Genomic DNA, 108,401 nt, shown 5'->3' with positions numbered 1-108,401 from the left:
CTGTGGGGAGGGGGCGCGAAGGACGCGAGCGGGGCGGGGCAGGGGGGGGATGCCGTGAGCAAACCGTTCCCCCCCCCCTTTCCACCCACCCCGCCGCCGTCGTACCTCTCAGGCGCCTCAGGCGCCGCGCCTCACGCCCCCGGCGCCGGCAGGACGCCGTGCCGCACGAAGTACGAGATGTACCGGCCGAACACCTTCTCGTCGATGTCCGGGCAGGTGATCCCCGAGCCCTTGAGCAGATCGCGCGTTCCCTCGTCGGAGAACCGGGCGACCTCCACCTTCTCCGACTCCACCAGGATGCTCAGCAGCGGAGCCATGGAGTTGGTGAGGTCCGCCGCGACGGCCTTCATCCACTTCAGGATGCTGACCTCCTTAAGGTCGTAGCCGGCGCCGCGCAGCAGCCGCAGGATCTCCTCGGAGTTCAGCGTGCGGGGGCTCACCTGGTGATAGGCCCCGCCGATCCCCTCCGGGTGCCGGGACGCGGCGACGATCACGGCGCTGACGTAGTCCACCGGCACCATGTTCATCTCCAGCCGGAACTTCCGCGGGTACAGGCCCACTTGGAGGGAGCCCTTCATGAACCGCCACACGAAGTCGTTCGGCTGGCAGGCACCCGTGCGCGAGTCGCCCCACACCTGACCGGGGCGGTGGACCGTCACGGGCACGCCCCGGCGCGAGGCCTCGAGCACCAGCTGCTCGGCGACCCACTTGCTCTTGGTGTAGCCCAGCGACAGCGCCTCGGGCGGCCCGGTCGGGTCGAGCTCGCCGCGCGGCCCGCGGTCCGTCCCGGGCTCGAACACGCCGGTGGTCGAGACATGGTGCAGCGTGGCCCCCGCCGCGCAGGCGAACCGCAGGATCTCGTGGGTCGCCTGCACGGTCGACTTGCGCAGCCACTTGTAGATGGTGAGGAAGTTGACCTTGGCCGCGGAGTGGTAGACCGCGCCGGTCCGCCGGGCCAGGTCGGCGTACTCCTCCGGCGGCATGCCGAGCCGCGGCCGGGTGACGTCGCCGGTGTGGACGCGGACGCGGTCGAGGTCGATGCCGTCGAGCAGCTCGTAGGTTCGCAGGTTGTCCTTGAGCCGCTCCAGGGCGGCGTCGGTGTCCGCGCCCCGGACCAGGCAGTGCACGACGAGGCCGTGCTGCAGCAGGTCCCTGAGCAGGAACGCCCCGAGAAACCCGGTCGCACCGGTGAGGAACACCTCGGACACCGTCTCCGGGTCCGGGGCCGGGAAGCCGGTGATGTCGTCGGCCAGCACGACATCGGCGGCGAACTCCTCGGCGGCGTCCGTGGGTATCGTCGAAGTCATCAGTTATCTACGGTCCTTCCGGTGACATTCCGTTTCCGGAGTCGTTCCGTGGGGGCGTGCCGACGCGCTACGCGCCGGTGGCGGCCCCGGCTGTCGCGTCGGTGAGCAGGGTCATCGCCTCTTTGACGTCGGCTTCGGTGGCGACGATCGGCGGAAGCAGGCGAATCGTGGTGGGGCGGCTCAGGCACGGCGAGACCACCATGCCGCGCTGCGCGAGCCCGGTCAGTACGTCGCCGGCCAGCACCGGCGAGCGGAAGTCGATGCCCCACAGCAGCCCGCGGCCGCGTGTCTCGACGACGGCGTCGGGGTGCTGTTCACGGAGGTCGGCGAGCCCCTGCTCCATCGCGGCGGCGATCCGCTCGCCGTCCTCGGCGTGCCGCTCGATCAGGTCGAGCGCCACGGGGATCACCGCGGTGCTCAGGGGGTGGCCGCTGAAGGTGGCGGTGTGCACCATCGGGTCGGCCAGCAGGGGGGCGAAGAGCCGGTCGTTGCCGACCGCGGCGGAGACCGGCAGGACACCGCCGCCCAGCGGCTTGCCGAGCAGGACGCAGTCCACGTCGAGCCCGTCCGCCAGGGCCACGGAGCGGGCGCCGCACCGCCGCAGACCGACCTGGATCTCGTCGGCGATGACGAACGCTCCGTGTTCGTGGGCGTCGCGGCACCACTGTTCGAGCACGGCCCTGTCCAGGATGCGCACACCGTTCTCGGCCTGGACCGGCTCGAACACGACGGCCGCGACGTCGTGTTCGCGCACGGCCTTCGCGACGGCCTCCGGGTCGTCCGGGGAAACCCGCACGACGCCCTGGAGCAGCGGCTCCAGGCCCGCCCTGAAGCGCGGGTTGTCCGTCAGGGCGAGGGCACCGAGCGTCTTGCCGTGGAAGGCGCCGTCGACCGCGAGGACGGTGGTGCGGCCGGTGGCCATGCGGGCGAGCTTGACGGACACCTCCACGGCGTCGGCGCCACCGCACCCGAAGTAGACACGGCCGAGGCCGCCGCCGACGTACTCGGTCAGACGCTCCGCCGCCAGCGGGGCGACGGGGGTCTGCACCGATCGCGTCGAGGCGGGCATCACATCCAGCTGGGCCCTGACGGCGTCGGCGACCACCGGGTTGCGGTGCCCGAGCAGGGCCACCGCGTAGGAGCCGAAGTCCAGCAGGCTCCGGCCGTCCGACAGGGTCACCCGGCAGCCCTCGGCCGAGGCCTCGACGGCCCCTTGGCCGGTGAACTTGCCGGCCACGGCGAGCGCGGGGGAGAAATGGCGCTTCACCCGCCGGAAGGTTTCCTTGGCATCGACTGTGCGCGGCTCTGTCATGGCTGTCTTCTCCTACACGCTCTGGTTGACGATGCCCCGCTGGTAGCCCTCCAGCGCCTTGGCCACAGCCGGGTGGATCATGTCGGCCACCATGGGCAGGCCGACGTCGAACTCCACCTTGAGTTCGAGGGCGACGCCCTCGGCGTCCTCGGCCACCTGCCAGTAGCCCTCGTAATGGGCGAGGTCGCCGTCGGACTGGCGGAACTCCCAGCGCCGCCCGGTGTGGTCGAGGACGTCCTCCTGGTCCCACTCCATCTCCGAGCCCTTGAGCTCGACGATCCAGCTGCTGCTGCGGCGATCACCGTCCTGACCGGTGATCGTCACCTCGTTGACGCCCTCCATGAAGTCCGGGAACGCCTCGCAGTCGACGAGCACCTTCCACACCTGCTCGGGGGTGCCCACGCCTGTGCAGGTCGTGTGCAGTACGTGCATGACTGTGTCCTCTCGGGATGTGCGGTCGAATCGGGGTGCGCTCACGCCTGCGGGCGGTCACGCTCGGGGTGCGGTCACGCTCGGGGTGCGCTCACGCGGAATCCCTCCGGCGGGCCGGGGTCATCTCCTCCACCAGAGCCATCAGGCGTTCCAGCTCCGACTGGAGGGCGTGCTGCTGCGACATCAGTTCCTCCACCCGGACGCGCAGCCGCACCAGTTCGTGGCCGTGCGGGCCGGAACGGTCGACGAGATCCACGTCGCCCGGCCAGGCGGCCGTACGCCCCGCCATCGCCTGCTCGACGATCGCCGGCCGGACGGTGCCCGGCTCGCGCAGCACCCGTACGTTGCCCGTCCGGCCGGGCGTGCCCGGCTCCCCCGCGGAGGTCCGCTTCACCGTGTCGCGCACGGCACGCGCCTCGTTCTGCCGTCCACAGCGCTGCAGTGACACGACCAGCTGGTCGCGGAAGCGCTGGCGCAGCGGATGGGCGACGACCAGTTCCTCGAGCTGGTGCACGACCTGGCTGTGCCGGCCGAGCCGCAGCGAGGCGTCGCAGAGCTCCTCCAGAGCCAGCAGCCGCTCCTCCTCGAGACGCGCGGCGGCGGCGGAGCAGAGCGGTCCGTGGCCGCCGCCGTCCAGCGCCGGGCCGCGCCACAGGCCGAGGGCCTTGCGCAGCAGCAGCGCCGCGGACTGCGGGTCGGACTCCAACAGCCGTTTCGCCCGGGTGACCTGGAGCCGGAACTGCACGCTGTCGAGCTCCTCGGGCCGGGCCTGCAGCACATACCCGGGGCCGCGGGCGACCAGGCGCGGGCTGTTCGCGCGGGAGGGTTCCACCTCGATCAGCTGCTGGCGCAGCCGCGAGACATGGGCCTGCAGCGCGTTGCCGGCCTTGTCCGGTGCGTTGCTCCCCCACAGCTCGTAGATCAGTTCCTCGGTCGGCACCGGGGTCCCCAGGCGGACCAGCAGCGCCCCGAGCAGCACCCGCTGCTTCGGACTGGTCAGCTGCACCGTCCGCTGTTTGACGTCGTCGTAGATCCCAGCGGGCCCCAGTACCCGGAACTGCATCGAAACCTCCACCAGTCGTCGCCGCCTGCACCACGCGGCATACCGAGGTGATCACGGGCGGTGGGCCGGGCGCATGAGTACTCAGGTACTCCAAACCGGCGCCGCGCCCGGTGCCGACGGCGCCACGACCGGCACCGGCACCGGCGTCCGGGGAGGCGGACGGCCGCGACGGGTGAGTGACGGTTACTCATGCGTGCGCACGCCCGCACGTGGTCGGCTGGGCCCGGACAGGGCGACGAGAGGCAGGGAGTGATGGCATGACTCGTTGGGATGCCGAGACCGCGGTGGTGGGACTGGGCGCGTGGGGAGCGGCGGCTCTGTGGCGGCTGGCGTCCCGGGGCGTCGACGTCATCGGATTCGAACGGTTCACGCCCGGTCATGCGCTCGGGTCGTCGCACGGCGGCTCCCGCATGTTCCGCCTCGCCTGTCCCCAACACCCCGCGCTGGTGCCGCTGGCCCGCACGTCGAGGGAGCTGTGGTCCGAGCTGCAGGACGCCCGGCAGGAGAGCCTGTTCGTGGCCTGCGGCGGCCTGGTGATCGGGCCGGAGAACGGGGGAGTCGCGGGCGGCACGCTGCACGCGGCCCGCGCACACGGGGTCCCGGTCCGCACGTTCACGGCCACCGCACTGCGCTTCCAGTACCCGCGGCACACCGGCGTGCCCGGCGATCACATCGGGGTGTGGGAGCCGTCCGCGGGGATCCTGCGACCGGAGCGCGCCGTGCGGGCCGCCGTCGCCCTGGCCGAGGACGCGGGCGCACGGGTGTACGCCGACTCCCGGATCACCCAAGTCGAGCCGGTGCCCGGAGGGGTCCATCTGCACAGCGCCCAGCGGACGGTGAAGGTCCGTCAGGTGGTGCTGACGGCGGGGGCATGGCTGCCGGCCCTGCTGCCCGGGCTGCCGCTGCAGACGATCCGCACGCCCGTGAGCTGGTTCCGTCCGCTCGAACCGAACAGCGGCTTCGAACTGGAGAGCTTCCCGGTGTTCCTGCGGGAGGTGGACGACGGCCGCCTTCTGTGGGGCCACGGTGCGCAGGGCGGGTACGACGTCCATCTGGGCCTGCACGACGGCGGGTTGGCGGCCAAGCCGGTCGACCCGGAGGACACCGACCGCTCGGTGGCCCCCGACGACTGGTCGGACCTTGCGCGGCTGCTGCCGGCCAAGGTGCCCGGGCTCGACCCGCTGCCGGCCCGTGTGGCGATCAGTACGCAGACCCGCACTCCGGACGGGCAGTTCGTGCTCGGCCGTCCCGGCGGCGACCCCCGGGTGATCGTCGCGGCCGGCGACAACGGGCACGGTTTCGGCCACGCTCCCGGCATCGGCGAGGCCGTCGCGGACCTCGTCCAGGGCAGGGCCCCGAAGACGCCGCTGGACTTCCTCTCACCGGACCGTTTCGGCTGAAGCACGGACCGTGTGCCGCCGGGGGCCGACCGGATGACGGCCGGCCCCCGGCGGCACACGCGCGACGGTCAGCTCGCGGCGCTCTCGGCGGTGAAGGCGTTGCCGCCCTGCTCGGGCCGCAGGGCCTTGCGGCAGATGCGCTCCCCCACCCAGGCCACCAGGGTGCGCGGCCGTCGGGGAGTCAGGTGCGCCATGAGCGCGTTGCCGAGGCCCGGCGTCACATAGGCGCGGTCCCGGTCGAGGGCATGCAGCGCCGTCCGGACGACCGGTTCGGGCGTGGTGAAGCTGCCGGCGACGGCGGCGTTGCGGGTGCCGATCACCTCGAAGAACTTCGTCTCGACGGGGCCGGGGCACAGGGCGGTGACGCGGATGCCCCGGCCCCGGTACTCCTGGCGCAGCGCGAGCGAGAAGTTGAGGACGAACGTCTTCGAGGCGCTGTAGACCGAGAGGTAGGGGCTCGGCTGGTAGCCGGCCGTCGACCCCACGTTGAGGACCGCGCCGGTGCCGCGCTCCAGCATGCCGGGCAGCAGCGCGTGCGTGAGATCGACGAGTGCGACGACGTTCACCATCAGCAGGTCGTGGTCACGTTCCGCGGCGATCTCCTCGAAGCGGCCGGCGGTGCCGAACCCGGCGTTGTTCACCAGCAGGTCGACGTGGAGCGACCGGTCGGCGAGTTCCTGCGCCACCTGCCGGCCCGCGTGGGGCTGGGCGAGGTCCTTCACCACCACGTGGGTCTTGACGCCGTGGGCCGAGCTCAGTTCCCCGGCGATCTCTTCGAGCCGGTCGCGGGAGCGCGCGACCAGGATCAGGTCGTGGCCCCGGGCGGCGAGTTGGGAGGCGAACTCCGTGCCGAGCCCGGAGGACGCACCGGTGACGAGGGCGGTGGTCGGGACGGTCGGGGCAGTGCTCATGGCTGTTCCCTTTCGGCAGGACGGCTGACTCCTCGCGCCCTGTGGCAGGGCGTGGCCGACGCGTCGCCGAACTCGTGTGGGTCGGTCCGCCGCGTCTCCCGCCCCCTCATCCAAGGGCTCAGCGCCACGACACGCCCTGCGGCGAACAGAACTCCGATACGTCGGCCACGCCCGCGCTCGTCACCCTACTGACGCGCCCGGTCCCCCATCCCCTGCCCTGACAAGGCCTGACACGTCAGCGGGCCTCATGCCTCCGGCCGGCCGGTGAGCGGCGCCGGCGGGCGCAGCCGGTCCCAGACGCGGTGTTCGGCGGGGAGTCCGATGGCCACCAGGCAGTTGATGAGCATGCCTTGCGCCAGGAAGGACGTCGTCTCGCCGACCTCGGCCCCCAGCGGCAGATGGATGGTGTCCCACAACCGCATCCAGCCGGCCCGCACGGCCTCGCCGAACTCGTGGTCGCCCTCCTGCTCGGCGGCCGCCACGGCCAGGTACATCTGCATCTGCATCATCAGCCGCTCGGGCTGCTCCGAGACGACCTTCCGGTACGCCCCGCCCATGGCATGCCTGGCCTCCTCGCCCTCCAGCCCCTCGGCGGCCTCCGCGAACATCCGGATGATGTCCTCCACGCACCGCTCCACGGCCGCGAGGAAGATCGCCTTCTTGCCCGGGAAGAGCCGGAAGAGATACGGCTGCGAGACACCGACCCGTTTGGCGATCACCTCGGTCGACGTGCCGTAGTAGCCACCGCGGGCGAACTCGGCCGTCGCCGCCCGGATGACGCTCTCGCGCCTCTCCGCTGCGCTCATCCTGACCATGAGCAGCAAGTTAGTACTCAATCACTAACCGGGTCAAGTGGGCCGAAACGCAAGGGCTTTGCGTCACAAATCGGTCCCGCCACTGACATCGAGATACTGCCCGGTGATCCAGCGGGAGTCGTCGGAGGCGAGGAACGCGACCACGTCCGCCACATCGGACGGCTTGCCGATCCGGCCGAAGACGGAGCGGGCGGCCAGGGCGGCACGGCCCTCGGGGGTCGCCCTGCGCCGGGCGTTCATGTCCGTCTCGACGAAGCCCGGACCGACCGTGTTGACGGTGATGCCGCGACCGCCGAGCTCCTTCGCCAGACACAGGGTCATCGTGTCGAGCGCGCCCTTGGACATGGCGTACGCGACGGACTCGGGGAAGGCGACGCGTCGTGAGGCGAGCGAGGAGATGTTGATGATGCGCCCGCCGTCCCGCATCCGTGGCAGCGCGCGCTGGGTGAGGAAGAACGGCGCCTTGGCGTTGACGGCGATCATACGGTCGAAGCCCTCGGGCACCGCCTCCCCGATCGGCCCCGATCCGCTCGTCCCCGCGTTGTTCACCAGGATGTCGAGCGAGCCGGCGCCATCGCCTGCCGCCTCCGTGCCCGCCTGCTCCCGCAACCCGGCGTCGAAGGCCGCGAAGACGGCGTCGGCGTCGCCGGGCACCCCGAGCTCCGCCCGGACCGGGAAGGCCCGCCCGCCGTTCCTGCGTATCTCCGCGACGACTTCGAGCGCGGCGACCGCACTGTGGCCGTAGTGGACGCCGACCAGCGCCCCGTCACGGGCGAGCCGCTCGGCGATGCTCCTGCCGATCCCCCGGCCGGCCCCGGTGACCAGTGCGATCTTGTCCGTCAGCGCGCGTTTGGTGTCCACGAGGACCAGGTGTAGCGGAAGGAGACGGCGAAGCAGGAATGCGCGCGCCCGTCACCGGTCCAGGAACGTCCGGTACCAGGCGGCCTGTTGGGCGAGACCCTGCGCAAATCCCATGCCGGGGTCGGCGCCCACGCGGGCCCAGAAACCGCCGTCCGAGAACCAGTGGTCCACGGCGAGCATGCCGAGGTGGTGCAGTGCGCGCGGCTTTCCGGCGAGCCGCGCCCGGGCCTCGTCGATGTCGAGAGGTGCGCCGGGCAGGCACAGGCCGAGCCGGTCGGCCACCGTGTCCAGCAGCTCCGAACCCTCCACCGGCTCCGGATGGTTGACGTGATGCGCGCCCGCCAGTGCCCGCTCCGACAGCCCGGCGGCGACGGCCGCGCGCCCCAACGCCCGTACGTCGACGACGGAATGCCGTGCGGCGCAGTCCTTCAGTCCCGCCGAGAGCACCCCCATCAGGGCGGCCAGCCCGGGCACCACCCATCGGTCGCCGGCCCCGAACACCAGGTGCGGGCGCAGCACGACACCTCCCGCGTCCAGCACATGCCGCTCGGCCGCGGCCCGGGAACGGCTGGTCGGCGAGACCGGCGCGTGCGCCAACTCGCCCACCGGCGCGTCGGTGAAGGGTCCTCGGCCGTACACGGCGGCCGTACTCACGTAGACGACACGGGCGACTCCGGCGCGCGTCGCCTCCTCGACGAGGGCGCGGGTGCCGTGATCGTTGACGGTCTCGGTGCGCCGTTCGTCGTCGCCGACGTAGGAGGCGCAGTGCAGGACCACGTCGATGCCGTCGAAAGCACCGCGCAGGGAGGCCGGTTCGGCGAGGTCCGCCCGCACGACGTCCACTGCCGGGGCACCGTCCGCGAGCCCTGCACCCGCCGGCGCGCTCGCCGGGTCGCGCAGCAGGAGCCGGACCCGGGACGGTGTGACGCCCGCCGACTCCCGCAGGGCAGCGACGACATGCCCTCCGACGAAACCGCTGCTTCCGGTGACAAGGATGCGTGGTGACAAGGTCGATCCTCCCTCTCGGCCGACGGTACAGCGGCCGCCTTCCCACCCGCTTCCGTAAAGTCGGCTCCCTGACCATGGAAAGGAACTACCGTGCGGCTGCGCTGTGCTGTGCTCGACGACTTCCAGAACGTGGCGACCGAGGTCGCCGACTGGTCGCCGCTCGCGGACGACGTGGAGGTCGTCCCCTTCACCACCCACTTCCCCGACGAGGACACCCTCGCCGCGGCCCTCGCGGACTTCGACATCGTCGTCACGCTGCGGGAACGCGTCCCCTTCCCCGCCTCCCTGATCGCCCGTCTCCCCCGGCTGAGGCTGCTGATCGCCTCCGGCATGCGCAACTCGGTCATCGACTACGCCGCCGCCGAGGCGCACGGCGTCACGGTCTGCGGCACGGCCAGCTCCTCTACCCCGCCCGTCGAGCTCACCTGGGCCCTGCTGCTCGGCCTCGCCCGCGGCATCGTCCAGGAGAGCAACGCCCTGCGCGACGGCGGCCCTTGGCAGAGCACGGTCGGCGCCGACCTGCACGGCCGCCGCCTCGGACTGCTCGGGCTCGGCAAGATCGGCAGCCGGGTGGCGCAGGTCGGTCTCGCCTTCGGCATGCGGGTCGGCGCGTGGAGCCAGAACCTCACCAAGGAGCGCGCCGAGGAGGTGGGGGTCGAACTCGCCGCGAGCAAGGAGGACCTCCTGCGCGACAGCGACTTCGTCTCGATCCACCTCGCCCTGAGCGACCGCACCCGCGGCCTGCTCGGCGCGGCCGAACTCGCCCTGCTCAAGCCGACCGCCTACCTGGTCAACACCTCGCGCGCGGCGATCGTCGACCAGGACGCCCTGCTCGCCGCCCTGCACGAGGGCCGCATGGCCGGCGCCGGCGTCGACGTCTTCGACATCGAGCCGCTCCCCGCCGACCACCCGATGCGCACGGCCCCGCGCCTGCTCGCCACCCCCCACCTGGGCTATGTCTCGCAGGCCAACTACGCGACGTACTACGGCCATGCGGTCGAGGACATCCGGGCGTACCTGGCGGGTTCACCGGTACGACAGCTGCCCTGAGACGGCGCTCAGGCGTACCGGTAGATCGCGGAGACGTCCTCCAGCTCGTCCGGGGTGACGTCCCACGGCGGCAGCTTCTCGTGCCGGGCGACGATCCGGCCGTACTGCGCGCTGCCCCGGCCTGGCGGCCGCGCCGGCAGGTAGCGGTGCTTGCGGTGGCGCCGCTGCCAGCGCTGCCACTGCAGGTCCATGAAGGCGTGGACGAGCCAGAACACGGGATCGTTGACGGACGCGGCGCCGAGCATGGCACCCCCGATCCAGCGATGCACCCGGTTGTGGTTGTGCCAGGGGATGCCGCCGGTGCCCCAGCCCTCCATCTTGTTGCGGAAGCCCTTGGTGACCGTCGAGTCCCACGGGGAGACGTCGTAGACGGGGTCCTTCAGCGCCCAGTTCAGATCGTCCCGGGTCGGCAGGTCGATCGGCCTGCGGGCGCGGCCCAGGTCACGGGTGAGGAACTCGATGTCGGTGACGGTCTCCCTGAGGGTCCACCGGCCCGCCGCGTAGGCGAACGGCCCGGTCATCACCTGCCGGTCACCGCGCCGCCCGTTGCCGCCGAGCAGATCGTCGCTCCACGGCACCGAGGTGGCCGACCGGTCCCGCGTCCAGTCCCAGTACGGCACCGTCACGGAGGGGTCGATGCGGCGCAGGGCGGTCTCCAGGTCCAGCACGAACTGACGGTGCCAGGGCAGGAAGGAAGGCGTCATATGGGCGGCGCGCAGGCCACGGTCGCCGTCCCCGCGGAAGTGCGCGATGTGCAGCCGTACGAACTCGTCGTACTCCCCGCGCCGTTTGAGCTCCAGCAGCGCCCCCACGAAGCGCCGCCGCTCGCTCGGCGTCAGCTTGCTCACGTTCTTACGCACGTACACCATGCTGTGCCTCCCTGTGCGGGTGCCCGCCGCCGAACGGCCCGGGGGCCACGTCGCGCAGCCGCCTGTTGGGCCCGAGTTCGTCGACGGCCGCGCGGGTCGCCTCCAGCGGGGTCCGGTACCAGCTGTAGTGGTCGAGCATGCTCAGCCAGCTGCCGTCGGCACGGCGCATCAGGTGCAGCGGGCGGCCGTCCACGGTGACGTGCCAGGCGACGCCGAGCGCGCTGAGGCCGGCGGCGGGATGCGGGGCGCCCTGGATGCGGCGGCCGCGGTAGGTCTCGTCGAAGGGGCTGTCGGTGGGCCGCTGCCGGTCCGCGGACCGCGAGGGCCGGGAGGCGGCCAGCACCGGGGTCAGCGCCACGGCGGCGGAGCCGAGCAGCAGCCGCGCCACCTCCCGCCGCGTCCGCCCCTCCGGCTCGCTGCGCACCGGGGTGCCCGCCCCCTGCACCGCACCCATCGACACCCGGCCTGCACTGACGGCCATCGCTCACTCCTCGTACGGTTCGGCTGTTCGTACGAGTAACCGTCCGGGACGCCCCACGGTCACCGCAGAAGCGCCCATACGGTGCAATGGTCAGCTCGTCCAGAAGTCCCACCAGCGGGTCAGGACCAGCATCCCGACGACCCCGGTGTGCAGCACCGGCAGCACCCAGGTGAACTCCGCGAACAGGGTCTTCACCGGGCCCGGCGCGGGCAGGAAGCCGCTGCGTACGGTGAAGGACGTCAGGTACCAGAACAGCACGATCGTGGCGAGCCAGGCCAGGCAGCACCACAGGCACAGGGCGTTGATCCGGTACAGCGACTCGAACTGCAGCCAGGAGACGAACCCGATCCCGAAGACGCATCCGGCCTCGAAGGTCAGCCAGTACCAGCGCGGGAAGACGGCCCCGGCCAGCAGGCTCACGCCGACGCAGATCACGATGCCGTAGGCCACAAGCCCCAGCATCGGGTTGGGGAACCCGAAGGCCTCGGCCTGGTCGCTCTCCATCACGCTGCCGCAGGACAGCACCGGGTTCAGACTGCAGCCCGGGGTGAAGTCCGGGTCCTCGAGCAGCTTGAACTTGTCGAGGGTGACGACCCAGGAGGCCAGCAGCCCGGCCGCCCCCGTGACCACCAGGAGCAGGGCGAACGCACGGCCGCCGCCCGCGGCCCGCCGCGCGTCCGGGGCCGCGGTCACCACCGCCCGGTCTCGCGGTAGACGCGGAGATGGTCGACGGCGAAGGTGAGCGGTGCCGGGTCGCAGGGGGCCGGGTGGTACTGCCCCGCGCACACAGACAGGTTCAGGATCAGATACGCCGACCAGTCGGCGCCGACGCCGGTGCCGTCGGAGCAGACGCACACGCCATTGACGTACCACTCGACGGAACGCTCGCCGTAGCGGGTGCCGATGGTCACCCACCGGTCCGGGGCGATCGCCTCGGCGTCGGTGTGGTACGCCGAGGAGAAGGTGACGTGGTTGGACAGCTCCAGCAGGTTCGGGTTGTCCGGGTGGTACTCGAAGGAGTCGACCTCGTTGCCGCCGTCCTTCCAGGTCCACAGCGCCGGCCAGGCTCCGGCGCCCGAGGGCAGTTTCACGCGGGTCTCGACGTAGTCGCCGGTCCGCACCCGGAAGTCCTCGGCGGAGTACTCGGTGGTGAGCAGCCCGGTGCGCCAGGCCTCCCGGCCGTTCTCCAGGGTGCGGCCGGCCGGTGTGGCGGTGAAGGTGGCGACGCCGCCCGCGACGGTCACACAACCGGGGTCGAGCCAGTCGAGTTTGTTGTCGTCCGGGTTGTGGTCGCAGTAGCGGTAGGCGCTGGTCCGGTCGCCGACCCAGGTGGAACCCCAGGCGATCGGGGCGTCGAACTCCTCGGACCAGATCGGCGTGAACGTGGCGATGTCGATGGTCATGGCGGCGAGGTTAGACCGCCTGCCGCATTTCCCCATTCAGCTCGTGCAGGCGATCGAATCGAGCCGGGCGCACCATACGATCAGTCGATGCGCGGACCAGATGCCCACCCCTCCGAATGCCTCTGTGCATTCCATTCTTCACCCCTGCGACTTTCACGCGTATGGAGCAACGCGTCGCTTTTGCAGGGGCCTTGGACTGCTATGTTCTCCAACCGTCGGATCAGAGGTACTTTCAAGCGAGGTGAATCATGAAGAAGGCAGTTTTCACCACTGCGGCGTTGGCCATCGGTGCGGGTCTTGTGGGTGGCTCCGCCGCGGCGGCTGCGGCCGCCACGGGCGGATCGGGAATCTCCACCAGTCCGCTGGGTCTCATGTCCCCGACCAAGGTGAGCCCGGCGATCCTGCCCGCGGCCGATGCCGTGACGCGACTGGCCCGCGACGGCGGGATCACGAAGGGCAGCGCGTTCGACAAGAGCAACAAGAGCGCGGTGGGAATGTCCGGCGTCTACTTGGACGGAATGGACCCGGACGCCGCCAAGCGGCCCACTATTCCGGTGCGGAACCCGGCCGGCAGCGGCTCCGTCCAGGTGCACCCGCTGAAGGCGCCGACCTCCGCCGGGCTCGGCACTTTCCTTCCCAAGTCCAAGTGACGACCCGGCAACCGTACGAGTCCTTGGCCCCGGAATTCTGAGACTCTGATCCGGTTCTCGGCACCCCCGCACCACAACTCCGGCCCACCGGCCCGCACCCTGCCGGTGGGCCGGACGCATTCTGTTCTCCAGGGCACGCCGGGTTGCGCCATCCGAAGGAATCTGTCCACGTTTGATTGTTCCCGCCGTGACTTAGGGGTGCATATACGGGTTTCCTTTTCGTAAGCGTGCGCAACCGTGAATTCAGGAAGGAACCGAGTTGCCCAAGAAGTTCGCGGTCATCACGGCCCTCGCCCTCAGCACCGTCGTCAGCACCGCCGGAATCGCCTCCGCCGGTGGCTACAACGACAAAGGCAACACCACCACCGTCAAGGGCGGGAGCGGCTTCTCGTCGGCCCCGGTCGTCGTGAACGAGCCCCAGCAGGGCGTTCTCGTCATCAACGGCAGCCTCGTCGACGGTCGTTGCATCGCCCCGTGGTCCAACGGAGCCGTCCTCGGCGGCGTCCCCGCGCCGAACTCGCACTACGCCGCCTGCAACACGGCCACGATCAACCAGCAGCAGAACGCCCCGTACATCGGCGGCCTGCTGTTCTGACCTCTGCTCAGAGCCATTAGCAGCAGGTGATTCCCCCAACGCAGCCCGGAAAGGCGCAACTCATGCGTAAGAAGGTTACGGCCATTTCCGCCCTCGCGGCCGGCATCGCTCTCGCGACCGGCGGTACCGCCGCCGCCGACAGCAACACCACCACCGTCAAGGGCGGCAGCGGCTTCTCGCAGTCCCCGGTCGTCGTGAACGCCCCGCAGCAGGGGATCATCGTCGCCAACGGCACCGTGATCGACCTGCGCTGTGCCGCGCCGTGGTCCAACGGAGCCGTCCTCGGCGGCGTCGTCGCGACGAACTCGCACTACGCGGCCTGCAACACGGCCACGATCAACCAGCAGCAGAACGCCGGGTACAAGGGCGGCTTGCTGTTCTGACTCCTGCTCCGAGCGATTCGGAGCAGGTAAACCCCATACGCAGCCCGGAAAGGCTCAGCTCATGCGTAATAAGGTTACGGCCATTTCCGCTCTCGCCGCGGGCATCGTGCTCGCGGCCGGCGGTACCGCCGCCGCCGACGGCGACACCACCACCGTCAAGGGCGGTAGCGGCTTCTCGTCGGCCCCGGTCGTCGTGAACGAACCGCAGCAGGGGATCGCCGTCGTCAACGGCGCCTTCCTCGACGCCCGCTGCCTCGCCCCGTGGTCCAACGGTGCCGTCCTGGGCGGCGTTGCCGCGCCGAACTCGCACTACGCCGCCTGCGACACGGCCACGGTCAACCAGCAGCAGAACGCCCCGTACGTCGGCGGCCTGCTGTTCTGAGCAGCGCCTCACCCGAGGGCGGTCCGCCGGATGTCCGGCGGACCGCCCTCGTCTTTGTGTGTTTCACGGCAAACCCATGGGCCCTGTCCGCATCGATGCGCGGACAGGGCCCACAGTCAGGGAGCGCCGGCAAGGAGGAAAGAGCGCCCATTCACATGGACTAACGGGGTCGGCCCGTCCGCGGTCACCCTGCATCATTCATTTGGCCCAACGCGGCAAAGCACCAGGGCAATTGCCCTCCTACTGCCTCTCTGACACCCCGTCCCCGAATATGCCGAAAGGCCGGCTCCGCGGAGTGCGGAGCCGGCCTGGAACAACGAGCCGATGGGCGACGAAGTCGAGGAACGAGTCGCCTGCCTGATCGCCTACCTGTTGATCGGAAGTCCACCGAGCAGCTGGCCGTCGATCGGGTTCGGCAGGGTGCCGCCGAAAACGGGGGTCTTCACCACGCCCGAACGCTTCACGCCCTGCTTCACGTTGTCGGCCGTGCGCTTGACGTTGTTGCCCACGTAGCCCGTCGGCAGCTTGGCGGCCGAGGGCAGGCTGCGGGCGACCGTCTTGCCGTTGTCGACGAGGCCGGACGCCGGCATGTCCACCGCGGCGGCGGGCCCGGCGACACCGGCAACGGCGAGGGAGCCGGCGACGACTGCGGCAGCCTTCAGGTTCTTCATCATGTTCCTTTCCTGGTGACTCGTTCTCGGTTCTCCTGGGCTAACGAGAGGGGGCCGCTCGGGAAACTCTGCTGCCGACAACTTCCAGGAACTCATACGAAAAGACCCGTTGCGCCGAACACGTTCGGAGCACGGTGGCTCCGAACGGGTGACATCGCAGGCGAAACAACCTGGGGGACGCCGCCATTCCAACATGTTTGGCTGTTTGGCAGATAAACATGGATAAGTGGTCGGGAACGCGAGCCACACATCGTGTTGCTGGTTCGGACTCTTTTCCTCGGAAGGGCAGCCTCGATCATGCGCATTTCCGCGCCGCACATCCTGCATGTCGCGCAGCCCGTCGAGGGCGGTGTCGCGCGGGTCGTGACGGACCTGGTGGCGGCGCAGCTCGCCGCGGGGATGCGGGTGACGGTGGCCTGTCCCGAGGGCGGCTCGCTGACGAACTCCCTGCGCGCGCGGGGCTGCACGGTGCTGCGCTGGGACGCCGCCCGCGCCCCGGGGCCCCGACTCCCGGGTGAGGTACGGCGGTTGGCGCGGCTGGTGCGCGAGGCGCAGCCGGACCTGGTGCACGCGCACAGCGCGAAGGCAGGGCTCGCGGCCCGGCTCGCGGTGCACGGCCGTCTGCCGACCGTCTTTCAGCCGCACGCCTGGTCGTTCGAGGCCGCGGACGGGATCCTCGCCCAACTCGCCCTGGGCTGGGAGCGGTTCGGGGCGCGGTGGGCGACGCGTGTGCTGTGTGTGAGCGAGGCCGAGCGGCGGACCGGGGAGCGGCGCGGCATCGCCGCGTCGTGGCGGGTGGTCCCCAACGGTGTGGACACCGGCAGGTTCCGGCCGGAGGGGGACAGCGCGCGGTCCGGGGCGGGTCCGCTCGTGGTGTGCGTGGGCCGGTTGTGCCACCAGAAGGGGCAGGACGTGCTCCTGGCGGCGTGGCCCGAGGTGGTGCGGCGGGTGGCCGGTGCGCGGCTGGTGCTGGTCGGCGACGGACCGGCCGCGCGGCGGCTGCGCTCCGGTGCGCCCGCGTCGGTGGAGTTCGCCGGTGCCGCCTCCGAGGCCGCGCCGTGGTACCGGGCCGCCGACGTCGTGGTCCTGCCGTCCCGCTGGGAGGGCATGGCGCTCGCCCCGCTGGAGGCCATGGCGTGCGCCCGGCCGGTCGTCGTCGCGGACGTGGACGGGGCGCGCGAGAGCCTTCCGTCCGGTCACCTGCCGTTCTGCCTGGTGCCGCCGGAGGATCCCGGTGTGCTGGCCCGGGCGCTCACCTCGCTGCTGCGGGACGAGCCGCTGCGCGCGGCGCTGGGCGCACAGGGCCGCGCACATGTGCTCGGCGCCCACGGCCTGCGGCAGGCCACGGACGCAGTCACCGACGTGTATCGCGAGTTGCTCGGCGGCGTTGCCGCGCCGGCCGTACCCGACGAGGGCAGGAAGTGCATCACCACATGACCGCGGAAAGTACCGTTGCCTCGGCCGCGGGGCAGCAGCGGGCGCCCGAGGGCGCCCTCTCCGTTCCCGCCCCCAGCGGCCTCGCCCCTCGACGCCGGCCGTCCGCCGGGCGGGCGGCCCGTCGTCCGCGGCGGACCTCCCCGGCGCTGCTGTGGCTCGTCGACGGCGGCGCCGTCCTGCCGGCCGCCCTGGTGGTGCCCGCGCCGCACAGGTACCCGCTGGTCTTCGCCCTGCTGGTGCTTGGCGTGCTCGCTCTGAACCGACGGGCCTGGCTGTACGACACCTCCGTCGTCCCCGGCGTCCTCGACGAACTCCCGGCCGTCTGCGGCCGGATCGCCGTCGGCTGGGCGGTCCTCGTGGCGTTCTCACCGCTGCGGTCGCTTTCCGTGACCGTGCTGGTCGTCGCGGTCGCCGCGCACTGCGGTGCGGCCTGCGCGGGCCGCGCGGCGGTGCACGGTCACCGGCGCCGGGCGGTGCGACGCCGGCCCTCTCCGGCCCTGGTGGTCGGTCCGGCCGCCACGGCCCGGCTCGTCGCGGCCGCACTGCTGCGCCGCCCGGACTGCGGGGTCCGTCCGGTGGGTCTCGTCGCCGACGGCCCGGAGACCCTCGGCGACGCCGACGGTCGGCCCGGGCTGCCGGTGCTCAGCACCGCGCCGGCCGTGCGCCGGGCACTCATCCAGAACGGTGTGGAGACGGTGCTCGTGGTGGGGCCCGCCACGCGGGTGGAGAAGGCCGCCCTGCTGCAGGAGCTCGCCGGTCACGGCTGCGCGCTGTGGGAGCTGGAGGCGGACCCGGCGTCGTACGGCCTCTGCGGGCACCGCGAGCGGGCGGGGCATCTGGCCGGCTTCTCGCGCAGGGTGCTGGGTCCGGGCGGCGGACGGTGGCGCGGCAGCGTGGGCAAGCGGGTGCTCGACGTGGTGCTGTCGGGCGCGCTGCTGGTGCCGGCCGCCCCGGTGCTGCTGCTGTGCGCGCTCGCGCTGCGGGTCATGGACGGGCCGGGCGTGGTGTTCCGGCAGGAGCGGATCGGCAAGGACGGACGCCCGTTCACCATGCTGAAGTTCCGCACGCACCGGCCCGCCAGCGCGCACGAGGCTGCGACCCGCTGGAGCGTGGCGAACGACCAGGACATGAGCCGCTTCTGCCAATTCCTGCGCCGGACCTCGCTGGACGAGTTGCTGCAGCTGTGGAACGTCTTCCGCGGAGACATGAGCCTGGTCGGCCCCCGGCCTGAACGGCCCTACTTCGTCGCCAAGTTCAGCCAGGCGCACCCGGGCTACCCGGCGCGGCACCGGATGCGGACCGGGATCACCGGGCTCGCCCAGATCCACGGGCTGCGCGGCGACACCTCGATCGAGGACCGGTGCCGTTACGACAACGCCTACATCGACAACTGGTCGCTGTGGCAGGACATCTGCATCCTGCTGCGCACGGCGGCACAGTTCGTACGGCCGACGGGGAGTTGAGCGCCGTGAGCACTCCCCCGGCGGCCTCGGCCCCGCTCGTGCCGCCGCTGCCGGCGACGCTGCTGCGTCGGGCCGACGTCGTCCCGTCCGTGCTGTCCGTACTGCCCGTGCTGCCGGTCGTGGCGGTCGTCGCCCTGCTCGGGCTGCCGGTGGCACCGGACGGCGGCGCCACACCTGCCGACGTGGCGTCGGGGCTGGTCGTGCTGTGTGCCGTCGTCGACACCGTCCGGCGGGCCCGGCGACCGCTGACGCGGACGGCGGCGGTCGTGCTCGGGCTGCCCGTGGTGGGCATCGCGGTCGCCGCGGCCGGGGCGGTGACGGCCGGGGACGCGGTCGCCGGACTGGCCCGGTATCTGCAGGTGTTCGTGCTCGTCCCGGCCGCGGTGCTGCTGCTGGTGCGCGACCGCAGGGGCGCACGGCTGGTGCTGTGGTCCCTGGTCGGCCTCGCGCTGTGGCAGGGGGCCGTCGGGGTGCACCAGTACCTCACCGGGACCGGGGCGGCGTACCAGGGGGCCGACATCCGGGCGGTGGGCACGTTCGGGCCGTCCGACGTGATGGGCATGGCGACCGTGGTCGCGCTCGGGGTCGTCGCTGCGACCGGGCTGGCCCTCGGGCCGGGCGTCGCCGGGCAGGCGGGACTTCCGCAACGGGCCCGGGGGGCGCGAGCGCCGCGGCAGCGGGTCGTGGCGGCGGGATGCGCGCTGCTGCTGCTCGTGCCGCTCGCGCTGTCCTTCAGCCGGGGTGCCTGGATCGCCACGGTGGTGGCCTGCGGGGCGCAGTTGCTGATGGGCGGGGTGCGGCGCGCGGTGACGGTGCTCGCGGCGGCGGTCGCGGCGGCCGTGGTGCTGGTGGGCGGGTTCGGGGTGGGCGCCGCGGTGCTCCAGGAGCGGCTGACCAGCATCACCCGGGTCGCCGACGCGCCGGACCAGTCGGTCGTCGACCGGTACAGCATGTGGGCCGCGGCGGCCGGCATGTGGAGTGAGCATCCGGTGACCGGCGTGGGGCTGAAGGCCTTCCCCGCGCACCGGGACGGGCATGCCTCGCTCGCGCTGTCGTCGGGCAGCGACACGGAGGGGGCAGGCCAGGCCTACCGCCGCCAACCACTGCTCTCCCCGCACAACATGTACCTGCTGCTCCTCAGCGAACAGGGCCTGCTGGGCCTGCTCACGGTCGCGGGCAGCTGGGCGGCCCTGCTGGTCTGCGCCCTGCGCCGGCTCCGGCGGAGCGGACGCGCCCGGGACTGCGCGCTGCCGATGTGCGGGCTCCTGGTGTGGCAGCTCGTCAACTTCCTGTACGCCGACATCGGCGGCCCCTCCACCGTGCTGACGGCCGTCTGCTTCGGCCTCGCCGCGTGGTGGGCGCTGGCCCCGGAGGAGACGGCGGCTCCGGCCGCGGAATCGGGCCCACGATGAGACCCCGACCGACGAGGACCGGGGACGCGCCCGACACGGAGGGCCTGCCGCCCACAACCACCCCCCAACCCCCGCCCCCGGTCGGCGCTCCCCCCACCGCCGCAGCAGCCCGAAGCACGGACGTGACCTCGGGGCGTCTGCTCGCCCGGGCGGCGCTGCTCTCCGCCGTGCTGTCGATCGGCGGGGCGGTGCTCGGGCTCGGGCGGGATCAGGCGCTTGCGCATTTCTTCGGGGCCGGGGCGGACACCGACGCGTTTCTGGTGGCCTGGACGGTGCCGGAGATGGCGTCGACGTTGCTGATCGAGGACGGTATGGCGTTCGTGCTGGTGCCCGCGTTCAGCGTGGCGCTGGCGCGGCGGGCGGCGCGCGGGGCCGGGTCGTCCGATCCCGTGCGGGCGCTGGTCGCCGCCTCGCTGCCGCGGCTGTGCCTCGTCCTCGCCGGTGCGGCCGCCCTGCTCGCGGCCGGGGCGCCGCTGGTGGTGTCGGCTCTCGCACCCGGCCTGCCCGACCCGTCCCTGGCCGTGTCCTGCACCCGGCTGACCGCGACCTGCGTGCTGAGTTTCGGGCTGGCCGGGTACTGCAGCGCGGCGCTGCGGGCCCACCGCAGCTATGTCGCCCCCGGCGCCATCTACATCGCGTACAACCTCGCGATCATCGCCACGATGGTCGTCCTCGCCGGGCACTGGGGCGTGCGGTCCGCCGCGCTCGGGGTCGCGCTCGGCGGGTGCCTCATGGCCGTCGTACAGGCGCCGTCCCTGTGGCGGCGGATCGGAGGGCGCCCCGGGCCGCCCGCAGAGCGGACGGCGCCGCCTGCGCCGCCGCAGGCCCTCGCGCTCGGCCTGGTCTGCGCGGTCCTGCTGTTCACCCTGTGCCGGCAGTCGCAGGTCCTCATCGAGCGGTACTTCGCCTCCGGGCTGCCCGCCGGTGCCATCTCGCACCTCAACTACGCCCAGAAGGTGGCCCAGGTGCCGATGTCGCTGGCGATGATGGTGTGTGTCGTCACCTTCCCGGTGGTGGCGCGGGCGATCGCCGAGGGCGACACGCTGCGGGCCAGGGACCGGGTCGAGCGGGACCTGGTGCTGATGGCCTGCCTCGTGCTGCTCGGTGCCGCCGTGGTCGTGGCCTGCGCGCCGCAGATCGTCCAACTGCTGTTCCAGCGCGGTGCGTTCACCGCCCAGGACACCGTCGCGACCGCCGCCGTCATGCGGGTGTACGCGGCCGGACTGCTCGGGCACATGCTCGTGGGGGCGCTCGTGCGGTCGTACTTCTCGGCGGGCCGGACCACCTGGTACCCGCTGGGCGCGATGGGCGTGGGCGCGCTCGTCACCGTCGTCGTCGGCGCCTGGGCCGTGGGCCCCTGGGGGGCGCCCGGCATCGCCGCCGCCAACGCCGCCGGCATCACCCTGACGGCGCTGCTCCTGCTGCACGGTCTGGGCCCGCGCAGCGTGCCCGTGCGGGTCCGCCGGGTCGTCGCCGGACTGGCCCGGCCGGTGTGCGCGGCCGTCGGCGCCACCGGGGCCGGGCTGTTCTGCGCGGGGCTGTTCGCCTCGGCCGCGGCGTCCGTGGCCGCCTGCTGCATCTGTGTGAGCGCCGTCTTCCTGCTGCTGGCCTGGCTCCTGGACGCGGCGGACGCCCGCTCCCTCCTGCTTCCCGTCCCGCATTCCGTCCGCAGCTCCCTCCCACGAACGCTCCCCCACAGGAAAGCCCCGTCACACGAAAGCTGAGCCATGGTCGTTGACATCTCCGCCCCTGCGCGCGCGCCCGAACCCGCACCCGAACCGGCCACGAAAAGGCGCCTGAGACGGCGTCCCGCCGCCTGGGTGGCCATGTACCACTCCGTCTCGAACTGCCCTGACGACCCGTACAACATCAGCGTCACCCCCGCGCGTCTCGAACGGCAGCTCGCCTGGATGGCCCGCCGCGGCCTGCGCGGGGTGAGCGTCCGGGAGCTGCTCGCGGCGCGCGCCCGGGGCGCGGAGCGCGGCCTGGTGGGGCTCACCTTCGACGACGGGTACGCCGACTTCGTCACCGCCGCCCTGCCCGTGCTGCGCCACCGCGGCTTCACGGCCACGGTGTTCGTGCTGCCCGGGAGGCTCGGCGGCGAGAACACCTGGGAGCCGAGCGGCCCGCGCAAGCCGCTGCTCGACGAGGACGGCATCCGCCGTGCCGCGGCCGCGGGCATCGAGATCGCCTCGCACGGTCTCACCCACGTCGATCTGACCAAGGCCCCGGAGCACGTCCTGCACAGCGAGGTCGGCGACAGCCGGAACCGGCTCGCCGCCCTCACCGGCGACGAGGTCGAGGGCTTCTGCTACCCGTACGGCCGTATCGACGAGCGTGCCGCGGCCGCCGTACGCCGGGCCGGTTACCGCTACGCCTGCGCGATCGCCCCCGGTCCGGCCGGCTCCGGGGACTTCGCGCTGCCCCGCATCCACGTCGGGCAGGCGGACACCTCGATGCGGCTGGAGCTCAAGCGGCGCCTGGCCCGGGTCTACGGCCGTGCTCTGGAGGCGTCGTGAAGGCGCTGCACATCATCACCGGACTCGGCGTCGGCGGGGCGGAACAGCAACTGCGCCTGCTGCTGCGCCATCTGCCCGCGCAGTGCGACGTGGTGGCGCTGACGAACCCCGGCCCGGTCGCCGAGGGCCTGACCGCCGACGGTGTCCGCGTCACCCACCTCGGGATGGGCGGCAACCGCGACCTCGGCGTGCTGCCCCGCCTGATCGACGTGATCCGCTCCGGCCGCTACGACCTCGTCCACACCCATCTGTACCGGGCCTGTCTCTACGGCCGGATCGCAGCGCGGCTCGCGGGAGTGGAGGCCGTCGTGGCCACCGAGCACTCGATCGGCGAGACCCGGCTGGAGGGCCGGCCGCTCAACGCGGGCGTCCGCGCGCTGTACCTGGCCGGTGAGCGGCTCGGCCGTGCCACGGTGGCCGTCTCGCCGACGGTGGCCGAACGGCTGCGGCACTGGGGTGTGCCGGAGCAGCGCATCCGGGTCATCCCGAACGGCATCGACGCGCCCCGGTTCCGTTTCGACGAGGTGCGCCGCAAGGAGGCGCGGGCGTTCCACGGGCTGCCGGAGAACGCGTTCGTCGTCGGGGGCGTGGGGCGCCTCGCCCCGGGCAAGCGTTTCCATCTGCTCGTGCAGGCGCTGGGCCTGCTGCCCCTCGACGTACGGCTCCTCCTGGTCGGCGGTGGGCCCGAGGAGGAGGCGCTGCGGCGCACCGCCCGGGATCTGGGCCTCGCGGAGCGGGTGGTGCTGACGGGCGAGCGGCCGTATGAGCCCGACCCCGGCGACAAGGCACCCGGTCTGGTCTCCCTGCTGTCCGCGATGGACGTGCTCGCCTCGCCGTCGCCGGAGGAGTCCTTCGGCCTGGCGGTGGTGGAGGCGCTGGCGGCAGGGCTGCCCGTGCTGTACGCGAGCTGCCCGGCCGTCGAGGACCTGCCGCCGGACGCGGCGCCCGGGGCTCGGCGCGTCACGGGTGGCGCCGGGGCGTACGCGCGGGAAGTGCTGCGGCTGCGGGCGGCGGGACCGGGCGAGCGGACCGTCCCGGAGGTCGTCCGCCGCTACGACATCGCGTGCACTGCCCGGCAGCTGATGGATCTGTACACGTCCGCGGTGTCCGGCCCGACCCCGGACGTGTCCGGCTCGGCTTCGGATGTGTCCGGCCCGACCTCGGATGCGTCCGGAACGACTTCGGATGGGTCCGGATCGGCTTCAGATGTGTCCGGCTCGACTTCGGAAGTGAGTTCCTCATGACGGACAACCCCGCTCGGCGTGCCCCGCGGTGCGGCCGTGCGCGCCTGAAGCGGCTGCCCTCGTGGTGGTGGCTGCCGGCCGGCGCGCTGATCGGTGCCGTGGCCGGGGGCGCCTACGGCCAGTTCAGGCCGCCGGAGTACACGGCGACGAGTTCCGTCGTCGCCGTGCCCACCGGCCGGACCGAGTCCGACTGCACCGACGCGCTCGGCTTCGCGCAGGCGTACGGCCGTATGGCCCCGCAGCTCGCGGTGCTCGGGGACGCGCAGGTGTGGGCGGGTGTGCCGGTGTCGACGCTGCGCGACAGCGTGGAGGTCGCGACCTCGCCGGACGCGCCGATGGTCGCGGTCTCGGCGACGTCGTCGAGCCCCGGTCGGGCGGTCGACATGGCCGACGCCGTGTCCCAGGCGCTGATCACGCAGGCGGGCCACACCAAGGACCGGACCGGCATCCGGCTGGAGCGCCTCGCCCGTGCCCTGAAACCCGCCGAGCCGTCGTCCGCGTCCCCGGCGCTGACCTCGCTGGTGGGCGCGAGCGCCGGAGGTCTGCTGGGCGGCCTCGCGCTGCTGGCCCGGCCGCGGCGGGACACGGAGGAGGAGGGCGGCGACATGGGCCGGGCGCCGGTGCCCGGCCCGGCAGGCGCCGCCGACGCCCAGGGAACCCGCGGGTGACCGCATCGGCCCGCGCCCTGTCGGTGGAGGTGTGCACCGAGGAGCGCGCCTTCGCGGAGCTGGCCGGGGAGTGGGAACGGCTGTACCGGGCGTGCCCGTCGGCGACGCCGTTCCAGAGCCATGCCTGGCTGCACTCGTGGTGGCTGTCGTACGGCAGGCCCGGCAGGCTGCGGCTGGTCCTGGTGCGCAGGAGCGGTGAACTCGTGGCGGCGGCCCCGATGATGCGCGTGCACCACCCGCTGCCGGCGCTGGTGCCGATCGGCGGCGCCATCACCGACCTGTGCGATGTGCTCATCGACGACGAGGTGGCCGCGCCGGGCGCGGGGGCGCTGGCGGACGCACTGGCCGACCTGGCCCGCACGGCGCTGATCGACTTCCGCGAGGTGCGGCCGGGCGGTGCGATGGAGCGGGTCTACCTGTGCTGGCGGGGCCCGCGTCACCGGCTGCGCGACTCGATGTGCCTGGAGCTGCCCGCCGTACCCATGGACGAGCTGGTCGAGCGGCTCTCGTCACGGCACGCCCAGCGGGTCCGCAACAAGGTCGGCCGGCTCACTCGGCTCGGCATCGAGTGGCGTGTCGTGCCCCACGACGAGACCGGGGCCGCGCTGCGCCGGCTCCTCGAACTGCACCGGCTGCAGTGGCAGGGCCGGAAGATGTCGGCGGAGCACGTGCGGCCGCGCTTCCTGGAGCACCTGGTCCGGTCGGTGGCGCCCATGGCCCGCTCCGGCCGGGCGGCGGTGACGGAGTTCCTGCTCGAGGGGGCGGTGGTGGCGGTCAATCTGAATCTGCTGTCGGAGGGGATGACGGGCACGTATCTGTACGGCTTCCACCCGCGGTTGCGGGAGCGGAAGGTGGACGTGGCGGCGATGCTGCTGCACGCCTCGACCGAGCACCTCGTGTCCGACGGCCGGCACCGGGTGCTGAGCCTGCTGCGCGGCGACGAACCGTACAAGTACCGCTGGCACCCCGAGCCGGCCCCCAACCAGCGTTTCCTGCTGGCCCGGCGGCGCACCCTCCCGCTGCTGGCCGTCGCGGCAGGCGAGGGGGCCGCGCGGCACAGGGCCAGGAAGGTTCTGCGCGGCACCCCCGGCCCCGCGGATCACCGGTAGCGCTCCTCCCCGTTGAGGCAGACGGTGAGCTTGCCGCCCGTCTGGTGCTCGAGCCAGTCGGGGAGGTGCATCGGTGTGCAGCGGGGCAGCTCGGAGGGCACGGCGGCCGCCGGGTTCATCGCCGTTGGTTTCGGGTCCGGGTCCGTCTTCTCCGGGTCGTTCGTCTTCTCCGGATCGTTCGTCTCGTCCGGGTCGGCGGGAGCCGTGGGCACGGCCGGGACGGGCGCCGACGGCCCCGGTTCCGGACGCGGCAGGAGCGGGGTGGACAGCAGCGCGCGGTACAGGGCGGAGGCCCGGGGGTTGTCGGAGCACAGCCAGACGCCGTGCGGGCAGTAGTCGGTGATGGTGTTGTACAGCGGCTGGTGCTCGTCCATCCACGCCAGCATGCGCAGCATGTACCGGATGTTGTCGCCGTTGCGGAACAGACCCCACTCCGGGTACGAGATCGGCTTGCCGTGCGCCCGCGCGAAGTCCACGTGGTGCTGCAGGCCGTAGGGCTCGGATACCTGCTCGTCGAAGCTGAGGCCGCGCGGCTGGTCGTACGCGTCCATGCCGATGATGTCGACGACGTCGTCCCCGGGATAGCACTCCGGCCAGGGGATGGCGTCCATGCCCCGGCTCGGTGCGAAGTCGAACCGGAACTTCTGTCCCGGGACCGAGCGCATGACGGTGACGATGCGTTTCCAGTACTGCTTCCAGCTGTCCGGGTCGGGGCCGCAGCGGTGGGTGTAGGTGATGCCGTTCATCTCCCAGCCCAGCACGATGACCGTGTCCTCGACGCCCAGGTCGACCAGCCGCTCGGCCAGCGCCTCGAAGTGGTCGTCGTACGCGCCGGACGCGGCGCGCCGGAGCAGATGTCTGACGGCCCGGTCGGGGAGCTGGTCCTCGTTGCGTTCCATCATCGGGACGTTGAGCACGAGCAGCCGGTCGGGCTTGGCCCGCCGCCACTCGGCCCAGCTGTCGAGGAAGCCGTGCCCGCCCTCGATGTTCTCCCACACGTCCCCCGGCAGATAGGTGTGCCCCACGCGCAGTTCGTGCCCGCCCAGCCAGCGGCTGAGCTGCTCCATGCGCTGCACTCCCAGGGGCCCGTAGTGGAGGAACGCACCGAAGGCGGGGTTGTACGCGGCCACTCCCGCCGGGGCGGGCGCGGGACGGCTCGGGTCGGGGCGGGATGCGCTGTCGGCCCCGACGGCCGTACCGGGCACGAGGGACGCCACGGCGACCACTCCGGCGGCGATGAACGCCAGTCCTCCGAGGGCGGACCGACGAGGGTGAGGGGCCATGCGTCCTCCTAGGTGCGGCTCCGTGCAGCTCCGTGCAGCTCCTTCCGTGAGTGATACGTAGTCATATACGGACGTACTGCGCCATGTGAGTGCGGCCGAACGGCCCCTCGGCCGTCGAACGGCCCCTCTGCTACCGAACGGACCCTCAGCTGCGGTACAGCGCCTCGATCTCCTCCGCGTACGCCGCCGTCACCGCGTGCCGCTTGACCTTCAGGGACGGGGTGAGCATGCCGTTGTCCTCGTTGAACTCCCCCTCGACCAAGGTGAACGCACGGATCGACTCGGCCCGGGAGACGGCCTCGTTGGCGTGGTCGACGGCCTTCTGGACGTCGGCGCGCATCCGGGGGTCCCGGATCACGTCGGCCATCGGGGTGTCGGCGGGCAGCTTGCGTACAGCGAGCCAGTGGGCCACCGCTTCGGGGTCGAGGGTGATCAGGGCGGCGACGAAGGGACGGTTGTCGCCGACGACGAGGCACTGGCCGACCGGCGGGCGGCTGCGCAGGCGGTCCTCCAGGACGGCCGGGGAGACGTTCTTGCCGCCGGAGGTGACGAGGATGTCCTTCTTGCGGCCGGTGATGGTGAGGTAGCCGTCCTCGTCGAGGGAGCCGAGGTCGCCGGTGGCGAACCAGTCGTCCTGGAGCACGGCGTCGGTGGCGGCCGGGTTGTTCCAGTACGAGCCGAAGACGATGCCGCCCTTGATGAGCACCTCGCCGTCGTCCGCGATCCGCACGGCGGTGCCGGGAACGGGCCGGCCGACCGTGCCCGGGCGGGGACTCAGGGGCGGGACGATGGTGGCGGCGGCCGTCGTCTCCGTCAGGCCGTAGCCCTCGTAGACGATGATTCCGGCGGCGTAGAAGAACAGGTTGAGGCCCCGGTCGAGCGGGGAGCCGCCGCTGATGGCGTAGCGCATGCGGCCGCCGAGTTCCTTGCGGATACGGCGGTAGACCAGCAGGTCGTACAGGGCCCAGGCGGCGTAGAGGCCGGGGCCGGGGCCCTTGCCCGTGCCGAGGAACTTGTTCAGGTACGCCTCGCCGAAGCGGACGCCGATGCGGTCGGCGCGGTCGAAGGAGGCGCCGCGGCCGATCTTCTCGGCCGTCGCGCGGCCGGTGTCGTGGATCTTCTCGAAGAGGTACGGGACGCCGACGAGGAAGGTCGGGCGGAACTCCCTGAGCGCCGGGCGGAGTTCGTCGGGCTTGATGCTCGGGCAGTGGCCGATCTCGATACGGGCCATCAGGCAGGCGATCTGGAGGGTGCGGCCGAGGATGTGGGCGAGCGGGAGGAAGAGGAGGGTGGACGCTGTCTGGCGGGTGACCTCCTTGAAGATGGGGTGCAGCAGTTCGACCGTGTTGGCGGCCTCGGCGTGGAGGTTGCCGTGGGTGAGGACGCAGCCCTTCGGCCGGCCGGTGGTGCCGGAGGTGTAGCAGACGGTGGCGATGGTGTCGGGGGTGAGGGCTGCGCGGCGCTTGGTGACCTCGTCGTCGGAGAGGTTCTGGCCGAGGGTGGTGAGGGCGTTGACGGCTCCCGCTTCCAACTGCCAGACCCGTGGCCGCTGTTGGTGACCGGACGTGCCCGTCTTCACCGTTTCCGTGTTCTCGTCCGTCTCGGTGACGACATGGCGGGCGCCCGAGTCGCGGACGATCCACTCCACCTGGTCGGCGGAGGAGGTGGCGTAGATGGGGACGGTCTGGCCGCCCGCCGCCCAGATGGCGAAGTCCAGGACCGTCCACTCGTAGCGGGTGCGCGACATGACGGCCACGCGGCCGCCCGGCTCCAGGCCCGCCGCGATCAACCCCTTGGCCACGGCGGTGACTTCGCGGGCGAAGGCGGTGGCGGTGACGGGGTGCCAGGTGGTGCCCCGCTTGCGGCGGAGCACCACGGCGTCGGGCGCCTCGGCCGCGTTGGCGTAGGGGAGGTCGGCGGTGCTGCCGGTGGTGGCCGGCGGCGTGAGGGGTGGGGTGCGCGCCTCGCGGACCACTCCCTCGGCGTCCTTGACGATCTCGACCGTGGTGCGGTCCATCAGGTCGGTGCGCTGCTTGGCCCGCTTCAGATCCTTGCGTACGCCCATGTCGGCTCCCGGTGCCAGTTGGACTTACTCGGGAGTCAACTTACTCACGCGTAAAAGAAGGTCAATGGGTCGGGACGTGGCGAACGTGTGTGCCTCTGTACGTTGCTGTACGACCATCCCCCACGGAAGGAAACCCGTGTCTTCCCGACGTCTCCGGTCCGCCCTGGTCGCCGCCTGCGCCGCCGCGGCCGTGTCCTTCGCCGGCATCGCGCCGGCCGCCGCCGCACCCACCGCGGCTCCTGCTCGGGTGGCCTCCGTCGCCCCCGGACTCAACGGACTCACCTCGCTCACCGACCTGTTCGCCGAGCGGCTCCTGCTCGCCGACAAGGTCGCCGCCGCCAAGTACGGCACCGACAAGCCGATCGACGACCCCGTGCGCGAGCAGCAGATCCTGGACGACGTCGCCGCGCGGGCAGCCGGGCTCGGCCTCGATCCGGATGCGACGAAGGCCGTCTTCCGGGACCAGATAGAGGCCAACAAGCTGGTGCAACGCGGGCTGTACGCACGCTGGGACGCACACCCCGAGGAGCGTCCCACCGAGCGGCCCGACCTGGTCAAGGAGGTACGCCCGGCACTCGACCGCATCACCACCCGGCTGCTGGACACCCTGAAGGACACCCAGCGGCTGCGGACATCACCGTCCTGCGAGCCGCGGCTGGGCATCGCCGCCCTCCGGTCCGCGTACGGCCATGAGCTGGACGCGCTCCATGTGGAGGGGCTCGTACGGGCGCTGCCCTCCGTCTGCGCGGACTGAGCCGCCGGCCGGCACCTCAGTCGATCATCCTGTCCGCCTTGCCGATGGCCTCGGCGAGCTGCCACACCTCCCGGTCCTCCGTTTCCTTCGCCAGGTCCTCGGCGTGTTCCCCGAGGTCACCGAGGGACGGCGCGCCGGGCAGGGAGTTCCAGCGGCCGTCGCCGTCGCGCAGGGCGTCGGCGAAGTAGGCGGCGGTCGCGGTGACCTGGAAGCGCGGGGAGGCGTCGCCCAGGGAGTCGTGCAGGGAGTCCGTCTCCACCCGGCCCGATTCCTCGTGCGGCGCGCGCGTCGCAGGGTCCAGCCAGCGGACGCTCGCCGTGGCGAGGTGGCCTTCGGTGCCGGGCCTGGTGCGGACGGCGTAGAGGGCGGTGACCGTGTGGCCGGGGCCGATCTCGCCGCCGTCGACGCTGTCGTCCCGGAAGTCCTCGTCGGCGACCTGACGGTTGTCGTAGCCGATGAGGCGGAAGTCGGAGACCGTCGCGGGGTCGAAGGCGACCTGGGCCTTGGCATCGCGGGCGGTGAGGTCGATGTTGCGCGGGAGGTCGTCGCAGAAGACCTCCCGGGCGTCCTCGTCGCTGGACACGTACGCCGTGTGCCCGTCGCCCTTGTCGGCCAGGCGTTCCATCAGGGCGTCCCCGTAGTCGCTGCCGACGCCGACGCCGAAGAGGGTGATGCCGTGTTCGCGGCGTTCGGAGGAGATCCGCTCGAGGATGGTGTCCGCGTCGGTGTCCCCCGTGTTGGCCAGGGCGTCGGAGACCAGGACGACGCGGTTCGTGGCGCCCTCGCGCAGACCTTCCACGGCCGTTTCGTAGCCGGTCTCCACGCCCGCGCCGAGGTTGGTGGAGTCGGTGGGCTCCAGGCTGTCGATCGCGTCGTGGATGTCGTCCCGGTTACCGTCGAGGCGGGTCATCGGCAGGACGGTCTCGGCCTCGTCGCTGAAGGTGACGATGGCGACCGAGTCGTCGTCGCGCAGACGGTCGGTCATCACGCCGAGGGAGTCCTTGGCCAGGTCCAGGCGGCCCGGTTCGGCCATGGAGCCGGAGATGTCGATGACGAAGGTGAGGGCGGCGGGCGGGCGTTCACCGGCGTCTTCGGCCGGGCGGGTGGCCAGGCCCACGCGGACCAGGGACCAGTTCTCGGACTCGGTGCGGGCGCCGTCGACCGTGACCGTGAAGCCGTTGCCGTCGGGGCGGTCGTAGTCCTGCCGGAAGCTGTTGACGAACTCCTCCGGGCGGACCGTCGACGGGTCGGGCAGGCGGCCCTCGGCGAGGGTGCGGCGGGCGTAGCCGTAGGAGGCGGTGTCGACGTCCAGGGCGAAGGTGGAGAGGTGGTCGGGGGCGGGGGCGAACTCGCGGGAGTCCGAGTCGTCGGTGCCGTTCTGCTCGCCGGTTCCGCCGATGCCGCCCGTCCCGCCGGTTCCGTTGTGGTCGGGAGCCGGGAAGCCGTTGCCGTTCTTGCTGCCCTCCGCCGTGCTGCCCGCGCTGTCCCCGGCGCTGCAGCCGGTCAGCAGCAGGCCGCCCGCCGCGGTGAGTGCGAGCAGGGCGGCCCGCAGCCGTCGTATGCGGTACCTCTCCATCGTCCGTGCCCCCTTGGTCCGTTGACGTCGACTTCTGTGACTGTGACGGGCCAGGGGGCCGGAACGTGCGTTACGGAGCGTTGCGGATGCGTCTCGAAGAGGGCACGACAGACGCCTGTCGAGACCGGTGGGTGATCTTCCGGTGACCTACGACACCACGTCCTTGCGGGCGAAACCGCGGAAGGCCAGCGCGAACAACACCAGGGCGTACGTTACGGAAATAGCCGTGCCCTGGATCATGCCGGACCACTCGGGGCGGGGCTGGACGGCGTCCGCCCAGGCGAACTGCCAGTGTGCGGGCAGGAAGTGGCGCCAGTCGCCGAGGGCGGTGACCGCGTCGAGGACGTTGCCGACGATGGTCAGGCCCACCGCGCCGCCGACCGCGCCGAGCGGGGCGTCCGTCCTGGTCGAGAGCCAGAACGCGAGGCCCGCGGTGACCAGTTGGGACACGAAGACGTACGCCACCACCACGAGCAGGCGCTGCGCCGCCGTGCCCGTGTCGAGCGAGCCGCCGGTGGGGATCTGGAGGGGACCCCAGCCGTAGGCGGCCGTTCCGACCGCCAGCGCGACCACCGGCAGCAGCACCATCGCGGCCAGGCTGAGACCCAGGCCGACCACGAGCTTGGACCACAGGAGGCGGGCCCGGGGCACGGGAGCCGCGAGGAGGTAGCGCAGGGACGACCAGCTCGCCTCCGATGCCACCGTGTCCCCGCAGAAGAGGGCCACCGGGATGACCAGCAGGAAGCCCGCCGAGACGAACAGGTTCACCGCGGCGAAGTTCGCGCCGGACGCTGTGGCCGTGTCCATCAGGGTGATGCGGTCGCCGCCGCCGTCCGGCTCGCCGCCGATCGCGAAGGCGGCGACCAGCACGAACGGCAGCACGGCGAGGATGCCGAACATGACCTGCGTCCGACGCCGCTTCAGCTGGCGGATCAGCTCCACCCGCAGCGGCAGCGTACGGCCCGCCCGGTAGCCGGAGGCGACCTCGGTGCGCTCGGTGAGCGTGCTCATGCGGAGCCTCCGATCAGGGTGAGGAAGGCGTCTTCCAGGCGGCGGTGCGGGCCGACGGACTGGACGGGCACCTCCAGCCGTACGAGTTCGGCGACCAGGCGCTGGGCGCTGCCGTCGCCGTTCAGGCGGACGAGCAGGCCCTCGTCGGTGGTGATCGCCGAGGCGATGCCGGGCAGCGCCGCCACCTTCTCCACGACCGGCTCCTCGACGGGCGCCGCCGTGCCCACGAGCAGCGTGTCGCCGGAGCCGACGATCTCGGCGACCGGACCGGCCTGCACGAGGCGGCCGCGGTCCATCACCACGAGGTGGGTGCAGGACTGCTCGACCTCCGCCAGCAGGTGGCTGGAGACGATCACCGTGCGGCCGGCGGCCGCGTAGCGGATCATCACCTCGCGCATCTCGCGGATCTGGGGCGGGTCGAGGCCGTTGGTCGGTTCGTCGAGGATGAGGAGGTCCGGCAGGCCGAGCATGGCCTGGGCGATGGCCAGGCGCTGGCGCATGCCCTGGGAGTACGTGCGGACCGCGCGGGCCAGTGCGTCCCCGAGGCCGGCGATCTCCAGGGCCTCGTCGAGGTGGGCGTCCTCGGGCGGGCGGCCGGTGGCCTGCCAGTACAGCTCCAGGTTCTCGCGGCCGGACAGGTGGGGAAGGAAGCCCGCGCCCTCCACGAAGGCGCCGACCCGCGAGAGGACGGGCGCGCCCGGGCGGATGGCGTGGCCGAAGACGCGGATCTCACCGGCGTCCGGCTTGATCAGGCCCATCAGCATGCGGAGTGTCGTCGTCTTGCCCGCACCGTTCGGGCCGAGGAGGCCGAGGACTTGGCCCCTCTCGACGCGGAAGGACAGATCCCGTACCGCGTACCGGTCCTGCGAGCCCGCGTACCGCTTGCTCAAGTCCGTGATCTCCAGCGGAACTTCGGCCAGTCCCGGGTCGGGCGCGGGGGTGGCGGTGCGGCGGCGGGCCGTCAGCAGCAGGGCCAGGGCGATGAGCGCGCCGGTGACCGGCAGCCACCACACCCAGGACGGCAGCGGGGCCGCGGCGGTGCTCACGCCGGGGGCCGTCGGGACCGACAGGTCGCCCTTCAGGGAGACCGTGTACGTCGCCGGGGCGGCCGGGGAGGCGTAGCCGAGGTCCGTGGAGGACAGGACCAGGCGCAGGCGGTGACCCTTCTCGATGCCGTAGTCGATGGCGGGGAGCGTGAGCGTCACGTCCTTGCCGGCCTTGGCGCCCTCGACGCGCAGGGGCGTGACCAGCTGCGACGGCAACACCTGCTGGGTGCCGTCGGGGCCGACGTCGTAGACCTTGGCGAAGAGCACCGCGTCCTCGCCGGTCGACTTCACGTGGACGGTCGCCGTCGGGGAGCCGGTGATGCGCAGGTTGTCGGTGACCGGCGCCGACTGGAAGGCGGCGAACTGGCCGGGGAAGTCCAGCGAGATCCCCACGCCCAGCGAGGAGAGCTGGGCGAGGCCGCCGGAGCCGCCGAGGCCGGGCAGCGCGGAGACGGCGGGCGGGTTGGCTCCGGCCGGGTTGGCGAAGCTCTGCTCGCCGCCGCTGAGTGGGATCGGCTTGCGGCCGCTCTCCAGGCCGGGGTACGCGTCCGCGCTCGCGCCCCGCAGCTGGGCCTGGCCGTCGGTGGAGTCGACGCCTCCGGTGCGGGTGACCCGGAAGGCCGGGCCCGTGTCGGCGCTCTTGTCGTCCTTGAGGTAGCGGTCGAACCAGGACACGACGCGGTCCTGGATCCGGCTCGTCTCCATGTCGCCGCCGTCATGTCCGCCGGCGATCCAGTCGACGTCGACGGGGGCGCCGCCCGCCCGGATGGCCTCGGCCGCCTGGTCGGCCTGGCCGAGCGGGAAGAGGGAGTCCGACTGGCCCTGCACGAGCAGGGTGGGCACCTTGATGCGGTCGCCGACGGCGGACGGCGAGCGCTCCTCCAGCATGGAGCGGGCCTGTGCGTCCGGGGTGCCGGACTCGGCAACCCGGTCGTACATCTCGCAGATCTGCTTCTCGAACCTGTCGCAGCCGCCGCCCGTGTTGACGAAGATGCCGGCCCAGAGCTTCTTGAAGACGCCGTTCGGGAACAGGGCGTCCGCGAGGTTCCAGTACGTGATCGCCGGGGCGATGGCGTCCACCCGGTCGTCGTGGCCGGCGGCCAGCAGCGCGATGGCTCCGCCGTAGGAGCCGCCTGCCATGCCGACCCGTGGGTCGCCGGTCTTGTCGAGTTCGACCTGGGGCTGCTTCGCCAGCCAGTCGAGCAGTCCGGAGACGTCGGCGACCTCGCCCTTCGGGTCGTTCAGCCCGATCTTGCCGGTGGACTTCCCGAAGCCGCGGGCCGACCAGGTCAGCACCGCGTAGCCGTCGCGGGCGAGGTCCTCGGCCTGCTGCCGTACGTCGTTCTTGCTGCCGCCGAAGCCGTGTCCCAGCAGGACGGCCGGGCGGCGTCCCGAGGTGCCGGACGTGAAGAACGAGGTGTCTATGCGTACGCCGTCTCCCATGTCCATGACCCGGTCGGCGCGGCGCACCTGTGGCGTGTCGTCGGCGGCGACGGCCGTCCATGTGCCGGCACCGGCGAGGACGACGACGGAGGCCGCGGCGGCGATCCACCGGCGCGGCCTCCGTACGCGTCCTCGCAGTCCGGACAGTCGAAGATCCATGTTTCAACGGTACGGGGTGAAGCTGTCGGCAAGTTATCTACCGAGGGCTGAATCGCGGGCCCTTCCGTGGGGGTACAGGGGTCCTTTTGTCTACCGCGTTCGTGGTACGGCGGGTGAGAGCTCGGGCCGTTCCGTGGTCTGCCGGCTGCGGGTGCGTTGTGGCTTGTCGCGCAGTTCCCCGCGCCCCTTAGGGCGTCTCGTCCTCCGGAATCGAGACCAGCCACCGCGTTTCCCTGCGGGGGCGCAGGTACAGGGCCCAGTACAGAGTGGCCACCGCCGTGATGCCTCCCGTCCACAGCAGGTACTCCGTCTCCTGCTGGCTCAGGATGTACACCAGGACCACGATCAGCAGGATCGGCATCGCCGGCCACAGCGGCATGCGCCATGCCTGTCCGTGCTTGTGCGCGCCTCGGCGGGCCAGTAGGGCGGCCACTGCGACGAGCAGGTACATGCCGGTCACCGAGACGCCTGTGACGCCGTACAGCGTGTCGAGGTTGACGAAGCAGAGGGCGGCGCCGGGGACACCCACCGCGAGGGTGGCTACCCAAGGGGAGCCGAAGCGGCCGAGCTTGGCGAGGACGGTGTTGACCGGCTGGGGCCAGGCCTTGTCGCGGGCCGAGGCGAACAGGACGCGGGAGTTCTGGATGACCATGACGATGCCCGCGTTGACGATCGCGAGGGCCACGCAGAGGCTGACGAAGGTGCCGACCGCGGTGTTGGACCAGGCGGTGACCATGGAGCTGATGTCGCCGCCGGTCAGTTCGGCGAGGTCGGAGGCGCCCAGGGTGATGGCGACGACCGGGACCAGGATGATCACGGCGGAGATGCCGAGGGTGGCGAGGACGGTGCGGGCGACGTTGCGGCGCGGGTTCTCCAGTTCCTCGGAGAGGTAGACCGCGGTCGAGAAGCCCTGGGTGACGAAGAGGGCGATCGCGAGCCCGGTGACGATCAGCAGGGCCGTCACGGTGTCCGTGCCGCCGTCGGTACCGGCCACCTGCATCGAGACCAGGCTGTCCGGGCCCCGCTCGGCGTGGGCGAAGCCCAGCACCGCCACCACGCCCGCCGCGACGACCTCCAGGACCAGGAAGACGCCGGTGATCCAGGCGTTGGCGCGCAGGTCGAGCAGGCCGGCGAGGGTGGCGAGCAGCATGACGCCGGCGCCGGTCATGGCCGGGTCGAGGTGGACGACCGGGGCGAGGTAGTCGGCCGTTCCCATCGCGATCACCGGTGGGACGACCATGACGACCAGGAGGGAGAGGACGAAGACGAGCCAGCCCGCCAGCCGGCCGGCCAGCGTCGACACCATCGCGTACTCTCCGCCCGCGCTGGGGATCAGGGTGCCGAGCTCCGAATAGCAGAACGCCACGGCGATGCAGAGGAGGGAGCCGATGGCGATCGTGAGGGCGGTGGCGGTGCCGAGCGAGCCGAACAGGTCGGGGACGACCACGAAGAGCGTGGAGGCGGGCGTCACGCAGGAGATGGTCAGCAGGGTGCCGCCGACGACCCCGATGGAGCGCTTGAGCTTCTGGGGGCTGTCGGGCGCCTGGACGACGGCGGTCTCGACAGGGCGGAGCGTGTCGGTCATACGGGCGGTTCCGATCGACTCGGGCAGCGGATTGGCTGCATGGAACCCCGACGAAAACCGTCACGTCAATGCCTGTTTACCTACGGAATCCGTAGCCGCAAGACGCCTTCGCTGATCATTTGAGCATCACACGCCAGTCGGATGAAGCTGCTTGGCGCCCTACGGGAACCGCAGGGCGCCAAGCGAAAAAACTCAGTGGTTGCGCGGGAAGCCCAGGTCGACGCCGGACGGGGCGTCGGCCGGGTCGGGCCAGCGGGTGGTGACGACCTTGCCTCGGGTGTAGAAGTGCGTGCCGTCGTTGCCGTAGATGTGGTGGTCGCCGAAGAGCGAGTCCTTCCAGCCGCCGAAGCTGTGGTAGCCGACGGGGACCGGGATCGGGACGTTCACGCCGACCATGCCGGCCTCGATCTCCAGCTGGAAGCGGCGGGCGGCGCCGCCGTCCCGGGTGAAGATCGCGGTGCCGTTGCCGAACGGCGAGGCGTTGATGAGGGCCACGCCCTCCTCGTACGTCTCGGCGCGCAGCACGCACAGGACCGGGCCGAAGATCTCGTCCTGATAGGCCTTCGCGCTGGTCGGCACCTTGTCGAGGAGGGAGATGCCGATCCAGTGGCCGTCCTCGAAGCCGTCGACCGTGTAGCCGGTGCCGTCGAGGACCACCTCGGCGCCCTCGGCCGCCGCGCCCGTGACATAGGAGGCCACCTTGTCACGGTGCGCGGCGGTGATCAGGGGGCCCATCTCGGAGGTCGGGTCGTTGCCGGGACCGATCTTGATCTTCTCGGCGCGCTCGCGGATCTTCTCCACCAGCTCGTCGCCGATCGCGCCGACCGCGACGACGGCGGAGATGGCCATGCAGCGCTCGCCCGCGGAGCCGTAGGCGGCGCTCACGGCGGCGTCGGCCGCCGCGTCGAGGTCCGCGTCCGGCAGGACCAGCATGTGGTTCTTGGCTCCGCCGAGGGCCTGGACGCGCTTGTGGTTGGCGGAGGCGGTGGTGTGGATGTAGCGGGCGATCGGGGTCGAGCCGACGAAGGAGACGGCCTTGACGTCCGGGTGCTCAAGGAGGCGGTCCACGGCCACCTTGTCGCCGTGGACGACGTTGAAGACGCCGTCCGGCAGCCCGGCCTCGGCCAGCAGCTCGGCGATCTTGATCGAGGCCGACGGGTCCTTCTCGGACGGCTTCAGTACGAAGGTGTTGCCGCACGCGATGGCGATCGGGAACATCCACATCGGCACCATCGCCGGGAAGTTGAACGGCGTGATGCCCGCGACTACGCCGAGGGGCTGGCGGATCGAGGCCACGTCCACCCGGCTCGCGACCTGCGTCGACAGCTCGCCCTTCAGCTGCACGTTGATGCCGCACGCGAGGTCGACGATCTCCAGGCCACGGGCCACCTCACCGAGGGCGTCGGAGTGCACCTTGCCGTGCTCGGCGGTGATCAGCTCGGCGATCTCGTCGCGGTGGGCGTCCAGCAGCGCCCGGAACTTGAACAGGACGGACGTGCGCTGCGCCAGCGAGGACTGGCCCCAGGTCAGGTACGCGTCCTTGGCGGCCGCGACCGCCGCGTCCACCTCGTCGACCGAGGCGAACGCGACCTTCGTGGTGACCGCGCCGGTCGCCGGGTCGGTGACCGGCCCGAACGTGCCCGACGCGCCTTCGACGGTCTTGCCGCCGATCCAATGGTTGACGATCTTCGTCATGACCGGTTACTCCTTCACAGATGGCGGCGTCGGGTCGAGACGTGCCGTTCGTACAGCTCACGTGCCTTGACCGCGGACGCTCGGGTCGCGGTCTCGGCCACGGGAACATCCCACCAGGCCTGCGCGGGCGGCGCGCCCGACACTGTGTCTGCCGTTTGGGTCTCGACGTAGACACATGTGGGAGTGTCCGCGGCACGGGCCTCGGCGAGCGCCTCGCGCAGATCGCTCACGGTCTTCGCGCGCAGCACCCGCATGCCGAGGCTCGCCGCGTTGGCGGCCAGGTCGACGGGGAGCGGGGGCCCGGTGAACGTGCCGTCGTCCGCGCGATGGCGGTAGGCGGTGCCGAAGCGCTCGGCACCCGTCTCCTCCGACAGGCCGCCGATGGACGCGTACCCGTGGTTCTGCACGAGCACCACCTTGATGGCGACGCCCTCCTGCACGGCGGTCACGATCTCCGTCGGCATCATCAGATAGGTGCCGTCGCCGACCAGCGCCCACACGGGCCGGTCCGGCGCCGCCATCTTCACGCCGATCGCGGCCGGTATCTCGTAGCCCATGCAGGAGTAGCCGTACTCCACGTGGTACTGGTCCCGCGAGCGCGCCCGCCACAGTTTGTGCAGGTCGCCGGGGAGGGAGCCGGCCGCGTTGATGATCACGTCCGTCTCGTCGACGAGCGCGTCCAGCGCGCCCAGCACCTGCGGCTGGGTGGGCCGTACGTCCGGCTCGTCGGCCTCGTAGCAGGCGTCGACGCGGTGCTCCCAGCGGTCCTTGTCCTCGGTGTACTCGGCGACGTAGGAGTCGGCGACCCGGTAGGCGTGCATGTCCAGGGCCGCGGTCAGCTCCTGCAGGCCGCTGCGGGCGTCCGCGATCAGCGGCATGCCGGCGAGCTTGTGGCCGTCGAAGGGCGCGATGTTCAGGTTGAGGAAGCGGACGTCCGGGGTGCCGAACAGGGTGCCGGAGGCGGTGGTGAAGTCGGTGTAGCGCGTGCCGACACCGATCACCAGGTCGGCGGTACGGGCGAGTTCGTCGGCCGCTGCGGTGCCGGTGTGGCCGACGCCGCCGACGTCCTGGGGGTGGTCCCAGCGCAGGGAGCCCTTGCCGGCCTGGGTGGAGGCGACCGGGATGCGGGTGACCTCCGCGAACTCGGCGAGGGCCTCCTCCGCGCGGCTGTGGTGGACGCCGCCGCCCGCGACGACCAAGGGCCTTTTCGCTGCCCGGATCGCCCGTACGGCCTCGGCGAGTTCGGTCGGGTCGGCGCCCGGCCTGCGGACGGCCCAGGTGCGCTCGGCGAAGAGGTCGTCGGGCCAGTCGTACGCCTCGGCCTGCACATCTTGGGGCAGCGCGAGGGTGACCGCGCCCGTCTCCACGGGGTCGGTGAGCACCCGCATGGCGTTCAGGGCGGACGGGATCAGGGCTCCCGGCCGGGTGATCCGGTCGAAGTACTTCGACACCGGGCGCAGACAGTCGTTGACCGACACATCGCCCGCGTACGGCACTTCGAGCTGCTGCAGGACCGGGTCGGCGGGGCGGGTGGCGAAGATGTCGCCGGGGAGGAGCAGGACCGGGAGGTGGTTGATGGTGGCGAGGGCGGCGCCGGTGACGAGGTTGGTCGCGCCCGGGCCGATGGAGGTGGTCACCGCGTGCGTGGAGAGGCGGTCGGACTGGCGCGCGTAGCCGACCGCCGCGTGCACCATGGCCTGTTCGTTGCGGCCCTGGTGGTACGGCATCTCATCGCCGTACTCGAGCAGCGCCTGACCGATCCCGGCCACGTTGCCATGGCCGAAGATGCCCCAGGTGGCTCCGATCAGACGCTGTCGTACGCCGTCGCGCTCGGTGTACTGGGCGGACAGGAAGCGGACGAGCGCCTGTGCGACCGTGAGCCTCGTCGTCGAGGTCATCGGTAACCCTCCGTGTGGTCCGGGCGGTAGTGGATCCGCCACTCCCGGACGGCTGCGCCGCCCCGTGGGACTCGACAGCGCGGGTCGGGGACCTCCGGCGCGGGGCCGTAGCGGGCGGGGAGTCTTCGCTCGCACTTCGCTCCTGCCAAAGCAAAGCGGCTACCCGCGCCGGAGGCGATCTGGGGACGGAACGTGCGGCTCGTGGTCATGGGGATCTCACAGCAGTCCTACGGCAGTGTCCACCGCGGCGGCAACGTCCCCGTCCGCCGGGTACAGCAACGAACGGCCGACCACCATGCCCCGCACGGTGGGCAGTTGGAGGGCGCCGCGCCACTTCTCGTACGCCCCCTCCTGGTCCTCGCCGACCTCGCCGCCGAGCAGGACGGCGGGCAACGTGGAGGTCTCCATGACCTCGGCCATGTCGTCGGGGTTCTCGGTGACCGGCACCTTCAGCCAGGTGTACGCCGAGGTGCCGCCGAGGCCGGAGGCGATGGCGATGGACTTGGTGACGGCCTCTGCGGACAGGTCGTTCCTGACCTTGCCCTCGGGGGTTCGGTGGCTGATGAACGGCTCGACGAAGACCGGGAGTCGGCGTGCGGCCATGTCGTCGATGGCGCGGGCGGTGGACTCCATGGTGGTGAGGGAGCCGGGGTCGTCGTAGTCGATCCGCAGGAGCAGCTTGCCGGCGTCGAAGCCGAGGCGCTGGATGTCCTCGGGGCGGTGGCCGGTGAAGCGGTCGTCGAGTTCGAAGCTGGCGCCCTGCAGGCCGCCGCGGTTCATCGAGCCCATGACGACCTTGCCGTCGAGGGCGCCGAGGAGGAGCAGGTCGTCGAGGATGTCGGCGGTCGCGAGGACGCCGTCGACGCCGGGGCGGGAGAGGGCCAGGCAAAGGCGTTCGAGCAGGTCCGCGCGGTTGGCCATGGCGAACTTGCGGTCGCCGACGCCGAGGGCGCCGCGGGCCGGGTGGTCGGCGGCCACGATCATCAGGCGGCCCGAGTCGCCGAGCAGCGGGCGGCGCGGGCGGCGAGCAGCGGCCTCGGCGATCGCCTCGGGGCGCTGGGTGCGCAGGCGGACGAGTTCCGCGATGTCGACGGTCACTTGACGGCCCCCGCGGCGATGGCGGCCTCGATCTCGTCCGGCGTCGGCATCGCGGAGGAGCACTCCAGGCGGGAGGCGACGATGGCGCCGGCGGCGTTGGCGTGCCGCATGGTCTTCTCCAGGTCCCAGCCGGCGAGCAGCCCGTGGCAGAGGGAGCCGCCGAAGGCGTCGCCGGCACCGAGGCCGTTGAGGACGTCGACGGGGAGGGGCGGGACCTCGGCCGACTCGCCCTTGCTGTCGACGGCGAGGACGCCCTTGGGGCCCTGCTTGACGACCGCGAGCTCGACGCCCGCGTCCAGGAGCGCGCGGGCGGCTTGGTGCGGGTCGCGGACACCGGTCGCGACCTCCACCTCGTCGAGGTTGCCGACAGCGACGGTGGTGTGCTTGAGGGCTTCGGTGTAGAAGGGCCGTGCGGACTCGGGGTCCTTCCAGAACATGGGGCGCCAGTCGAGGTCGAAGACCGTCGTCCCCGACTTGGCGCGATGAGCGAGGGCCGCCAGCGTCGCCGTACGGCTCGGCTCCTCGCTCAGGCCCGTGCCGGTGATCCAGAAGATACGGGCGTCGCGGATGGCGTCGAGGTCGAGCTCGTGGGCGTCGATCTCCAGGTCCGGGGCCTTGGGCTGCCGGTAGAAGTACAGCGGAAAGTCGTCCGGCGGGAAGATCTCGCAGAAGGTGACCGGCGTGGGCAGGCCGGGGACCGGGGTGACCCAGCGGTCGTCGACGCCGAAGCCCTTCAGGGCCTCGCGCAGGTAGGTACCGAAGGGGTCGTCGCCGGTGCGGGTGATCACCGCGGTCCGCCGTCCCAGACGGGCCGCGGCGACCGCGACGTTCGCCGCCGAGCCGCCGAGGAACTTGCCGAAGGACGTGACCTGCGGCAGCGGGACGCCGGTCTGCAGCGGGTAGAGGTCCACTCCGATCCGCCCCATGGTGATCAGGTCGTGCGCCATCGCGTTCCCTTCGTATCGGCTCTCCCGGCTTTGTAGTCCGCCGCACACAGCCCTGTCAATGTTTTGTCCAGACATTCGGACCAGACCTTGACAGCGGGTTCCCGCGCCCGGAGGCTGACCGGCATGACGTCGTTGTCACCTCAGTCGCCTTCTTCTGCTCTCTCCCGCATCCGCATCGGGTCGGCGCCCGACTCGTGGGGTGTGTGGTTCCCCGACGATCCCCAGCAGGTCCCCTGGCAGCGCTTCCTCGACGAGGTCGCCGAGTCCGGCTACGAGTGGATCGAGCTGGGCCCGTACGGGTATCTGCCGACCGATCCGGCGGTCCTCTCCGAGGAGATCGCGCGCCGGGGTCTCAAGGTGTCGGCCGGCACCGTGTTCACCGGCCTGCACCACGGCGAGGGCGTCTGGGAGAAGACCTGGGCGCACGTGGCGGACAACGCGGTGCTCGCGCAGGCCATGGGCGCGAAGCACCTCGTCGTCATCCCCTCCTTCTGGCGGGACGACAAGACCGGTGAAGTGCTGGAGTCGGACACGCTGACGCCGGAGCAGTGGCGGAACCTGACCTCGCTGACCGAGCGGCTGGGGCAGCGGGTGCGGGAGGAGTACGGGCTGCGGATCGTCGTCCATCCGCATGCCGACACGCACATCGACAGTGAGGACAACGTCGTCCGGTTCCTGGACGGGACGGACTCCGACCTGGTGTCGCTGTGCCTGGACACCGGGCACTACGCGTACTGCGGTGGGGACAGCGTGAAGCTGATCGAGACGTACGGCGAGCGCATCGGGTACCTGCATCTCAAGCAGGTCGATCCCGAGATCCTTGCCGACGTTCGGGCGAAGGGAACGCCGTTCGGGCCGGCCGTGGCTCAGGGGGTGATGTGTGAGCCGCCTTCGGGTGTGCCCGCGCTGGGGCCCGTCCTGGAGGCCGCGCAGAAGCTGGATGTTGATCTGTTCGCGATTGTCGAGCAGGACATGTATCCGTGCGATCCGGACAAGCCGTTGCCCATTGCTCAGCGGACTCGGGCGTTTTTGAGGTCCTGTGGGGCGTAGGGGCGCCTGATGGGGTGCCGGGTTCTGGGCGTAGGCGACTGCGGGTCGCGTGTGGCTTGTCGCGCAGTTCCCCGCGCCCCTTGAGGGGCGTTGCACCATGGTTGGATGACAAGTGCCGTTCGTGTCCGGTCGGAACACGGGCCCTGGGGGTCCTGGGAGGTCGCTCTCGCTCTGCCCCACCCCCGGCTACGGCCCGGTGTGATCAGTTATCGCGGGGTGCGGCTCGCTCTGGAACTGCCGCGGCGGCGGCTTGAGGCGCCGATCGGTGCGGCTACGTTGCTGCTCGGTTTTGACGAACCGGTACGCATCACGCGCGCGGGTCGAGCCCCGGACACACTCGTCTCCGTCTACTGCGGGCCCACGACCACCCCCGCCGTCGGTGAGCACAGTGGTCGTCTCGCCGGGATCGAGGTGCTGTTGATGCCCTGGGCGGCGTTCACGTTGTTCGGGACGCCGCAGTACGAGCTGGCCAATCGGACCGTCGATCCCGACGAGCTGCCGCACACCCTGCACACACGCGTCGGTGAACTCGCCGCCGCGCTCGCCGCGTTGCCGACCTGGGCGGCCCGGTTCGGGCTGCTCGACGAGGTGTTCGCGCGGTGGTCGGAGGCAGGGACGCCGTGCTCGGGCCGGGTGGTGCGAGCCTGGGCGGAGCTGGTGCGTACGGGTGGTGCGGTGCCGGTGCCGCGGCTCGCCGACGAGGTGGGGTGGAGCGTACGGCACCTGGAGAACCGGTTCCGGGAGCAGATCGGGCTGGGCCCGAAGGCCGCGGCGCGTGTGCTGCGGCTGCAACGGGCGCGTCGGCTGCTGGCGGCGGGGCGCGGGCAGGCGGAGACGGCGGCGGCCTGCGGGTTCTACGACCAGGCGCACCTGAGCGGCGAGTTCAAGGCGATGACGGGGTGCACGCCGCGCGAGTTCACGGCGGCGCGAGAAGTGCCGGCCGGGACGCCGGCGTCGGACCGGCTGGCGGGCGAGGCGACGAGTCTTGTCCTCGCATCCGACCGCAGTGCGCATTTTTCCAAGACCCGCGACCTTGGCTGAATGCAGTCTGTGACCCTCGGCGACCGAGCCACGGGGAGGCGGGGGAGCTGGTGGGCCGGTCCCGGCGCAGCGGGTCCGGCCCACCGTCTGCCTGCGGTTGCCTGCGGCGCCTGGCGGGATCGCGGTTGACCGCCCTGCGGAACGCCCGTCCACAGCGGTCCAGGGTCAGCGATCAGGGGTCGGCGGTCTGTGGTTTGCCACATGCGCGTCACAAACTCGCCCCTTCCGTCACGCCCGTCACATGTACGCGCGCCCCGCGTCACACCCTGGCACGGCCCCTCTCCCCTCCTCACTGTGTGTCGTTGACCGGACACAGGCTTTGTGATCGCCAGCGCAGCGCCACGGTCCCCCCGACGACCGCCCCCGGTCGCCACCGCGGCGCGCGCGGGGAGGTGCAACCGATGACCGACCGAATCCTCTGGTCCTACAAGGAGATCGCGGCACACATCAAGGTGCAGCCGGACACCGTGCGGTCGTACCGCAAGCACGGGCTGCTGCCGCCACCCGACCACGTGGAGGGCGGCAAGCCCTTCTGGTACGCCGACACCGTCCGGGCCTGGGTGGCGTCCCGGCCCGGCAACCGCGGCCGAAGGACGGACTGACCTCCCGTGACACCGCCTGTGCCCCACCGTTCGCCGTGGGGCACAGTGGCCCCATGAACTTCTCCGTCCAGCCGACGCTCGCCGGTGAGAAGACCGTGCTCCGGCCGTTCCGCGAAGCCGACGCCGAGGTCATGTGGGAGATCGTCACGGACCCCGAGGTCATGCACTTCGCCTTCGACCCCGGCACCGAGCTCACCCGGGAGCGGCTGCGCTCCTGGTACGGCACCCGGTCCGAGCAGTCCGACCGCCTCGACCTCGCCGTCACGGACCGGGCGACCGGTGAGCTGCTCGGCGAAGTCGTCCTGTGCGGCTGGGATCCGGACGCCCGCTGCTGCACATTCCGCACGCTCATCGGCCCCCGCGGCCGCGGCCGGGGTGTCGGCACCGAGGCCATCCGGCTGATCCTCGAGCACGGGTTCGAGCAACTCGGCCTGCACCGCGTCCAGTTGGGCGCCTACAGCTTCAACCACCGCGCCCTGCACGTGTACAAGAAGGTCGGCTTCGTGGTCGAGGGCGTACGCCGGGATGTCCAGGTGCGCGACGGCGAGTGGATCGACGAGGTCCTCATGGCCATCCTCGACCACGAGTGGGCCGCCCTGAGCTCCGCCGGCCGATAACCGTCAGCTCCACGGCTCGATGACCGTCACCCCCGCCCCCGGCCCCGTCCCGATCGCCGTCAGTGCCGACGGCACCGCGTCCAACGGGATCGTCGACGTCACCAGCAGATCCGGCCGCAGCACCCCCGCCCGCACCAACTCCAGCATCGGCGGGTAGGTGTGCGCCGCCATTCCGTGGCTGCCCAGGAGTTCGAGTTCGAGGGCGATCGCGCGGGCCATGGGGACGGGGGTCGTGCCGGACGTCGAGGGCAGCAGGCCCACCTGGATGTGCCGGCCCCGACGGCGCAGTCCGTTGACGGAGGCGGCGCAGGTGGCGGGAGAGCCGAGGGCGTCCAGGGAGAGATGGGCGCCGCCGCCGGTCAGGTCGCGGACCGCGGCCGCCGTGTCCGGCACGCTCGACGCGTCCACGCACTGCGCCGCCCCGAACTTCCGCGCCAGGTCCAGGGCCTGCGGTGAGACGTCCACCGCGACGACCCGCGCGCCGGACGCCGCCGCGATCATCACGGCCGACAGACCGACCCCGCCGCAGCCGTGCACCGCGACCCACTCCCCCGCCGCCACCCGGCCCTGCTGCACGACCGCCCGGAACGCCGTGGCGAACCGGCACCCGAGCGAGGCCGCCGTCGCGAAGGACATGCCCTCCGGCACGGCGACGAGGTTAACGTCGGCGTGGTCCAACGCCACGTACTGCGCGAAGGAACCCCAGTGTGTGAAGCCGGGCTGGGTCTGGCGCTCACACACCTGCTGGTCGCCCGCCGCGCATGCTCCGCAGGTTCCGCAGGCGCACACGAAGGGCACGGTGACGCGGTCACCGGGGTGCCAGTTGCTCACGGCGGCGCCGGCTGCCTCCACCACACCGGCGAGCTCATGTCCGGGCACATGAGGGAGCGCGATGTCGGGGTCGTGGCCCTGCCAGCCGTGCCAGTCACTGCGGCAGAGGCCGGTGGCCTCGACGCGTACGACTACTCCGTGGCGGGCCGGTCGGGGGTCGGTCACCTCCCGTACCTCGGCCGGCTCCCCGTATTGTTCGAACACCACAGCCCGCATTGCGCTCCCATCGCCGTTCATGCCTGCTGGCTACATCGTGGCTGGTCGCACCCCGCGGCGGAGCCTCCTGTCGAGGCTGCCCCGCGCCCCTGAAGGGGCAGTTTCAGCTCGGCGCACCTACCTTGTGCCGATTCTCTGCCTCCGCTGCAGGCGCTCGTTCGCCCTCCCCCTCACTCACCCCGAACCGCTCATGGAACCGCCTCAACGGCCCCGGCGCCCACCAAGTCGCCCGCCCCGTGAGGCGCATGACCGCCGGCACCAGCAGGCTGCGGACGATCATCGCGTCCATCAGCACCGCCAGGGCGATGCCGAGGCCGAGCATCTTGGTGTTGGTCACCCGGGAGGTGCCTATCGCGACCATCACCACCGCGAGGATCACTGCGGCCGCGGTGATCAGGCCTCCGGTGCGCTGCAGCCCGTGGCGGACCGCCTGGTCGTGGTCGCCCGTCGTGTCGTACTCCTCCTTGATGCGGGAGAGCAGGAACACGCCGTAGTCCATGGACAGGCCGAAGGCGACGCAGAACATCAGCACCGGGAGGGTCGTCTCGATCGAGCCGGGGCTGGTGAAGCCGAGCAGGCCGGAGAGATGGCCGTCCTGGAAGACCCAGACCACCGCGCCGAACATCGCGGTCAGGCTCAGTGCGTTGAGCACGACCGCCTGGACCGGTATCAGCACACTGCCGGTCAGCAGGAACACCAGCAGCAGGGTGACGATCGCGATGAACGCGGCCGCCAGGGGCAGGCGTTCGGCTATCGCGTCCTTGGAGTCGACCAGGACCGCCGCCGCGCCGGTCACCTCGGTGTCGAACGGCGCCTGTGTGGCGCGCAGTTCACCGACCAGACGCTGGGCCGGGTCGTCCACCGCCTCGCCCTTCGGCAGCACCGTGAAGTACGCCGCGTCGCCCTTCACCAGCGGGCCGTCGACCCGAAGCACTTCGGGGAGCGCGGCGATCCGCTCCTTGTAATCGGCGTACTGCGCCTGCGTGGCCCGGCCCTCGGCGAACACCTCCAGACCGCCGCCCGGGCTGCCCGGGAAGCCGTCGCGAATGTGCTGCTGCACCACATGGGACTCGGCGCTGGAAGGCAGCTGCCGGTCGTCGGCGGTGCCGAACTTCACGCCCAGGAAAGGCAGTCCGAGCAGGACCAGGACGGCGGTGGTGCCCAGGGCGAAGAACGGAGCGCGGCGCATGACGAGGTTCGCCGTGCGGGTCCAGGCCCTGCCCTCGGTGGCCGCCGCTGCCTGCTCGGACGGCTTCGGGCGCCCGCGCCGCAGCAGGCGGCGCAGGTCGAGGGAGTTGACCCGGTGGCCGAGCAGGACCAGCGCCGCCGGGAGCAGGATCAGCGCGGCCGCCGCGGCCAGCAGCACGACGGCGATCCCGGCGTAGGCGAAGGAGCGCAGGAAGTACTGCGGGAAGAGCAGCATCGCCGCGAGGGACACCGCGACCGTCAGAGCGGAGAAGAGGACGGTGCGGCCGGCCGTGCGCAGGGTCGTGCCGACCGCCGCCAAGGGCTCGGCGCCGGTGGTGAGTTCCTCGCGGAAGCGGCGCACGATGAACAGGGCGTAGTCGATGGCGAGACCGAGGCCGAGGGCCGTGGTGAGGTTCATCGCGAAGACCGACACGTCGGTGAACTCGGTCAGGCCCCGCAGCACCGCGTTCGTGCCGAGGATCGCGACGATGCCGATGCCGAGCGGCAGCAGGGCGGCGACCGCGCTGCCGAAGACCATCACCAGCAGCACCAGGGTCACCGGCAGGGCGATCACCTCGGCCCGGGTCAGATCCTCCTGGATGGTCGTCTGCATCTCGTGCCGCACGGCGACCGGGCCGCCGATGCTGACCTCCACCGGGCCGTGCGCGCCCCGGAACTCGGGCGCGAGGCGGTCCAGGGTCTCGCCCATCTCCTTCTCGTCGCCGGTGATGCGGGCAGCGATCAGCGCCTCGTGGCCGTCCTTCGCGCGAAGGCCCGGTGCCGTAGCGGGGTCGGCCTGCCAGTAGGAGCTGACGCCCGTCACGCCCTGCTCGCCGGCCAGACGTGCGGTGAGGCGGTCGGCCTCCGCCGCGACCGCCGGGTCGTCCACCGAGGCGCGGCCCGAGTCGACCAGCAGCAGGAGGTTGGGCTGGGAGGCCGGGAACTCACGCTCCAGCGCCTTGGTCGCGTAGGTGGATTCGGCGTCCGGGTCCTCCCAGCCGCCGGCTCCCAGGCGGTCCGCGACCCCGCTGCCCGCCAGCACGGCGAGGACGGTCAGCACCAGGGCCGCGAGCAGCGACAGCCTGGGACGGGCGGTGACGAAACGGGTCCAGCCGCCGACACCGGGTGGGCTGTTGACTTCGGTCATGGTGCGGTGTCCCCTTCACCGTGGAAACCGTAAGCTGGCAAACACGAGACTCCGCTCGCGTTTCTCTAGAATGCGAGCGACCTCTCGCGTTTGTCAATGATGTTCGGAGAGCTGGGGATAACGCGTGCCCGACAACCAGGAGAAGGAACAGCCGCGCCGCCGCCAGGCCCGCGGTGAGCGCCGCATCGCCCAGCTGCTGGAGGCCGCGGCCACCGTCTTCACCACCACCGGCTACACGGCCGCCAGCACCAACGCCATCGCCCGCGAGGCGGGCGTCTCACCGGGCACGCTGTACCAGTTCTTCCCGAACAAGGAAGCGATCGCGATCGAGCTGGGCGACCGGCTCATGCACGAGATGCGCGAGACGTACGGCGAGGCGCTCGCGCCGGTCGACCCCGCGACACCCCTGGAGGAGGCGGTCGGCTCGGCCGTCGACCGGTTCATCGCCTTCAACTGCGAGCACCCGGTGTTCTTCGCGCTGATGCACGGCCCCGACATCCCCGGCCGCATCGCCGAGGAGCACGACGCCCTGCACGCGACCCTGCTCTCCCGGATCGAGGGCCTGCTCTCCTCGCTCCTGCCGGGCACTCCGCCGGCCGACCTCGCCCGGATCGCCCACATGTGCCTGGGCCTGTACAAGGCGGGCCTGGAACTGATCCTGGCCCACGAGGGCACCGAGCGCGACGCCTACGTCCGGGAGCTGAAGAACGCCCTGGTCCGCTACCTCGACCCCCTCGTGGGCGACCGGCTGGGACACGCCGGCTCCCGCTGAGGCGACGCACCGCCCCGGCACGCACCCGTCCGCCCCACCCCGGACCCCTCTTGGGGAAATACCCCGCAGGGGTATAGCGTGGGATACGGAGGCCCCCCGTGGGCCCCCTCGGCCCCACATGCCCCGACGAGGAGAACGACATGAGCGCCCAGACCGACACCCCGGGTTCCGTCACCGCCGTCTACAAGGTGAGCGGCATGAGCTGCGGGCACTGCGAGGGTGCCGTATCCGGCGAGATCTCCGAACTCCCCGGTGTCAGCTCGGTGAAGGCCGTCGCCTCGAGCGGCGAGGTCACCGTCGTCTCCGCGGCCCCGCTGGACGAAGAGGCCGTACGCGCGGCCGTCGACGAGGCGGGCTTCGAGCTGGTCGCCAAGATCTGAGCCTGAAATGCCCCGCACCACCGACCAACCGCCGATACCCGGGACGGCCGGCACAGCCGACACCACCGGCACGACCGCCGGCGCCCCCGGCACGCCGCCCCACGCCTCCGGCACGCCCGCCGACCACCCTGTCGCGTCCGCCGGCACCTCCCAGGTCGAGCTGCTCATCGGCGGCATGACCTGCGCCTCCTGCGCCGCCCGCGTCGAGAAGAAGCTCAACCGCATGGACGGCGTCACCGCCACGGTGAACTACGCGACGGAGAAGGCGAAGGTCAGCTATCCGGCCGGCATCCAGGTCGCCGACCTGATCGCCACGGTGGAGAAGACGGGGTACACGGCCGAGGAACCGGCTCCCCCGCAGCCCGCGCCACAAGAGCCGCACGAGCCGCACGAGACTTCGGAAGACCCCGAACTGGCCTCCTACCGCCACCGGTTCACCGTCTCCGCCCTGCTCGCCGTACCCGTCATCCTGCTGTCGATGATCCCGGCGCTGCAGTTCGACAACTGGCAGTGGCTCGCGCTCACCCTCGCCTCGCCGGTCGTCGTCTGGGGCGGGCTGCCCTTCCACCGGGCCGCGTTCACCAACGCCCGGCACGGTGCGGCGACCATGGACACGCTGGTCTCCCTGGGCACGCTGGCCGCGTACGCCTGGTCCCTGTGGGCGCTGTTCTTCGGGGACGCCGGCATGACCGGCATGCGCGACGACTTCGAGTTCACCGTCGCGCGCGTGGACGGCGCCTCGCAGATCTACCTCGAAGTGGCCTCCGGGGTCGTCACCTTCATCCTCCTCGGCCGCTATCTGGAGGCCCGCGCCAAGCGACGCGCGGGAGCGGCACTGCGCGCCCTGATGGAGCTCGGCGCGAAGGACGTGTCCGTGCTGCGGGCCGGGCGCGAGGCGCGGATCCCGGTCGACCAGCTGAGCGTCGGCGACCGGTTCGTCGTGCGGCCCGGCGAGAAGATCGCCACCGACGGCACCGTCGTCGAGGGCACCTCCGCGGTGGACGCCTCCATGCTGACCGGCGAATCGGTGCCGGTGGACGTGACCGTCGGGGACGTGGTCACCGGGGCCACGGTCAACGCGGGCGGGCGGCTCGTCGTCGAGGCGACCCGGGTCGGCGCCGACACCCGGCTCGCGCGGATGGCGAAGCTGGTGGAGGAGGCGCAGAACGGCAAGGCCGAGGTGCAGCGGCTCGCCGACCGCGTCTCCGCGGTCTTCGTACCCGCGGTCATCGTCCTCGCGGTCGCCACCTTCGGGGCCTGGCTCGGCACCACCGACGACACGGTCGCCGCGTTCACCGCGGCCGTCGCGGTGCTGATCATCGCCTGCCCGTGCGCCCTGGGACTCGCCACACCCACGGCCCTCATGGTCGGCACGGGACGCGGGGCGCAGCTCGGCATCCTCATCAAGGGCCCCGAGGTGCTGGAGTCCACGCGCCGGGTCGACACCGTCGTCCTGGACAAGACCGGCACGGTCACCACCGGCCGCATGACCCTTCAGAAGGTGTACGCGGCCGAAGGCGCCGACGAGGAGCAGGTGCTGCGGCTCGCGGGCGCCGTCGAGCACGCCTCGGAGCATCCCGTGGCCCGGGCGGTCGCCGCGGGCGCGGAGGAACGGCTCGGGCGGCTGCCGGAGGTCACGGGGTTCGAGAACGTGCCGGGGCGGGGCGTACGTGGGCGCGTGGAGGGCCATGACGTGGCCGTGGGGCGCCTTTTCGAGGCGCTGCCCACCGAGCTCGCCCGCGCGAGGGAAGAGGCCGAGAGGGACGGTCGTACGGCCGTCGTGGTCGGGTGGGACGGGGCGGCTCGCGGTGTCGTCGCCGTCGCGGACGCGGTGAAGGGGACCAGTGCCGAGGCGGTGCGCGAGCTGCGGGCGCTGGGGCTCACCCCGGTGCTGCTGACCGGGGACAACCGCGCGGTCGCCGAGGCGGTGGCGCAGGCGGTCGGTGTCGATCAGGTGATCGCGGAGGTCCTGCCCGAGGACAAGGTCGAGGCGGTACGGCGGCTGCAGCGCGAGGGGCGGTCCGTCGCCATGGTCGGCGACGGCGTCAACGACGCGGCCGCGCTCGCCACCGCCGATCTGGGTCTCGCCATGGGGACGGGCACGGACGCGGCGATCGAGGCGGGCGACCTGACGCTGGTGCGCGGGGATCTGCGGGTGGCGGCGGACGCGATCCGGCTGTCCCGCAGGACGCTCGGCACGATCAAGGGCAACCTCGTGTGGGCCTTCGGGTACAACGTCGCCGCGTTGCCGCTGGCCGCGGCCGGTTTGCTGAACCCGATGATCGCGGGCGCCGCCATGGCTTTCTCGTCGGTTTTCGTGGTGACGAACAGCCTGAGGCTGCGGACGTTCCGGTGAGTTCCCGGTAAGAACCCCACTGGGCCCCTCTGGAGTCCGACGCCCGGCTCACATAAGCTCTTCACAAGACTCGCGCATCGTCCTTACGCTTGGGTCCCGATCGCCATATCGGGTCTCTTGCGCATCTAACGGACATATGCAAGAGACGCAGATCACAGTGATGTGAACGTAACCATCGAAGGGGTTCGAAGGTCTAAGTTGACGATGTCAGGCAGCGTCTTGGGGGGCGCTTACTGGCATCTGAGGATGTCTTGGGGGACTTCCTCAGAGTTGCGTTGCCGGGGCACGTACGTCGGGAAGCTTTGAGCGGCCCTCCCGGGCGTGCGCTGTCCCGGCAGATCGCACACACAACCACATAGATGAGTACGTCGAGTTTTGCTCGTTCTGCTCAACGCAATACCGAAAGACAGCGATTCAGGCGCTGCTCTCTCAGACGCCCGGCCGGATCCCGTGGGGGGAATCCGCACCGGGACATGGGAAGGCGCCCTGGACGTCGGCCCGTGGGGGGACCGGCGCCAGGGCGCCTTCTTTATTGCAGATGCTGAAGCGCACGCTCAGCACTTGACCGACGGGCAGCCGACCGACCAAGGGGCGCGGGGCCGCATCGATATGCGGCCCCGCCGCGTGGGCGCGACCAGCCACAACGGCCAGCAGTCGCCCACGCTCCTTCAGCGACGAGCTCTCAGGCGAACGGCGCCCCCACCGGCAGGTGTCAGCGCTCTTCCACCGGCACGAAGTCGCGCTCCACGACACCCGTGTAGATCTGACGCGGCCGGCCGATACGCGAGCCCGGCTCCTTGATCATCTCGTGCCACTGGGCGATCCAGCCCGGGAGGCGGCCGAGGGCGAACAGGACCGTGAACATCTCGGTCGGGAAGCCCATCGCGCGGTAGATCAGGCCGGTGTAGAAGTCGACGTTCGGGTAGAGGCTGCGCGAGACGAAGTAGTCGTCGGAGAGCGCGTGCTCCTCCAGCTTCAGGGCGATGTCCAGCAGCTCGTCGGACTTGCCGAGGGCCGAGAGGACGTCGTGCGCGGCGGCCTTGATGATCTTGGCGCGCGGGTCGAAGTTCTTGTAGACCCGGTGGCCGAAGCCCATCAGGCGGACGCCGTCCTCCTTGTTCTTCACCTTGCGGATGAAGGAGTCGACGTCGCCGCCGGCGTCGCGGATGCCCTCGAGCATCTCCAGCACGGACTGGTTGGCGCCGCCGTGCAGCGGGCCCCACAGGGCGTTGATGCCGGCCGAGATCGACGCGAACATGTTGGCCTGGGACGAGCCGACGAGGCGGACCGTCGAGGTCGAACAGTTCTGCTCGTGGTCGGCGTGCAGGATGAGCAGCTTGTCCAGGGCCGAGACGACGATCGGGTCGAGCTCGTACTCCTGCGCCGGCACCGAGAAGGTCATGCGCAGGAAGTTCTCGACGTAACCGAGGTCGTTGCGCGGGTAGACGAACGGGTGGCCGATCGACTTCTTGTACGCGTACGCCGCGATCGTCGGGAGCTTGGCGAGCAGGCGGATCGTGGAGAGGTTGCGCTGGGTCTCGTCGAACGGGTTGTGGCTGTCCTGGTAGAAGGTGGACAGCGCCGAGACGACCGACGACAGCATGGCCATCGGGTGGGCGTCGCGCGGGAAGCCCTTGTAGAAGTTCTTGACGTCCTCGTGCAGCAGGGTGTGCTGGGTGATGTCGTTCTTGAACGTCGAGAGCTCGTCGACGGTCGGCAGCTCACCGTTGATCAGCAGGTAGGCCACCTCCAGGAAGGTGGAGCGCTCGGCCAGCTGCTCGATCGGGTAGCCGCGGTACCGGAGGATGCCCGCCTCGCCGTCGAGGTAGGTGACGGCGGATTTATAGGCGGCGGTGTTGCCGTACCCGCTGTCCAGCGTCACCAGACCGGTCTGGGCGCGGAGTTTGCCGATGTCGAAGCCCTTGTCGCCGACGGTGCTGTCAATCACCGGGTAGGTGTACTCGCCGTCGCCGTACCGCAGTACTACAGAGTTGTCGCTCACGTCTTCCCTCACCGACGTTGTGCCTCATCTTCGAGGTTGCCCTGACTGTCTCTACCCTCCCCCATTCGGCTCAGGAGAGTGCACTCGGGGTCGACCATTGGGCCTATTGGCGGCACTGAGTGCCGCCAACTTGTCATCCTGCCCCCTGTTTTCCCCATCCGGAAGTGCTCTGTGACCTTCACGACTCGTTTGATCGATCATTTTTTTTGATGTCTCACGAATCGCCAGGTCAGGAGGGTGACCCGGCAGCGGGCCGGAAGCAGGTCAGAAGCCCGCGAGCCGGAAGTCGAGCGCCGTGCAGCGCCGCCCCGCCGACACCGTGCGCACGGCTTGGCCGATCGCCTTGCGTGAGCCCACGAGGACGACCAGTTGCTTGGCGCGGGTCACGGCCGTGTACAGCAGGTTCCGCTGGAGCATCATCCATGCTCCCGTGGTGACGGGGATCACCACGGCGGGATATTCACTGCCCTGTGAGCGGTGAATGGTCACCGCGTACGCATGCGCCAGTTCGTCCAGTTCGTCGAATTCGTACGGGACCTCCTCGTCCTCGTCCGTCAGCACCGTGAGGCGCTGGTCGACCGGGTCGAGCGAGGTGACCACGCCCACGGTGCCGTTGAAGACACCGTTCTTCCCCTTCTCATAATTGTTGCGAATCTGGGTGACCTTGTCGCCGACTCGGAAGACCCGGCCGCCGAACCGCTTCTCCGGCAGATCGGGCCGCCCGGGAGTGACGGCCTGCTGGAGCAGGCCGTTCAGCGTGCCCGCGCCCGCCGGACCGCGGTGCATCGGGGCGAGGACCTGGACGTCCCTGCGCGGGTCGAGCCCGAACTTGGCCGGAATACGACGGGCCGCCACGTCCACCGTGAGCCGTCCGGCCGCCTCCGTGTCGTCCTCGACGAAGAGGAAGAAGTCCTTCATGCCGTCGGTGACGGGGTGCTGCCCGGCGTTGATCCGATGCGCGTTCGTCACGACTCCCGACTGCTGGGCCTGGCGGAACACCCGGGTCAGCCGCACGGCGGGGATCGGGCTGCCGTCCGCCAGAAGGTCCCTGAGGACCTCCCCCGCGCCGACACTGGGCAGCTGGTCCACGTCCCCGACGAAGAGCAGATGGGCGCCCGGCGGTACGGCCTTGACCAGCTTGTTGGCGAGCAGCAGGTCCAGCATGGACGCCTCGTCGACCACCACCAGGTCGGCCTGGAGGGGACGGTCCTTGTCGTACGCAGCGTCGCCGCCGGGCTTGAGCTCCAGGAGCCGGTGGACGGTGGAGGCCTCGGCGCCGGTGAGCTCGGCGAGGCGCTTGGCGGCCCGGCCGGTGGGCGCGGCCAGCACGACCCTGGCCTTCTTGGCGCGGGCCAGCTCGACGATCGAGCGCACGGTGAACGACTTGCCGCAGCCGGGGCCGCCGGTCAGGACGGCGACCTTCTTCGTCAGGGCCAGCCTGACGGCGGCCTCCTGCTCGGGGGCCAGGTCCGCGCCCGTACGGCCCTTCAGCCAGCCCAGCGCCTTGTCCCAGGCCACGTCATGGAAGCCCGGCATCCGGTCCTCGTCGGTGCGCAGCAGGCGCAACAGCTGGGCGGAGAGGGAGAGTTCGGCCCGGTGGAAGGGGACGAGGTAGACCGCGGTGACGGGATGGTCCGAGCCGCCCTCGGGGCCGGGGACCTTCTCCCGTACGACACCGGGGTCGCCGCCGTCCTCCGGGACCTGGGCCAGCTCCGCCAGGCACTCGATGACGAGCCCGGTGTCGACCTGGAGGAGCTTCACCGCGTCCGCGATCAGCTGCTCCTCGGGGAGGTAGCAGTTGCCCTGGTCGGTGGCCTGCGACAGGGCGTACTGCAGGCCCGCCTTGACGCGCTCCGGGCTGTCGTGCGGGATGCCGACGGACTGGGCGATCTTGTCGGCGGTGAGGAAGCCGATGCCCCAGACATCGGCCGCGAGCCGGTACGGCTGGTTCTTCACGACGGAGATCGAGGCGTCGCCGTACTTCTTGTAGATGCGCACGGCGATCGACGTCGACACCTCGACCGTCTGGAGGAAGAGCATGACCTCCTTGATCGCCTTCTGCTCCTCCCAGGCGTCGGCGATCTTCTTGGTGCGCTTGGGGCCGAGGCCGGGGACCTCGATGAGGCGCTTGGGCTCCTCCTCGATGATCTTCAGGGTGTCCAGGCCGAAGTGCTGGGTGATGCGGTCGGCGAAGACCGGGCCGATGCCCTTGACCAGGCCCGAGCCGAGATAGCGGCGGATGCCCTGGACGGTGGCCGGCAGCACGGTCGTGTAGTTCTCGACGGTGAACTGCTTGCCGTACTGCGGGTGGGAGCCCCAGCGGCCCTCCATCCGCAGCGACTCGCCGACCTGCGCGCCGAGCAGCGCGCCGACGACCGTGAGGAGGTCGCCGCCGCCCCGGCCGGTGTCGACGCGGGCGACCGTGTAGCCGTTCTCCTCGTTGGCGTACGTGATCCGTTCGAGAACGCCTTCGAGTACGGCGAGCCGCCGCTCACCCGTCGGATTCCCCGCCTGGTTGGACATGGTCCGACGGTACCGGCCCGGTGTGACAGCGGCGGGGTCCGTCGGTTCGGCCGGGCGAACTGCCCGGTGGGCAGGGCGGGTTACTGGCCGGTTCACAAGGCTTTGTATGATCCACCTCGACCAAGGCAAGCCCATATTGGGGGAAACACATGACCAAGCGCATTTCCGCCCTGGCCGTCTCCGCGGCCATCGTCGGAGGCCTCTTCATCACGTCGGCGCCCGCTCAGGCCGCCCCGTCGGCCGGCCAGGACGCGTTCGCGACCAGGGCCGCCGTCACGTGCAACAAGGGCCAGATGCGCCAGCAGATCGCCGACCTCAAGCAGAAGGCGGCGAAGCTGAAGCAGCTGGGCGAGACCGCGGCGGCCAGGAAGGCGCTCAACGACGCGGCCGCCATCGAGAAGAAGCTCGACGCGTGCATCAGGGCCGAGGAAAACGCGAGCAAGCCGTTCCCCGGCTAAGCATCGGGTAACCATCGGTTCCGTGTGTGGCGCCGCCCACCCCGCTCGACGGGGAGGGCGGCGCCACACGCATGTCCGGGCACCCCGGGACGTTCATCACGATCCGGTCTCGGGATGTGGTTGAGGGCTTGATCAACCCCCGTGTAATCGATTCCAATCCTCTCTACACATCGATGTAATCGATTCCACGAGCATCGATCACAGAACGACCGAACGATCCACGAGGAGGTGGAGCGGCGATGGCGAGCATCAAGGACGTCGCTGCCGAGGCGGGCGTCTCCGTCGCCACGGTCTCGCGCGTCCTGAACGACCATCCGTCGGTCAGCGCCGAGGCACGCACGCGCGTGCTGGCCGCCGTCGAGGCCCTGGGCTACCGCCCGAACGCCGTCGCCCGTTCCCTGCGCACCGACCAGACCCACACCCTGGGGCTGGTGATCAGCGACGTGATGAACCCCTACTTCACTGAGCTGGCACGGTCCGTCGAGGAGGAGGCCCGCGCGCTCGGCTACAGCGTCATCATCGGCAACGCCGACGAGCGGCCCGACCTCCAGGACCACCACGTACGGAACCTGCTCGACCGCCGTATCGACGGCCTGCTGGTCTCCCCCACCGACGGCGGCTCGCCACTGATGCTGGACGCCGCGCGCGCGGGGACGCCGATGGTCTTCGTGGACCGGTGGATCCCGGGCGTGGACGTACCGGTGGTGCGGGCGGACGGACAGGCGGCCGTACGGGATCTCGTCGCGCATCTGCACGGGCTGGGGCATCGCAGGCTCGCCATCATCGCGGGCCCGGCGGCCACCACGACCGGACGGGAGCGTGTCGAGGCCTTCAGGGAGGCGCTCGCCGCCTACGGCCTCGAACTCCCCGACGCCTACATAGGACAGGGCGACTTCCAGGCCGACAGCGGACGCCGGGTCACCGAGGGCTTCCTCGACCTGTCCGAGCCGCCCGAGGTCGTCTTCGCGGCCGACAACCTGATGGCGCTCGGCGCGCTGGACGCCGTACGCGCGCGTGGGCTGCGCGTGCCGGACGACATCGCGCTGGCCGCGTTCGACGACATCCGGTGGTTCGTGCACACCGATCCGCCGATCACCGCGATCGCCCAACCCACGGGCGAGCTGGGCCGGGCCGCCGTACGGGCCCTGGTCGACCGCATCGAGGGACGGCCCGGCGAGTCCGTCACCCTCTCCGCCCGTCTCGTCGTACGCCGCTCGTGCGGCGAGAACCCCACCCCAGTGCAAAGGAGCACGTCGTGAGCAACCCGGACGAGTTGCTGCGCATCGAGGGCATACGGAAGACCTTCCCGGGCGTGGTCGCGCTGGACGGCGTCGACTTCGATCTGCGCCGGGGAGAGGTGCATGCGCTGCTCGGTGAGAACGGCGCGGGCAAGAGCACGCTCATCAAGATGCTCTCCGGTGCCTACACGCCCGACGCCGGGCGGATCCTGGTCGGCGGCGAGGAGACGCGCATCCACGGTGCGCAGGACTCCGAGCGCCTCGGGATCGCCACGATCTACCAGGAGTTCAACCTCGTTCCCGATCTGACGGTCGCCGAGAACATCTTCCTGGGGCGCCAGCCGCGCCGCTTCGGGATGATCGACCGGAAGCGGATGGAGGCCGACGCCGAGGTCCTGCTCAAGCGCGTCGGCGTCCACGTGTCCCCACGCGCGCGTGTGCGTGAACTCGGCATCGCGCGCCTGCAGATGGTCGAGATCGCCAAGGCGCTCAGCCTGGACGCCCGTGTGCTGATCATGGACGAGCCGACGGCCGTGCTGACCTCCGAGGAGGTCGAGAAGCTGTTCGCGATCGTGCGCAAGCTGCGCGAGGACGGCGTCGGGATCGTCTTCATCACGCATCACCTGGAGGAGATCGCCGCCCTGGGAGACCGGGTGACCGTCATCCGGGACGGCAGGAGCGTCGGGCAGGTCCCGGCGTCCACACCCGAGGACGAGCTCGTACGCCTCATGGTGGGCCGCTCGATCGAGCAGCAGTACCCGCGTGAACGGGCCGACAAGGGCGCCGCGTTGCTCACCGTCGAGGGCCTGACCAGGGACGGCGTCTTCCACAACGTCAGCTTCGAGGTGCACGCCGGTGAGGTGGTCGGCATCGCGGGGCTCGTCGGCGCCGGGCGGACCGAGGTCGTGCGGGCGGTCTTCGGGGCCGACCCGTACGACAAGGGCGCCGTGAAGGTCGCCGGCAGCCCTGTCGCCAAGTACGACGTCAACGCGGCGATGACCGCGGGCATCGGCCTGATCCCCGAGGACCGCAAGGGCCAGGGCCTGGTGCTGGACGCGTCCGTCGAGGAGAACCTCGGCCTGGTGACGCTGCGTGCGGCCACGCGCGCGGGGCTCGTCGACCTCAAGGGCCGGCGTGAGGCCGCCGCGCGGATCGCCGGGCAGCTCGGCGTGCGGATGGCGGGCCTCGGGCAGCACGTGCGCACGCTCTCCGGCGGCAACCAGCAGAAGGTCGTCATCGGCAAGTGGCTGCTCGCCGACACCAAGGTGCTGATCCTCGACGAGCCGACGCGCGGCATCGACGTCGGCGCCAAGGTCGAGATCTACCAGCTCATCAATGAACTCACCGCCCAGGGCGCCGCCGTGCTCATGATCTCCAGCGATCTCCCGGAGGTCCTCGGCATGAGCGACCGGGTCCTGGTGATGGCCCAGGGCCGGATCGCGGGCGAACTCGCGGCCGACGAGGCAACCCAGGACGCCGTGATGGCGCTCGCCGTCAGCGCTCCCACCGCTCAGCAGACCGAAGCGAAGACCGGAACGGAGGCCTCCCGTGGCCACTGACACGCTCAAGAGCACGAGGGGCGCGCGTGGCGCCTCGGGCGGCCTGCGCCGTCTCCTGCTCGACAACGGCGCGCTCACCGCGCTCATCGTCCTCGTCGTCGCGATGTCGGCGCTGTCCGGCGACTTCCTGACGACGGACAACCTCCTCAACGTCGGTGTCCAGGCGGCCGTGACCGCCATCCTCGCCTTCGGTGTCACCTTCGTCATCGTCTCGGCGGGCATCGACCTGTCGGTCGGCTCGGTCGCCGCCCTGTCAGCCACCGTCCTCGCCTGGAGCGCCACTTCGGAGGGCGTCCCGGTCCTTCTCGCCGTACTGCTGGCCATCGCGACCGGCATAGCGTGCGGTCTGGTCAACGGCTTCCTGATCTCGTACGGCAAACTCCCGCCGTTCATCGCGACGCTGGCCATGCTGTCGGTGGCCCGCGGTCTGTCCCTGGTGATCTCGCAGGGCTCCCCGATCGCCTTCCCCGAGTCGGTCTCGCACCTCGGCGACACGCTCGGCGGCTGGCTGCCCGTGCCGGTGCTCGTGATGGTCGGCATGGGCCTGATCACGGCGTTCGTGCTCGGGCGGACGTACATCGGCCGTTCGATGTACGCGATCGGCGGCAACGAGGAGGCGGCCCGCCTCTCCGGTCTGCGGGTGAAGAAGCAGAAGCTCGCCATCTACGCGTTCTCCGGCCTGTTCGCCGCCGCCGCGGGCGTCGTGCTCGCCGCCCGGCTGTCCTCCGCGCAGCCGCAGGCCGCGCAGGGCTACGAGCTCGACGCCATCGCGGCGGTCGTCATCGGCGGCGCCTCGCTCGCGGGCGGCACCGGCAAGGCGTCCGGCACGCTGATCGGCGCGCTGATCCTGGCGGTGCTCAGGAACGGCCTCAACCTCCTTTCCGTGTCCGCCTTCTGGCAGCAGGTCGTCATCGGCGTCGTCATCGCCCTGGCGGTGCTGCTGGACACGGTGCGGCGCAAAGCGGGGGCGACCCCGGCGCCGGCGGGTGCAGGTGCGCCCGGCAACCGGAGCAGGCAGGCGGCGACGTACGTCCTCGCGGCCGTGGTCGCGGCGGCGATCGTCGGGGCCACGTCCCTCCTGCACAGCGGCTCGTCCTCGGCGACGACGCAGAAGGTCGGCCTGTCCCTGTCGACCCTCAACAACCCCTTCTTCGTGCAGATCCGGGCTGGCGCGGAGGCCGAGGCGAAGAAGCTGGGCGTCGACCTGACCGTCACCGACGCGCAGAACGACGCCTCCCAGCAGGCCAACCAGCTGCAGAACTTCACCTCCGAGGGCGTCGGCTCGATCATCGTCAACCCGGTGGACTCGGACGCCGCGGGCCCGTCTGTGCGTGCCGCCAACAAGGCCGACATCCCGGTCGTGGGCGTCGACCGCGGCGTCAACGAGGCCGACACGGCGGCGCTGGTCGCCTCCGACAACGTCGAGGGCGGCAGGCTGGGCGCCCGGGCGCTCGCCGAGAAGCTGGGCGGCAAGGGCACGATCGTGATCCTCCAGGGCCAGGCCGGCACGTCCGCCAGCCGTGAGCGCGGCGCGGGCTTCGCCGAGGGCCTGAAGGCCTACCCGGGCATCAAGGTCGTCGCCAAGCAGCCGGCCGACTTCGACCGCACCAAGGGCCTCGACGTCATGACCAACCTCCTCCAGGCCCACCCCGACATCGACGGCGTCTTCGCCGAGAACGACGAGATGGCGCTCGGCGCGATCAAGGCGCTCGGATCCAAGGCCGGCACGTCGGTCCAGGTCGTCGGCTTCGACGGCACTCCGGACGGCCTGAAGGCCGTCGAGGCGGGCACCCTGTACGCGTCCGTCGCGCAGCAGCCCAAGCAGCTCGGACGGATCGCGGTGGACAACGCGGTGCGGGCGGCCGAGGGCAAGAAGGTCGAGGAGACCGTCAAGGTGCCGGTGAAGGTGGTCACGAAGGAGAACGTGGCCGGCTTCGGCGGCTGACATCGGCGAAACGGCGAACGGGCGGGCGGCCGTTGCAGGAGCATGGGGCCGCCCGCCGTACGTCACCACGGGGACTATCAGGGGAGCAACCTCATGTACGACTACGACCTGCTGGTCGTAGGGTCGGCCAACGCCGACCTGGTGATCGGTGTCGAGCGCCGGCCGGGCGCCGGCGAGACCGTGCTCGGCTCCGATCTGGCCGTCCACCCGGGCGGCAAGGGCGCGAACCAGGCGGTCGCCGCCGCCCGGCTCGGGGCCCGTACGGCCCTGCTGGCCCGCGTCGGCGACGACGCGTACGGCCGGCTGCTGCTCGACTCGCAGCGGGCGGCCGGTGTCGACACGGTGGGCGTCCTGGTCGGCGGAGCGCCGACCGGCGTCGCGCTGATCACGGTGGACCCGTCCGGGGACAACAGCATCGTGGTCTCGCCGGGGGCCAACGGCAGACTCACTCCGCAGGACGTACGGGCCGCCGCGAGCCTCTTCCAGGCGTCACGGGTGGTCTCCGCCCAGCTGGAGATCCCGCTGGAGACGGTCGTGGAAGTGGTCCGCAGTCTGGCGGACGGCAGCCGATTCGTCCTCAACCCCTCCCCGCCCCGCCCGCTGCTGGCCGAGGTGCTGGCGGCCTGTGACCCGCTGATCGTGAACGAGCACGAGGCGAAGGTCATCCTCGGCGACTCCGCGGTGGGCGAGACACCGGAGGACTGGGCACGGATCCTGCTCGCCAAGGGGCCCCGCTCGGTGGTGGTGACCCTGGGTTCGGAGGGGGCGCTGGTGGCCTCCTCGGCCGGGGTGACGCGGGTTGCGTCCGTGAAGGTGGACGCGGTGGACACGACGGGCGCGGGCGACGCGTTCACGGCCGCGCTGGCCTGGAAGCTCGGCACGGGCTCGTCCCTGGCGGAGGCGGCGGCGTACGCGGCCCGGGTCGGGGCGGCGGCGGTCACGAAGGAGGGCGCGCAGGAGTCCTTCCCCACGGCGGCGGAGGTCGAGGCCCCGTGAAGAAGGCCGGAATCCTGAACCGTCACCTCTCCGGCGCCCTGGCCGAGCTGGGCCACGGCGACGGCGTGCTGGTGTGCGACGTGGGCATGCCGATACCCGGCGGGCCCCGGGTCGTGGACCTGGCGTTCCGGGCCGGGGTGCCGTCCTTCGCCGTAGTGCTGGACGGTCTGCTGGCCGAGCTGGTGGTGGAGGGCGCGACGGCGGCGAAGGAGACGCGGGACGCCAATCCGGCGGTGGCCGCACTGCTGGAGGGCGAGTTTCCCGAGCTGGAGCTGGTCACGCACGAACGGCTCAAGGAGCTGTCGGCCGGGGCGCGGCTGGTGGTACGGACCGGTGAGGCACGGCCGTACGCGAATGTGCTGCTGCGCTGCGGGGTCTTCTTCTGACCCGCTGATGTGCGACCCGCCGGACGTTTCGAGGGGCCCGGTCCGTCGACCGAGCCCCTCGGGTTTTCCCCTCCCGTCAGGACCCCCGCGATCCCCCCAGATCCCCCTCCAAGAGTCCTGATGCCAAGTACGACCCGCGAGGTGGGGGAAGGGTTGCACGGTCGCCGCGGATTTTTTTCGGACTGTCCCCGGCATGCGCCCGGCGCGCGTCCCGGCGGCGTATCCCGGCGGCGCTCGGCGTGCCGAGGAATCAGGGCAGACGTAGCGTTTCAGACATGTCAGAGGTAGACGAGAACCCCCTCATGTCCCTCCAGGACGACGTGCTCGACGAGCTCGGCGACGACCGGATCGGGGACATCGCGAGGCTGCTGGGCACGGACGAGACGGGCGCCCGGCAGATGGTCGGTACGACGGTGGCGGCCCTGTCCGGCGAGGCGGAGGCCGTCGCGACACCGCACGAGGCCCCGCTCACGGGCGTGGCCACGCTGGGCGGCTTCGCGACGGGCGGCCTCATGGCCGGGGTACTGGCCGAGGAGGCCGAGTCGGTGGCGCGGGCGGTGGCCCGCAGGACGGGCCTGCCGCCGGATGCGGTGTCCCGGGTCGTGGAGATGGTGATTCCGGTGGAGCTGGCGGTGCTCACGAAGCGGGCCGCCGGGAAATAGCGATCGGGAGACAGTGGTCCGCCGCACGAGACGAGTGGGATGAGCGCCTACGGCACGTAGGTGCCGCACGTGCACACGACACGTACGGCACCTACGGCGACCGCCCCTCAGTGGCGGGCAGGCCGCCTCCTCACCCTCATCACCGGGAGGCCGGTGTGGGGGCCGGAGCGTCGAGGACCACTCCCCAGCTGTCGTCGTCCCCGATGCGGACGGTGAGTTCCTGGGTGCGGCGGGGCCCGGCGAAGTGCAGCACCACGTCCTGGCGTACGGAGCCCTCGTCGAGGAAGTCCGCGGTCACCTCCGCGCCGGCCGCCTTGCCGTACGTCTCGACCCAGTCGCGGGCCGCGGAGCGGGCGTCGCCACCCTCCGTGTCCAGCGCGGCCAGAGCGTCGACGTCCCCGTCCGCGAGCCGCCAGACCACCTGCTGCACCGTCTCCAGGCTCCCCGTCGAGGGGTAACCGGTGACGCGCAGCGGGCGGTGATTGGCGTAGTCGGTCTGGTAGTCCAGCCCGTCGTCGGAACAGGCCGTCAGCAGGGCGCCGGCGGACAGGGTGAGGAGGGCGACCAGGGCGGCGGCCCTCGGGGTCTTCCTGCTCATGGTCAGCTCCTCGACTTCGGGCGGAGGATGACCACACGCTCGATGTAGTTGGCCTTGTTCCTGTAGCGGGCGATGGCGGCGCTCAGGGTGGTCTTGTTCACGCCTCCGTGCTGCCTCAGCTGGAGGTCGCGGCCGGTGTTCCCGACGACCACCGCGGCGTGATTGTACACCTTCTCCTTCTTCCACTTGAACATCACGATGTCGCCCGGCCTGGCGTTCTTCTTCGACACCGACGGCGCCTTGCGGTACTTGGTCATGTGGCGGCGGAAGTTCTCCGCGCCCGACCAGGTGTAGCTCTTGTTCTTGATCGTGCCGAACAGGTAGTACTGCTGCCACCAGGCGCGGTCGTGCTTGCGGCCGCCCATGCGGGTCTTCATCTTCCCGCCGTAGTAGAGAGCCTTGGACACGAAGTTCGTGCAGTCCTGGCCGTACTCCCACTTGGTGTTGATGTTCTTCGAGGCCCACTTGGCGGTGCCCGAGCCGGAGACCGCCGCGGCGCGCAGGGCCACCGGCGCCGGTCCCGTGGGCTCGTCCACCGGGAAGCCGTCCGCGTCGAGGGCGATCGGCTCGTCGGGTACCTCGTCGGCGTCCTGCTCCTGGGGCGGCGCGATGTCCAGTCCCTGCCAGGCGGACGGCGACTCGGTCAGGACCTTCTCCGCGGCCGGGGCGTCGGCCTCCAGGTGCAGGATGGGCGAGCCGGTGTTGGTGCTGAAGGTGAACCGCTGCTCCTGGAGCCCTTCGTCCGTCTCGCCGGTGCCGTCCTGGGTCAGCACGGCGGTCTCCGCGACCGACGCCCGCAGGTAGGGCGTGCCGCCCGCGTCGACGCCGACCAGCACGTCGGACAGGGTCGTGGCGGCGTCCGTGTAGGTACGGCCGTGCCGGGCGAGGGCCGCGCGGGCCTCCAGCAGGGCCGGTGCCTGGGCGTTCAGCAGATCCGCGAAGGCGGCCCCGCGGGAACTCGCGGCCAGCGCGGCGGCGGCCGTGGAGTGACGGCCGGTGAGCAGGCCGGTCCGGGCGTCGAGGTACTGCTGGACGATCTGCCGGTAGGCGGCGGCACCGCCGGGAACGGCCGCGGTGGTCACCGTCTCCGACAGGGCGGCGGCGCTGGTGCCGTGCGCGGTGCGGGCCTGGACCGACACGCGGTAGGCGGTCCTGTCGGCGAGCCCGTCGACGACGGCGCGGGGGGCGGACGTGGTCAGGCGGGCCACCTCGGTGCCGTCCTGCTTCTGCACGACGACCGTGTATTCCGGTCCGTCACCGGACGTGCCCTCGTCCTGCGGCGGGTTCCAGGTGGCGACCAGTCCGCCGTCACCGGAGGTGGCCCGCACGTCCTGCGGGCGGCCCGGCGCGGCCGGCGGCACGTAGTCGACGACCAGACGCGGCCGCTGGGCGGCGTCCTTGGCGCGGCCGGAGTGGTAGGCGACGGTGCCGGTCGAGCCGGCCGGCAGGCGCAGCGCCAGCCCCTCGCCGGTCTCCTGCTCCAGCCAGGACTGGACGACGGGTGCGAGGTCCTGGTCGCCCGGGCGTGCCGCCTCGGCGAAGGGTGCCTCGTCGAGGGCGGCGAGGAGGCCACCGCCGGTCTGCGGGGCCGTCCAGGGATCCAGCAACTCGTAGATCTCCACCGGGCGTTCGGTGCCCTGGACGGGTGTGAGCTCCAGCCGGGCCCGGACGATGCGGGCCCCGGCGGGCAGCTTGGAGAGGTCGGGCCTGAGCCAGACGGCGCGCCCGGCGTCGAGGGTCAGCCGCTCGTCGCGCACGGCGGCCGCCTGCTCGCCCAGCGGCGCGGTGGCGTCGTCGAGCGAGCCGCCGCTCAGCGTCAGGGACTGGGTCTGAGGAGCCTTGGCCGCGGGGCTGTCCTGCGCGGTGAACTCCTGCTCGTACGACCAGGCCGAGCAGCCCGTGTCGGTGCAGGCGCGCATCGCCCAGCGGTACGTGCTGCCGGCGCGCAGGGCGCCCGCGGGCACCTGGGCGGCGGCGCGCAGGCCGCTGTCCACCCAGGCGTCGGGGACGGTCACGCCCGCAAGCGGCTTGCCGTCCTCGTCGCGCAGGGCGAACTCGGCGCGGACGCGGCCCTGTTCGGGGCTGCTGACGACGCCGGAGAGCAGCGGGGTGAGCGTGTCCGCGGCGCCGTACTCCAGGGCCTGCGGCATGTCGGGCAGTCCGCCGGGCCGACGGCCGGTGGTGACGGTGAAGGTGCTCCACTCGGACCAGGCGGTGTTGAAGTGGGTGCCGTCGTAGGGGCTGGTGCGGAAGCGGTAGGTGGCGCCGTCCTTGAGCAGCCCGTCGGGCAGGGTGACGGCGGCGGCGCGGCCGGAGTCCACGAACGGGGAGACAAGGTAGTCGCCGACGCGCTTGCCGGTGGCGGCGTCCACCACCTCGAAGGTCCCGTTGATCTTGTCGCCGTCCTTGTCGGTGAACGTGTCACGCAGCGTCGGCGTCGTGGTGTTGACCTGCCAGGTGCCGGAGGCGTCCTTGGCGTAGGGCGGTCCGGCCTGGCGGTTGTTCCCGGAGCGGGGACGGAAGTTGTACGTCACCGTCAGCTTGGGCGGGTTCGCGGTGGCGTTGGCGGAGTTGACCCGCTTCCACTGTCCGACGGCCGACTCGTCGGCGGCGCGCAGAGCCATCGTGGACTGCGGGGCCTTGGCCGAGGCCCAGCTCTGCACCAGCGAGGTCACGTCGGCGTCGATCCAGCCGTCGTCGCCGCAGGCGGGGTTGCCCTTGGTGGCCGTGGCGGTGGCGTACTTGGTGTGCAGGGCCGGCCGGTTGGTCCAGCGGCTGGAGACGGTGGCCGGGTCGGCCGACCACACCTCCCACGCCTGCGGCTTGCAGTCGGTGTTGGCCGAGTGGAAGTTCCACAGGCTCAACTTGGCGCTGCTGACCAGGGCGTCGGCGACAGGGGCGGTGCCCCAGGTGACGTACGACTGCGCGGTGCGTGGGGTGCCGTTGGCGTTCTTGGTGCCGGGGTTGCCGAAGTCGAGCTCGGTGTCGGTGGACCAGTCGCGGGTCTCGCCCTGCTGGACGTAGGTGTCGAAGACGTTGCCGAGCGCGGAGGTCGACGGGTCGACGGTCACCGGGTAGCGGGTCTTCGGGTCGGCCAGGAAGTCCGCGTCCGGGGTGACCACGAGGTCGAGCGAGTCGTCGTCCTTCTCGACGACCTCCATGTCCACCGGGAGGCGACGGGTGTGCTCGCCGGACCGCTCGTCGACGGTGGCGTCCCACATCACCGGCGCCGGCATCACGGCCCGTTCCTGGCCGGTGCGACGGTCGGTGAACAGTACGCTGCCGTCGGCCTGCCGCTCGGCACGCAGCCCCTCGGCGCGCAGCGGCAGCGTGTAGCGGTAGCCGGCCTCCTTCGGGCGCTTCTTGATCTCGACGTACTGCTCGAAGCCCGTCCGGGTGGCCTCGACGATCACGTCGGCGCCGGGCACGGCCTCGGGGTACTCGGCCCGGTTGCCGTCGAGCCGGGGCTCGGGCAGGCCGCCCTTCCACTGGAGCGCGACCTGCCGGTCGCCCTCGCCGAGGGTGACGAGGTCGCGGGGCTCGGCGGTGCGGGTCTCGGCGAGGGAGTCGGCCGGGTCTCCGCCCTGGCCGGCCAGGGTGAGGCCGGCGGGGTGGGCCTTGGGCGCCACGGAGCCGTCCGCGCGTTCGGCGAGGTCGGTGTCGACGGTGACCCAGCGGCCACCGCGCTCGAAGCGGATCGGACCGGCGGTCAGTTCGGTGGTCAGGGAGCCGTCCCCGTGCACCCAGGTCGTGGAGGTCTCGGTCCGCTCGGACAGCGCCTCGACCCGGTGGCCGGAACGCCGTGCGGCGGCCAGGGCCGACGGTACGTCAGGTGCCTGTCGTACGGCGGGAGTCGGCGGGGCGTCGGGCTGCGCGGCCGCGGCGTGCACCGGGCCCGCGGGCAGCAGGACGGACAGGAGAACCAGGCCGGAGACACCGGCCTTGGGTATGCGCATGTGTGTGCTGAGCCTTTGGTCAATGGCGGGCAATGCGACGGCAAAGCCTAGGAGGAACGGCCGAATCGCACATGCCAGCCGATGACCGGTTTAGGGGTATCTATTCAGCTATCGCACGAGTGATATTGATCATCACCGATATAGGGAACGCCGACGGCCCGAAAGCCGTCGGCGCTCCCCTGATCCCTGTGTGCCGCAGCCCGCCGCGCCCTGCGCGCGCTAGCCCGCGTGCTCCACGAACCGCGCCGCCGTCTCCGCCAGCACCTCCCGGCCGTCCCGGGCCCACAGCCCGTCGTTGAACAGCTCGACCTCGATGGCCCCGGCGTACCCGGCCGCCTCCACGTAGCCCTTCCACTCGCGCATGTCGATCGCGCCGTCCCCGATCTGGCCGCGCCCGGTGAGCACGCCTTCCGGCAAGGGGGTCGCCCAGTCGGCGAGCTGGAAGGTGTGGATACGGCCCGAGGCGCCCGCCCGGGCGATCTGCTCCGGCGCCGTGTCGTCCCACCAGATGTGGTACGTGTCCACCGTGACGCCGACCTGCTGGGCCGGGAAGCGTTCCGCGAGGTCCAGGGCCTGGGCCAGGGTCGACACCACGCAGCGGTCGGCGGCGTACATCGGGTGCAGCGGCTCGATGGCCAGCTTCACACCGCGCTCCTCGGCGTACGGGCCCAGCTCGCCCAGCGCGTCGGCGATCCGCTCCCGGGCGCCGTGCAGGTCCTTGGAACCGGCAGGCAGCCCCCCGGACACCAGCACCAGGACGTCGGTGCCCAGCGTCGCCGCCTCGTCGACCGCCCGGCGGTTGTCGTCCAGCGCCGCGGCCCGCTCCTGCGGGTCGATCGCCGTGAAGAAGCCGCCGCGGCACAGCGTGGTCACGGTCAGACCGGCGTCGCGGACCAGCTTGGCCGTCGCCTCCAGGCCGTACGACTGGACGGGTTCGCGCCACAGGCCGACGTTCACCACACCCAACTCGCCGCAGGCATCGACCAGTTGGGGCATGCTCAGCTGCTTCACCGTCATCTGGTTGATGGAGAAGCGTTCGAGTCCGGTGCTCACTGGGCCACTCCGTACAGGGCGAGCAGGTTCTTCATCCGCTCCTCGGCCGACTTCGGGTCCGGGAACAGGCCCAGGCCGTCGGCGAGTTCGTAGGCGCGGGCCAAGTGCGGGAGGGAGCGGGCCGACTGCAGGCCGCCGACCATGGTGAAGTGCGACTGGTGACCGGCCAGCCAGGCCAGGAACACCACGCCCGTCTTGTAGAAGCGGGTGGGCGCCTGGAAGAGGTGGCGGGACAGCTCGACCGTCGGGTCGAGGAGTTCGCGGAACTCGGCGACGTTCCCGGTGTCGAGCACCCGTACCGCCTCCGCCGCCAACGGCCCCAGCGGGTCGAAGATGCCGAGCAACGCGTGGCTGAAGCCCTGCTCGTCGCCGGCGATCAGCTCGGGGTAGTTGAAGTCGTCGCCGGTGTAGCAGCGCACGCCCTGCGGGAGGCGGCGGCGGATGTCGATCTCGCGCTGTGCCTCCAGCAACGACACCTTGATGCCGTCCACCTTGTCGGGGTGCGCGGCGATGACCTCCAGGAAGGTGTCGGTGGCCGCGTCCAGGTCGCTCGACCCCCAGTAGCCCTCCAGCGCCGGGTCGAACATCGGGCCCAGCCAGTGCAGGATCACCGGCTCGGCGGACTGGCGGAGGAGGTGGCCGTAGACCTCGAGGTAGTCCTCGGGGCCGGAAGCGGCCGCGGCCAGCGCACGCGAGGCCATCAGGATCGCCTGCGCCCCGCTCTCCTCGACGACGGCGAGCTGCTCCTCGTACGCCGCCCGGACCTCGGCGAGCGAACCGGCGGCGATCTGGTCGGTGCCCACACCGCAGGCGATCCGCCCGCCGACCGCCTTGGCCTCGGCGGCGCTGCGGCGGATCAGCTCGGCCGCGCCCGCCCAGTCCAGGCCCATCCCGCGCTGCGCGGTGTCCATGGCCTCGGCGACGCCGAGGCCGTGCGACCACAGGTGGCGGCGGAAGGCGAGGGTGGCGTCCCAGTCGACGGCGGCGGGCGAGTCGGGGGACACGTCGGCGAACGGGTCGGCGACGACGTGCGCCGCCGAGAAGACCGTACGGGAGCTGAAGGGCGCGCCCGGGGTGAGGACGAGCGGCTCGGTGCGGGACTCGTACGCCCGCAGGCCGCCCCGGGAGTCGGGCAGGTGGATGGTCACAGCGAGATCTCCGCTACGTCGATACGGCGGCCCTCGGCCGAGGACCGCAGGCCCAGCTCGGCGAGCTGGACGCCGCGGGCGCCGGCGAGGAGGTCCCAGTGGTACGGGGCGTCGGCGTAGACGTGCTTGAGGAAGAGCTCCCACTGGGCCTTGAAGCCGTTGTCGAACTCGGCGTTGTCGGGGACCTCCTGCCACTGGTCGCGGAAGACCTCGGTGGCGGGGATGTCCGGGTTCCATACCGGCTTCGGCGTGGCGGAGCGGTGCTGCACCCGGCAGTTCCTGAGGCCCGCGACGGCCGAACCCTCCGTACCGTCGACCTGGAACTCGACGAGCTCGTCGCGGTTGACGCGCACGGCCCACGAAGAGTTGATCTGGGCGATCGCGCCGCCGTCCAGCTCGAAGATGCCGTACGCGGCGTCGTCGGCCGTGGCGTCGTAGGGCTTGCCGTTCTCGTCCCAGCGCTGCGGGATGTGGGTGGTGGCGATGGCCTGGACGGACTTCACGCGGCCGAACAGCTCGTGCAGGACGTACTCCCAGTGCGGGAACATGTCGACAACGATGCCACCGCCGTCCTCGGCGCGGTAATTCCAGGACGGGCGCTGGGCGGCCTGCCAGTCGCCCTCGAAGACCCAGTAGCCGAACTCGCCGCGGATCGACAGGATGCGGCCGAAGAAGCCGCCGTCGATGAGCCGCTTCAGCTTCAGCAGGCCCGGGAGGAAGAGCTTGTCCTGGACGACGCCGTGCTTGATGCCGGCGTCGGCGGCGAGCCGGGCGAGCTCCAGGGCGCCCTCCAGCCCGGTCGCGGTCGGCTTCTCGGTGTAGATGTGCTTGCCGGCGGCGATCGCCTTCTTGATCGCCTCCTCGCGGGCTGAGGTGACCTGGGCGTCGAAGTAGATGTCGACGGTCGGGTCGGCGAGGACCGCGTCGACGTCGGTCGAGATGTTCTCGGGGGCCAGGCCGTGCCGCTCGGCGAGCGCCTTCAGCGCGTGCTCGCGGCGGCCGACCAGGATCGGTTCCGGCCACAGCACGGTGCCGTCGCCGAGGTCGAGGCCGCCCTGCTCACGGATGGCCAGGATGGAGCGGACCAGGTGCTGGCGGTAGCCCATGCGCCCCGTCACACCGTTCATGGCGATACGCACCGTCTTGCGTGTCACGTCGTTCCCTTCGTACGCGGAGTCTGCGCCGTGTATCGCCCTGTTGTGCACTGGTGAGCGTCGCAGCAAGCGCTTTCTATGGGATAAGAAGCTAGCCTCTGAGCAGCGGTCTGGACAAGACCGTGACGAGGTTGAGTTGTTCGAGGGGACGAACAACGGGGGTTTCTGGCCGTAAGGTCTGCTCGACACAGTCGGAACCAAGGGCCCCGGGCGGCCTGTCTACGAGCACGGATGCGGTGGTACGACGAGATGCGCGACCGGAGGACGACGAGATGACGGTGACCCTGGCGGACGTGGCGGCCCGCGCCCAGGTCTCCCCCGCGACGGTGTCGCGCGTACTGAACGGGAACTACCCCGTGGCCGCCACCACCCGGGAGCGGGTGCTGCGGGCGGTGGACGAGCTGGACTACGTACTCAACGGCCCCGCGAGCGCGCTGGCCGCGGCGACGTCCGACCTGGTCGGCATCCTGGTCAACGACATCGCCGACCCCTTCTTCGGGATCATGGCGAGCGCGATCCAGTCCGAGATCGGCGGGCCGGGCGGCCGCGCGGGCGGCGAGCGGCTCGCGGTGGTCTGCAACACCGGCGGCACACCTGAGCGCGAGCTGACGTACCTGACCCTGCTGCAGCGGCAGCGCGCCGCGGCGGTCGTGCTGACCGGCGGCGCCGTGGAGGACGAGCCGCACGCGGCGGCGGTCGCGGCCAAGCTGCGCAAGCTGGCGGACGCCGGGACGCGGGTGGTGCTGTGCGGGCGTCCCCCCGCCCCGGACACCGGCGCGATCGCGCTGACCTTCGACAACCGCGGCGGCGGGCGCGAACTGACCGAGCACCTGATCGGCCTGGGCCACCGGCGGCTCGGCTACATCGCGGGCCCGGAGGAGCGCACGACGACCCGGCACCGGCTGGAGGGCCACCGGGCCGCGCTCGAGGCGCACGGCATCGAGGAGGACGCGCGCTGGACGGTCCATGGGCGCTACGACCGGCAGTCCGGTTACGAGGCGACGCTGGAGCTGCTGCGCCGGGACCCGTCGTTGACGGCCGTGGTCGCGGCGAACGACTCCGTCGCGCTGGGGGCGTGCGCGGCGCTGCGGGACTCCGGGCTGCGGATTCCGGACGACGTGTCGGTGGCGGGGTTCGACGACCTTCCGTTCAGCATCGATGCGGTGCCCTCTCTTACGACGGTGCGGTTGCCGTTGGCGGAGGCGGGGGCGCGGGCCGGGCGGATCGCCATGGGGCGGGAGGAGCCGCCGCCCGGGGGGATCGCGACGATTCGGGGGGAGCTGATGGTTCGGGGGTCTTCCGGGGGGCCTCGGGGGTAGCTGCCCTGTTGAGGCTTCCCTGTCAGTACACGATGGACACGATCTGACAGGCGGCTTCCGCGAGACGGACGTCACCGTCGATGCGGGCGCGGGTGAGCGCGTCGGCAGGTTCGATCCCGCGAACGCACAAACGCCAGGCGGTCTCCGCGTCGAGGTGGAGGACGGCAGTGGTGCGGTCGGCGGGAGGTTCGGCCAGGGACCACTCGCCCTCGGCGGTGGTGGCGGTGGCTGTCCAGACGCCGCCGGCGGGGCCGTCCACCTGGACCTGAATCCGGGTGCCGACGGGAGCGGTCGTCTGGCGCAGGGTGTGCGGCAGGGCGCGCATGAAGGTGTCCAGGACCACCGCGAGGCGCTTCGGGTCGGGGTCTGTGCCCTGGCCGGTGGCGTGCCGGATCTGCTGGCGGTGGGTCCAGTACTCGGTCAACTCCCGGGCGGTGTCGAGCCACATCGGCGCCGGGTCCGCTCCGGCCCAGGAGACTCCCAGCGAGGGCGCCTCCGGGTCGGCGCCTTCGAAGAGGCGGGCGACCTGTCCGCCGACCAGGTCGAGGGTGTCGGTGAGTGCGGCGGGGCTGACTCGGGCGTGGGCGTAGACCCACTCCTGGTTGATGCGGTGGATGTACGTCGCCAGATCCTCACCGGGTGCGAAACCGGGGCCCTCCCCGTACCCGTCCCGGTGCCGGGCGAGGCGGCCGTAGCAGTCCCCCAGCAGGTGCGCGGCGACATGGTGCACGCTCCAGCCGGGCACCGCCTCCCGCGACCAGTCGGCCGGGGCCAGCCCGCGCAGGGTGGCGATGAGGGCGGCGTGCTCGTGGACGAAGAGGGGGCGGGCGTCGATCGGGGGGCCGAGCCAGGGGTGGCTGGGTGGGGCAGCGGGCTGTGGGTCCATGAACTGAAGGCTGCCGAAGGGGGGTTCGCTGGGCCACCGGATATTTGTCGGGCAGGCGGCCGCGAGGCGACCTCGGGCAGTCGACCCCCGAGACAGCCCCGGGCAGGCGACCCCGAGACGGCCTCGGGCAGACGGCCTTGGGCAGGCGAACTCGGGCAGGCGGCCTAAGCGTCCAACCCCCGGTCGGCAGCTGTCCGAGCCGCGAGTTCCACCCGCTCCCGGTGCTTCTCCCACCACTGCGCGTCGCCCGGCGCCATGTTGCCGTCCCCCATGCGCAACCCCGTGCCCCCGTCGACGAGTTCGCGCACGATGTCCGCGTGGCCGGCGTGCCGATGGGTTTCGCCGATCATGTGGACGAGGACGCGGTGGAGAGTGATGTCGCCCGGGGTGTCCCCGGGGATGCGGCCGACCGTGTCCAGGGGCAGCGCCTCGATCGTCGCGTTCGCGTGGGCGCAGACCCTGCGATAGCCGTCGACGATCCCGTCGCGTGTCTCGTCGGCGGTCGCCCACAGGTCGGCGTTCGGCTCGGAGGCGTCGCCGGTGATCCAGAGCGGAGGTGCCGGGCAGGGGCGTCCGAAGGTCTCGCCGAAGTAGAAGGCCTCCGCGCCGGTCAGATGCTTGACCAGGCCGAGCAGGTTGGTGCCGGTGGGGGTCATCGGGCGGCGGATGTCGTACTCAGAGAGGCCGTCGAGCTTCCAGAGGAGGGCGTCGCGGGCGTCCTGGAGGCAGCGGCGGAGGTCTTCCTTGGGGTCCGTGGCGGTCATCGGGGCAGTGTGCCAGTTGCGTGATCTTCGCTCATCAGGGTTTCCGCCAGGTGTGCGCCCTCTCCCGCGCGTCCCGTCCCGCGCGCCCTCTCCCGCGCGTCCCGTCCCGCGCGCCCTCTACTGAATCCCTGGTTCCGCACATAGGACTCCCCCACCGATGAGTTTCCGGCCGCGTTCCGGTCTCTCATGCCGTCCTCACCCGAGCGAGAAACAGGAGCGCCTCTCATGCGCATCGTCATCACCGAGTTCATCAGCCTCGACGGCGTCGTCCAGGCCCCCGGCGGCCCCGAGGAGGACACCGACGGCGGCTTCGCGCACGGCGGCTGGTCGCACCCGTACTTCGACGAGGAGGTGCTCGGCCCGGCGTTCACCGAAGGGCTGGAGAAGGCCGAGGCGCTGCTGTACGGGCGTCGGACCTACCTGACCATGGCGGGTGCCTGGCCCGAGCGGGCCGGTGACCCGTTCGCCGACCGGCTGAACTCCCTGAAGAAGTACGTCGTGACCGACACGCTCACCGACTCCGAGCTGACCTGGAACAACACCACCCGCATCCCCGGCGGCGAGGCCGTCGCCCGGATCCGTGGGCTGCGCGAGAGCGAGGGCGGTGACCTGGCGATGATGGGCAGCCCGACCCTCGTCCGCACCCTCATCCAGGAGGGTCTGGTCGACGAGCTGCAGCTCATCGTCATGCCGGTGCTGCTCGGGGGCGGCAAGTCGATCTTCCCGGCGGACGGCGGGAAGCGGCCGTTCGAGCTCGTGTCCACGGTCTCCGGGAAGACCGGCGTGCAGGTGTGCGTCTACCGGCCGGCCGTCGAGGGGTAGCCGCGGAGGCGCGGGCGTTCTAGGCTCGACGGAGACATCTCTGACTGAGTCAAAGATCCTGGGTCCACCGCCCGGGGTCCACCACCCTGAGCCGAACATCCGGGGGTCGACGCTCATGACCGTCCAGGACATCCGCGCCTTCAACCGCTTCTACACGAACGTCATCGGCGCCCTCGACTACAGCCGCCACCTCTACGCCCCGTACACCCTCACCGAGTCCCGCGTCCTGTACGAGCTCGCGCACTCCCCGCGGACCGACGCGGCCGACCTGCGGGCCGAACTCTCCCTGGACGCCGGGTATCTGAGCCGGATCCTGAACAAGTTCGAGCAGGACGGGCTCATCGAGCGCACGACGTCCCGGCAGGACCCCCGCCGCCGGCGCGTCACGCTCACCGCGCGCGGCCGGGAGACCGGCAAGCTCCTGGAGGAGCGGTCGAGCGAGGCGGTCGGCGCGCTGCTGGCGACGGTGCCGGCGGCCGAACGGCCGCGCCTCGCCGAGGCGATGGCGACCGTGCGCACCCTCCTGTCCCACGGCCGCCCTCCCCGCAGCGAGGACGTCCTCCTGCGTGACCCCGGCCCCGGCGACCTCGGCTGGATCGTGCAGCGCAACGCCGCGCTGTACGCCGCGGAGTACGGCTGGAACGCCGACTACGAGGGGCTGGTGGCGAGGATCGTCGCGGACTTCGCGGAGGACCACGACCCGCACCTGGAGCGGGTGTGGATCGCCGAGCTGGACGGGCGGCCGGTGGGCTGCGTGATGTGCGTACGGGACGAGGCGCCGGGCACGGCCCGGCTGCGTCTCCTCCTCGTCGAGCCGGAGGCCCGCGGCCTCGGCATCGGCGACCGGCTGGTCAGCGCGGTCGTCGACTTCGCGCGCGGCGTCGGCTACCGCGATCTCGTCCTGTGGACCAACGACGTCCTGGCCGCCGCCCGCCGTATCTACCAGCGCCACGGTTTCGTCCTCGTCGCCGAGAAGCCCCACCGCTCCTTCGGCAAGGACCTGACCGGACAGGACTGGCGCCTGGATCTGCACGACGTCGACGGCGTGGGCTGAGCCGGGACGGTGGTTGTGGGCGTCCCCTCGTTTCCCTGGCAAGGTGGGGTGCATGAAACTGGCGTTCTCCACCCTCGGCGTCCCCGGTCTCCCCCTCCCCGACGTACTGCGGCTCGCGACCGCGCACGGCTATCACGGCGTCGAACTGCGCACGCACCCCGAGGAGCCGGTGCACCCGGGCCTCGGTCCCGCCGAACGGGCCGACGTGGCCGCCGAGTTCAAGGCCTCCGGCATCGAGCTCCTGGGGCTCGCCGGGTACGCCCGGGTCGCCGCGCCCGGGGACGACGGACCCGTGATCGAGGAGATCCGCACCCTCCTCGACCTCGCCCACGACCTCGGCGCCGGCTTCGTGCGCGTCTTCCCCGGCGCCGACCCCGAGCAGAGCCGGGAGGCGGCGGACGCGATCGCCGCGCGGCGCCTGGGTACGGCCGCGGAGTACGCCGCCGACATCGGCGTACGGATCCTGCTGGAGACCCACGACTCGCACCGCACCGGCGCCGAAGCGATCCGTGTCCTCGGCCTGGTCGGCCACCGCCACGTCGGCTCGCTGTGGGACGTCATGCACACCTGGCTGGGCGGCGAGCAGCCCTCGGAGAGCTACGCGGCCCTCGCCCCGTACCTCGGCTACGTCCAGGTCAAGGACGTCGCCTCCGCCGACGACACGACCCCGCTGCCGCTCGGCGCCGGGGTGCTGCCGCTCGCCGAGTGCGTGGAGGTGCTCTCCCGGCACGGCTGGGACGGCTGGCTGTGCTGGGAGTACGAGAAGCGCTGGTACGAGCAGGCCGCCCCGCTGCCCGAGCTGCTCGGCGCGGGCCGGGAGCACCTGGCGCGTTTGCTGAACGAGTCGGCGTAGGCGCCGGCTTGCGGCGGCTGCCACCCGTGAGCGGCTGCCGCGGGTAATTCGGTGGCCGGGCGCGACGGCCGCCGTATAGCGTCGCGCCTCGTGCCCGATTCCGCCCCGCGCCCCGCCATGCCGTCATGAGTCTCGCCCGTACGCTGATCGACGTACGGCCGCTGCGCACGTCCCCCGTCTTCCGGCGGCTGCTGATCGGGCGGACGGTATCGCTGCTCGGCGGCTTCATGACGATGGTGACCGTCATGTACCAGGTCTGGGACCTGACCCACAGCACGGTCTGGAGCGGTGCGGTCGGCCTCGCGCAGGTGGTGCCCATGGTGGGCGTGGGCCTGTTCGCCGGGGCATGGGTGGACCGGGGCGACCGACGGCGGATCTTCCTGGTCGCCACCGTCGGGCAGGCGGTCTGCGCGCTGCTCCTCGCGGTGCAGGGCTTCACCGGGGGTGTGCCGGTGGTCGGAATCCTCGCCCTGGTGGCGGCCGGCTCCTGCTTCGGTGCGGTCGGCGGCCCGGCGGCGGGGGTGTTCGTGCCGCGGCTGCTGCCGAAGGAGCAGGTGGCGGCCGGGCTGGCCCTCAACCACGCCACCGCCCAGGCGATGATGCTCGTCGGCCCCGCGCTGGGCGGAATCTTTCTCGGCTGGTTCGGCATCGGCGTCTGCTATCTGCTGGACGCGCTGAGCTTCGGCCTCGCCTTCTACGGCGCCTTCGGCCTGCCCGAGCTGCCGCCCGAGGGCGAGCCGTCGCGGGCCGGGCTGCACGGCGTGCTGGACGGCGTGCGCTTCCTGGCCGGCCACCGGGTGGTGCGCGGCGTGCTCGTCACCGACCTCGCCGCCACGGTCCTCGCCATGCCGGTCAGCCTCTTCCCCCTGGTCAACGCCGAACGCTTCGGCGACGACCCGCGCACCCTCGGCCTGTTCCTGTCGGCCCTCGCGGTGGGCGGTGTCACGGCGACGGCCCTGTCGGGTGCGGTCACCCGCCTGGGGCGCCCCGGTCCGGTGATGCTGTGCGGGTCGGCGACGTGGGGCGCGGCGCTGGCGCTGTTCGGCCTGATGACCGACCCGTGGGCGGGGCTCGGGCTGCTGGTGGTGGCGGGTGCCGCCGACGCCCTGGCGGTCATATCGCGCGGCACGATCGTCCAGACCCGTACGCCGGACGCCCTGCTCGGCCGGGTGACGGCCGCCGAGCAGATCGTCGGCCAGGGCGGCCCGCACCTCGGCAATCTGCGCGGCGGCCTCGTCGCCGGCTGGTCGTCCGGCGCGACCGCCCTCGTCACGGGCGGGCTGCTGTGCGTACTGGCGGTGGCCTACGTCGCCACGAGCACACCGGAACTGCGGGACGGCGCGGCTACGCCGGACGAGCAATGATCTTCGCGGTGGGATCCAGGCACCACTGCAGTACGGCGGGCCAGGGACCGTAACCGGCGTGGACGGGACGGCCGTACTCGACCTCATGACGCCGGACCGGCTGAAGGACGCGGACCGGCATCGACAGGGGCCCGGTCACAGCGGTGGTACGCGAGCGACTCGCAACCGCGGCTAGGTAGTAGCCGGCGGCTTCGGCAGGAACCCGGCCACCCGCCCCTCCAACCGCCCCCGGCACTCCGCCCACTCCGCCGCCGTGATGGAAAAGACCGCGGAATCACGCAACCGCCCCTCCTCCCCCGGCGCCCAGGAACGGGACCAGTTCCGCAGGACGCCCTCGAAGCGGGCGCCGACGCTCGCGATCGCCGCGCGGGAGCGTTCGTTGCGGGCGTCGGTCTTCAGGTCCACGCGGGACACGCCCCATTCCTCGAAGGCGTGCCGGAAGAGGAGCAGCTTGGCTTCGGCGTTGATGCCGGTGCCCTGGGCCGAGCGGGCCAGCCAGGTGAAGCCGACCTCTATGGCGTCGAGTCGGCCGTCGGAGCGCCAGCTGCGCGGCTCCCAGTACGAGGTGGCGCCGACCGCCCGTCCCGAGGCGACGGAGACCTGCGCGTACGGCGCCAGCTTTCCCGTCGCGGCGCGGCCGAGCTGCGTGTCGATGTAGTCGGCGATCTCGTCCGCCCTCGGCACCCACGTGAACGCGTAGGTCCCGCGGTCCTCCTCCGCCGCCACCGCCAGATCCGCGGCATGCCGGTGTTCCAGCGGTTCCAGACGCACCAGCGCGCCCTCGAGGAGCGGCCCCTCCAGCCTGAAGCTCATCCGTCGACCCCCGTCACTCGTCACAACCGCGCGCGCAGCGCCCCGAACTCCTCGTGGAAACCCGGGAAAGTCTTCCGTACGCACCCGGGGTCGTCGAACGAAATACCGGCCGCCCGCAGCCCGGTCACCGCGAACGACATCACGACGCGGTGGTCGCCGTACGACTTGATCTGCGCCCCGCTCGCGGCAGGGGCGCCCGGGTGGATCTCGATCCAGTCCGGGCCCGTCGCCACCTCCACCCCCAGCCGCCGCAGGTTCTCCGCGCACGCCTCCAGCCGGTCGCACTCCTTCACCCGCGTGTTCGCCACGTCCTCGATCCGCACCGGGCCGGAGGCGAACGGCGCGATGGCCGCGAGCGTCGGCATGGTGTCGGAGATGTCCCGCATGTTGACGGTGATGCCGCGCAGTTCGCCGGTTCCGCGGACCGTGGTGCCGTCCGTGCCGGTCTCGACCTCCGCGCCCATCCGCCGCAGTACGTCCACGAAGCCCAGGTCGCCCTGGAGGGCGCCCTCGCCCAGGCCCGGCACCGTCACCTCGCCGCCCGTCAGAGCGGCCGCCGCGAAGAAGTAGCTCGCGGTCGACGCGTCGGGCTCGATCTCGTAGGTCGTCGCCCGGTAGCCACCCGGCGGGACGACGAAGGCGTTCCCCTCCCGCCCTACCTCCACCCCGAACGCCCGCATCATCGCGATGGTGATCTCGACGTAGGGCACCGAGACCAGGTCGGTCACCGTGATCCGCAGGCCCTTGCGGGTCAGCGGGCCGAGCAGCAGCAGGGCCGTGAGGTACTGCGAGGACTGGCCCGCGTCCAACGTGACCTCGCCGCCCTCGACGCCGGCCGCGACGACCGTCAGCGGATGGTGGCCCTCCTTCTCCTCGTGCCGCAGGTCCACGCCCAGGTCACGCAGCGCCGTACTCAAAGGCCCCAGGGGGCGGCGGCGCATCTGGGGCGAGGCGTCGAAGCGGTAGGTGCCGTGGCCGGTCGCGGCCAGCGTCGGCAGGAAGCGGGCCGTCGTCGCGCCGTCGCGGCAGTAGACGTCCGCCTCCGCGACCGCGGGACCCTGCGGGCGGCCGTCGACCTGCCAGGTGTCCGGGGTCCGGCCCACGCGGTAGCCGAGCCGGGTCAGTCCCTCGGCGAAGCCCTCCGTGTCGTCGGAGCGCAGCGGCCGTACGAGGGTGGTGACACCGTCGGCCGCGGCCGCCAGGAAGAGGGCGCGGGCGGTGATGGACTTGGAACCGGGGATGTCGACTGCGGGCATGGCCTCATGATCGCCCGGCCGTCGTCGTCACCGCCGCGGCGTCCACGGGATGGACCCGTGTCCGACCCTCGCTCGTTGCTCACCCGTCACGTCGGCCACCGGCTCACCGACTTCGCCGATTCCGGCCGTCTCCGGGAACCCAGCCCCACCCCCGCTCGTCCAACCGGCGAGCTGCCGGAGAGTCACCGTGGTGCGGTGTCGGCCCTCGCTGCTGGCTGCGATCGCTGACCACCCTCTCCGCCGTGCCGCGGCCGGCAGCACGCCGTCATCGGCGCGCCCCCCTCCAACTGCGCCGATGGCGGCCCCTCTTCCCCTCTTCTTCCTCCTTTCTTCCGTCTGCTTCTTCCCGTGTTCGGTTACGGCCCGTTCCCTTGACTGGCAGAAACTTCCCGGTTATTGGTGACTTCTCGGAAGTTTCCTTCAGCGCACCACCTCCGGAAGGAGCGCACGTTGCCCGACACCAGCACGGGAAGCACGGGAAACACCGCACCGCCTTCAAGACGTACGGTCCTCGCGGCCACCGCGGGCGTCACCACCGCCCTGGCCCTCGGCGGCACCGCCCACGCCGACGCCCCCGACGACAAGAAGCTGCGCGCCCTCATCGCCCGGATGACCCTGCCGGAGAAGGTCGGCCAGCTCTTCGTCATGCGGGTCTACGGCCACTCCGCCACCGCCCCCGACCAGGCCGACATCGACGCCAACCTCAAGGAGATCGGCGTCCGCACGGCCGCCGAACTGGTCGCCAAGTACCGCGTGGGCGGCATCATCTACTTCACCTGGGCCCACAACACCCGCAGTCCGCATCAGATCGCCGACCTGTCCAACGGCATCCAGCGGGCGTCCCTCACCCAGCCCCGCGGCCTGCCCGTCCTCATCTCCACCGACCAGGAGCACGGCATCGTCTGCCGCGTCGGCAAGCCCGCCACCCTCTTCCCGGGCGCCATGGCCATCGGGGCCGGCGGCTCGCGCACCGACGCCCGCACGCTCGGCCGTCTCGCCGGACAGGAACTCAGGGCGCTCGGCATCCGGCAGAACTACTCCCCCGTGGCCGACGTGAACGTCAACCCGGCCAACCCGGTCATCGGCGTGCGCTCCTTCGGCGCCGAACCGGACGCGGTGGCCGGCATGGTCGCCGCCGAGGTGGCCGGATACCAGCGAGCGCAACAAGTCGCCGCCACCGCCAAGCACTTCCCGGGTCACGGCGACACCGCCGTCGACAGCCACTACGGCTTCCCGGTCATCACGCACACCCGCGAGCAGTGGGACGAGCTGGACGCGCCGCCCTTCCGGGCCGCCGTCCGCGCCGGCATCGACTCCATCATGACCGCGCACATCATGGTCCCGGCGCTCGACGACTCCGGCGACCCGGCCACCCTCTCCCGCCCGATCCTCACCGGCATCCTGCGCGAGGAACTGGGCTACGACGGGGTGGTCGTCACCGACTCGCTCGGCATGGAGGGCGTGCGCACCAAGTACGGCGACGACCGCGTCCCGGTCCTCGCGCTCAAGGCCGGTGTGGACCAGCTCCTCAACCCGCCGTCCCTCGACATCGCCTGGAACGCGGTCCTCAGGGCCGTCCAGAACGGTGAGCTGACCGAGGCGCGGCTGGACGAGTCGATCCTGCGGATCCTGCGGCTGAAGGCGAGGCTGCGGCTGTTCGACGAACCGTACGTCAGCCGGGGCGGGGTCGACAAGAACGTCGGCACCGCGTCCCACCTCGCCACCGCCGACCGCATCGCCGACCGTACGACGACCCTGCTGGTCAACGAGGGGGCGGTGGTGCCGCTGTCCCGCCGTACCCACCCCAAGGTGCTGGTCGTCGGCGCCGACCCGGCCTCCCCGTCCGGCACCACGGGACCGCCGACCGGCGTGCTCGCCGCCGCCCTCACCGAGCTGGGCTTCACCGCGAGTGCCCTGTCGACCGGTACGGCACCCTCCGCCGCGACCATCGCCAGGGCCGTCGCGGCGGCGCGGGAGGCGGACGCGGTGGTGGTCGGGACGTACAACGTCACGGCGGGCAGTGCGCAGCGGACGCTGGTCGGGGAGCTTCTCGGGACGGGGAGGCCGGTGGTGGCGGTCGCCATCCGCAACCCCTACGACGTGGCCCAGTTGCCCGCCGTCCCCGCCTATTTGGCGTCGTACTCCTGGACCGACGTCGAACTGCGGGCGGCCGCCCGGGTGATCGCGGGACGGGTGGCGCCGCGCGGGAGGCTGCCGGTGTCGGTACAGCGGGCGGACGATCCGACGCGGGTGCTGTATCCGGTCGGGCACGGGCTGTCGTACGGGAGCAGCTAGCAGGGCGTAGCGCCATGGGCGTAGCACGCGTACGCCATATAACAGCCGCACTCACCCCCAACCGGCGCAAAGGACCCCACACGTCTGGCGTGCGCCCGCTGCGGCGGGTCACGCTGGACGGGGGTACCCGGGGGGAGTGCGATGCGTGGGAGAAGTGCTGCGGGGGTGGCCTGGACGTTGCCGGCGCTGCTCGCCGTGCTGTTGACGGGGTGCCAGAGTGCGTCGGGGGCGGCGGAGGAGAACGGGCGGCTCGGGGAGAGCGCGAGCCGCGGTGAGGAGCAGGTGGCGCCGGCCCGGCCCTCGGGCTACGGCGCGGTGTTCCTCGGCGTCGACGAGTGCAGTTCGTTCGGTACGACGAGCTTCACCGAGGTGTCCTGCACCGGTGAGCGGGCGGCGGCGCGGGTCGTGGCGCGGCACGACGGCACGGTGGGCGACGGGCCGCTGTGTCCCGGGACCACGGACTTCGTCCTGCACATCAGCGAACAGAGCCAGGTGTCCGACGAGGACGGCGACGGCGCGATCCCCCAGGGCTACGCCTGCATGCGCAACCTCGCCGCACCCCACCCCGGCGATCCCGGCGGCGGAGGCGGTCCGCGCACCATCGTCGGCGACTGCGTCTACAGCTCCGGCGACGGCCAGGTCCGCGAGACGTCGTGCGACGGCGAGGGCGGGCGCAAGCCGCAGTACAAGGTGACGAAGGCCGTCGACAGGCGAGCCGAGTGCCCGCTGTCGACGGCCCTGTACGTCCAACTGGGCGGCGAGAAGCCGGTGGGCTGCGCCCGGCCGGTGTGACAGCGCACAACGGCCGGGCGCGGCCCTGGAGTTACGGCCGCAGCGTGGGCTCGCGCTCCACGTCACGCACGTCCAGCTTCGCGTCGTACTTCGCAAGCGGCTTCGCCCGGGACACGGCGGTGGCCGGGACGCCCGCCCAGTCCAGGATGCGGGCCGTGGCGAGGGCCTTCTCGTCGTCGACGAGGCCGGCCACGCGGGCGCCGTGGTTGGCGCCGGGGGCGGTGAAGACGTACGAGTCCTGCGCGCCCTTGCCGAGGCGGAACGGCTCGGCGCCCCACGGGTCGTTCTGACCGTAGACGTAGAGCATGTGGCGGGCGTTGTGCTTCACCCAGCTGTCCACGTCGCGCATGGCCCACGGCTGGAACTTCGTCGGGATGTCGCGCGGGACGAAGTTGCGCGGGGGCTGGTAGCCGTAGCGGATGTACTTCTTCTCGATGTGCGGGAAGCGGATCGTCGGCGCGCCGAGCTGGGTGGCCGCCTGGTAGTAGTACGGCGTGTACGGCTCCAGGCCCTGGTCCGTGTAGTTGGCGAAGCCGGAGACCGTCTCGATCGACGTCCAGATCTGGTCGTCCGTCGCGTTCTTCGCGTCCGGCGGGATCAGCGTGTCGTCACCGCAGTTCTCCAGCAGGTTGTACTGCCAGAAGCCCCAGACGTAGTCGAGGACGACCGCCTCGTACGCCTTGTCCAGGCTGCCGACGGTGCGGAAGGTGTAGTTGTTCTCGGCGGCGTAGGCCTCGTACTTCTTCTCCAGCGGCTCCCGGCGCACCAGCGCCTCCCGCTGCACGGCGTTCAGCCGGTCGCGGCACTCCTTGGTGCCGACGCCCGCGAAGAAGCGGTCGTAGGCCGAGTCCTCGTGGTTGACGACGTCGTTGGGGGCGACGTAGGCGACGACGCCGTCCATGTCCTTCGGGTAGAAGCGCTCGTAGTAGGTGGCGGTCATGCCGCCCTTCGAGCCGCCCGTGGAGATCCAGTTCTGGGAGTAGATCTTCTTCAGCGCCTTGTATATGCGGTGCTGGTCGCTGGCCGCCTGCCAGATGTCCAGCTTGGTCCAGTCGGCCGGGTCGGGCCGGGACGGGGTGAAGAAGCGGTACTCCATGGATATCTGGTTGCCGTCCACGATCTGGGTCGGCTCGCGGCGGCTCGGTGTCGTGGAGACGCTGTACCCGCTGGTGTAGAAGACCGTCGGCCGGCTGACGTCCTTGTGCAGCACGGTGATCCGCTGCTGGAACGTGCCCTTGGACGGGCTGCGGTGGTCGACCGGCTGGGTGTAGTTGAGGACGAAGAAGCGGTAGCCGGTGTAGGGCTTCTCCTCGATCAGGCTCATCCCCGGTATGGAGAGCAGCTCTTCCTTGATGTCGGTGGTGGCTGCCTCCGGCCCGGCGGCGGTGGCCGCTCCTGCCGTGCCCGCCGTTCCCGCCGTGCCCAACGTGCCGATCAGCACGGTGAGCGCCAGCAGCCATCTGAGCGCTTTGCGCATGCACCCTCCCCTGTGAGTCAGATGTGCCTGCGGAAGCTATCGGAGCAACTCCCTGACGCACCAGGGGAGATAAAGAATTGCGTCAGCAGAGAATCCAGCCCTTGCTCACCGAACCCCGCCCCACCTTGCCCTTCACCCACACGCAGCGCTGCCCGGCGTGCACCGTCACGGGCCCCGCCTGGTAGCTGTAGTACCACTCGTCGACAACGGGGTTGGCGCGGCGTGCCTGCACGCTGACCATCATCCACTGCCGCCGGCCGGGGTCCTTGGACTTCGTGATGGCGCAGACGTAGCCGCCCCGCTTGTAGACGTACAGGGTGCCGGTGGAGAACGGGTACGTCTTGACCTTGCGCCCTTCGCAGCGCGTGGGGGCGGCGGCCTGCGCCTGCCCCGGGGCCGCGACCGCGAGCACCCCGGACGCGGTCAGCAAGGCCAGCCCGACCGCCAGCCGTCGGCGTATCGCACCTCTGTCCACAGTGATGTCCTCCCCGTACACCGGCAATGAGCGTACTGGTGTACGGACGCACGACGTATGCCGAATGGTTGCACGGCCGTCAGGAGGACACCTTCGCGGGACCTGCGGCGGACACTTTCGCGGGACCTACCGGGGACGCTTTCGCGGACCTACCGGGCCGCGCCGACCGGCTCCTCCGGCTCGGACTGCCCGAGAAAGGTCCGCCACAGCTCCGCATACCGCCCACCCAGCGCCAGCAACTCCTCGTGCGTGCCGTCCTCGGCGACCCGGCCGTGATCCATGACGACCACGCGGTCCGCCCGTGCGGCCGTCGTCAGCCGGTGGGCCACGACGAGTGTCGTACGGCGGCCCGCCAGGCGGTCCGTCGCCTGGTTGACCTGGGCCTCCGTGGCCAGGTCCAGCGCGGCCGTCGCCTCGTCGAGGAGCAGGATGTCGGGGTCGACCAGCTCGGCGCGGGCCAGGGCGATCAGCTGGCGCTGCCCGGCGGAGAGGTTGCGGCCGCGCTCGGCGACCTCGTGGAGGTAGCCGCCGTCGAGGGTGGCGATCATCTCGTGGGCGCCGACCGCGCGGGCCGCGGCCTCGACCTCGGCGTCCGTGGCGTCCGGGCGTCCGTAGGCGATGGCGTCGCGGACGGTGCCCTGGAAGAGGTACGCCTCCTGCGGGACGACGCCGAGCCGGTGGCGGTACGACGTGATGTCGAGGGCGCGCAGGTCCGTGCCGTCGACCGTGACGCGGCCGCCGGTCGGGTCGTAGAACCGCGCCACGAGCTTGACCAGGGTCGACTTGCCGGCGCCGGTCTCGCCGACGAACGCGACCGTCTGCCCGGCGGGGACACGCAGGTCGATCCCGCCCAGCGCCTCCTCGGTTCCGTCGGCGGAGCCGTACGCGAAGCGCACGTCCTCGAAGGCGATCTCGCCCCGCAGCGACAGCACCTCCAGCGGCTCCTCGGCCGCCTTCGTCGACGTCGGCTCCTGGAGCAGCTCCTGGATGCGGCCGAGGGAGACCGTGGCCTGCTGGTAGCCGTCGAAGACCTGGGAGAGCTGCTGGACCGGGGCGAAGAACAGGTCGATGTAGAGCAGGTACGCCACCAGCGCGCCGGTCGTCAGCGTCGCGTCGTCGATCCGCATCCCGCCCACGATCAGCACCGCCGCCGCGGCCACCGACGACAGGAACTGCACGAAGGGGAAGTAGACGGAGATCAGCCACTGTCCCCGGATGCGGGCCCTGCGGTAGCTGTCGCTGCGCTCGGCGAACCGCGCGCCGCCGTCCCGCTCGCGCCGGAAGGCCTGCACGATCCGCAGCCCGGACACCGACTCCTGGAGGTCGGCGTTCACCGACGACACACGCTCACGGGCGAGTTCGTACGCCTTCACACTCGCCCGGCGGAAGAAGTACGTCGCGATGATCAGCGGCGGCAGGGTCGTGAAGACGACGAGCGCGAGCTGGATGTCGAGCACCAGCAGGGCGACCATGATGCCGAAGAAGGTGACGACCGAGACGAAGGCGGTGACCAGGCCCGTCTGTAGAAATGACGACAAAGCGTCGACGTCGGTTGTCATCCGCGTCATGATCCGGCCGGTCAGCTCGCGCTCGTAGTAGTCGAGTCCGAGCCGCTGGAGCTGGGCGAAGATCTTCAGGCGCAGGGAGTACAGGACGCGTTCGCCGGTACGCCCGGTCATCCGCGTCTCGCCGACCTGCGCCGCCCACTGGACGGTGACGGTGAGCAGGGCGAGCAGCGAGGCCGCCCAGATGGCGCCGAGGGCCATCTGGGTGACACCCGAGTCGATGCCGTGCCGGATCAGGACGGGCAGCAGCAGGCCCATGCCGGCGTCCACGGCGACCAGGCCGAGGCTGATCAGCAGGGGGAGCCCGAAGCCGCGCAGCAGCCGCCTCAGGCCGTACGACTCCTCCGGCAGGACCGCGCGGGCCTCGTCGATGTCGGGGGTGTCGGCCGCCGGGGGCAGGGCCTCGACCTGGGCGAGGAGTTCCGGGGTGGCCGGGGACTCGGAGAGCGCCAGGTCCTTGCGCTCGCGGTCGCCCGTCCACAGCCTCGGCGTCACCCCGCGCTCGGCGTCGAACTCGGCGTCCAGTTCGTCGCGTACGGAGGTGTCCTCGTGGGGGCAGGCCGGCTGGGCGTGGCCGGGTGAGACACCGCCGAGTTCGTCGGGGTCGGTGAGGAGGCGGCGGTAGAGGGCGGAGCGTTCCTGGAGCTCCTCGTGGGTGCCGATGTCGGCGAGGCGGCCGGCGTCGAGGACGGCGATGCGGTCGGCGAGGTTGAGGGTGGAGCGCCGGTGGGCGATCAGCAGCGTCGTCCGGCCCTCCATGACGTGCTTCAGCGCCTCGTGGATCTCGTGCTCCACGCGGGCGTCCACCGCCGACGTCGCGTCGTCGAGGACGAGAAGACGGGGGTCGGTGAGGATCGCGCGGGCGAGCGCGACGCGCTGGCGCTGGCCGCCGGAGAGGGTGAGGCCGTGCTCGCCGACCTTGGTGTCGTAGCCGTCGGGGAGCTCGGCGATGAAACGGTCCGCCTGGGCGGCGCGGGCGGCTGTGCGGATCTCCTCCTCGGTCGCCTCGGGGCGGCCGTACGCGATGTTGTTGCGGACGGTGTCCGAGAAGAGGAAGGAGTCCTCGGGCACCAGCCCGATCGCGGCCCGCAGCGAGTCGAAGGTCAGCTCGCGGACGTCGTGGCCGCCGACGAGGACGGCGCCGCGCGTGACGTCGTAGAAGCGCGGGAGGAGTAGGGAGACGGTGGACTTGCCGGAGCCGGAGGAGCCGACGACGGCGAGGGTCTCGCCGGGCCGGATCTCGAAGCTCAGCCCGTCCAGGACCGGCCGGCCTCCCTCGTACCCGAAGGACACGTCGTCGAACTCGACCGTCGCCGGCGCGTCGGCGGGGAGGGTCTTGGTGCCCTCCTTGATGGACGGCTCGGTGTCGATCAGTTCGAGCACGCGCTCGGTGCCCGCCCGGGCCTGCTGCCCGACGGTGAGCACCATGGCGAGCATCCGGACCGGGCCGACGAGCTGGGCGAGATACGTGGAGAAGGCGACGAACGTACCGAGCGTGATGTGCCCGCGGACCGCCAGCCAGCCGCCGAGGGCGAGCATGGCGACCTGCCCGAGCGCCGGGACGGCCTGCAGGGCCGGGGTGTACTTGGAGTTGAACCGGATGGTGCGCAGCCGCCCGGCGAAGAGCCGCCGGCTGACGTCCCTGAGCTTCCCGGTCTCCTGCTCCTCCTGCCCGAACCCCTTCACCACGCGTACGCCGCTGACGGCCCCGTCGACCACGCCCGCGACGGCGGCGGCCTGGGCCTGGGCGTACCAGGTGGCCGGGTGCAGCTTGGTCCGGCTGCGCTTGGCGATCCACCACAGGGCGGGCGCCACGGCGAGGGCGACCAGGGTGAGCGGTATGGACAGCCAGGCCATCACGGCCAGGGAGATCAGGAAGAGCGCGAAGTTGCCGATGGTCATCGGCAGCATGAAGAGCAGGCCCTGGATCAGCTGGAGGTCGCTGGTGGCCCGCCCCACGACCTGTCCGGTGGACAGCTCGTCCTGCCGCCGCCCGTCGAGCCGGGTGATCGTCCCGAACATCTCGGTCCGCAGGTCGTGCTGGACGTCGAGGGCGAGGCGGCCGCCGTAGTAGCGGCGTATGTAGGTGAGGACGTAGACGGCGAGCGCGGCGGCTATGAGCAGGCCCGCCCAGACGGCCATGCTGCGGCTGTGGCCGCCGATCACGTCGTCGATGATCACCTTGGTGATCAGCGGGACGACCGCCATGACGGCCATGCCGACGAGCGAGGAGCCGAGGGCGAGGATCACGTCCTTGGGGTAGCGCCAGGCGTATCCCCACAGTCGCCGTGCCCAGCCCTGTTGCGGTCTCACGCCGGTGCCCTCCGTTTTTCGTCCTGATCTACCGGAAGGCACCAACGCGGACAGAGGCGGATTTCATCCCGCTGTAACGATCGGCGACCGATCAGATACGGACACGCAGGGCGTAGAACCGTGTGGTCTGTACGGCGTTCTGGTTGTCGTCGCTGACCAGCAGCACCTTCAGGCGGTCGCCCGCACGTCCGGTGACCGCCATGCCCTCGATGTTGTCGAGCAGCGGGTTCGGCTGGGGCTGCTTGGCCGTGGCGCCCAGGGACGGGCACGCGGCGATGTCCGCGAGGAGCGTCTTCTTGATCAGACGTACGTCGTCCTGACCCGCCAGGTTCTCGATGCCGCTGGTGTCGGTCGCGCGGCGCGGGTCGGCCAGGTAGAGGCGGACCGTGTTGCCGACGCCGGCGGTGAAGCCGCGCTCCAGGACGAGGAGGCGGCCGTCGGGGGTCGCCTGGACCTCCGGGACGCCGAGCCCGGTGTCGGCGCGGTAGGCGTACTGGCGGCCGAGCTCGAAGGAGCCGCCCGCGGTCCGGGTCCGCTGCCAGGTCTGGAAGCGGACGATGCCCGCGCTGTCACCGTTCAGCGCGTACTCCATCGACGCGAGCAGGGTGCGGCCGCCGGGGAGCAGGGTCAGCCCCTCGAAGGTGCCGTTGGAGACGGCGCGGCCGGCCGGGGCGACGCGGAGGGCGTCCGGGACGGGGAGCCGGTCGAGGATCCTGCCGTCGCGGGAGTAGCGGCGTACGGACGGCTCGGTCTCGGACGAGATCAGCCGGGTGCCGTCCCGGTCGACGACGAGGCCCTCGGAGTCGAGGGCGGCGCCGTTCTCGTCGGCGAGCGGGACGACGGCCTGCGGCGCGAGCGTGCTGCCGTTCAGACCGAAGAGGGCGGAACGGTCGGAGACCGCCGCGAGGGAGCCGTCGCGATCCACGGCGAGCGCGGAGAAGTTGCCGACGAAGGTGCCCTCGTACGTCGTCTTGTCGAGCGCGTCGGAGAAGCGGTCGATGGAGACGGAGGGCGAACAGACGTTGTTCTGCCCGGCGTTGGCGGGTCCGGCGGCGGACAGGCAGGTGGCCGCCGTCAGGGAGGCGGTGACGGTCGCGAGTACGGTTCTCAGGCGCATGGGCGTCACCGTAGGACGGCACGGTGACGGACGGGAGGCCGCAGCGTGAAACGTCAGCTCGCCGCCAGGTCCCGGTGGATGACCTTGGCGACGCCCTGAATGGTCGTGATGCCATAGTTCATGGTGCTGTTGCCATGGGTGAGCACCGTGACCATGTAGTCATGGCCGCCGCCCTTGAACGCGCCGACGCTGTGCACCCGCCAGCCGTTGGTGGAGCGCTGCAGCCAGCCGTTCTTGACGGCCACGGACACACCGGACGGCACTCCGTACGGGGTGCCCCAGCGCTGCGAGGAGATGACCTGGCCCATCAGCTTCAGGATGTACGCGCGGGAGTTGTCGCTGAGGACCGTGTTCCTGGCGGTTATGAGCTTGAGCAGCTTCTGCTCGTCGGTGACGGTGATCTGGGTCAGACCCCAGTAGCCGTTCGCGCCGGGCTTGGTCTGGGTCATGCCGGCTGCGGCGAGGAAGCCCTTGATCTTCGTCATGCCGAGCTGCTTCCAGAGCGTGCTGGTCGCGGCGTTGTCCGACTTGGTGATCATGGCCTTGGCGAGGGACACCTCGCGGTCGGTGAGGTACCGGTTGTGCTTCTTCGCGTCCCACAGCAGCGTGGCCAGCACGGTGACCTTCACGACGCTGGCGGAGTCGAAGGCGCTGGAGGGGCGTAGAGCGCAGGTGGTGTTCGTGGCACGGTCGTAGAGACCGACCGCGATCGTGCCCTTGCGATTGGCGAGCGCGGCGGTGATGTCCCGCTTCAGCTTGTCGGCGAGGCCGGCCTTGGCGGACGTACAACTGACGGTGGGTGTGGTGGCCGCGACGGCGGGGGTGGCGGCGGCGACGGACGCCATGACGACCACAGCGCCCATACCTGCTGCAGCAACCGCTCTCGCGCGTCTCGAAACGCCTGTCGACTTCTCGCTCGTTGTCCCCTGAGTCATGTCCTGTTGACAACGACAGGGCATGGAAGGTTGTACGCATGATGACCGCTGACGGCGTATTTTCCGTCCTGCCCTTGCTCCGAAAGGCGCAGGCCGACGTCTGGACGGGTGGCGGTCGGGGGATCGACGCCCTGATCGGCGAGCAGACGCGCCCGCGGCGGAGCCGGTGCGGGATGCAGCACCGCGGCCTGGACCTGATGCGCCGTCAGAGTCAGGAGGCCGAGGTTATGCAGCGGCGCAGGCGTCGCTCGAGCCTTCACGTCCGTTCCTCTGTCCGCTGTCCTGCTTCGCGGGTCCGGGACCGCCGCGTACTTCTGATCAGCCCTTGTCGTACTCGTCATGGCGACGCAGCCAGTGCATCTGCTCGCCCTCCTCGTGGCGGCCCAGCGGCGCACGGTCGAGGAGGCCGTAGTAGGCCATGGCGGGTTCCAGGCCGCGCGCGGTGGTGACGTACGTGCGGTGGACGGTGCCGTCCGAGAGGGCGTAGGCACTCAGTCCCGGTCCCTCGGTGACGTAACTCGCCACGTCCGTGCCGCACGCCTGCGCCATCTGCCGCACGGTCGCCGGGTAGCCGCTCTCCAGGAACGGCTTCAGCTCCTCGGCGGTGTAGACGAACCCGAGGTCGCGGTGGAAGTCGCTGCCGCCGCTGGAGACCCAGCCGAAGCTCCAGCCCATCCGCCGCCGGTAGCCGAGGAGCTTGTCGAGCGGCGCGCGTGAGGAGCAGACCAGCGTCACGTCACGGGCCTTGAGGTGGACCACCTGGGGGTCGAGCGTGTCCGCGATCGAGGAGCAGACCGGGCAGCCCGCCTCGTACGGCGGGCCGAACATGAAGTGGTAGACGAGCAGTTGCGAACGCCCGTCGAAGAGGTCCGCGAGGGACTTGGGTCCGTCCTCGGTGTCGAAGCCGTAGTCCTTCTCGACCGGCACCCAGGGAAGCTCTCTCCGCTTGCGGGCGAGCTCGTCGCCGCGCCGGGTGAGCTCCTTCTCCTGCGCGAGCAGCTCGGCTCGGGCCGCGTCGAACTCTTCCTGTGTGCCGACCCTGTGCTCGGGCATCGCCTTTCCCTCCTGCAGGGGAGGCCATACGTCCACCGTACGCGCGCGGCGGGGAATTCTCTTTGCGGACTCCTTTGCGTTCTCCTTTGCCTTTTCACAGCCAGGAGCCAGGTATGGCACAGCGCGCACCCACCCCCGATTTGCACGATGCGGCCGTGACCTCTGCGACCTCTGCCACCGATACGCACCCCCGCACGACAGTGCCCCCGGAGCCGCCACCCCAGGAAACGGCGCCCCGCTGGTCGCTCCCCGCCCTGATCGCGATCCTGATCCTGGCGGCGGTGCTGTACTCGTGGAACCTCTCCGGCTCCAGCTTGAACAGCTTCTACAGCGCGGCCGTGCTCAGCGGCACCGAGAGCTGGAAGGCGTGGTTCTTCGGCTCCCTGGACGCGGGCAACTTCCTCACCGTCGACAAGCCGCCGTTCGCGCTGATGGTGATGGGCCTGTCGTGCCGGATCTTCGGCTACGGCACCTGGCAGATGATGCTGCCGATGATCCTGGTGGCCCTCGCGACGATCTGGATCCTGCACGCCTCGGTGAAGCGGGTGTGGGGCCACGGCGCGGCGGCGGTCGCCGCGCTGGTCCTGGCACTGACCCCGATCACGGTCGCCATCAACCGCGACAACAACCCCGACACGCTGCTGGTCTTCCTGATGGTGGCCGGGGCCGCCCTGGCCCTGCGGGCCGTCCACAACGGCAAGCTGGCCCCGCTGGTCGGCTCGGCGGTCTGCTTCGGTCTGGCCTTCAACACGAAGATGCTCCAGGGCTACATCGCGCTGCCCGCCGTCTTCGCGGTCTACCTGTACGCGGCGAAGCCGAAGCTCGTGAAGCGGATCGTGAACCTGCTGATCGCGGGCGTGGCGCTCGCCGTCTCCAGCTTCTGGTGGGCAGCGGCGGTGTCCCTGGTGCCGGCCGACGAGCGCCCCTACATCGGCGGCTCCACGGACGGCACGGCCTGGGACCTGATCACGGGCTACAACGGCCTCGGCCGGGTCCTCGGCGGCGAGGGCAACGGCGGGGGCGGCGGGGGCGGAGGCGGCGGCTTCTCCGGGACCGCCGGGATCGGCCGCCTGTTCAACGACATCCTCGGCGGCCAGATCTCCTGGCTGATCCCCTTCGCGGCCATCGCATGCATCGCCGGTCTGGTGCTGTGCGGCCGGGCCCCGCGCACGGACGCGACCCGCGCCACGCTGCTGATGTGGGGCGGCTGGACCGCCCTGCACTACCTGACCTTCGCGATGGCCGAGGGCACGATGCACCCGTACTACACGACCGCCCTCGCCCCGGGCATCGCAGCGCTGTGCGGGGGCGGCGGCGCGATGCTGCTGCGCGCGTTCCGCGCCGACCGGCGGTGGGCGTGGGTGCTCCCGGCGGGCCTCGCGGTCACGGCGGTCTGGGCCGTCGTCCTGCTCCGCCGGGCCTCCGGCTGGAACACGTGGCTGTGGCCGGCGATCGCGGTGGTCATGGCGCTGGCGATCGTGGGACTGCTGGTCTTCCGCTCCGCGTCCGGGGGCCGCGTGCGGCTGCTGGCGGCCTCGCTGGTGGCGGCGATCGTCGCGGCGGTGGCGGGTCCGGCGGCGTACGCCTGGTCGGTGCCGTCCGGGTCGGGCGGCGGAGGCGGCATGGGCGGCGGTACGAACCCGACGGCCGGCCCCTCCACGGGCGGCGGCTTCGGCGGCGGCCCCGGCGGCGGCCGGGGCGGCTCCCCGGGCGGCGGGAACGGCGGCCCCGGCGGCATGCAGCAGGACGGCCAGAACAACCAGGCCGGCGGACGGACCGGCGGACAGGCCAACGGCCAGGCCGGGGGCGGCTTCCCCGGCGGGCAGCAGGGGCAGGGCGGTGAACTGCCGGGCGGCCAGATGACGCCGGGTGGCGAAAGCACCGGTCAGCTGCCGGATGGCCAGAACAACGGCCAGTCGGGCCCGAGTGGTCAAGTCCCCGGCGGCAACGCGGAGATGGGCGACGTCCCCGGCGGCGGAGGCATGGGCGGCGGCATGGGCGGTGCGAGCAGCGAGCTCATCGCCTACCTGAAGAAGCACCAGGACGGCGCCAAGTGGCTCCTGGCGGTGCCGAACTCGCAGAGTGCCGCGCAGCTCATCCTCAGCAGCGGCGAGCCCGTGATCTCCATGTGGGGCTGGACCGGCAGCGACAAGGCGATGACCCTCGCCAAGCTGAAGGAGCTGGTGAAGAAGGGCGGGCTGCACTACATCCAGGTCGGCGGCGGCATGGGCGGCGGTCCCGGCGGCGGTTCCGACCTCAGCTCCGAGGTGACGGAGTGGGTGCAGGAGCACGGGACGGCGGTGAAGGAGAGCGACTACAGCTCGACCTCGTCCGACTCGAACTCGTCCACCTCGAACTCGTCCACCTCGACGATCTACCGCCTGGACCCGTCGGACGTCACCTGACACCCGACCACTCCGCCGGCCAACGGCCCCCGACCTCCCGTCGGGGGCCGCCCCCATGTCCCGCCACCGGCGTCAACTCGCGTAGACAAGCCCCGATTTGCCGTTTCACGTCACCCAAAAGACACGCAACAACCCTCGACACCACCGCATGTCCATGCCACTCTCCCCTCTGCCGCCTCCATTCAACCCGCGTAGATGGGACACCCCACATGCTGGCGACACGCATACGCAGCTGGAAGTCAGTGGCCCTGACGACCGCCGCCGTCCTGGTCGGCCTCACCGCCCCCGCGGTGACCGCGACCCCGGCCGCCGCCACCACGACCGCGTACGACTCGACGTACTACAAGAACGCGATCGGCAAGTCCGGCACCAGCCTCAAGTCGTCGCTGCACACAATCATCAGCAGCCAGACGAAGCTGTCGTACTCGGCGCTCTGGGAGGCGCTGAAGGTCACCGACCAGGACCCGAACAACAGCAACAACGTGAAGCTGCTGTACTCGGGCATCTCCCGCAGCAAGTCCCTCAACGGCGGTGACGTCGGTGACTGGAACCGTGAGCACGTGTGGGCCCAGTCGCACGGCGACTTCGGCACCTCCGCCGGCCCCGGCACGGACCTTCACCACATCCGCCCCGAGGACGTGCAGGTCAACGCGATCCGCGGCAACAAGGACTTCGACTGGGGCGGCAGCAGCTTCACCAACTCGGGCGGCAGCCTCACCGACTCCAACTCCTTCGAGCCCCGCAGCGCCGTCAAGGGCGACGTGGCCCGCATGATCCTCTACATGGCCGTCCGCTACGAGGGTGACGACGCCTTCGCCGACCTGGAACCCAACGACTCGGTCACCAACGGCAGTTCCCCGTACCACGGGCGCCTCTCCGTCCTGAAGCAGTGGAACGAGCAGGACCCGCCGGACGCCTTCGAGGAGCGCCGCAACCAGGTCATCTACGACACCTACCAGCACAACCGCAACCCGTTCATCGACCACCCGGAGTGGGTCGAGGCGATCTGGTAGACGACCGGCCCGGTTCAGCAGCCGTGGACGCGCCAGGGGCCTCGTCGGCCCTCCCCGGCCCTCGTCGGCCCCCGGCGCGCTCGGTCACCACCTGTGCAGCCGAGTGACCCGCACCGATCCGATGCCGTTGACCCGGCTATGAAGAAGATCAGCGCACTCGTCGCGTTCACCCTGGCAGGCCTCGTACTCGCCGCCCCGGCCCACGCCGACGGCGACGGCGACGGCAACCGGGGCCGCATCACCATCGCCGGCCGGGACCTCACCACCACCAACCTCTGCAGGGAGGCACTCGGGCTCGTCCCGGTAGTCGCACCAGGGATCACCACCGAGGTGGACGCCGCCTGTTACGACCGCGACCACGTCGACGACACCCGCGACTAGTCCGAGCCCGTGCCCAAGTGCCGCTGAGGCATCACTTCGTGAGGTGCGTCGCCGCGAACATCCGCAGCACCACCGGAAGCACCACCACCGCCGGCCCGGGCTCGGAGAGCGCCTTCGACAGGTCGGCCTCCAGCGTCTCCGGGGTCGTACGGACCCCGGGGACCCCGAAGGACTCTGCCAGCGCCACATAGTCCGGCCGCGTCAGCTCCGTCGCCGTCGGCTCGCCGAAGGCGTCCGTCATGTACTCGCGCAGGATGCCGTAGCCGCCGTCGTCGACGATGAGCCAGGTGACGTTCAGGTCGTACTGGCGGGCCGTCGCGAGCTCGGCGATCGAGTACAGCGCGCCTCCGTCGCCGGACACCGCGAGCACCGGGCGCGTCGGGTCCGCGGCCGCCGCGCCGAGGGCCGCCGGGTAGCCGTAGCCGAGGCCGCCGGCGCCCTGGGCGGAGTGCAGGAGGTTGGGGCCCTTGGCGTCGAACGCCGACCAGGCCCAGTAGGCCAGGATGGTCATGTCCCAGAAGGACGGGGAGTCGGCGGGGAGGGCCCGCCGTACCGACGCCAGCACCTCCTGTTCCAGGGTGAGTTCCTGGGACGCGATGCGGTCGGTGACCTTCGCGAGGACCTCACGGACGCGCTCCGGCGCCGTCGCGTCCTCCCGCTCCGTCACCGTCTCCAGCAGCGCCTGCAAAGCGAGGCGCGCGTCCGCGTGGATGCCGAGCGCCGGGTGGTTGGACTCCAGCTTGCCCAGGTCCGCCTCGATCTGGATGACCCGGCCGCGCGGCTTGAACGTGTGGTAGTTGGAGGAGAGCTCGCCGAGGCCCGAGCCGACGACGAGCAGGACGTCCGCGTCCTCCAGGAAGTCCGTCGTGTGCCGGTCCTCGATCCAGGACTGGAGCGACAGCGGGTGCTTCCATGGGAACGCGCCCTTGCCGCCGGGCGTCGTGACGACCGGGGCCTGGAGCATCTCCGCCAGCTGCTTCAGCTTGCCGGACGCGTCCGCCCGTACCACTCCCCCGCCCGCGATGATCGCCGGGCGGGCGGCGCGGGACAGCAGGTCGGCCGCCACCGCCGTCAGTTCGGGGCGCGGCGGCAGCTCCTCGGGGAAGGCGTCGCCGCCCGTCACCACCGGGATCGACGTCTCGGCGAGCAGCACGTCCTGCGGGATCTCCACCCACACCGGTCCGTGCGGGGCCGTCAGCGCCGACTTCCAGGCCGCCTCGATCGCGGAGGGGATCTGGGACTGGGTGCGGACGGTGTGGACCGACTTCACCACGCCCCGGAACGAGGCTGCCTGGTCCGGGAGTTCGTGGAGGTAGCCGTGCCGGCCGCCACCCAGACCGGCGGTCGGGATCTGGCTGCTGATCGCCAGCACGGGGGCGCTCGCCGCGGCCGCCTCCTGGAGCGCGGCCAGCGAGGTCAGCGCGCCCGGCCCCGTCGAGAGCAGCAGCGGCGCCGCCTCGCCCGTGATCCGACCGTAGGCGTCCGCCGCGAACCCGGCGTTGTTCTCCACCCGCAGGCCGATGTACCGCAGGTCGGAGCGGCGCAGCGCGTCGAACATGCCCAGCGCGTGCTGGCCGGGCAGCCCGAAGACCGTCGTCGCGCCGAGCCCGGCCAGCGTCTCCACGACCAGGTCTCCGCCGTTTCGGCCGGCCGGAGGATTCAGGGCGGCGGCGATCTGCGCCTGAGTCGGGCGGAGCACCAGGTCGTGGTCGTGAGTCACTTCGCTTCCGAGTCCTTCCGGGCCGCCGCGATCTGGCGGGACATGATCGTGGTCAGTTCGTACGCCGTGTGGGACGCGGCCACCGACGTGATCTCGGCGTGATCGTACGCGGGCGCCACCTCGACGACGTCGGCCGAGACCAGGTTGCAGGACGCCAGGCCGCGCAGGATCTCCAGCAGCTCGCGGGAGGTCATGCCGCCCGCCTCGGGGGTGCCGGTGCCGGGCGCGTGGGCCGGGTCGAGGCAGTCGATGTCGATGGAGATGTAGAGGGGCCGGTCGCCGATGCGCTGGCGCAGCTGGTCGGCGACCTCGTCGGCGCCGCGGCGGTAGACGTCCGCCGAGGTGACGATGCCGAAGCCCATCTTCTCGTCGTCGGTCAGGTCCTGCTTGCCGTACAGCGGGCCGCGGATGCCGACGTGGGAGAGCGCCTCGGTGTCGAGGATGCCCTCCTCCACCGCGCGCCGGAAGGGCGTGCCGTGGGTGTACTCCGCGCCGAAGTACGTGTCCCAGGTGTCGAGGTGGGCGTCGAAGTGGAGCAGCGCCACCGGGCCGTGCTTCTTGGCGACCGAGCGGAGCAGCGGCAGCGCGATGGTGTGGTCGCCGCCGAGGGTCATCAGGCGGGCGCCGGTGCCGAGGAGCTCGTCGGCGGCCGCCTCTACGGTCTCCACGGCCTCGTTGATGTTGAACGGGTTGACGGCGATGTCGCCGCCGTCCGCCACCTGCGCCAGCGCGAACGGGGAGGCGTCCTGCGCCGGGTTGTACGGGCGCAGCAGCCGGGACGCCTCGCGGATGGCGTTGCCGCCGAAGCGGGCGCCCGGCCGGTACGAGACGCCCGAGTCGAACGGCACGCCGACCACGGCGACATCGGCGCGGCCGACCTCGTCGAGGCGCGGGAGCCGGGCGAAGGTCGCGGGTCCGGCGTACCGCGGGATGCGGGAGGAGTCGACGGGGCCGCGGGGCGTCTCGTTGCCAGTCATAGTGAAATGCCTTCTTTCCTACGCTTCGTCGCGTATGCGGGTTTTGCTCCTACGACTCTACTGGGGAGCCGGCACCGGTTCGGACACGAGTTCGGGAGCCCGCCCGGCGAGGCGCTCACGCCAGGCGGCGAGGACGGCCGCGTCGGTCGGCCTCGTCATCAAGGAGACGGCGATGTAGGCGGCGAGGGAAGACAGCAGGCCGTAGTAGACGGGCTCGTTGGCGAGAATGCCGTGGGTCGCCATCAGCGTGATCACCGCCACACCACCGACGACGACCGAGGCGAGCGCGCCCTGCACGGTTCCGCGCCGCCACAGCAGCCCGCCCAGGATCGGCACGAGCAGCCCGCCGACGAGCAGGTTGTAGGCGACGGTCAGCGCCTCGACGACGTTGTTCAGCGCGATGGCCGTACAGATCACGGCCACGCCCATGACCAGGATGAACGCGCGGTTGCCCTTGACCTCGTCGTGCGCTTCCGCATCCGGCCGTACGACTCCCCGCAGCCGCGACCAGATGTCGTTGTTGGCGACGGTCGCGCAGGCGATGAGCGCGCCGGAGGAGGTGGACATCACCGCGGCGAGGGCGGCGGCCAGCACCAACCCCCGGACGCCGACCGGGAGTTCGTCCTTGACGATGGTCGCGAAGGCGTCGTCCGCGCTGCCGAGCTTGGGGTAGAGCACCCGGGCGGCCGTACCGATGACGGCACCGGCGACGGCGTAGGCGAGGCAGTAGGTGCCGGCGACCGTGCCGCCCCACTTGGCGGTCCGGTCGCTGCGGGCGGTGAAGACGCGCTGCCAGATGTCCTGACCGATGAGCATGCCGAAGGTGTAGATGAGGACGTACGTGAAGATCGTCTCGCCGCCGATGCCCAGCGGGTCGAAGTACTCGGTCGGCAGCTGCGCCTTCATCTCGCTGAACCCGCCGGCCTTGACGACGGCGATGGGCAGCAGGAGCAGCAGCACGCCCACGGTCTTCACCACGAACTGCACCATGTCGGTGAGGGTGATCGACCACATGCCGCCGAGCGTCGAGTAGGCGACGACGATCGAGCCGCCGAGGACGATCGCGGCGGTGCGGTTCATGTCGAACAGGACGTCGAAGATCGTGGCGTACGCGATGGTCGACGTGACCGCGAGCATGAGGGTGTACGCCCACATCACGACACCGGAGATGACTCCGGCCCGGCCGCCGTAGCGCAGGTCGAGCATCTCGGAGACGGTGTAGACCTTGAGGCGGGCGATGCGGGCGGAGAAGAAGACCGACAGGGCGAGCAGTCCGAGCCCGATGGTGACCACCATCCAGGCGCCGGAGAGGCCGTACTGGTAGCCGAGCCCGACGCCGCCGATGGTGGAGGCGCCGCCGAGGACGATCGCCGCCATGGTGCCGGAGTACATCGTGGGGCCGAGCCGGCGCCCGGCGACCAGGAACTCGCTCTTGGACTTGGCGCGGCGCATGCCCCACCAGCCCATGGCCAGCATTCCGGCCAGGTAGACGACGATCACGGTGTAGTCGATAGCCACGGGGGCCCTCCTTCGCTCGGTCTCGCCGGCGGGTGACGTGGGTCGACACTAGGTGGCTGGAAAGCGACTGCGAAGTGTACGTTTCATCCACCTGCGGGCAGCTGTATGGAGGGAACGCACACATGCCGGAACCAACCGTTCCTCCCACCCCACCCGTCCCGCTCTCCGCCCTGCTGGCCCGGGAGGACCTGGCCCTGCGCCAGATCGCCGGGCCGTCCGACCCCGGCATCGTGATCCACTGGGCGCACACCTCGGAGATGGCCGATCCGTATCCCTATCTGCTGGGCGGTGAGCTGCTGCTGACGGCGGGCGTGCACGTCCCCGAGGCGGCGGGCTCGGGCACCTACTTCGACGACTACGTCTCCCGGATCGTGGCGGCGGGCGGCGCGGTGCTCGGCTTCGGGCTCGCTCCCGTCCACGACACGGTGCCGCGCGCGCTCGTGGCGGCCTGCGAGGCGTACGGGCTCCCGCTCCTGGAGGTCCCGCCGCAGACCACCTTCTCCGGCGTGGCCCGCGCGGTCTGGCAGCTGATGGCCCAGGCCCGCCACGCCGAACTGCGCCGCGTGACGGAGGCCCAGCAGAGTCTGGCGGCGGCCGCCTCGCGCCCGGATCCGGTCCGGGCGGTGCTGCGGCAGCTGGCGCAGCGGGTCGGGGGCTGGGCGGTGCTGTACGGGCCGGAGGGCGCGGCGCTCGGGGAGGCGGGGCGGGGGCCGGAGGACGCGGTGAGCGGGTCGCTGGCCGAGCTCGCGGCGGTCGTCCGTCCCTCCGGTCCGGGGACCCCCACGTCCGCCACCGACACCGCCCCCTCCGGCACCCACCTCGCCGCCTACGCCCTCGGCGCCGGTCGCGGCTTCGTCCTCGGCGTCGCCGCCCCGCGGCGCGACCCCGGCGACCACACCATCGCCTCCGTCGCCGCCGTGCTGCTGTCCCTCCTCACCGGCGAGCACCAGAGCGGCTCCGGAGCGGCCCGGTCCTCGGCGCTCGTACGGCTGCTGCTGGGCGCCGAGCCGCAGGCGGTGGCCCCGCTGCTGGGCGACGGCGACTGGCTCGTGGTCCACGGCCGCCCCGACGCCCAGCCCTGCGACCCGATGGCCGCGTCGGCGCTGGGCGCGGCGCTCGGCTCGCCGCTGGTCGACCTGGCGCGGGACGTCGTACGCGTCCTCGTCCCGGCGGACCGCGAACCGTCCCCGCAGCCCGGCTGGACCCTGGGCGTCAGCGCCCCCGCGACGGCGCCGGACTGGCCGGCCGCCGACACCCAGGCGGCCCGGGCGCTGTCCCGGGCGAGGGCGACCCGCACCCCCCTGTTCCGGCACGGCACGCACCGCCCGGCCCTAACCGACCTGCTCTCCCCCGACGAGGCGGAGGCCCACGCCCGCATCCTCCTCGCGCCCCTCACCGACCCGCTCACGGAGACCCTGCGCACCTGGCTCTCCCTGCACGGCAGTTGGGACCGTACGGCCGTCGCCCTGTCCGTCCACCGCAACACCGTCCGCCAGCGGATCGCCCGGTGCGCGGCGCTCCTCGGCACGGACCTGGACGACCCGGACGTACGCATGGAGTTGTGGTTCGCCCTGCGCCGCGCCGAACTGCCCGGCGGCGGGCGGCCGACCGCACAGTGACCCGCGTCGCACGCGCCCCGGACTCGGCCGTTCCCGCAGTTGTCTGCCTCACAATGGGGACCATGCCGATACCCGGGACACCCAGCCGCGCCGAGCTCGTCGACCACCTCGTCAGAACCCGTATCGCGGGCGACGTCGCCACTCCCCGCGAGAACAACCTCTCCCACTACCGCAAGCTGGCGAACGGCGACCGCCACTACTGGCTCGGCCTGGAGCTCGGTGACCGCTGGACCGACGAGCAGGACGTGCTCGCGGTGATGGCGGAGCGCGTCGGCGTGAACGACGACCCGGAGTACCGCCACGGCCAGGACACCATCGACCCCGAGCTGACGGTGGCCGCGCTGGAGCGGATGGCGGGCCGGCTGCGCAAGGCGGCGGAGGGCCGGCAGCGCGTCCTGTTCGCCACCGGCCACCCGGGCGGCCTGCTCGACGTCCACCACGCGACCGCCGCCGCTCTGCGCACGGCCGGCTGCGAGATCGTCGTCATCCCGGACGGCCTGCAGACGGACGAGGGGTACGTCATGCAGTTCGCGCACGTCGCGGTCCTGGAGCACGGCGCCACCCTCTGGCACACCCACTCCGGCGCCCCGATGAAGGCCATCCTGACGGGCCTCGAGCGCGAGGGACGTCCCCTGCCGGACCTGGTCGTGGCCGACCACGGCTGGGCGGGGTACGCCGGGCAGCACGGTGTCGACTCCGTCGGGTACGCGGACTGCAACGACCCGGCGCTGTTCCTCGCGGAGGCGGAGGGGACGGTGCAGGTGGTGGTGCCGCTCGACGACCATGTGGTGAGCCCTCGGTACTACGACCCGATGACGGCGTTCCTGCTGGCGGAGGCAGGGCTGGCCTAGGCGCCGGCGGCCGCTGCACAGCCTTCCTCATGCCGCCTTTAGGTCAAGACTCGGTAAAGTGGCGCGCGTGATCATTGCTGTTGCGCCCGAGGTGCCCGTCGGCGGAGTCGCCGGCTGGGCCGCCGGTCTGATGGAGAAGCTGGGCGGTCCGGGCGCCGGGCTGGCCATCGCCCTGGAGAACGTGTTCCCGCCGCTGCCGAGCGAGGTGATCCTGCCGCTGGCGGGGTTCACGGCGAGCCAGGGCCGCATGGACGTCGTCGCCGCCGTCGCCTGGACCACGGCGGGTTCGGTGGCGGGCGCACTGGCCCTGTATCTGCTCGGCGCGCTCTTCGGCCGCGAGCGGCTGATCGCGGTGGCGGCGCGGCTGCCCCTGGTGAAGGCCGCAGACGTGGAACGGACCGAGGCGTGGTTCCTCCGGCACGGCACCAAGGCCGTGTTCTTCGGCCGCTTCGTGCCCGTCTTCCGCAGCCTGATCTCGATACCGGCCGGAGTCGAACGCATGCGGCTCCCCGTGTTCCTCGCCCTCACCACGGCGGGCAGCCTCGTATGGAACACCGCTTTCATAGCCGCCGGTTACGCCCTCGGCGCCCACTGGCACGAGGTCAGCGATCTGGTGGGGCTCTATTCCAAGGTCATCGCGGTGGTCGTGGCCGTGGTGGGCCTGGGATTCATCGGCATACGACTCTCACGGTCGGGGCGGGAGCGGCAGCGGCAAGAGGCGGGTTGAGCAGCGCCCACCCTCCTGTCCCCGTCACCGAGGTACCCGCACCACACCTTCCTGGATCACCGACACCGCGAGCCGCCCGTCCTGCGTGTAGATCCGCGCCTGCCCGAGCCCGCGCCCGCCGTGGGCCGACGGTGACTCCTGGTCGTACAGCAGCCACTCGTCCGCGCGGAACGGACGGTGGAACCACATCGCGTGGTCCAGCGAGGCCCCGACCACGTCCCCGACGGCCCAGCCGCCCCGCCCATGGGCGAGCAGCACCGAGTCGAGCAGGGTCATGTCGGAGACGTACGTGGCGAGGACGACGTGCAGCAGCGGGTCGTCGGCCAGCTTGCCGTTGGTGCGGAACCAGACCTGGGAGTGCGGTTCGCGGGGCTCGCCGAACCTGCCGTACGGCGGCTCGTCGACGTAGCGCAGATCGACCGCCTGGCGTGCCTCCAGGAACCTCTCGACGACCGCCGGGTCGAGGTGGTCGTACCCGCGCAGCCGCTCCTGGGAAGTGGGCAGCGTGGCCGGGTCGGGCGCGGGCGGCATCGGGGTCTGGTGGTCGAGGCCCTCCTCGTACGCCTGGAAGGACGCCGAGAGGGAGAAGATCGGCCTGCCGTGCTGGACCGCCACCACGCGGCGGGTGGTGAAGGAGCGGCCGTCACGGATGCGCTCGACGGTGTAGACGATGGGCGCACCCGGGTCGCCCATGCGCAGGAAGTACGCGTGCAGCGAGTGGGCGTGCCGGTCCTCCGGGACCGTACGCCCGGCGGCGACCAGCGCCTGGGCCGCCACCTGTCCGCCGAAGACGCGCGGGACGACGGCGGACCGGGACTGGCCGCGGAAGATGTTCTCCTCGATCTGCTCCAGGTCGAGCAGATCGAGGAGATCCTGTAGTGCCTGGCTCATGGCAGACAGTTGTACCCGCCAGTCATTTCCTGGGTTCGGCGGACCTTACAGGCCCATGTCCTTGGCGATGATCGTCTTCATGATCTCGCTGGTGCCGCCGTAGATGCGGTTGACGCGGTTGTCCGCGTACAGGCGGGCGATCGGGTACTCGTTCATGAAGCCGTAGCCGCCGTGCAGCTGGAGGCAGCGGTCGATCACACGGTGGGCGACCTCGGTGCAGAACAGCTTGGCGGAGGCGGCCTCGGCCGGGGTCAGCTCGCCCGCGTCCAGCGCCTCCAGCGCGCGGTCGGCGACGGCCTCGGCCGCGTCGACCTCGGCCTGGCAGGCGGCCAGCTCGAACTTGGTGTTCTGGAAGTGGGCGACCGGCTTGCCGAAGACGGTGCGCTCCTGGACGTACTGCTTGGCGAACCGGACGGCGGCCTTGGCCTGGGCGTAGGCACCGAAGGCGATGCCCCAGCGCTCGGAGGCCAGGTTGTGGCCGAGGTAGTAGAAGCCCTTGTTCTCCTCGCCGAGGAGGTCCTCGACCGGGACCTTCACGTCGACGAACGCCAGCTCGGCGGTGTCGGAGGTCTTCAGTCCCAGCTTGTCCAGCTTGCGGCCGACGGAGTAGCCCTCGGACTTGGTGTCCACGGCGAACAGGGAGATGCCGTGGCGGCGGTCCTCGGCCGTCGGGGCGGCGGTGCGGGCGCAGACGATCACGCGGTCGGCGTGCACGCCACCGGTGATGAAGGTCTTGGCGCCGTTGAGGACGTAGTGGGTGCCGTCCTCGGAGAGCTTGGCGGTGGTCTTCATGCCCGCAAGGTCGGAGCCGGTGCCCGGCTCGGTCATCGCGAGAGCCCACATCTCCTCACCGGAGACGAACTTCGGCAGGAACCGCTTCTTCTGCTCGTCGGTGGCGAGCATCTTGATGTACGGCAGGCCGAGCAGCACGTGCACGCCGGAGCCGCCGAACTGGACACCCGCGCGGGCGGTCTCCTCGTACATGATGGCTTCGAACTTGTACGAGTCGATGCCGGCGCCGCCGTACTCCTCGTCGACGCGGATGCCGAAGACGCCGAGCTCGGCGAGCTTGTAGTAGAAGTCGCGCGGCGCCTGGCCGGCGGCGAACCACTCGTCGTAGACCGGGACGACCTCGGCCTCGATGAAGGCGCGGATGGTCTCCCGGAACGCCTCATGGTCCTCGTTGAACACAGTACGGCGCACGCCGCCGCCCTCCTTTGCGCCTAAACCGGCGCCGCTCTCGCGTACCTGGTTGCTCGCCGTCCGGGTTCCTCAATCGATGGTTGCGGCCCCATTGGCTAAGCGCTTGCTCACCAACCGTACCGGCGAGTATCCACAGGCGTCCAGAGGTCAAGGTCCGTAACGCTCGTCACGCTCGTCACGCTCAGAGGCGTACGTCGGCCCGGTGCTCGTAGTCGAGCCCGTGCTCGGCACAGGGCTGCCCCGCTTCACGCGGGCAGATCATCGAGTACGCGGTGACCCGCGCGCGGTACACCCGCCAGGGCGAGGGGGCGCGCACCTCTTCCGGAGCGAGCGCGCGGCCACCGCGGCCGGCGGGGCCCGGGATGACGCTCAGGGCGTCCAGCGCCTCGTCCCCGTCCAGCTCCGCCGCCGTGGCGGTCAGGTACAGCGCGCGCGAACCCGCCGTGCCGACCGGGGCGCGGGAGTCGTGGATGACGATGCCGACCCGGGGCTCGTGGGCGATGTTGCGGGAGTGCGTGACCTCGGGGGACGAGACCCAGTAGAAGTCCCGGCCGTCCGCGGTGGAGTAGAAGACCGGCGCCGCCCAGGGGGCGCCGTCGGGGCCCGTCGTGGCCAGCACCATGTACATGTTGCCGTCGATGATCGCCCGTGCGGCACTACGGGCGTTCGCGGTTTCCCCGGCCATACGTCCCCCTCGTTCGGCTCACGAGGCGACCACTGTACGGCGGCCGCGAGGAGGAACTACTCGGCTCCCGCCGCCCCGAACGCCCCCCGGGCCATCCGGTGCAGCAGTTCCGCCGTCGCCCCCCGCCCCGGCAGCGACCCCGGCCGCCCCAGGTGCGGTGTCGAGTTCAGCAGCCCGAACACCGAGTGCACGGCCGAGCGGGCCGTCGGCTCCGTCAGCTCCGGGTACACCTTGCGGACCACCTCCACCCACAGCTCGACGTACTGCCGCTGCAGCTGCCGTACGAGCTTGCGGTCGCTGTCGCGGAGGCGGTCCAGCTCACGGTCGTGCAGGGTGATGAGGGGACGGTCGTCGAGGGCGAAGTCGATGTGGCCCTCGATGAGGGAGTCCAGGACCGCCTCCGGCGGCACCCCGTCGGCCTCCGCGAGGCGCCGCTTGGCCCCCGTCAGCAGCTGGCCGCTGATGCCGACCAGGAGCTCGGCGAGCATCGCGTCCTTGCCGGCGAAGTGCCGGTAGAGACCGGGGCCGCTGATGCCCACGGCGGCGCCTATCTCGTCGACACCGACGCCGTGGAAACCGCGCTCGGCGAAGAGCCGCGCGGCCTCCTTGAGGATCTGTTCGCGGCGGGTCGGGGCGTCGGTTCTGGTGGCCATGGAAGCAATTCTAGACAGGGAGGTTAGCGGTCGTTAACCTGAAGGAAATGCGTTAACGCTCATTAACTGGTGGACCACTGGTGAGGGGACCGCAGGATGCACGAGGCACCGGAGCTTCACAGCGCGGCAGATCCCGCGTCGGAGGCCTGGCGAGCCAACGAGGAGGCCCATCGGGCGCTCGCGGAGGAGCTGCGCGGCAAGCTCGCCGCCGCCCGGATGGGAGGCGGGGAGAAGGCGCGCGCCCGGCACACCGCGCGCGGCAAGCTGCTGCCCAGGGACCGCGTCGACACCCTTCTCGACCCCGGCTCCCCCTTCCTGGAGCTCGCTCCCCTCGCCGCCGACGGCCTGTACGACGGCCAGGCCCCGGCGGCCGGTGTCATCGCGGGGATCGGCCGGGTCAGCGGGCGCGAGTGCGTGATCGTCGCCAATGACGCCACGGTCAAGGGCGGGACGTACTACCCGATGACCGTGAAGAAGCACCTGCGCGCACAAGAGGTGGCCCTGGAGAACCGGCTGCCTTGTCTCTACCTCGTCGACTCCGGCGGCGCCTTCCTGCCCATGCAGGACGAGGTGTTCCCGGACCGCGAGCACTTCGGGCGGATCTTCTACAACCAGGCCCGGATGTCGGGCGCCGGGATCCCGCAGATCGCGGCCGTGCTCGGTTCGTGCACCGCGGGCGGCGCCTATGTCCCCGCCATGAGCGACGAGGCCGTCATCGTCCG

General features: G+C 71.5%; 92 protein-coding genes and 3 pseudogenes (1 of these 95 cut by a window edge). 44 read left to right on the top strand and 51 right to left on the bottom strand.

The annotated features are described in order from the left end of the window. Positions 1-131: 131 nt before the first annotated feature. From ACZ7L6_RS29490 to ACZ7L6_RS29475, 4 genes are all read right to left on the bottom strand, one after another. The gene (locus ACZ7L6_RS29490) at positions 132-1,307 is read right to left on the bottom strand and encodes a thioester reductase domain-containing protein (protein ID WP_471929051.1); all 1,176 of its coding nucleotides are present in this window, start codon (positions 1,305-1,307) and stop codon (positions 132-134) included. 67 nt (positions 1,308-1,374) lie between these two features. Beyond that, complete coding sequence (locus ACZ7L6_RS29485; protein ID WP_471929049.1) at positions 1,375-2,619, bottom strand: aspartate aminotransferase family protein; 1,245 nt, start codon at positions 2,617-2,619, stop codon at positions 1,375-1,377. 12 nt (positions 2,620-2,631) lie between these two features. Then, positions 2,632-3,051, bottom strand: coding sequence for a type II toxin-antitoxin system RatA family toxin (locus ACZ7L6_RS29480; RefSeq protein WP_471929047.1), 420 nt, complete (start codon positions 3,049-3,051; stop codon positions 2,632-2,634). Positions 3,052-3,142: 91 nt separating this feature from the next. Further along, positions 3,143-4,114: an AfsR/SARP family transcriptional regulator gene (locus ACZ7L6_RS29475; protein ID WP_471929045.1), complete on the bottom strand. Its 972-nt coding sequence runs from the start codon at positions 4,112-4,114 to the stop codon at positions 3,143-3,145. A gap of 257 nt (positions 4,115-4,371) precedes the next feature. Here ACZ7L6_RS29475 and solA point away from each other — a divergent pair, with 257 nt between their 5' ends. Continuing rightward, complete coding sequence (gene solA, locus ACZ7L6_RS29470) at positions 4,372-5,514, top strand: N-methyl-L-tryptophan oxidase (protein ID WP_471929043.1); 1,143 nt, start codon at positions 4,372-4,374, stop codon at positions 5,512-5,514. Between the two features lie 68 nt (positions 5,515-5,582). On the opposite strand, the gene ACZ7L6_RS29465 is transcribed toward solA, so the two are convergent. The 4 genes from ACZ7L6_RS29465 to ACZ7L6_RS29450 form a co-directional block, all read right to left on the bottom strand. Further along, on the bottom strand, positions 5,583-6,425 hold the full coding sequence (locus tag ACZ7L6_RS29465; protein ID WP_471929041.1) for an SDR family NAD(P)-dependent oxidoreductase: 843 nt from the start codon (positions 6,423-6,425) through the stop codon (positions 5,583-5,585). A 245-nt stretch (positions 6,426-6,670) separates the two neighbouring features. Continuing rightward, the gene (locus ACZ7L6_RS29460) at positions 6,671-7,240 is read right to left on the bottom strand and encodes a TetR/AcrR family transcriptional regulator (RefSeq protein ID WP_471929039.1); all 570 of its coding nucleotides are present in this window, start codon (positions 7,238-7,240) and stop codon (positions 6,671-6,673) included. A 63-nt stretch (positions 7,241-7,303) separates the two neighbouring features. Continuing rightward, on the bottom strand, positions 7,304-8,101 hold the full coding sequence (locus tag ACZ7L6_RS29455; protein ID WP_471929037.1) for an SDR family NAD(P)-dependent oxidoreductase: 798 nt from the start codon (positions 8,099-8,101) through the stop codon (positions 7,304-7,306). A gap of 51 nt (positions 8,102-8,152) precedes the next feature. Next, a complete protein-coding gene (locus ACZ7L6_RS29450) occupies positions 8,153-9,109 on the bottom strand; it encodes an NAD-dependent epimerase/dehydratase family protein (RefSeq protein WP_471929035.1) in 957 nt (318 codons plus the stop codon). Between the two features lie 90 nt (positions 9,110-9,199). Here ACZ7L6_RS29450 and ACZ7L6_RS29445 point away from each other — a divergent pair, with 90 nt between their 5' ends. Then, on the top strand, positions 9,200-10,159 hold the full coding sequence (locus ACZ7L6_RS29445; protein ID WP_471929033.1) for a D-2-hydroxyacid dehydrogenase family protein: 960 nt from the start codon (positions 9,200-9,202) through the stop codon (positions 10,157-10,159). Between the two features lie 8 nt (positions 10,160-10,167). On the opposite strand, the gene ACZ7L6_RS29440 is transcribed toward ACZ7L6_RS29445, so the two are convergent. The 4 genes from ACZ7L6_RS29440 to ACZ7L6_RS29425 all read right to left on the bottom strand — a co-directional run bounded on the left by ACZ7L6_RS29440 (position 10,168) and on the right by ACZ7L6_RS29425 (position 12,912). Further along, complete coding sequence (locus tag ACZ7L6_RS29440; RefSeq protein ID WP_471929031.1) at positions 10,168-11,028, bottom strand: tyrosinase family protein; 861 nt, start codon at positions 11,026-11,028, stop codon at positions 10,168-10,170. Continuing rightward, complete coding sequence (locus ACZ7L6_RS29435; protein ID WP_471929029.1) at positions 11,012-11,509, bottom strand: tyrosinase family oxidase copper chaperone; 498 nt, start codon at positions 11,507-11,509, stop codon at positions 11,012-11,014. The genes ACZ7L6_RS29440 and ACZ7L6_RS29435 overlap by 17 nt, the downstream gene beginning before the upstream one ends. A gap of 90 nt (positions 11,510-11,599) precedes the next feature. Then, a complete protein-coding gene (locus tag ACZ7L6_RS29430) occupies positions 11,600-12,202 on the bottom strand; it encodes a vitamin K epoxide reductase family protein (RefSeq protein ID WP_471929027.1) in 603 nt (200 codons plus the stop codon). Then, on the bottom strand, positions 12,199-12,912 hold the full coding sequence (locus tag ACZ7L6_RS29425; RefSeq protein ID WP_471929025.1) for a glycoside hydrolase family 16 protein: 714 nt from the start codon (positions 12,910-12,912) through the stop codon (positions 12,199-12,201). The genes ACZ7L6_RS29430 and ACZ7L6_RS29425 overlap by 4 nt, the downstream gene beginning before the upstream one ends. Positions 12,913-13,160: 248 nt before the next feature. Between ACZ7L6_RS29425 and ACZ7L6_RS29420 the strand changes: the two genes are divergently transcribed. The 4 genes from ACZ7L6_RS29420 to ACZ7L6_RS29405 all read left to right on the top strand — a co-directional run bounded on the left by ACZ7L6_RS29420 (position 13,161) and on the right by ACZ7L6_RS29405 (position 14,922). Then, positions 13,161-13,562: a hypothetical protein gene (locus ACZ7L6_RS29420; RefSeq protein WP_471929023.1), complete on the top strand. Its 402-nt coding sequence runs from the start codon at positions 13,161-13,163 to the stop codon at positions 13,560-13,562. A 259-nt stretch (positions 13,563-13,821) separates the two neighbouring features. Continuing rightward, positions 13,822-14,157 carry a hypothetical protein gene (locus ACZ7L6_RS29415; RefSeq protein WP_471929021.1) on the top strand — a complete coding sequence of 112 codons (336 nt, stop codon included), beginning with the start codon at positions 13,822-13,824 and terminating at the stop codon, positions 14,155-14,157. A gap of 62 nt (positions 14,158-14,219) precedes the next feature. Further along, positions 14,220-14,540, top strand: coding sequence for a hypothetical protein (locus ACZ7L6_RS29410; RefSeq protein WP_471929019.1), 321 nt, complete (start codon positions 14,220-14,222; stop codon positions 14,538-14,540). 61 nt (positions 14,541-14,601) lie between these two features. Beyond that, complete coding sequence (locus tag ACZ7L6_RS29405) at positions 14,602-14,922, top strand: hypothetical protein (RefSeq protein WP_398828452.1); 321 nt, start codon at positions 14,602-14,604, stop codon at positions 14,920-14,922. A 365-nt stretch (positions 14,923-15,287) separates the two neighbouring features. On the opposite strand, the gene ACZ7L6_RS29400 is transcribed toward ACZ7L6_RS29405, so the two are convergent. Next, a complete protein-coding gene (locus ACZ7L6_RS29400; protein ID WP_471929017.1) occupies positions 15,288-15,596 on the bottom strand; it encodes a hypothetical protein in 309 nt (102 codons plus the stop codon). Between the two features lie 294 nt (positions 15,597-15,890). Here ACZ7L6_RS29400 and ACZ7L6_RS29395 point away from each other — a divergent pair, with 294 nt between their 5' ends. From ACZ7L6_RS29395 to ACZ7L6_RS29360, 8 genes are read left to right on the top strand one after another with little or no spacing between them, the layout of a single operon-like run. Further along, the gene (locus ACZ7L6_RS29395; protein ID WP_471929015.1) at positions 15,891-17,030 is read left to right on the top strand and encodes a glycosyltransferase; all 1,140 of its coding nucleotides are present in this window, start codon (positions 15,891-15,893) and stop codon (positions 17,028-17,030) included. Then, positions 17,027-18,493, top strand: coding sequence for an exopolysaccharide biosynthesis polyprenyl glycosylphosphotransferase (locus ACZ7L6_RS29390; RefSeq protein ID WP_471929013.1), 1,467 nt, complete (start codon positions 17,027-17,029; stop codon positions 18,491-18,493). Before ACZ7L6_RS29395 ends, ACZ7L6_RS29390 begins: the two co-directional genes overlap by 4 nt. Positions 18,494-18,540: 47 nt before the next feature. Beyond that, the gene (locus tag ACZ7L6_RS29385; RefSeq protein WP_471929077.1) at positions 18,541-19,905 is read left to right on the top strand and encodes an O-antigen ligase family protein; all 1,365 of its coding nucleotides are present in this window, start codon (positions 18,541-18,543) and stop codon (positions 19,903-19,905) included. After that, positions 19,902-21,629 carry a lipid II flippase MurJ gene (locus tag ACZ7L6_RS29380; protein WP_471929011.1) on the top strand — a complete coding sequence of 576 codons (1,728 nt, stop codon included), beginning with the start codon at positions 19,902-19,904 and terminating at the stop codon, positions 21,627-21,629. The genes ACZ7L6_RS29385 and ACZ7L6_RS29380 overlap by 4 nt, the downstream gene beginning before the upstream one ends. A gap of 3 nt (positions 21,630-21,632) precedes the next feature. Continuing rightward, positions 21,633-22,424 carry a polysaccharide deacetylase family protein gene (locus ACZ7L6_RS29375; RefSeq protein WP_471929009.1) on the top strand — a complete coding sequence of 264 codons (792 nt, stop codon included), beginning with the start codon at positions 21,633-21,635 and terminating at the stop codon, positions 22,422-22,424. Further along, complete coding sequence (locus ACZ7L6_RS29370; protein ID WP_471929007.1) at positions 22,421-23,668, top strand: glycosyltransferase; 1,248 nt, start codon at positions 22,421-22,423, stop codon at positions 23,666-23,668. The genes ACZ7L6_RS29375 and ACZ7L6_RS29370 overlap by 4 nt, the downstream gene beginning before the upstream one ends. Continuing rightward, positions 23,665-24,336 carry a YveK family protein gene (locus ACZ7L6_RS29365; protein ID WP_471929005.1) on the top strand — a complete coding sequence of 224 codons (672 nt, stop codon included), beginning with the start codon at positions 23,665-23,667 and terminating at the stop codon, positions 24,334-24,336. Before ACZ7L6_RS29370 ends, ACZ7L6_RS29365 begins: the two co-directional genes overlap by 4 nt. Continuing rightward, positions 24,333-25,445 (top strand): GNAT family N-acetyltransferase, encoded by a 1,113-nt coding sequence (locus ACZ7L6_RS29360; RefSeq protein WP_471929003.1) that lies wholly within the window; start codon positions 24,333-24,335, stop codon positions 25,443-25,445. The genes ACZ7L6_RS29365 and ACZ7L6_RS29360 overlap by 4 nt, the downstream gene beginning before the upstream one ends. On the opposite strand, the gene ACZ7L6_RS29355 is transcribed toward ACZ7L6_RS29360, so the two are convergent. After that, on the bottom strand, positions 25,436-26,728 hold the full coding sequence (locus tag ACZ7L6_RS29355; protein WP_471929001.1) for a glycoside hydrolase family 26 protein: 1,293 nt from the start codon (positions 26,726-26,728) through the stop codon (positions 25,436-25,438). The genes ACZ7L6_RS29360 and ACZ7L6_RS29355 overlap by 10 nt on opposite strands. Positions 26,729-26,873: 145 nt before the next feature. Beyond that, entirely contained in the window at positions 26,874-28,793 is a 1,920-nt protein-coding gene (locus ACZ7L6_RS29350) for an AMP-dependent synthetase/ligase (RefSeq protein ID WP_471928999.1), read from the bottom strand. A gap of 136 nt (positions 28,794-28,929) precedes the next feature. Between ACZ7L6_RS29350 and ACZ7L6_RS29345 the strand changes: the two genes are divergently transcribed. Beyond that, positions 28,930-29,547 (top strand): chorismate mutase, encoded by a 618-nt coding sequence (locus ACZ7L6_RS29345; protein ID WP_471928997.1) that lies wholly within the window; start codon positions 28,930-28,932, stop codon positions 29,545-29,547. 16 nt (positions 29,548-29,563) lie between these two features. Here ACZ7L6_RS29345 and ACZ7L6_RS29340 read toward each other — a convergent pair whose 3' ends face one another. From ACZ7L6_RS29340 to iolC, 9 genes and pseudogenes are all read right to left on the bottom strand, one after another. Next, a complete protein-coding gene (locus ACZ7L6_RS29340; protein WP_471928995.1) occupies positions 29,564-31,123 on the bottom strand; it encodes a vWA domain-containing protein in 1,560 nt (519 codons plus the stop codon). Positions 31,124-31,270: 147 nt separating this feature from the next. After that, positions 31,271-32,134, bottom strand: coding sequence for an ABC transporter permease (locus ACZ7L6_RS29335; RefSeq protein ID WP_471928993.1), 864 nt, complete (start codon positions 32,132-32,134; stop codon positions 31,271-31,273). Continuing rightward, complete coding sequence (locus ACZ7L6_RS29330) at positions 32,131-34,782, bottom strand: CocE/NonD family hydrolase (protein WP_471928991.1); 2,652 nt, start codon at positions 34,780-34,782, stop codon at positions 32,131-32,133. Before ACZ7L6_RS29330 ends, ACZ7L6_RS29335 begins: the two co-directional genes overlap by 4 nt. Positions 34,783-34,969: 187 nt before the next feature. Beyond that, positions 34,970-36,367 (bottom strand): APC family permease, encoded by a 1,398-nt coding sequence (locus tag ACZ7L6_RS29325; protein WP_471928989.1) that lies wholly within the window; start codon positions 36,365-36,367, stop codon positions 34,970-34,972. 192 nt (positions 36,368-36,559) lie between these two features. After that, positions 36,560-38,062, bottom strand: a complete 1,503-nt coding sequence (gene mmsA, locus ACZ7L6_RS29320) for a CoA-acylating methylmalonate-semialdehyde dehydrogenase (protein WP_471928987.1) — start codon at positions 38,060-38,062, stop codon at positions 36,560-36,562. 14 nt (positions 38,063-38,076) lie between these two features. Continuing rightward, complete coding sequence (iolD, locus tag ACZ7L6_RS29315) at positions 38,077-39,960, bottom strand: 3D-(3,5/4)-trihydroxycyclohexane-1,2-dione acylhydrolase (decyclizing) (protein WP_471928985.1); 1,884 nt, start codon at positions 39,958-39,960, stop codon at positions 38,077-38,079. Positions 39,961-40,046: 86 nt separating this feature from the next. Next, positions 40,047-40,157: pseudogene (locus ACZ7L6_RS29310) on the bottom strand (5-deoxy-glucuronate isomerase); the annotation flags it as partial. Between the two features lie 19 nt (positions 40,158-40,176). Further along, positions 40,177-41,058 (bottom strand): Cgl0159 family (beta/alpha)8-fold protein, encoded by an 882-nt coding sequence (locus ACZ7L6_RS29305; protein ID WP_471928983.1) that lies wholly within the window; start codon positions 41,056-41,058, stop codon positions 40,177-40,179. Continuing rightward, positions 41,055-42,005, bottom strand: coding sequence for a 5-dehydro-2-deoxygluconokinase (gene iolC / locus ACZ7L6_RS29300; protein ID WP_471928981.1), 951 nt, complete (start codon positions 42,003-42,005; stop codon positions 41,055-41,057). The genes ACZ7L6_RS29305 and iolC overlap by 4 nt, the downstream gene beginning before the upstream one ends. 123 nt (positions 42,006-42,128) lie before the next feature. Between iolC and ACZ7L6_RS29295 the strand changes: the two genes are divergently transcribed. The 4 genes from ACZ7L6_RS29295 to ACZ7L6_RS29280 all read left to right on the top strand — a co-directional run bounded on the left by ACZ7L6_RS29295 (position 42,129) and on the right by ACZ7L6_RS29280 (position 45,315). Beyond that, entirely contained in the window at positions 42,129-43,055 is a 927-nt protein-coding gene (locus ACZ7L6_RS29295; RefSeq protein WP_471928979.1) for a sugar phosphate isomerase/epimerase family protein, read from the top strand. A 105-nt stretch (positions 43,056-43,160) separates the two neighbouring features. Further along, positions 43,161-44,096 carry a helix-turn-helix domain-containing protein gene (locus ACZ7L6_RS29290; protein WP_471928977.1) on the top strand — a complete coding sequence of 312 codons (936 nt, stop codon included), beginning with the start codon at positions 43,161-43,163 and terminating at the stop codon, positions 44,094-44,096. A gap of 401 nt (positions 44,097-44,497) precedes the next feature. Continuing rightward, entirely contained in the window at positions 44,498-44,698 is a 201-nt protein-coding gene (locus ACZ7L6_RS29285) for a helix-turn-helix transcriptional regulator (RefSeq protein ID WP_471928975.1), read from the top strand. A gap of 53 nt (positions 44,699-44,751) precedes the next feature. Then, positions 44,752-45,315, top strand: coding sequence for a GNAT family N-acetyltransferase (locus ACZ7L6_RS29280; RefSeq protein WP_471928973.1), 564 nt, complete (start codon positions 44,752-44,754; stop codon positions 45,313-45,315). 3 nt (positions 45,316-45,318) lie between these two features. Here the strand turns inward: ACZ7L6_RS29280 and ACZ7L6_RS29275 are convergent, their stop codons facing one another. Further along, entirely contained in the window at positions 45,319-46,362 is a 1,044-nt protein-coding gene (locus ACZ7L6_RS29275) for a zinc-dependent alcohol dehydrogenase family protein (RefSeq protein ID WP_471929075.1), read from the bottom strand. 103 nt (positions 46,363-46,465) lie between these two features. Beyond that, complete coding sequence (locus ACZ7L6_RS29270; RefSeq protein ID WP_471928971.1) at positions 46,466-48,697, bottom strand: MMPL family transporter; 2,232 nt, start codon at positions 48,695-48,697, stop codon at positions 46,466-46,468. 124 nt (positions 48,698-48,821) lie between these two features. Between ACZ7L6_RS29270 and ACZ7L6_RS29265 the strand changes: the two genes are divergently transcribed. From ACZ7L6_RS29265 to ACZ7L6_RS29255, 3 genes are all read left to right on the top strand, one after another. Continuing rightward, positions 48,822-49,469, top strand: coding sequence for a TetR/AcrR family transcriptional regulator (locus ACZ7L6_RS29265; RefSeq protein ID WP_471928969.1), 648 nt, complete (start codon positions 48,822-48,824; stop codon positions 49,467-49,469). A 140-nt stretch (positions 49,470-49,609) separates the two neighbouring features. Further along, positions 49,610-49,849: a heavy-metal-associated domain-containing protein gene (locus ACZ7L6_RS29260; RefSeq protein ID WP_471928967.1), complete on the top strand. Its 240-nt coding sequence runs from the start codon at positions 49,610-49,612 to the stop codon at positions 49,847-49,849. Between the two features lie 7 nt (positions 49,850-49,856). Continuing rightward, complete coding sequence (locus tag ACZ7L6_RS29255) at positions 49,857-52,205, top strand: heavy metal translocating P-type ATPase (RefSeq protein WP_471928965.1); 2,349 nt, start codon at positions 49,857-49,859, stop codon at positions 52,203-52,205. Positions 52,206-52,917: 712 nt separating this feature from the next. Here ACZ7L6_RS29255 and ACZ7L6_RS29250 read toward each other — a convergent pair. Together ACZ7L6_RS29250 and recD2 are read right to left on the bottom strand one after the other, a co-directional pair. Next, complete coding sequence (locus ACZ7L6_RS29250) at positions 52,918-54,207, bottom strand: citrate synthase (protein WP_398828516.1); 1,290 nt, start codon at positions 54,205-54,207, stop codon at positions 52,918-52,920. 264 nt (positions 54,208-54,471) lie between these two features. Beyond that, a complete protein-coding gene (gene recD2 / locus ACZ7L6_RS29245) occupies positions 54,472-56,730 on the bottom strand; it encodes an SF1B family DNA helicase RecD2 (protein WP_471928963.1) in 2,259 nt (752 codons plus the stop codon). A 149-nt stretch (positions 56,731-56,879) separates the two neighbouring features. Here recD2 and ACZ7L6_RS29240 point away from each other — a divergent pair, with 149 nt between their 5' ends. From ACZ7L6_RS29240 to ACZ7L6_RS29210, 7 genes are all read left to right on the top strand, one after another. Beyond that, positions 56,880-57,188: a hypothetical protein gene (locus ACZ7L6_RS29240; protein ID WP_471928961.1), complete on the top strand. Its 309-nt coding sequence runs from the start codon at positions 56,880-56,882 to the stop codon at positions 57,186-57,188. 239 nt (positions 57,189-57,427) lie between these two features. Continuing rightward, positions 57,428-58,447, top strand: coding sequence for a LacI family DNA-binding transcriptional regulator (locus ACZ7L6_RS29235; RefSeq protein WP_471928959.1), 1,020 nt, complete (start codon positions 57,428-57,430; stop codon positions 58,445-58,447). Further along, positions 58,444-59,985, top strand: coding sequence for a sugar ABC transporter ATP-binding protein (locus ACZ7L6_RS29230; protein WP_471928957.1), 1,542 nt, complete (start codon positions 58,444-58,446; stop codon positions 59,983-59,985). The genes ACZ7L6_RS29235 and ACZ7L6_RS29230 overlap by 4 nt, the downstream gene beginning before the upstream one ends. Then, complete coding sequence (locus ACZ7L6_RS29225) at positions 59,975-61,930, top strand: ABC transporter permease/substrate-binding protein (protein WP_471928955.1); 1,956 nt, start codon at positions 59,975-59,977, stop codon at positions 61,928-61,930. Before ACZ7L6_RS29230 ends, ACZ7L6_RS29225 begins: the two co-directional genes overlap by 11 nt. 93 nt (positions 61,931-62,023) lie before the next feature. Beyond that, complete coding sequence (locus ACZ7L6_RS29220) at positions 62,024-62,926, top strand: ribokinase (RefSeq protein ID WP_471928953.1); 903 nt, start codon at positions 62,024-62,026, stop codon at positions 62,924-62,926. Beyond that, positions 62,923-63,312 (top strand): D-ribose pyranase, encoded by a 390-nt coding sequence (gene rbsD, locus ACZ7L6_RS29215; RefSeq protein ID WP_471928951.1) that lies wholly within the window; start codon positions 62,923-62,925, stop codon positions 63,310-63,312. Before ACZ7L6_RS29220 ends, rbsD begins: the two co-directional genes overlap by 4 nt. 275 nt (positions 63,313-63,587) lie before the next feature. Next, on the top strand, positions 63,588-63,974 hold the full coding sequence (locus tag ACZ7L6_RS29210) for a DUF937 domain-containing protein (RefSeq protein ID WP_471928949.1): 387 nt from the start codon (positions 63,588-63,590) through the stop codon (positions 63,972-63,974). Positions 63,975-64,113: 139 nt separating this feature from the next. On the opposite strand, the gene ACZ7L6_RS29205 is transcribed toward ACZ7L6_RS29210, so the two are convergent. From ACZ7L6_RS29205 to ACZ7L6_RS29180, 6 genes and pseudogenes are all read right to left on the bottom strand, one after another. Next, positions 64,114-64,572 (bottom strand): hypothetical protein, encoded by a 459-nt coding sequence (locus ACZ7L6_RS29205; protein WP_471928947.1) that lies wholly within the window; start codon positions 64,570-64,572, stop codon positions 64,114-64,116. 2 nt (positions 64,573-64,574) lie between these two features. Then, positions 64,575-66,491 carry an amidase domain-containing protein gene (locus ACZ7L6_RS29200; RefSeq protein WP_471929073.1) on the bottom strand — a complete coding sequence of 639 codons (1,917 nt, stop codon included), beginning with the start codon at positions 66,489-66,491 and terminating at the stop codon, positions 64,575-64,577. Between the two features lie 258 nt (positions 66,492-66,749). Continuing rightward, positions 66,750-68,528: pseudogene (locus ACZ7L6_RS29195) on the bottom strand (DNRLRE domain-containing protein); the annotation flags it as partial. A gap of 219 nt (positions 68,529-68,747) precedes the next feature. Further along, complete coding sequence (locus tag ACZ7L6_RS29190) at positions 68,748-69,545, bottom strand: sugar phosphate isomerase/epimerase family protein (RefSeq protein ID WP_471929071.1); 798 nt, start codon at positions 69,543-69,545, stop codon at positions 68,748-68,750. A gap of 32 nt (positions 69,546-69,577) precedes the next feature. Next, entirely contained in the window at positions 69,578-70,729 is a 1,152-nt protein-coding gene (locus tag ACZ7L6_RS29185; RefSeq protein WP_471928945.1) for a dihydrodipicolinate synthase family protein, read from the bottom strand. Next, positions 70,726-71,883 carry a Gfo/Idh/MocA family protein gene (locus tag ACZ7L6_RS29180; RefSeq protein ID WP_471928943.1) on the bottom strand — a complete coding sequence of 386 codons (1,158 nt, stop codon included), beginning with the start codon at positions 71,881-71,883 and terminating at the stop codon, positions 70,726-70,728. The genes ACZ7L6_RS29185 and ACZ7L6_RS29180 overlap by 4 nt, the downstream gene beginning before the upstream one ends. A 272-nt stretch (positions 71,884-72,155) precedes the next feature. Here ACZ7L6_RS29180 and ACZ7L6_RS29175 point away from each other — a divergent pair, with 272 nt between their 5' ends. Then, the gene (locus tag ACZ7L6_RS29175; protein ID WP_471928941.1) at positions 72,156-73,202 is read left to right on the top strand and encodes a LacI family DNA-binding transcriptional regulator; all 1,047 of its coding nucleotides are present in this window, start codon (positions 72,156-72,158) and stop codon (positions 73,200-73,202) included. 22 nt (positions 73,203-73,224) lie between these two features. Here ACZ7L6_RS29175 and ACZ7L6_RS29170 read toward each other — a convergent pair whose 3' ends face one another. Beyond that, positions 73,225-74,088 (bottom strand): maleylpyruvate isomerase family mycothiol-dependent enzyme, encoded by an 864-nt coding sequence (locus ACZ7L6_RS29170; protein WP_471928939.1) that lies wholly within the window; start codon positions 74,086-74,088, stop codon positions 73,225-73,227. 164 nt (positions 74,089-74,252) lie between these two features. Then, positions 74,253-74,852, bottom strand: a complete 600-nt coding sequence (locus ACZ7L6_RS29165) for a DinB family protein (RefSeq protein ID WP_471928937.1) — start codon at positions 74,850-74,852, stop codon at positions 74,253-74,255. A gap of 225 nt (positions 74,853-75,077) precedes the next feature. Between ACZ7L6_RS29165 and ACZ7L6_RS29160 the strand changes: the two genes are divergently transcribed. From ACZ7L6_RS29160 to ACZ7L6_RS29145, 4 genes are all read left to right on the top strand, one after another. Next, positions 75,078-75,674, top strand: a complete 597-nt coding sequence (locus tag ACZ7L6_RS29160; protein WP_471928935.1) for a dihydrofolate reductase family protein — start codon at positions 75,078-75,080, stop codon at positions 75,672-75,674. Positions 75,675-75,789: 115 nt separating this feature from the next. Beyond that, positions 75,790-76,728, top strand: a complete 939-nt coding sequence (locus tag ACZ7L6_RS29155; protein ID WP_471928933.1) for a bifunctional helix-turn-helix transcriptional regulator/GNAT family N-acetyltransferase — start codon at positions 75,790-75,792, stop codon at positions 76,726-76,728. A 52-nt stretch (positions 76,729-76,780) separates the two neighbouring features. Further along, positions 76,781-77,581, top strand: coding sequence for a sugar phosphate isomerase/epimerase family protein (locus tag ACZ7L6_RS29150; RefSeq protein WP_471928931.1), 801 nt, complete (start codon positions 76,781-76,783; stop codon positions 77,579-77,581). A gap of 125 nt (positions 77,582-77,706) precedes the next feature. Next, positions 77,707-78,945 (top strand): MFS transporter, encoded by a 1,239-nt coding sequence (locus ACZ7L6_RS29145; RefSeq protein WP_471928929.1) that lies wholly within the window; start codon positions 77,707-77,709, stop codon positions 78,943-78,945. 171 nt (positions 78,946-79,116) lie between these two features. On the opposite strand, the gene ACZ7L6_RS29140 is transcribed toward ACZ7L6_RS29145, so the two are convergent. After that, the gene (locus ACZ7L6_RS29140) at positions 79,117-79,758 is read right to left on the bottom strand and encodes a GNAT family N-acetyltransferase (protein ID WP_471928927.1); all 642 of its coding nucleotides are present in this window, start codon (positions 79,756-79,758) and stop codon (positions 79,117-79,119) included. 20 nt (positions 79,759-79,778) lie between these two features. Next, a complete protein-coding gene (gene aroA, locus ACZ7L6_RS29135) occupies positions 79,779-81,014 on the bottom strand; it encodes a 3-phosphoshikimate 1-carboxyvinyltransferase (RefSeq protein ID WP_471928925.1) in 1,236 nt (411 codons plus the stop codon). A 450-nt stretch (positions 81,015-81,464) separates the two neighbouring features. Here aroA and ACZ7L6_RS29130 point away from each other — a divergent pair, with 450 nt between their 5' ends. Both ACZ7L6_RS29130 and ACZ7L6_RS29125 read left to right on the top strand, forming a co-directional pair. Beyond that, positions 81,465-83,309, top strand: a complete 1,845-nt coding sequence (locus ACZ7L6_RS29130; protein WP_471928923.1) for a glycoside hydrolase family 3 protein — start codon at positions 81,465-81,467, stop codon at positions 83,307-83,309. A gap of 141 nt (positions 83,310-83,450) precedes the next feature. Next, positions 83,451-84,101: a hypothetical protein gene (locus ACZ7L6_RS29125; RefSeq protein WP_471928921.1), complete on the top strand. Its 651-nt coding sequence runs from the start codon at positions 83,451-83,453 to the stop codon at positions 84,099-84,101. Positions 84,102-84,132: 31 nt separating this feature from the next. Here the strand turns inward: ACZ7L6_RS29125 and ACZ7L6_RS29120 are convergent, their stop codons facing one another. The 5 genes from ACZ7L6_RS29120 to ACZ7L6_RS29100 form a co-directional block, all read right to left on the bottom strand. Next, the gene (locus ACZ7L6_RS29120; protein ID WP_471928919.1) at positions 84,133-85,578 is read right to left on the bottom strand and encodes a S28 family serine protease; all 1,446 of its coding nucleotides are present in this window, start codon (positions 85,576-85,578) and stop codon (positions 84,133-84,135) included. Between the two features lie 82 nt (positions 85,579-85,660). Further along, positions 85,661-86,053: a hypothetical protein gene (locus ACZ7L6_RS29115; protein ID WP_471928917.1), complete on the bottom strand. Its 393-nt coding sequence runs from the start codon at positions 86,051-86,053 to the stop codon at positions 85,661-85,663. 149 nt (positions 86,054-86,202) lie between these two features. Then, positions 86,203-89,931: an ABC transporter ATP-binding protein gene (locus ACZ7L6_RS29110; RefSeq protein ID WP_471928915.1), complete on the bottom strand. Its 3,729-nt coding sequence runs from the start codon at positions 89,929-89,931 to the stop codon at positions 86,203-86,205. Positions 89,932-90,022: 91 nt separating this feature from the next. Beyond that, entirely contained in the window at positions 90,023-91,048 is a 1,026-nt protein-coding gene (locus ACZ7L6_RS29105) for an esterase-like activity of phytase family protein (protein ID WP_471928913.1), read from the bottom strand. 53 nt (positions 91,049-91,101) lie between these two features. After that, positions 91,102-91,911 carry a serine hydrolase gene (locus tag ACZ7L6_RS29100; RefSeq protein WP_471928911.1) on the bottom strand — a complete coding sequence of 270 codons (810 nt, stop codon included), beginning with the start codon at positions 91,909-91,911 and terminating at the stop codon, positions 91,102-91,104. Between the two features lie 110 nt (positions 91,912-92,021). On the opposite strand from ACZ7L6_RS29100, the pseudogene ACZ7L6_RS29095 reads away from it, so the two are divergent. Beyond that, a pseudogene (locus ACZ7L6_RS29095) lies at positions 92,022-92,216 on the top strand (nucleotidyltransferase domain-containing protein); the annotation flags it as partial. An 85-nt stretch (positions 92,217-92,301) separates the two neighbouring features. Here ACZ7L6_RS29095 and ACZ7L6_RS29090 read toward each other — a convergent pair. Continuing rightward, positions 92,302-93,036: a DUF899 domain-containing protein gene (locus ACZ7L6_RS29090; RefSeq protein ID WP_471928909.1), complete on the bottom strand. Its 735-nt coding sequence runs from the start codon at positions 93,034-93,036 to the stop codon at positions 92,302-92,304. Positions 93,037-93,149: 113 nt separating this feature from the next. Here ACZ7L6_RS29090 and ACZ7L6_RS29085 point away from each other — a divergent pair, with 113 nt between their 5' ends. The 3 genes from ACZ7L6_RS29085 to ACZ7L6_RS29075 all read left to right on the top strand — a co-directional run bounded on the left by ACZ7L6_RS29085 (position 93,150) and on the right by ACZ7L6_RS29075 (position 96,835). Further along, positions 93,150-95,441, top strand: a complete 2,292-nt coding sequence (locus tag ACZ7L6_RS29085) for an ArnT family glycosyltransferase (protein ID WP_471928907.1) — start codon at positions 93,150-93,152, stop codon at positions 95,439-95,441. A gap of 209 nt (positions 95,442-95,650) precedes the next feature. Further along, positions 95,651-96,454 (top strand): endonuclease I family protein, encoded by an 804-nt coding sequence (locus tag ACZ7L6_RS29080; protein ID WP_471928905.1) that lies wholly within the window; start codon positions 95,651-95,653, stop codon positions 96,452-96,454. A gap of 138 nt (positions 96,455-96,592) precedes the next feature. Continuing rightward, positions 96,593-96,835, top strand: coding sequence for a hypothetical protein (locus ACZ7L6_RS29075; RefSeq protein WP_471928903.1), 243 nt, complete (start codon positions 96,593-96,595; stop codon positions 96,833-96,835). Between the two features lie 31 nt (positions 96,836-96,866). Here ACZ7L6_RS29075 and ACZ7L6_RS29070 read toward each other — a convergent pair whose 3' ends face one another. From ACZ7L6_RS29070 to ACZ7L6_RS29060, 3 genes are read right to left on the bottom strand one after another with little or no spacing between them, the layout of a single operon-like run. Further along, complete coding sequence (locus tag ACZ7L6_RS29070; RefSeq protein WP_471928901.1) at positions 96,867-98,555, bottom strand: thiamine pyrophosphate-binding protein; 1,689 nt, start codon at positions 98,553-98,555, stop codon at positions 96,867-96,869. Then, on the bottom strand, positions 98,552-99,532 hold the full coding sequence (gene speB, locus ACZ7L6_RS29065) for an agmatinase (protein ID WP_433040711.1): 981 nt from the start codon (positions 99,530-99,532) through the stop codon (positions 98,552-98,554). The genes ACZ7L6_RS29070 and speB overlap by 4 nt, the downstream gene beginning before the upstream one ends. Positions 99,533-99,589: 57 nt before the next feature. Next, the gene (locus tag ACZ7L6_RS29060) at positions 99,590-101,050 is read right to left on the bottom strand and encodes a sodium:solute symporter family protein (protein ID WP_471928899.1); all 1,461 of its coding nucleotides are present in this window, start codon (positions 101,048-101,050) and stop codon (positions 99,590-99,592) included. 122 nt (positions 101,051-101,172) lie between these two features. On the opposite strand from ACZ7L6_RS29060, the gene ACZ7L6_RS29055 reads away from it, so the two are divergent. From ACZ7L6_RS29055 to ACZ7L6_RS29045, 3 genes are all read left to right on the top strand, one after another. Further along, complete coding sequence (locus ACZ7L6_RS29055) at positions 101,173-102,669, top strand: PucR family transcriptional regulator (RefSeq protein WP_471928897.1); 1,497 nt, start codon at positions 101,173-101,175, stop codon at positions 102,667-102,669. Between the two features lie 62 nt (positions 102,670-102,731). After that, complete coding sequence (locus ACZ7L6_RS29050) at positions 102,732-103,520, top strand: phosphatase (RefSeq protein ID WP_471928895.1); 789 nt, start codon at positions 102,732-102,734, stop codon at positions 103,518-103,520. A gap of 130 nt (positions 103,521-103,650) precedes the next feature. Beyond that, positions 103,651-104,247 (top strand): DedA family protein, encoded by a 597-nt coding sequence (locus ACZ7L6_RS29045; RefSeq protein ID WP_471929069.1) that lies wholly within the window; start codon positions 103,651-103,653, stop codon positions 104,245-104,247. Positions 104,248-104,271: 24 nt separating this feature from the next. On the opposite strand, the gene tesB is transcribed toward ACZ7L6_RS29045, so the two are convergent. The 4 genes from tesB to ACZ7L6_RS29025 all read right to left on the bottom strand — a co-directional run bounded on the left by tesB (position 104,272) and on the right by ACZ7L6_RS29025 (position 107,679). After that, positions 104,272-105,138 carry an acyl-CoA thioesterase II gene (tesB, locus tag ACZ7L6_RS29040; RefSeq protein ID WP_471928893.1) on the bottom strand — a complete coding sequence of 289 codons (867 nt, stop codon included), beginning with the start codon at positions 105,136-105,138 and terminating at the stop codon, positions 104,272-104,274. Between the two features lie 45 nt (positions 105,139-105,183). Then, positions 105,184-106,341 (bottom strand): acyl-CoA dehydrogenase family protein, encoded by a 1,158-nt coding sequence (locus tag ACZ7L6_RS29035; RefSeq protein ID WP_471928891.1) that lies wholly within the window; start codon positions 106,339-106,341, stop codon positions 105,184-105,186. Between the two features lie 181 nt (positions 106,342-106,522). Then, positions 106,523-107,026, bottom strand: a complete 504-nt coding sequence (locus tag ACZ7L6_RS29030; RefSeq protein ID WP_471928889.1) for a pyridoxamine 5'-phosphate oxidase family protein — start codon at positions 107,024-107,026, stop codon at positions 106,523-106,525. A 56-nt stretch (positions 107,027-107,082) separates the two neighbouring features. Then, on the bottom strand, positions 107,083-107,679 hold the full coding sequence (locus ACZ7L6_RS29025) for an SACE_7040 family transcriptional regulator (protein WP_471928887.1): 597 nt from the start codon (positions 107,677-107,679) through the stop codon (positions 107,083-107,085). A gap of 96 nt (positions 107,680-107,775) precedes the next feature. Here ACZ7L6_RS29025 and ACZ7L6_RS29020 point away from each other — a divergent pair, with 96 nt between their 5' ends. Continuing rightward, positions 107,776-108,401: the 5' portion of a carboxyl transferase domain-containing protein gene (locus ACZ7L6_RS29020; RefSeq protein ID WP_471928885.1), read on the top strand. It continues 991 nt past the right edge of the window; only the first 626 of its 1,617 coding nucleotides appear in the window; it begins with the start codon at positions 107,776-107,778; the stop codon falls past the right edge of the window.

Source organism: Streptomyces sp. NPDC107522 (genome assembly GCF_055657525.1).
This window is presented reverse-complemented; position numbering and strand designations above follow the sequence as displayed.

Coding starts and splice junctions, on each gene's coding strand:
- ACZ7L6_RS29490 (WP_471929051.1), bottom strand. CDS start 1,307: ATGACTTCGACGATACCCACGGACGCCGCCGAGGAGTTCGCCGCCGAT.
- ACZ7L6_RS29485 (WP_471929049.1), bottom strand. CDS start 2,619: ATGACAGAGCCGCGCACAGTCGATGCCAAGGAAACCTTCCGGCGGGTG.
- ACZ7L6_RS29480 (WP_471929047.1), bottom strand. CDS start 3,051: ATGCACGTACTGCACACGACCTGCACAGGCGTGGGCACCCCCGAGCAG.
- ACZ7L6_RS29475 (WP_471929045.1), bottom strand. CDS start 4,114: ATGCAGTTCCGGGTACTGGGGCCCGCTGGGATCTACGACGACGTCAAA.
- solA (WP_471929043.1), top strand. CDS start 4,372: ATGACTCGTTGGGATGCCGAGACCGCGGTGGTGGGACTGGGCGCGTGG.
- ACZ7L6_RS29465 (WP_471929041.1), bottom strand. CDS start 6,425: ATGAGCACTGCCCCGACCGTCCCGACCACCGCCCTCGTCACCGGTGCG.
- ACZ7L6_RS29460 (WP_471929039.1), bottom strand. CDS start 7,240: ATGGTCAGGATGAGCGCAGCGGAGAGGCGCGAGAGCGTCATCCGGGCG.
- ACZ7L6_RS29440 (WP_471929031.1), bottom strand. CDS start 11,028: ATGGTGTACGTGCGTAAGAACGTGAGCAAGCTGACGCCGAGCGAGCGG.
- ACZ7L6_RS29435 (WP_471929029.1), bottom strand. CDS start 11,509: ATGGCCGTCAGTGCAGGCCGGGTGTCGATGGGTGCGGTGCAGGGGGCG.
- ACZ7L6_RS29425 (WP_471929025.1), bottom strand. CDS start 12,912: ATGACCATCGACATCGCCACGTTCACGCCGATCTGGTCCGAGGAGTTC.
- ACZ7L6_RS29420 (WP_471929023.1), top strand. CDS start 13,161: ATGAAGAAGGCAGTTTTCACCACTGCGGCGTTGGCCATCGGTGCGGGT.
- ACZ7L6_RS29410 (WP_471929019.1), top strand. CDS start 14,220: ATGCGTAAGAAGGTTACGGCCATTTCCGCCCTCGCGGCCGGCATCGCT.
- ACZ7L6_RS29405 (WP_398828452.1), top strand. CDS start 14,602: ATGCGTAATAAGGTTACGGCCATTTCCGCTCTCGCCGCGGGCATCGTG.
- ACZ7L6_RS29400 (WP_471929017.1), bottom strand. CDS start 15,596: ATGATGAAGAACCTGAAGGCTGCCGCAGTCGTCGCCGGCTCCCTCGCC.
- ACZ7L6_RS29395 (WP_471929015.1), top strand. CDS start 15,891: ATGCGCATTTCCGCGCCGCACATCCTGCATGTCGCGCAGCCCGTCGAG.
- ACZ7L6_RS29390 (WP_471929013.1), top strand. CDS start 17,027: ATGACCGCGGAAAGTACCGTTGCCTCGGCCGCGGGGCAGCAGCGGGCG.
- ACZ7L6_RS29380 (WP_471929011.1), top strand. CDS start 19,902: ATGAGACCCCGACCGACGAGGACCGGGGACGCGCCCGACACGGAGGGC.
- ACZ7L6_RS29375 (WP_471929009.1), top strand. CDS start 21,633: ATGGTCGTTGACATCTCCGCCCCTGCGCGCGCGCCCGAACCCGCACCC.
- ACZ7L6_RS29365 (WP_471929005.1), top strand. CDS start 23,665: ATGACGGACAACCCCGCTCGGCGTGCCCCGCGGTGCGGCCGTGCGCGC.
- ACZ7L6_RS29355 (WP_471929001.1), bottom strand. CDS start 26,728: ATGGCCCCTCACCCTCGTCGGTCCGCCCTCGGAGGACTGGCGTTCATC.
- ACZ7L6_RS29350 (WP_471928999.1), bottom strand. CDS start 28,793: ATGGGCGTACGCAAGGATCTGAAGCGGGCCAAGCAGCGCACCGACCTG.
- ACZ7L6_RS29340 (WP_471928995.1), bottom strand. CDS start 31,123: ATGGAGAGGTACCGCATACGACGGCTGCGGGCCGCCCTGCTCGCACTC.
- ACZ7L6_RS29335 (WP_471928993.1), bottom strand. CDS start 32,134: ATGAGCACGCTCACCGAGCGCACCGAGGTCGCCTCCGGCTACCGGGCG.
- ACZ7L6_RS29330 (WP_471928991.1), bottom strand. CDS start 34,782: ATGGATCTTCGACTGTCCGGACTGCGAGGACGCGTACGGAGGCCGCGC.
- ACZ7L6_RS29325 (WP_471928989.1), bottom strand. CDS start 36,367: ATGACCGACACGCTCCGCCCTGTCGAGACCGCCGTCGTCCAGGCGCCC.
- mmsA (WP_471928987.1), bottom strand. CDS start 38,062: ATGACGAAGATCGTCAACCATTGGATCGGCGGCAAGACCGTCGAAGGC.
- iolD (WP_471928985.1), bottom strand. CDS start 39,960: ATGACCTCGACGACGAGGCTCACGGTCGCACAGGCGCTCGTCCGCTTC.
- iolC (WP_471928981.1), bottom strand. CDS start 42,005: ATGGCGCACGACCTGATCACCATGGGGCGGATCGGAGTGGACCTCTAC.
- ACZ7L6_RS29295 (WP_471928979.1), top strand. CDS start 42,129: ATGACGTCGTTGTCACCTCAGTCGCCTTCTTCTGCTCTCTCCCGCATC.
- ACZ7L6_RS29290 (WP_471928977.1), top strand. CDS start 43,161: ATGACAAGTGCCGTTCGTGTCCGGTCGGAACACGGGCCCTGGGGGTCC.
- ACZ7L6_RS29285 (WP_471928975.1), top strand. CDS start 44,498: ATGACCGACCGAATCCTCTGGTCCTACAAGGAGATCGCGGCACACATC.
- ACZ7L6_RS29280 (WP_471928973.1), top strand. CDS start 44,752: ATGAACTTCTCCGTCCAGCCGACGCTCGCCGGTGAGAAGACCGTGCTC.
- ACZ7L6_RS29275 (WP_471929075.1), bottom strand. CDS start 46,362: ATGCGGGCTGTGGTGTTCGAACAATACGGGGAGCCGGCCGAGGTACGG.
- ACZ7L6_RS29270 (WP_471928971.1), bottom strand. CDS start 48,697: ATGACCGAAGTCAACAGCCCACCCGGTGTCGGCGGCTGGACCCGTTTC.
- ACZ7L6_RS29260 (WP_471928967.1), top strand. CDS start 49,610: ATGAGCGCCCAGACCGACACCCCGGGTTCCGTCACCGCCGTCTACAAG.
- ACZ7L6_RS29255 (WP_471928965.1), top strand. CDS start 49,857: ATGCCCCGCACCACCGACCAACCGCCGATACCCGGGACGGCCGGCACA.
- recD2 (WP_471928963.1), bottom strand. CDS start 56,730: ATGTCCAACCAGGCGGGGAATCCGACGGGTGAGCGGCGGCTCGCCGTA.
- ACZ7L6_RS29240 (WP_471928961.1), top strand. CDS start 56,880: ATGACCAAGCGCATTTCCGCCCTGGCCGTCTCCGCGGCCATCGTCGGA.
- ACZ7L6_RS29235 (WP_471928959.1), top strand. CDS start 57,428: ATGGCGAGCATCAAGGACGTCGCTGCCGAGGCGGGCGTCTCCGTCGCC.
- ACZ7L6_RS29220 (WP_471928953.1), top strand. CDS start 62,024: ATGTACGACTACGACCTGCTGGTCGTAGGGTCGGCCAACGCCGACCTG.
- ACZ7L6_RS29210 (WP_471928949.1), top strand. CDS start 63,588: ATGTCAGAGGTAGACGAGAACCCCCTCATGTCCCTCCAGGACGACGTG.
- ACZ7L6_RS29205 (WP_471928947.1), bottom strand. CDS start 64,572: ATGAGCAGGAAGACCCCGAGGGCCGCCGCCCTGGTCGCCCTCCTCACC.
- ACZ7L6_RS29200 (WP_471929073.1), bottom strand. CDS start 66,491: ATGCGCGCCTGCACCGACACGGGCTGCTCGGCCTGGTCGTACGAGCAG.
- ACZ7L6_RS29190 (WP_471929071.1), bottom strand. CDS start 69,545: ATGACGGTGAAGCAGCTGAGCATGCCCCAACTGGTCGATGCCTGCGGC.
- ACZ7L6_RS29175 (WP_471928941.1), top strand. CDS start 72,156: ATGACGGTGACCCTGGCGGACGTGGCGGCCCGCGCCCAGGTCTCCCCC.
- ACZ7L6_RS29170 (WP_471928939.1), bottom strand. CDS start 74,088: ATGGACCCACAGCCCGCTGCCCCACCCAGCCACCCCTGGCTCGGCCCC.
- ACZ7L6_RS29165 (WP_471928937.1), bottom strand. CDS start 74,852: ATGACCGCCACGGACCCCAAGGAAGACCTCCGCCGCTGCCTCCAGGAC.
- ACZ7L6_RS29160 (WP_471928935.1), top strand. CDS start 75,078: ATGCGCATCGTCATCACCGAGTTCATCAGCCTCGACGGCGTCGTCCAG.
- ACZ7L6_RS29155 (WP_471928933.1), top strand. CDS start 75,790: ATGACCGTCCAGGACATCCGCGCCTTCAACCGCTTCTACACGAACGTC.
- ACZ7L6_RS29150 (WP_471928931.1), top strand. CDS start 76,781: ATGAAACTGGCGTTCTCCACCCTCGGCGTCCCCGGTCTCCCCCTCCCC.
- ACZ7L6_RS29145 (WP_471928929.1), top strand. CDS start 77,707: ATGAGTCTCGCCCGTACGCTGATCGACGTACGGCCGCTGCGCACGTCC.
- ACZ7L6_RS29140 (WP_471928927.1), bottom strand. CDS start 79,758: ATGAGCTTCAGGCTGGAGGGGCCGCTCCTCGAGGGCGCGCTGGTGCGT.
- aroA (WP_471928925.1), bottom strand. CDS start 81,014: ATGCCCGCAGTCGACATCCCCGGTTCCAAGTCCATCACCGCCCGCGCC.
- ACZ7L6_RS29125 (WP_471928921.1), top strand. CDS start 83,451: ATGCGTGGGAGAAGTGCTGCGGGGGTGGCCTGGACGTTGCCGGCGCTG.
- ACZ7L6_RS29120 (WP_471928919.1), bottom strand. CDS start 85,578: ATGCGCAAAGCGCTCAGATGGCTGCTGGCGCTCACCGTGCTGATCGGC.
- ACZ7L6_RS29105 (WP_471928913.1), bottom strand. CDS start 91,048: ATGCGCCTGAGAACCGTACTCGCGACCGTCACCGCCTCCCTGACGGCG.
- ACZ7L6_RS29100 (WP_471928911.1), bottom strand. CDS start 91,911: ATGGGCGCTGTGGTCGTCATGGCGTCCGTCGCCGCCGCCACCCCCGCC.
- ACZ7L6_RS29090 (WP_471928909.1), bottom strand. CDS start 93,036: ATGCCCGAGCACAGGGTCGGCACACAGGAAGAGTTCGACGCGGCCCGA.
- ACZ7L6_RS29085 (WP_471928907.1), top strand. CDS start 93,150: ATGGCACAGCGCGCACCCACCCCCGATTTGCACGATGCGGCCGTGACC.
- ACZ7L6_RS29080 (WP_471928905.1), top strand. CDS start 95,651: ATGCTGGCGACACGCATACGCAGCTGGAAGTCAGTGGCCCTGACGACC.
- ACZ7L6_RS29075 (WP_471928903.1), top strand. CDS start 96,593: ATGAAGAAGATCAGCGCACTCGTCGCGTTCACCCTGGCAGGCCTCGTA.
- speB (WP_433040711.1), bottom strand. CDS start 99,532: ATGACTGGCAACGAGACGCCCCGCGGCCCCGTCGACTCCTCCCGCATC.
- ACZ7L6_RS29055 (WP_471928897.1), top strand. CDS start 101,173: ATGCCGGAACCAACCGTTCCTCCCACCCCACCCGTCCCGCTCTCCGCC.
- ACZ7L6_RS29050 (WP_471928895.1), top strand. CDS start 102,732: ATGCCGATACCCGGGACACCCAGCCGCGCCGAGCTCGTCGACCACCTC.
- ACZ7L6_RS29045 (WP_471929069.1), top strand. CDS start 103,651: ATGGAGAAGCTGGGCGGTCCGGGCGCCGGGCTGGCCATCGCCCTGGAG.
- tesB (WP_471928893.1), bottom strand. CDS start 105,138: ATGAGCCAGGCACTACAGGATCTCCTCGATCTGCTCGACCTGGAGCAG.
- ACZ7L6_RS29030 (WP_471928889.1), bottom strand. CDS start 107,026: ATGGCCGGGGAAACCGCGAACGCCCGTAGTGCCGCACGGGCGATCATC.
- ACZ7L6_RS29025 (WP_471928887.1), bottom strand. CDS start 107,679: ATGGCCACCAGAACCGACGCCCCGACCCGCCGCGAACAGATCCTCAAG.